The 111996-nt window shown below is 70.1% G+C and carries 105 protein-coding genes and 2 pseudogenes (1 of these 107 only partly in view); 54 read left to right on the top strand and 53 right to left on the bottom strand.

The genetic code is table 11. The features are described 5' to 3' along the window. Window positions 1-836: the 5' portion of a phosphatase PAP2 family protein gene (locus ACFVXC_RS34135; protein WP_389913493.1), read on the bottom strand. It extends 178 nt beyond the left edge of the window; the window shows 836 of its 1014 coding nt (coding positions 1-836); it begins with the start codon at window positions 834-836; the stop codon falls past the left edge of the window. 236 nt (window positions 837-1072) lie between these two features. Next, window positions 1073-2212 (bottom strand): hypothetical protein, encoded by a 1140-nt coding sequence (locus tag ACFVXC_RS34130; protein WP_389913645.1) that lies wholly within the window; start codon window positions 2210-2212, stop codon window positions 1073-1075. Window positions 2213-2463: 251 nt separating this feature from the next. Here ACFVXC_RS34130 and ACFVXC_RS34125 point away from each other — a divergent pair, with 251 nt between their 5' ends. Beyond that, complete coding sequence (locus tag ACFVXC_RS34125; protein ID WP_389913490.1) at window positions 2464-4101, top strand: MFS transporter; 1638 nt, start codon at window positions 2464-2466, stop codon at window positions 4099-4101. Window positions 4102-4195: 94 nt separating this feature from the next. Beyond that, window positions 4196-5392 (top strand): acyl-CoA dehydrogenase family protein, encoded by a 1197-nt coding sequence (locus ACFVXC_RS34120; RefSeq protein ID WP_389913487.1) that lies wholly within the window; start codon window positions 4196-4198, stop codon window positions 5390-5392. 13 nt (window positions 5393-5405) lie between these two features. On the opposite strand, the gene ACFVXC_RS34115 is transcribed toward ACFVXC_RS34120, so the two are convergent. After that, window positions 5406-5849 (bottom strand): cell division protein SepF, encoded by a 444-nt coding sequence (locus tag ACFVXC_RS34115; protein WP_389913484.1) that lies wholly within the window; start codon window positions 5847-5849, stop codon window positions 5406-5408. Window positions 5850-6198: 349 nt separating this feature from the next. On the opposite strand from ACFVXC_RS34115, the gene ACFVXC_RS34110 reads away from it, so the two are divergent. Beyond that, window positions 6199-6378 carry a hypothetical protein gene (locus tag ACFVXC_RS34110; protein WP_389913481.1) on the top strand — a complete coding sequence of 60 codons (180 nt, stop codon included), beginning with the start codon at window positions 6199-6201 and terminating at the stop codon, window positions 6376-6378. A 467-nt stretch (window positions 6379-6845) separates the two neighbouring features. On the opposite strand, the gene ACFVXC_RS34105 is transcribed toward ACFVXC_RS34110, so the two are convergent. Continuing rightward, on the bottom strand, window positions 6846-7823 hold the full coding sequence (locus ACFVXC_RS34105) for a transporter substrate-binding domain-containing protein (protein WP_389913478.1): 978 nt from the start codon (window positions 7821-7823) through the stop codon (window positions 6846-6848). Window positions 7824-8346: 523 nt separating this feature from the next. Between ACFVXC_RS34105 and ACFVXC_RS34100 the strand changes: the two genes are divergently transcribed. The 8 genes from ACFVXC_RS34100 to ACFVXC_RS34065 all read left to right on the top strand — a co-directional run bounded on the left by ACFVXC_RS34100 (window position 8347) and on the right by ACFVXC_RS34065 (window position 16436). After that, the gene (locus ACFVXC_RS34100; protein ID WP_389913476.1) at window positions 8347-9204 is read left to right on the top strand and encodes an amino acid ABC transporter permease; all 858 of its coding nucleotides are present in this window, start codon (window positions 8347-8349) and stop codon (window positions 9202-9204) included. Beyond that, a complete protein-coding gene (locus ACFVXC_RS34095; RefSeq protein ID WP_389913473.1) occupies window positions 9201-10076 on the top strand; it encodes an amino acid ABC transporter permease in 876 nt (291 codons plus the stop codon). Before ACFVXC_RS34100 ends, ACFVXC_RS34095 begins: the two co-directional genes overlap by 4 nt. After that, window positions 10073-10834 carry an amino acid ABC transporter ATP-binding protein gene (locus ACFVXC_RS34090; protein WP_389913470.1) on the top strand — a complete coding sequence of 254 codons (762 nt, stop codon included), beginning with the start codon at window positions 10073-10075 and terminating at the stop codon, window positions 10832-10834. The genes ACFVXC_RS34095 and ACFVXC_RS34090 overlap by 4 nt, the downstream gene beginning before the upstream one ends. Before the next feature lie 44 nt (window positions 10835-10878). Then, the gene (locus ACFVXC_RS34085; RefSeq protein WP_389913467.1) at window positions 10879-11853 is read left to right on the top strand and encodes an ABC transporter substrate-binding protein; all 975 of its coding nucleotides are present in this window, start codon (window positions 10879-10881) and stop codon (window positions 11851-11853) included. Window positions 11854-11921: 68 nt separating this feature from the next. Then, window positions 11922-12752, top strand: a complete 831-nt coding sequence (locus ACFVXC_RS34080) for a DUF1684 domain-containing protein (protein WP_389913464.1) — start codon at window positions 11922-11924, stop codon at window positions 12750-12752. A gap of 271 nt (window positions 12753-13023) precedes the next feature. After that, entirely contained in the window at window positions 13024-13923 is a 900-nt protein-coding gene (locus ACFVXC_RS34075; RefSeq protein WP_389913461.1) for a S1 family peptidase, read from the top strand. Window positions 13924-14106: 183 nt separating this feature from the next. Continuing rightward, window positions 14107-15075, top strand: coding sequence for a slipin family protein (locus tag ACFVXC_RS34070; RefSeq protein WP_389913458.1), 969 nt, complete (start codon window positions 14107-14109; stop codon window positions 15073-15075). A gap of 275 nt (window positions 15076-15350) precedes the next feature. Beyond that, a complete protein-coding gene (locus ACFVXC_RS34065; protein WP_389913455.1) occupies window positions 15351-16436 on the top strand; it encodes a S1 family peptidase in 1086 nt (361 codons plus the stop codon). A gap of 241 nt (window positions 16437-16677) precedes the next feature. Here the strand turns inward: ACFVXC_RS34065 and ACFVXC_RS34060 are convergent, their stop codons facing one another. Continuing rightward, the gene (locus ACFVXC_RS34060) at window positions 16678-17724 is read right to left on the bottom strand and encodes a DUF3533 domain-containing protein (protein WP_389913452.1); all 1047 of its coding nucleotides are present in this window, start codon (window positions 17722-17724) and stop codon (window positions 16678-16680) included. A gap of 176 nt (window positions 17725-17900) precedes the next feature. Here ACFVXC_RS34060 and ACFVXC_RS34055 point away from each other — a divergent pair, with 176 nt between their 5' ends. From ACFVXC_RS34055 to ACFVXC_RS34035, 5 genes are all read left to right on the top strand, one after another. Next, on the top strand, window positions 17901-21359 hold the full coding sequence (locus ACFVXC_RS34055; RefSeq protein WP_389913450.1) for a DNA polymerase III subunit alpha: 3459 nt from the start codon (window positions 17901-17903) through the stop codon (window positions 21357-21359). After that, window positions 21356-22330, top strand: coding sequence for a hypothetical protein (locus ACFVXC_RS34050; RefSeq protein ID WP_389913447.1), 975 nt, complete (start codon window positions 21356-21358; stop codon window positions 22328-22330). Before ACFVXC_RS34055 ends, ACFVXC_RS34050 begins: the two co-directional genes overlap by 4 nt. Before the next feature lie 153 nt (window positions 22331-22483). Further along, window positions 22484-23845, top strand: coding sequence for a sensor histidine kinase (locus ACFVXC_RS34045; RefSeq protein ID WP_389913444.1), 1362 nt, complete (start codon window positions 22484-22486; stop codon window positions 23843-23845). After that, complete coding sequence (locus ACFVXC_RS34040) at window positions 23842-24528, top strand: response regulator (protein WP_389913441.1); 687 nt, start codon at window positions 23842-23844, stop codon at window positions 24526-24528. Before ACFVXC_RS34045 ends, ACFVXC_RS34040 begins: the two co-directional genes overlap by 4 nt. Window positions 24529-24723: 195 nt before the next feature. Continuing rightward, window positions 24724-25599 carry an esterase/lipase family protein gene (locus ACFVXC_RS34035; protein WP_389913438.1) on the top strand — a complete coding sequence of 292 codons (876 nt, stop codon included), beginning with the start codon at window positions 24724-24726 and terminating at the stop codon, window positions 25597-25599. A 122-nt stretch (window positions 25600-25721) separates the two neighbouring features. On the opposite strand, the gene ACFVXC_RS34030 is transcribed toward ACFVXC_RS34035, so the two are convergent. Beyond that, complete coding sequence (locus ACFVXC_RS34030) at window positions 25722-26717, bottom strand: lytic polysaccharide monooxygenase (protein WP_389913435.1); 996 nt, start codon at window positions 26715-26717, stop codon at window positions 25722-25724. Between the two features lie 1073 nt (window positions 26718-27790). Between ACFVXC_RS34030 and ACFVXC_RS34025 the strand changes: the two genes are divergently transcribed. Beyond that, a complete protein-coding gene (locus tag ACFVXC_RS34025) occupies window positions 27791-28279 on the top strand; it encodes a hypothetical protein (protein WP_389913432.1) in 489 nt (162 codons plus the stop codon). Between the two features lie 96 nt (window positions 28280-28375). Further along, a complete protein-coding gene (locus ACFVXC_RS34020; protein WP_389913429.1) occupies window positions 28376-28669 on the top strand; it encodes a hypothetical protein in 294 nt (97 codons plus the stop codon). A gap of 139 nt (window positions 28670-28808) precedes the next feature. Here the strand turns inward: ACFVXC_RS34020 and ACFVXC_RS34015 are convergent, their stop codons facing one another. Next, window positions 28809-29495 carry a response regulator gene (locus ACFVXC_RS34015; protein ID WP_389913426.1) on the bottom strand — a complete coding sequence of 229 codons (687 nt, stop codon included), beginning with the start codon at window positions 29493-29495 and terminating at the stop codon, window positions 28809-28811. A gap of 204 nt (window positions 29496-29699) precedes the next feature. Here ACFVXC_RS34015 and ACFVXC_RS34010 point away from each other — a divergent pair, with 204 nt between their 5' ends. Genes ACFVXC_RS34010 through ACFVXC_RS33995 form a run of 4 tightly spaced genes read left to right on the top strand, consistent with a single transcriptional unit; the run spans window position 29700 to window position 33190 of the window. Further along, window positions 29700-30683 (top strand): Bug family tripartite tricarboxylate transporter substrate binding protein, encoded by a 984-nt coding sequence (locus tag ACFVXC_RS34010; protein WP_389913642.1) that lies wholly within the window; start codon window positions 29700-29702, stop codon window positions 30681-30683. Next, window positions 30680-31219: a tripartite tricarboxylate transporter TctB family protein gene (locus tag ACFVXC_RS34005; protein ID WP_389913423.1), complete on the top strand. Its 540-nt coding sequence runs from the start codon at window positions 30680-30682 to the stop codon at window positions 31217-31219. Before ACFVXC_RS34010 ends, ACFVXC_RS34005 begins: the two co-directional genes overlap by 4 nt. Before the next feature lies 1 nt (window position 31220). Continuing rightward, window positions 31221-32729 carry a tripartite tricarboxylate transporter permease gene (locus tag ACFVXC_RS34000; RefSeq protein WP_389913420.1) on the top strand — a complete coding sequence of 503 codons (1509 nt, stop codon included), beginning with the start codon at window positions 31221-31223 and terminating at the stop codon, window positions 32727-32729. Continuing rightward, a complete protein-coding gene (locus tag ACFVXC_RS33995) occupies window positions 32726-33190 on the top strand; it encodes a GNAT family N-acetyltransferase (protein WP_389913417.1) in 465 nt (154 codons plus the stop codon). Before ACFVXC_RS34000 ends, ACFVXC_RS33995 begins: the two co-directional genes overlap by 4 nt. Window positions 33191-33238: 48 nt before the next feature. Here ACFVXC_RS33995 and ACFVXC_RS33990 read toward each other — a convergent pair whose 3' ends face one another. Further along, a complete protein-coding gene (locus ACFVXC_RS33990; protein WP_389913414.1) occupies window positions 33239-33379 on the bottom strand; it encodes a hypothetical protein in 141 nt (46 codons plus the stop codon). Window positions 33380-33487: 108 nt separating this feature from the next. Between ACFVXC_RS33990 and ACFVXC_RS33985 the strand changes: the two genes are divergently transcribed. Further along, window positions 33488-34633, top strand: a complete 1146-nt coding sequence (locus ACFVXC_RS33985; protein WP_389913411.1) for a methyltransferase domain-containing protein — start codon at window positions 33488-33490, stop codon at window positions 34631-34633. Window positions 34634-34637: 4 nt separating this feature from the next. Here ACFVXC_RS33985 and ACFVXC_RS33980 read toward each other — a convergent pair whose 3' ends face one another. Together ACFVXC_RS33980 and ACFVXC_RS33975 are read right to left on the bottom strand one after the other, a co-directional pair. Further along, the gene (locus tag ACFVXC_RS33980; RefSeq protein ID WP_389913408.1) at window positions 34638-35171 is read right to left on the bottom strand and encodes a DUF402 domain-containing protein; all 534 of its coding nucleotides are present in this window, start codon (window positions 35169-35171) and stop codon (window positions 34638-34640) included. Continuing rightward, on the bottom strand, window positions 35152-36081 hold the full coding sequence (locus tag ACFVXC_RS33975) for a GNAT family N-acetyltransferase (RefSeq protein ID WP_389913405.1): 930 nt from the start codon (window positions 36079-36081) through the stop codon (window positions 35152-35154). The genes ACFVXC_RS33980 and ACFVXC_RS33975 overlap by 20 nt, the downstream gene beginning before the upstream one ends. 70 nt (window positions 36082-36151) lie before the next feature. On the opposite strand from ACFVXC_RS33975, the gene ACFVXC_RS33970 reads away from it, so the two are divergent. Beyond that, window positions 36152-36559, top strand: coding sequence for a GntR family transcriptional regulator (locus tag ACFVXC_RS33970; protein WP_389913402.1), 408 nt, complete (start codon window positions 36152-36154; stop codon window positions 36557-36559). Window positions 36560-36578: 19 nt separating this feature from the next. Here the strand turns inward: ACFVXC_RS33970 and ACFVXC_RS33965 are convergent, their stop codons facing one another. After that, a complete protein-coding gene (locus ACFVXC_RS33965) occupies window positions 36579-37673 on the bottom strand; it encodes a DUF5925 domain-containing protein (protein ID WP_389913399.1) in 1095 nt (364 codons plus the stop codon). Window positions 37674-37845: 172 nt separating this feature from the next. Here ACFVXC_RS33965 and ACFVXC_RS33960 point away from each other — a divergent pair, with 172 nt between their 5' ends. Beyond that, entirely contained in the window at window positions 37846-39270 is a 1425-nt protein-coding gene (locus tag ACFVXC_RS33960) for a xylan 1,4-beta-xylosidase (RefSeq protein WP_389913396.1), read from the top strand. 36 nt (window positions 39271-39306) lie between these two features. Here ACFVXC_RS33960 and ACFVXC_RS33955 read toward each other — a convergent pair whose 3' ends face one another. The 6 genes from ACFVXC_RS33955 to ACFVXC_RS33930 form a co-directional block, all read right to left on the bottom strand. Beyond that, the gene (locus ACFVXC_RS33955; protein WP_389913393.1) at window positions 39307-43227 is read right to left on the bottom strand and encodes a lipopolysaccharide biosynthesis protein; all 3921 of its coding nucleotides are present in this window, start codon (window positions 43225-43227) and stop codon (window positions 39307-39309) included. Next, on the bottom strand, window positions 43220-44020 hold the full coding sequence (locus ACFVXC_RS33950) for a polysaccharide deacetylase family protein (RefSeq protein ID WP_389913390.1): 801 nt from the start codon (window positions 44018-44020) through the stop codon (window positions 43220-43222). The genes ACFVXC_RS33955 and ACFVXC_RS33950 overlap by 8 nt, the downstream gene beginning before the upstream one ends. 31 nt (window positions 44021-44051) lie before the next feature. Then, the gene (locus ACFVXC_RS33945) at window positions 44052-45086 is read right to left on the bottom strand and encodes a glycosyltransferase family 2 protein (protein WP_389913388.1); all 1035 of its coding nucleotides are present in this window, start codon (window positions 45084-45086) and stop codon (window positions 44052-44054) included. Next, window positions 45083-45916, bottom strand: a complete 834-nt coding sequence (locus ACFVXC_RS33940; protein WP_389913385.1) for a glycosyltransferase family 2 protein — start codon at window positions 45914-45916, stop codon at window positions 45083-45085. Before ACFVXC_RS33940 ends, ACFVXC_RS33945 begins: the two co-directional genes overlap by 4 nt. A 380-nt stretch (window positions 45917-46296) precedes the next feature. Next, complete coding sequence (locus ACFVXC_RS33935) at window positions 46297-47397, bottom strand: GNAT family N-acetyltransferase (RefSeq protein WP_389913382.1); 1101 nt, start codon at window positions 47395-47397, stop codon at window positions 46297-46299. Between the two features lies 1 nt (window position 47398). Then, window positions 47399-47830 (bottom strand): hypothetical protein, encoded by a 432-nt coding sequence (locus tag ACFVXC_RS33930; protein WP_389913380.1) that lies wholly within the window; start codon window positions 47828-47830, stop codon window positions 47399-47401. 234 nt (window positions 47831-48064) lie between these two features. Between ACFVXC_RS33930 and ACFVXC_RS33925 the strand changes: the two genes are divergently transcribed. Next, window positions 48065-48889, top strand: a complete 825-nt coding sequence (locus tag ACFVXC_RS33925) for an SGNH/GDSL hydrolase family protein (protein ID WP_389913377.1) — start codon at window positions 48065-48067, stop codon at window positions 48887-48889. 20 nt (window positions 48890-48909) lie between these two features. Here ACFVXC_RS33925 and ACFVXC_RS33920 read toward each other — a convergent pair whose 3' ends face one another. Both ACFVXC_RS33920 and ACFVXC_RS33915 read right to left on the bottom strand, forming a co-directional pair. After that, a complete protein-coding gene (locus ACFVXC_RS33920) occupies window positions 48910-50529 on the bottom strand; it encodes a serine/threonine-protein kinase (RefSeq protein ID WP_389913639.1) in 1620 nt (539 codons plus the stop codon). A 110-nt stretch (window positions 50530-50639) separates the two neighbouring features. After that, window positions 50640-51101, bottom strand: a complete 462-nt coding sequence (locus tag ACFVXC_RS33915; RefSeq protein WP_389913375.1) for a hypothetical protein — start codon at window positions 51099-51101, stop codon at window positions 50640-50642. 536 nt (window positions 51102-51637) lie between these two features. Between ACFVXC_RS33915 and ACFVXC_RS33910 the strand changes: the two genes are divergently transcribed. Continuing rightward, complete coding sequence (locus ACFVXC_RS33910; protein WP_160504136.1) at window positions 51638-51904, top strand: hypothetical protein; 267 nt, start codon at window positions 51638-51640, stop codon at window positions 51902-51904. A gap of 301 nt (window positions 51905-52205) precedes the next feature. Here the strand turns inward: ACFVXC_RS33910 and ACFVXC_RS33905 are convergent, their stop codons facing one another. Continuing rightward, a complete protein-coding gene (locus tag ACFVXC_RS33905) occupies window positions 52206-52781 on the bottom strand; it encodes a CGNR zinc finger domain-containing protein (RefSeq protein ID WP_389913372.1) in 576 nt (191 codons plus the stop codon). A 103-nt stretch (window positions 52782-52884) separates the two neighbouring features. Here ACFVXC_RS33905 and ACFVXC_RS33900 point away from each other — a divergent pair, with 103 nt between their 5' ends. Then, window positions 52885-54057, top strand: coding sequence for an epoxide hydrolase (locus tag ACFVXC_RS33900; RefSeq protein WP_389913370.1), 1173 nt, complete (start codon window positions 52885-52887; stop codon window positions 54055-54057). Between the two features lie 168 nt (window positions 54058-54225). Here the strand turns inward: ACFVXC_RS33900 and ACFVXC_RS33895 are convergent, their stop codons facing one another. Continuing rightward, window positions 54226-55020 (bottom strand): ABC transporter permease, encoded by a 795-nt coding sequence (locus ACFVXC_RS33895; RefSeq protein WP_389913368.1) that lies wholly within the window; start codon window positions 55018-55020, stop codon window positions 54226-54228. Window positions 55021-55072: 52 nt separating this feature from the next. Beyond that, the gene (locus ACFVXC_RS33890) at window positions 55073-56014 is read right to left on the bottom strand and encodes an ATP-binding cassette domain-containing protein (protein WP_389913365.1); all 942 of its coding nucleotides are present in this window, start codon (window positions 56012-56014) and stop codon (window positions 55073-55075) included. A gap of 62 nt (window positions 56015-56076) precedes the next feature. Between ACFVXC_RS33890 and ACFVXC_RS33885 the strand changes: the two genes are divergently transcribed. Continuing rightward, entirely contained in the window at window positions 56077-56787 is a 711-nt protein-coding gene (locus tag ACFVXC_RS33885) for a TetR/AcrR family transcriptional regulator C-terminal domain-containing protein (RefSeq protein ID WP_389913362.1), read from the top strand. Window positions 56788-56809: 22 nt separating this feature from the next. Here ACFVXC_RS33885 and ACFVXC_RS33880 read toward each other — a convergent pair whose 3' ends face one another. The 4 genes from ACFVXC_RS33880 to hmgA all read right to left on the bottom strand — a co-directional run bounded on the left by ACFVXC_RS33880 (window position 56810) and on the right by hmgA (window position 60523). Beyond that, entirely contained in the window at window positions 56810-56959 is a 150-nt protein-coding gene (locus ACFVXC_RS33880) for a helix-turn-helix transcriptional regulator (RefSeq protein ID WP_389913359.1), read from the bottom strand. Between the two features lie 177 nt (window positions 56960-57136). Next, a complete protein-coding gene (locus ACFVXC_RS33875) occupies window positions 57137-58336 on the bottom strand; it encodes a type ISP restriction/modification enzyme (protein WP_389913356.1) in 1200 nt (399 codons plus the stop codon). Window positions 58337-58351: 15 nt separating this feature from the next. Next, window positions 58352-59101 (bottom strand): GntR family transcriptional regulator, encoded by a 750-nt coding sequence (locus tag ACFVXC_RS33870; RefSeq protein ID WP_389913353.1) that lies wholly within the window; start codon window positions 59099-59101, stop codon window positions 58352-58354. A 75-nt stretch (window positions 59102-59176) separates the two neighbouring features. Next, the gene (gene hmgA / locus ACFVXC_RS33865) at window positions 59177-60523 is read right to left on the bottom strand and encodes a homogentisate 1,2-dioxygenase (RefSeq protein WP_389913350.1); all 1347 of its coding nucleotides are present in this window, start codon (window positions 60521-60523) and stop codon (window positions 59177-59179) included. 101 nt (window positions 60524-60624) lie between these two features. Here hmgA and ACFVXC_RS33860 point away from each other — a divergent pair, with 101 nt between their 5' ends. From ACFVXC_RS33860 to ACFVXC_RS33845, 4 genes are all read left to right on the top strand, one after another. After that, window positions 60625-61281, top strand: coding sequence for a TetR family transcriptional regulator (locus tag ACFVXC_RS33860; RefSeq protein WP_389913347.1), 657 nt, complete (start codon window positions 60625-60627; stop codon window positions 61279-61281). 129 nt (window positions 61282-61410) lie between these two features. Further along, window positions 61411-63663, top strand: coding sequence for a molybdopterin-dependent oxidoreductase (locus ACFVXC_RS33855; protein WP_389913344.1), 2253 nt, complete (start codon window positions 61411-61413; stop codon window positions 63661-63663). A gap of 121 nt (window positions 63664-63784) precedes the next feature. Next, window positions 63785-65239, top strand: coding sequence for a CitMHS family transporter (locus tag ACFVXC_RS33850; RefSeq protein ID WP_389913341.1), 1455 nt, complete (start codon window positions 63785-63787; stop codon window positions 65237-65239). Continuing rightward, entirely contained in the window at window positions 65239-66480 is a 1242-nt protein-coding gene (locus tag ACFVXC_RS33845; protein WP_389913338.1) for an MFS transporter, read from the top strand. The genes ACFVXC_RS33850 and ACFVXC_RS33845 overlap by 1 nt, the downstream gene beginning before the upstream one ends. Before the next feature lie 62 nt (window positions 66481-66542). Here the strand turns inward: ACFVXC_RS33845 and ACFVXC_RS33840 are convergent. Together ACFVXC_RS33840 and ACFVXC_RS33835 are read right to left on the bottom strand one after the other, a co-directional pair. Further along, a pseudogene (locus ACFVXC_RS33840) lies at window positions 66543-67341 on the bottom strand (glycoside hydrolase family 3 C-terminal domain-containing protein); the annotation flags it as partial. Window positions 67342-67482: 141 nt separating this feature from the next. Continuing rightward, window positions 67483-68697: a S8 family peptidase gene (locus ACFVXC_RS33835; protein ID WP_389913335.1), complete on the bottom strand. Its 1215-nt coding sequence runs from the start codon at window positions 68695-68697 to the stop codon at window positions 67483-67485. 408 nt (window positions 68698-69105) lie between these two features. Here ACFVXC_RS33835 and ACFVXC_RS33830 point away from each other — a divergent pair, with 408 nt between their 5' ends. Both ACFVXC_RS33830 and ACFVXC_RS33825 read left to right on the top strand, forming a co-directional pair. Next, window positions 69106-70494, top strand: coding sequence for an aldehyde dehydrogenase family protein (locus ACFVXC_RS33830; RefSeq protein WP_389913332.1), 1389 nt, complete (start codon window positions 69106-69108; stop codon window positions 70492-70494). Window positions 70495-70570: 76 nt separating this feature from the next. After that, on the top strand, window positions 70571-71653 hold the full coding sequence (locus ACFVXC_RS33825) for a Zn-dependent alcohol dehydrogenase (RefSeq protein WP_389913330.1): 1083 nt from the start codon (window positions 70571-70573) through the stop codon (window positions 71651-71653). Window positions 71654-71787: 134 nt separating this feature from the next. Here ACFVXC_RS33825 and ACFVXC_RS33820 read toward each other — a convergent pair whose 3' ends face one another. Both ACFVXC_RS33820 and ACFVXC_RS33815 read right to left on the bottom strand, forming a co-directional pair. Continuing rightward, window positions 71788-72822 carry an urea transporter gene (locus tag ACFVXC_RS33820; protein WP_389913327.1) on the bottom strand — a complete coding sequence of 345 codons (1035 nt, stop codon included), beginning with the start codon at window positions 72820-72822 and terminating at the stop codon, window positions 71788-71790. 256 nt (window positions 72823-73078) lie between these two features. Continuing rightward, on the bottom strand, window positions 73079-73738 hold the full coding sequence (locus ACFVXC_RS33815) for a TetR/AcrR family transcriptional regulator (RefSeq protein WP_389913324.1): 660 nt from the start codon (window positions 73736-73738) through the stop codon (window positions 73079-73081). A gap of 87 nt (window positions 73739-73825) precedes the next feature. Here ACFVXC_RS33815 and ACFVXC_RS33810 point away from each other — a divergent pair, with 87 nt between their 5' ends. The 3 genes from ACFVXC_RS33810 (at window position 73826) to ACFVXC_RS33800 (ending at window position 76057) form a co-directional block, all read left to right on the top strand. Further along, complete coding sequence (locus tag ACFVXC_RS33810; RefSeq protein WP_389913321.1) at window positions 73826-74977, top strand: acyl-CoA dehydrogenase family protein; 1152 nt, start codon at window positions 73826-73828, stop codon at window positions 74975-74977. An 86-nt stretch (window positions 74978-75063) separates the two neighbouring features. Further along, complete coding sequence (locus tag ACFVXC_RS33805) at window positions 75064-75354, top strand: YiaA/YiaB family inner membrane protein (RefSeq protein ID WP_389913318.1); 291 nt, start codon at window positions 75064-75066, stop codon at window positions 75352-75354. 70 nt (window positions 75355-75424) lie between these two features. Continuing rightward, window positions 75425-76057 carry a TetR/AcrR family transcriptional regulator gene (locus tag ACFVXC_RS33800; RefSeq protein WP_389913315.1) on the top strand — a complete coding sequence of 211 codons (633 nt, stop codon included), beginning with the start codon at window positions 75425-75427 and terminating at the stop codon, window positions 76055-76057. A 21-nt stretch (window positions 76058-76078) separates the two neighbouring features. Here ACFVXC_RS33800 and ACFVXC_RS33795 read toward each other — a convergent pair whose 3' ends face one another. After that, on the bottom strand, window positions 76079-76543 hold the full coding sequence (locus tag ACFVXC_RS33795; protein ID WP_389913312.1) for a MaoC family dehydratase: 465 nt from the start codon (window positions 76541-76543) through the stop codon (window positions 76079-76081). A gap of 116 nt (window positions 76544-76659) precedes the next feature. Between ACFVXC_RS33795 and soxR the strand changes: the two genes are divergently transcribed. Beyond that, window positions 76660-77127, top strand: a complete 468-nt coding sequence (gene soxR, locus ACFVXC_RS33790; RefSeq protein ID WP_389913309.1) for a redox-sensitive transcriptional activator SoxR — start codon at window positions 76660-76662, stop codon at window positions 77125-77127. On the opposite strand, the gene ACFVXC_RS33785 is transcribed toward soxR, so the two are convergent. Together ACFVXC_RS33785 and ACFVXC_RS33780 are read right to left on the bottom strand one after the other, a co-directional pair. Then, window positions 77084-78430, bottom strand: a complete 1347-nt coding sequence (locus tag ACFVXC_RS33785; protein WP_389913306.1) for a uracil-xanthine permease family protein — start codon at window positions 78428-78430, stop codon at window positions 77084-77086. The two genes, soxR and ACFVXC_RS33785, sit on opposite strands and share 44 nt — an antisense overlap. Window positions 78431-78434: 4 nt before the next feature. Further along, window positions 78435-79598: an aryl-sulfate sulfotransferase gene (locus ACFVXC_RS33780; protein WP_389913303.1), complete on the bottom strand. Its 1164-nt coding sequence runs from the start codon at window positions 79596-79598 to the stop codon at window positions 78435-78437. 92 nt (window positions 79599-79690) lie between these two features. On the opposite strand from ACFVXC_RS33780, the gene ACFVXC_RS33775 reads away from it, so the two are divergent. Beyond that, the gene (locus ACFVXC_RS33775; RefSeq protein WP_389913300.1) at window positions 79691-80272 is read left to right on the top strand and encodes a helix-turn-helix domain-containing protein; all 582 of its coding nucleotides are present in this window, start codon (window positions 79691-79693) and stop codon (window positions 80270-80272) included. A gap of 245 nt (window positions 80273-80517) precedes the next feature. Here ACFVXC_RS33775 and ACFVXC_RS33770 read toward each other — a convergent pair whose 3' ends face one another. After that, the gene (locus ACFVXC_RS33770; RefSeq protein WP_389913297.1) at window positions 80518-81240 is read right to left on the bottom strand and encodes a 3-keto-5-aminohexanoate cleavage protein; all 723 of its coding nucleotides are present in this window, start codon (window positions 81238-81240) and stop codon (window positions 80518-80520) included. Window positions 81241-81280: 40 nt separating this feature from the next. Here ACFVXC_RS33770 and ACFVXC_RS33765 point away from each other — a divergent pair, with 40 nt between their 5' ends. Continuing rightward, window positions 81281-81805: a hypothetical protein gene (locus ACFVXC_RS33765; RefSeq protein WP_389913295.1), complete on the top strand. Its 525-nt coding sequence runs from the start codon at window positions 81281-81283 to the stop codon at window positions 81803-81805. A 12-nt stretch (window positions 81806-81817) separates the two neighbouring features. Here the strand turns inward: ACFVXC_RS33765 and ACFVXC_RS33760 are convergent, their stop codons facing one another. Beyond that, entirely contained in the window at window positions 81818-82426 is a 609-nt protein-coding gene (locus ACFVXC_RS33760; RefSeq protein ID WP_389913292.1) for a hypothetical protein, read from the bottom strand. A gap of 238 nt (window positions 82427-82664) precedes the next feature. On the opposite strand from ACFVXC_RS33760, the gene ACFVXC_RS33755 reads away from it, so the two are divergent. Next, entirely contained in the window at window positions 82665-85478 is a 2814-nt protein-coding gene (locus tag ACFVXC_RS33755) for a penicillin acylase family protein (protein ID WP_389913289.1), read from the top strand. Window positions 85479-85488: 10 nt separating this feature from the next. Here ACFVXC_RS33755 and ACFVXC_RS33750 read toward each other — a convergent pair whose 3' ends face one another. The 4 genes from ACFVXC_RS33750 to ACFVXC_RS33735 all read right to left on the bottom strand — a co-directional run bounded on the left by ACFVXC_RS33750 (window position 85489) and on the right by ACFVXC_RS33735 (window position 90974). Beyond that, entirely contained in the window at window positions 85489-86760 is a 1272-nt protein-coding gene (locus tag ACFVXC_RS33750; protein WP_389913286.1) for a serine-threonine protein kinase, read from the bottom strand. Window positions 86761-86814: 54 nt separating this feature from the next. Beyond that, window positions 86815-88068 carry an MFS transporter gene (locus ACFVXC_RS33745; protein WP_389913637.1) on the bottom strand — a complete coding sequence of 418 codons (1254 nt, stop codon included), beginning with the start codon at window positions 88066-88068 and terminating at the stop codon, window positions 86815-86817. Window positions 88069-88256: 188 nt separating this feature from the next. Continuing rightward, a complete protein-coding gene (locus tag ACFVXC_RS33740; RefSeq protein ID WP_389913283.1) occupies window positions 88257-89588 on the bottom strand; it encodes an erythromycin esterase family protein in 1332 nt (443 codons plus the stop codon). A gap of 120 nt (window positions 89589-89708) precedes the next feature. Continuing rightward, on the bottom strand, window positions 89709-90974 hold the full coding sequence (locus ACFVXC_RS33735) for an exo-beta-N-acetylmuramidase NamZ domain-containing protein (RefSeq protein WP_389913280.1): 1266 nt from the start codon (window positions 90972-90974) through the stop codon (window positions 89709-89711). A 155-nt stretch (window positions 90975-91129) separates the two neighbouring features. On the opposite strand from ACFVXC_RS33735, the gene ACFVXC_RS33730 reads away from it, so the two are divergent. From ACFVXC_RS33730 to ACFVXC_RS33720, 3 genes are read left to right on the top strand one after another with little or no spacing between them, the layout of a single operon-like run. Further along, a complete protein-coding gene (locus tag ACFVXC_RS33730; protein WP_389913635.1) occupies window positions 91130-91897 on the top strand; it encodes an SDR family oxidoreductase in 768 nt (255 codons plus the stop codon). Beyond that, window positions 91894-93591 carry a class I adenylate-forming enzyme family protein gene (locus ACFVXC_RS33725; RefSeq protein ID WP_389913277.1) on the top strand — a complete coding sequence of 566 codons (1698 nt, stop codon included), beginning with the start codon at window positions 91894-91896 and terminating at the stop codon, window positions 93589-93591. Before ACFVXC_RS33730 ends, ACFVXC_RS33725 begins: the two co-directional genes overlap by 4 nt. 26 nt (window positions 93592-93617) lie before the next feature. Continuing rightward, complete coding sequence (locus tag ACFVXC_RS33720; RefSeq protein ID WP_389913274.1) at window positions 93618-94211, top strand: TetR/AcrR family transcriptional regulator; 594 nt, start codon at window positions 93618-93620, stop codon at window positions 94209-94211. Between the two features lie 118 nt (window positions 94212-94329). Here ACFVXC_RS33720 and ACFVXC_RS33715 read toward each other — a convergent pair whose 3' ends face one another. From ACFVXC_RS33715 to ACFVXC_RS33705, 3 genes are all read right to left on the bottom strand, one after another. After that, entirely contained in the window at window positions 94330-95544 is a 1215-nt protein-coding gene (locus tag ACFVXC_RS33715; RefSeq protein ID WP_389913271.1) for an acyl-CoA dehydrogenase family protein, read from the bottom strand. Window positions 95545-95551: 7 nt separating this feature from the next. Further along, on the bottom strand, window positions 95552-96583 hold the full coding sequence (locus ACFVXC_RS33710) for a phosphotransferase family protein (protein ID WP_389913268.1): 1032 nt from the start codon (window positions 96581-96583) through the stop codon (window positions 95552-95554). A gap of 198 nt (window positions 96584-96781) precedes the next feature. Then, a complete protein-coding gene (locus tag ACFVXC_RS33705) occupies window positions 96782-97078 on the bottom strand; it encodes a hypothetical protein (protein WP_389913265.1) in 297 nt (98 codons plus the stop codon). A 138-nt stretch (window positions 97079-97216) separates the two neighbouring features. Between ACFVXC_RS33705 and ACFVXC_RS33700 the strand changes: the two genes are divergently transcribed. Further along, a complete protein-coding gene (locus ACFVXC_RS33700) occupies window positions 97217-98173 on the top strand; it encodes an NADP-dependent oxidoreductase (protein WP_389913262.1) in 957 nt (318 codons plus the stop codon). Window positions 98174-98225: 52 nt separating this feature from the next. Here ACFVXC_RS33700 and ACFVXC_RS33695 read toward each other — a convergent pair whose 3' ends face one another. Genes ACFVXC_RS33695 through ACFVXC_RS33675 form a run of 5 tightly spaced genes read right to left on the bottom strand, consistent with a single transcriptional unit; the run spans window position 98226 to window position 100965 of the window. Continuing rightward, window positions 98226-98567, bottom strand: a complete 342-nt coding sequence (locus ACFVXC_RS33695; RefSeq protein WP_389913259.1) for a DUF202 domain-containing protein — start codon at window positions 98565-98567, stop codon at window positions 98226-98228. Next, window positions 98564-98956 (bottom strand): YidH family protein, encoded by a 393-nt coding sequence (locus ACFVXC_RS33690; RefSeq protein ID WP_389913256.1) that lies wholly within the window; start codon window positions 98954-98956, stop codon window positions 98564-98566. Before ACFVXC_RS33690 ends, ACFVXC_RS33695 begins: the two co-directional genes overlap by 4 nt. A gap of 23 nt (window positions 98957-98979) precedes the next feature. Beyond that, entirely contained in the window at window positions 98980-99516 is a 537-nt protein-coding gene (locus tag ACFVXC_RS33685; protein WP_389913253.1) for an NUDIX hydrolase, read from the bottom strand. A 40-nt stretch (window positions 99517-99556) separates the two neighbouring features. Next, window positions 99557-100336: a glucose 1-dehydrogenase gene (locus ACFVXC_RS33680; protein ID WP_389913250.1), complete on the bottom strand. Its 780-nt coding sequence runs from the start codon at window positions 100334-100336 to the stop codon at window positions 99557-99559. Continuing rightward, the gene (locus ACFVXC_RS33675) at window positions 100333-100965 is read right to left on the bottom strand and encodes a TetR/AcrR family transcriptional regulator (protein WP_389913247.1); all 633 of its coding nucleotides are present in this window, start codon (window positions 100963-100965) and stop codon (window positions 100333-100335) included. Before ACFVXC_RS33675 ends, ACFVXC_RS33680 begins: the two co-directional genes overlap by 4 nt. 129 nt (window positions 100966-101094) lie before the next feature. Between ACFVXC_RS33675 and ACFVXC_RS33670 the strand changes: the two genes are divergently transcribed. From ACFVXC_RS33670 to ACFVXC_RS33645, 6 genes are all read left to right on the top strand, one after another. After that, window positions 101095-102750, top strand: coding sequence for an FAD-binding dehydrogenase (locus ACFVXC_RS33670; RefSeq protein ID WP_389913245.1), 1656 nt, complete (start codon window positions 101095-101097; stop codon window positions 102748-102750). 211 nt (window positions 102751-102961) lie between these two features. Next, a complete protein-coding gene (locus ACFVXC_RS33665; protein WP_389913243.1) occupies window positions 102962-103921 on the top strand; it encodes a hypothetical protein in 960 nt (319 codons plus the stop codon). A 40-nt stretch (window positions 103922-103961) separates the two neighbouring features. Further along, a complete protein-coding gene (locus ACFVXC_RS33660; RefSeq protein ID WP_389913240.1) occupies window positions 103962-105527 on the top strand; it encodes an APC family permease in 1566 nt (521 codons plus the stop codon). Window positions 105528-105713: 186 nt separating this feature from the next. Then, window positions 105714-106433 (top strand): molybdopterin-dependent oxidoreductase, encoded by a 720-nt coding sequence (locus ACFVXC_RS33655; RefSeq protein WP_389913633.1) that lies wholly within the window; start codon window positions 105714-105716, stop codon window positions 106431-106433. Continuing rightward, window positions 106405-107016, top strand: coding sequence for a cytochrome b/b6 domain-containing protein (locus ACFVXC_RS33650; protein ID WP_389913237.1), 612 nt, complete (start codon window positions 106405-106407; stop codon window positions 107014-107016). Before ACFVXC_RS33655 ends, ACFVXC_RS33650 begins: the two co-directional genes overlap by 29 nt. Before the next feature lie 51 nt (window positions 107017-107067). Next, on the top strand, window positions 107068-107337 hold the full coding sequence (locus tag ACFVXC_RS33645; RefSeq protein ID WP_389913234.1) for a GntR family transcriptional regulator: 270 nt from the start codon (window positions 107068-107070) through the stop codon (window positions 107335-107337). A gap of 630 nt (window positions 107338-107967) precedes the next feature. Here ACFVXC_RS33645 and ACFVXC_RS33640 read toward each other — a convergent pair. The 4 genes from ACFVXC_RS33640 to ACFVXC_RS33625 all read right to left on the bottom strand — a co-directional run bounded on the left by ACFVXC_RS33640 (window position 107968) and on the right by ACFVXC_RS33625 (window position 110082). After that, the gene (locus ACFVXC_RS33640; protein WP_389913231.1) at window positions 107968-108801 is read right to left on the bottom strand and encodes a helix-turn-helix domain-containing protein; all 834 of its coding nucleotides are present in this window, start codon (window positions 108799-108801) and stop codon (window positions 107968-107970) included. Continuing rightward, window positions 108798-109325, bottom strand: coding sequence for a DUF6879 family protein (locus ACFVXC_RS33635; protein WP_389913228.1), 528 nt, complete (start codon window positions 109323-109325; stop codon window positions 108798-108800). The genes ACFVXC_RS33640 and ACFVXC_RS33635 overlap by 4 nt, the downstream gene beginning before the upstream one ends. Next, complete coding sequence (locus ACFVXC_RS33630) at window positions 109309-109500, bottom strand: hypothetical protein (RefSeq protein ID WP_389913226.1); 192 nt, start codon at window positions 109498-109500, stop codon at window positions 109309-109311. Before ACFVXC_RS33630 ends, ACFVXC_RS33635 begins: the two co-directional genes overlap by 17 nt. 171 nt (window positions 109501-109671) lie before the next feature. After that, a complete protein-coding gene (locus tag ACFVXC_RS33625; protein WP_389913222.1) occupies window positions 109672-110082 on the bottom strand; it encodes a P27 family phage terminase small subunit in 411 nt (136 codons plus the stop codon). Window positions 110083-110166: 84 nt separating this feature from the next. Here ACFVXC_RS33625 and ACFVXC_RS33620 point away from each other — a divergent pair. Together ACFVXC_RS33620 and ACFVXC_RS33615 are read left to right on the top strand one after the other, a co-directional pair. Then, window positions 110167-110386: pseudogene (locus tag ACFVXC_RS33620) on the top strand (hypothetical protein); the annotation flags it as partial. Between the two features lie 505 nt (window positions 110387-110891). Beyond that, on the top strand, window positions 110892-111089 hold the full coding sequence (locus tag ACFVXC_RS33615; protein WP_389913219.1) for a hypothetical protein: 198 nt from the start codon (window positions 110892-110894) through the stop codon (window positions 111087-111089). Here ACFVXC_RS33615 and ACFVXC_RS33610 read toward each other — a convergent pair. Beyond that, window positions 111076-111231 (bottom strand): HNH endonuclease, encoded by a 156-nt coding sequence (locus tag ACFVXC_RS33610; RefSeq protein ID WP_389913216.1) that lies wholly within the window; start codon window positions 111229-111231, stop codon window positions 111076-111078. The genes ACFVXC_RS33615 and ACFVXC_RS33610 overlap by 14 nt on opposite strands. A gap of 15 nt (window positions 111232-111246) precedes the next feature. Next, window positions 111247-111822: a recombinase family protein gene (locus ACFVXC_RS33605; RefSeq protein WP_389913213.1), complete on the bottom strand. Its 576-nt coding sequence runs from the start codon at window positions 111820-111822 to the stop codon at window positions 111247-111249. Between the last annotated feature and the right edge of the window lie 174 nt (window positions 111823-111996).

The following is a 111996-nucleotide window of genomic DNA, read 5'->3' as shown; positions in this document are numbered from 1 at the left end:
CCGTCGGCCGGTACGGAGGCGGCCTGCGGCGACATCGCGGGCACCGGGGTGGCCGGGGCCGGGACACCCGCCCCCGCACGGCGGTCGCGCCAGAGGTCCCGCACGCTGAAGATCCAGCCCTCGACCCGGGTGAGCAGCGGCTCCACCCAGGGCAGCGCGAGCAGGACGAGCAGACCGGCGGCCCAGCCGAGGAAGACGTCGCTCAGCCAGTGGGTGCCGAGGTACACGGTGGTCAGGCCGACGCTCAGGGAGACCACGGCCGAGAGCGCCGAGAGGTAGCGGCGGGTGCGTGGGGTGGAGGCCATGTAGGCCAGGATTCCCCAGGTCACCACGGCATTGGCGGTGTGACCCGAGGGGAATATATCGCCGCCAAGACCCATCTCGCTGGCGCCGATCGTGGTGGCGTAGTGGGGGCCGAGGCGGCCCATGCCGATCTTGGCGGCGCCGACCGTGACGTTCAGGAGCAGCAGCGCCGCACCGAACGTCAGGAGCGGGCGGATGGTGTGCTGACGCCAGGAGCGCCAGCCGAGCCAGGCCGCGACCATCACGGCCGTCGGGCCGCGCTGGCCGAGGACCACCCAGTAGTCGAGGAAGGCGTGGATCTCGGGCCACTGCTGGTAGGGCCGGAAGAACATGACCTGCCAGTCGAACCGCACGAGCCACGTCGTGGCGAGCACGGCGACCACGATGGCGAGGTAGAAGGCCAGGGTCGCGCTGAAGAGCACGATCCGGTGCCTGCTCATCCTCGGTACATCGAGGCCGGCCGGTCGTTCCGGTTCACGGTCGAGACGGGCGAAGACCCGGTCCAGACGGGTGAGGTTTCGTTCGGTACGCACCCAATCGACGTTACAGCGAGTGAGTGCGCGACTAGGCCGAATCAGTGGCTTTGTGATGACGATGTGATGTGGCATTCCTCTCAGGCGGAGGTTTATTCCTGTCGATTACTTATTCGGCCACGAGTCCCTTACTTAATTTGTTGATCATTAGTGGGGCGGTTTTATGACGCTTATGAATTCGTTCACCGTGGCCTGGTGTGGAATTTCCCCCGCGCTCACCGGGGCCGCAGAAATGATCATGGCGGACCCGAGCCGTTCAGCCAGAACGCCCCGTACACCGCGCTCGCCGCGGCCACACCCCCGAGCACAAGGGCCGACCTGGACGTACGCAGCCGGGCGAGCGCTACCGCCAGGGGCAGGAGCAGGGGGAAGGCGGGCAGCAGGAGGCGCGGCTTCGAGCCGAAATAGCCTGCCGCGCACAGGGCGAGCGCCACGACGATCCCGGTGTAGACGAGCAGGGGCAGCGGCTGCCTCCGTCGTACGCCGATGACGTACAGCCAGATCACCAGGGCGACCCCGACGATCAGGCCGACCCCCGCCAGGGCCGCGGGGAAGGCGGTGAACTTGTCGCCGACGAAGCGGGCGAAGGCGTAGCCGAAGTCGAAGCCGTTGCCCCAGCCGGCCTGTACGTCGAGATAGCCGAGGAGGCCGTCGCCGGTGCGGTGGCCGACCCACAGGACGTAGCCCGCGGCGCCGAGCGGCGCCAGGACCACCCCCAGGATCATGCGCCAGGAGGCGCCGCGCTCCCGGTGGACGCGGACGGCCGCGGTCACCCAGAGCGCCGCGACGACCGCGGCGCCCACGGGCCGGGTCAGGCCCGCGCAGGAGGCGAGCACACCCGCCCACACCCAGCGCCCGGTGAGCACCGCGTACAGCGACCAGGCCGCGAGCGCCGTGAAGAGGGACTCGCTGTACGCCATCGACTGCACGATCCCCACGGGCAGGACCGCCCACAGCGCGACCGCGCAGACCCCCGCGCGGCGCCCGTGGAGGTGATCGGCGATCGCGAAGATCCCCGCGGCGGCGCAGAGCGAGGCGAGCCAGCTCACCACCAGGCCCGCGTCGGCGTACGAAAGGGGGCTGATCGCCGAGACGAGCCGCTCCAGCCAGGGCAGCAGCGGGAAGAACGCCAGATTCGAGTGCACGCTGCCGTCCGGCAGCTTCACCTCCCAGCCGTAGCCGAACTCGGCGACACGGGTGTACCAGAGCGAGTCCCAGCGTGCCGTGAGGAGCGTGTGCGGGCTCTTGTCCGCCGCCGCGCTCCACGCCGCGAGCACGGCGACCCCCAGGGCCCGCACGCCCGCGTAGGCGAGCAGGGCGGGCGCCGCACGGCGCAGCGCGGCGCTCGCACGGGCGCCGTACGAGGGCGGCGGCATGCACTGATCAAGGTCGTTCACGGGCACGATTATCGGCGTAGGCGGGAACCGGCCGCCCGGCCGGGTGCGTGGTCCAGGCGTGTGCGGCGTGGCGTACGCCACACTCTCTCCGATCAACCATGAGAGGTCCACCACGCGCCACAGCCGTGAACTCGCGTACTCTGACGGCTCACTCGCCTATCGCCGCCGCCAGCTGGGAGATCACGTCCCGCGGGGCCGCCGATGCGAGGGATCACTGGGAGGTATCGCACATGTCGGGTTCAACCACGGCCACCGCTCCTTCCGGCCGTCGGGTACCCGGGTCGCAGGGCGGCGCCAACCGCTGGCTGGTGCTCGTCGTCCTCTGCGTGAGCCTGCTGCTCGTCGCCGTCGACGCCACCGTTCTGCATGTGGCGGTGCCCGCCGTCACGGAGGACCTGAGGCCCGGCGGCATCGAGCTGCTGTGGATCGTGGACGTCTATCCCCTGGTCTGCGCCTCGCTGCTCATCCTGTTCGGCACCCTCGGTGACCGGGTGGGCCGCAGGCGTGTGCTGCTGCTCGGCTACGCCCTCTTCGGCGTGGCGTCGGCCGTGGCCGCCATGGCGGACAACGCCCAGATCCTGATCGCGGCCCGCGCCCTGCTCGGCGTCGGCGGCGCGATGATCATGCCCGCGACCCTCTCGATCCTGCGCCAGGTCTTCCCCGACCGGCGTGAGCGCGCGGTCGCCATCGGTGTGTGGAGCGCGGTGGCCGGAATCGGCGCCGCGGGCGGGCCGCTGCTCGGTGGTTTCCTCCTTGAGCACTTCTGGTGGGGCTCGGTCTTCCTGATAAACATCCCGCTGATGCTGGTCAGCCTGCCCATCGGGCGACTGCTCCTGCCCGAGTCGACGGGGGATCGCGACGGGCCGTGGGACGTGGTCGGCGCGCTGATGGCCGCGGGCGGACTCTTCGGTCTCGTGTTCGCGGTGAAGCGGGCCGGTGGCGGAGAGTCGCCGTTCGGCATGACGACGCTCCTCTCGTTCTTCCTGGGCGGGGCCCTCCTGATCGGCTTCGTGCGCAGGCAGCGGCGGCGCAAGTTTCCGCTCATCGATCTGTCGATGTTCGCGCGGCCCGCGTTCAGCACCTCGCTCGGCTGCATCGTCCTGGCGATGCTCGCCCTGGTGGGCCTCGAACTGGTCGCCGCGCAGTATCTACAGCTGGTGCTCGGGCTCTCCCCGCTCCAGACCGGCCTGCGGCTCGTGCCGCTCACCGTCGCCGCGATGGTCGCGGGTCTCGCCGGATCGAAGTTCCTGCACCGCTTCGGCCCGCGCGTGATGGTCGCCTCGGGCTTCACCCTGACCGCGGTGGCCGTCGTGGTGCTCACCGGGATGGGCGAGCGGATCAACGACCCGCTGATGATCACCAGCTTCGTGCTGCTCGGCCTCGGCCTGCAGACCACGCTCTTCGGCAGTTACGAGTCGATGCTCAGCGAGGCGCCCCAGGCGCAGGCGGGCGGCGCCGCGGCGATCGGCGAGACCTCGTACCAGCTGGGCGCCGGCATCGGCATCGCGCTGCTCGGCAGCGTCATGAACGCGGCGTACGCGCCGGGCCTCTCGTCCGTGCACGGCGTGCCGGCCAAGGAGAGCGCCGCCGCGAGTCACTCGCTCGGCGAGGCGTACGAAGTGGCTTCGGGGCTCGGCAGCGGGGCGGGCGAGGCGTTGCGCGACGCCGCGCGCGAGTCCTTTGTGCACGGGCTGCATGTGACCCTGCTGGTCAGCGCGGGGCTGCTGCTGCTCGGCGCGCTGATGGCGCTGAAGCTGCCGCGGACCATGGAGTGCGGGACGCCGGGGGAGCGGCCCGAGCAGGGGATTCCGGCGCCCCGGGGCGCGGCAGAGGCTCCCGCGGAGCCCGCGGAGGCCGTCCGCGGCTGAGGCGGGCGGCTCTGGACGTGCGGGATGCTGCGTCGTAACGTCAGCCGAGCCTGGATAACTACCACTGCTAGTTTTCGTGTCGCCGGAGGCCCGCATGTCCGCAAGCGCCCGTACGCCCCTGCCGCCCTTCGACCCAGCCGACCCCCTCGGCATCGACGACCTCCTGGAGCCGGAGGACCTCGCGATCAGGGAGACCGTCCGCACCTGGGCGGCCGACCGCGTCCTGCCGCACATCGCCGACTGGTACGAGAAGGGCGAGCTGCCCGGCATCCGCGATCTCGCCCGAGAGCTCGGTTCGATCGGCGCGCTCGGCATGTCCCTGGAGGGCTACGGCTGCGCCGGGGCGAGCTCGGTCCAGTACGGTCTCGCCTGTCTGGAGCTGGAGGCCGCCGACTCCGGCATCCGCTCGCTCGTCTCCGTGCAGGGCTCCCTCGCCATGTACGCCATTCACCGCTTCGGCTCCGAGGAGCAGAAGCAGCGCTGGCTGCCGGGGATGGCCGCCGGGGAGATCATCGGCTGCTTCGGCCTGACCGAGCCCGACCACGGCTCCGACCCGGCGGCCATGCGCACGCACGCGAAGAGGGACGGCACCGACTGGGTGCTCACCGGACGCAAGATGTGGATCACCAACGGGTCGGTGGCCGGTGTCGCCGTCGTCTGGGCGCAGACGGACGAGGGGATCCGCGGCTTCGTCGTCCCCACGGACACCCCCGGCTTCTCGGCGCCGGAGATCAAGCACAAGTGGTCGCTGCGCGCGAGTGTCACCAGTGAGCTGGTGATGGACGAGGTACGGCTGCCCGCCGACGCCGTGCTTCCCGAGGTCACCGGGCTCAAGGGCCCCCTGAGCTGTCTCTCCCACGCGCGCTACGGCATCGTCTGGGGAGCCATGGGCGCCGCCCGCTCCTCCTTCGAGACGGCCGTCGAGTACTCCAGGACTCGCGAGCAGTTCGGCAGGCCCATCGGCGGCTTCCAGCTCACCCAGGCCAAGCTCGCCGACATGGCGGTCGAGCTGCACAAGGGCATCCTGCTCGCGCACCACCTCGGCCGGCGTCTGGACGCGGGCAGGCTCCGTCCCGAACAGGTCAGCTTCGGCAAACTCAACAACGTACGAGAAGCGATCGAGATCTGCCGCACGTCCCGGACGATCCTGGGCGCGAACGGGATCTCGCTCGAGTACCCCGTCATGCGGCATGCGACGAACCTCGAATCGGTGCTCACCTATGAGGGCACCGTCGAGATGCATCAGCTCGTGTTGGGCAAGGCGCTCACCGGCCTTGACGCTTTCCGGTGAGCGGCCTCGCCCGCTAGCTCTGGTTGAAGAAGCCGTCCGTCGGACGGCTCGCGGCCTCCCCGTTGACGATATGGGTGTCGGCGGGGGTCAGCAGGAAGACCCGCGTCGCCACGCGCTCGATGGAACCACGCAGGCCGAAGGTCAGTCCGGCCGCGAAGTCCACGACGCGCTTGGCGTCGCCGGGCTCCATCGACGTGAGGTTGATGATGACCGGGACGCCGTCCCGGAAGAGCTCGCCGATGCCGCGCGCGTCCCGGAAACTGTCCGGGGTCACGGTCCCGATCCGGCGCCCTTCTTCCTCGGCGGCCTCGGCCACCACCCGCACCCGCGGGTCGGTCACCCAGGCATCGCCGGGTCCCTCGGCCGCGTCGTCGTCATATCCCTCGTAGTAACGCTCGTCGTTGTTGTTGTCGTCGACGAGGCCAAGCCAGGCACTCGCCTTGCGCACCGATCCCATGGACGCCTCCTCTCACAGCGGGCTTTCTGCGTTCCGCATCCCCATGTTCGTCCATGATGCTGATAGTGCGCCAAGTGGATAGTCGCCGCGCGGGGTTTTCGTGACGGTACTGGTGCAGAGTCAACACGCTGAGACACGTGGCTCCCCAAGGGGTCAGCTGTTTACGGCTGCTGACAGTGAGTGAAATATGATTCTTCACGGCGTATGGGTGACGACCGGTGCGTCCGGGTGAACGGACCCCTCGATACGATGCCCGAGTTGATCGACGGCAGGCTCACGGGGGAGTCGTATATTCGGAATTGTCAGGCCCCGCAGCCATCGCCTGGGCGAGGGACTCAAGGCTCAGTGGATGGCGCATCTGTGCGGACTCCGCCTCGCGCTTCGCGGTGATCACGGACAGTTCGCCCGTGTCGTGACGAACTATGACGGCCTGATCATCTCGGTTCTGACGGAGGCTCAGGCCCAGAAGTCCACCGGATGGCGCCGTACCGCGGGCCCCTGCCCGCTGCGCGGCATGCGCACCGCGTGACGGCCCATCAGGGCGGTGCCTTCGGGCCGCCGTAGGGTGGTCCGCCGCACCAGGGCGGGCCGTACGGACCTCCCTCCAGCGGTCCGTACGGCCCGCAGTCCCCGTACGGAGGTGGCAATCCGTACGGAGGCGGGGTACCCGGTGGGCCAGGAGGTCCTGGCGGTCCGGGCGGGCCCGGCGGCTCCGGTGGCGGGCCCGGGTTCGGGCCGCAACCGGAGCCGCCGGGCAAGCGGGGGTTCTGGGCGGGGTGCGCGGTCGCCGTCGGGCTCTGCTGCACCTGCAAGCTGTGCTGCGCCGATTCCTACGTGGGCCCCTGGTCCCGCAAGAAGCGCGAGGGCTGCTGCAACAACTGCGACGACTGTGGCTGCTGCGGCATCTGCGAGTGCTGCCAGTGCTGTGACTGCGGGTGTTGGAAACCCCGCGCGGGGAACGGCGCGACCAGCCACGAGGGACCCGCGGATGACAGATCAGTCCTTGATCTCCGGCGGGGAGATCCGGGACTCCTCGATCGCCGAGTCCTTCGTGCCCCATTTCTTCAGGATGCGGTCGTACGTTCCGTCCTTGATCAACTGGTTCACCGCCGCCTGGAAGGCGGGCGCCAGCTTCGTGCCCTTCTTGAAGGCGAAGCCGACGTCGAGACGGTGGTACTCGCCGAGGAACTTCAGCCCCTCCTGCTGGTCGACCGCGTAGCGCAGGCCGTTGATCGTGGACATCACCACGTCGGTGCGGCCCTGCTGGAGCGAGCCCCAGATCGCGCCCTGCTCGGCATACGTCTTCACGCTGTACGGCTTCTTGCCCGCGTCCTCGCACACGTGCTTGTTGTCCTCCAGGGTGACCTCGAAGGTGGTGCCGGCGCCGGTCGCCACGTTCAGACCGCACAGTTGCTTGAAGTCGGTGACCTTCTTCAGCTTGCTGTCGTCGCGGACGGCGAAGCCCTGGCCGTCGTTGATGTACGTGACGAAGTCGATGGTCTTGCGCCGCTCCTCGGTCACGCCGAAGTTTCCGGTGCCCAGGTCGTACTTCCCGCTGTCGAGGGCGGGCAGGATCGCCTCGAAGCTCGCGGCCTCGCGCTTCAGCTTCAGGCCGAGCACCTTGGCGACGGCCGCCGCGAAGTCGGCGTCCTGGCCGACGATCGTCCTGCCGTCCTCCAGGTAGGTGTTGCCGGGCGGGCTGCCGCCGACGGCGGTCGCGAGATTGAGGGTGCCCCGCTCGCGTACGTCCGTCGGCAGGAGCTTCGCGGCCGCCGCGTTCTTCCCGACCGAGGAGACCACGTCCTGCGTGGGGATCTCGTCGCTCTTGCCCGCGGGCGCCGCGCCACCCGTGGTGTCGGCGGAGTCGCCCGAGCCGCAGGCGGTGAGCGTGAGTGCGGTGGCGGTGATCAGGGCGAAGGCCACCGGGATACGACGGGAATGCGCGTAACGACGGGAATGCGGGGACTTGCTCATGGCGTGACGCTCTCCATCAGGCAGCAGGGCAGGGCGAGGCGGACGTACGACGAGGGAGGGGTGCCGTCGCTCAGAGCAGCGGTGCGGCGGCGGTGTACGCGTGTGAAGGCGAGGTCAAGGGCGCGCGGACGCACAGAAGATGCGGCACACGGGAGATGCGAGGCGCAGGAGACCCGGCAAGGCAAGGGGGCTCAGCGCGCAGGGGGTCGGCTCAGAGAGTCGTCGAACACGACGCCGACCACACTCGACCGAAGTCGATGTGGGAGCGCGTGACCAGCCACTGCTGCGAATGCATGGGGCAAGTGGAACAGGCATCCGTTTCCGCGTCAACTGCCGTGAGACCAACCGCCCATATCCTGGACACTCTTGACAGCGGGCCGAAAGCGCCCCGTACTCTCAAGGCGGATCGTGCTGAGGGGCTCGGTCCGTGTGAAGGCATCACCCGTGTGTGATCTCCCCGCCGGACGTTCCGTAGAGCGTTCGTCGTGCGCCGGAGATCTCCGATGACCACGGAGCCTTCGCCATGTCTTCCGACACGCTCGCCAAAGCCGCACCGGCCCCTCCTCAAGACCCACCACCCGATGTCCCGCGCATCGTGCCGCAGCGCCGCGCCGGGCAGTGGGTGGCCGCCGCGGCTGTCCTCGTGCTCCTCGCGCTCGCCGTCAATTCCGTCGTCCGCAACGACGCGTTCCAGTGGGACGTGGTGGGCGACTACTTCACCTCCGCGTCCGTGCTGCGCGGCCTGTGGCTCACGCTCTGGCTGACCGCCGTCGTCATGGTGCTCGGCTTCGCGCTCGGATCGATCCTCGCCATGGGACGACTCTCGTCCAACCCCGTTCTGCGCGGGGTCAGTTGGGGCTACGTGTGGCTCTTCAGGTCGATGCCGATCCTGGTGCAGCTGCTGTTCTGGTTCAACATCGGGGCGCTGTACCCGTACCTCTTCGGCGTGAAGACGGTGAACCTCCTCGGGCCGATCGCCATCGCCGTCATCGGACTCACCCTGCACGAGGCCGCGTACGCCGCCGAGGTGGTGCGCGGCGGCATCCTCTCCGTCGACCGCGGACAGATCGAGGCCGCGCAGGCGCTCGGGCTCAGCCGGTGGCGCAGATGGCGGCGGATCGTCCTCCCGCAGGCCATGCGCTCCATCGTGCCGCCCGCGGGGAACATGCTGATCGGCACGCTCAAGGGCACATCGATCGTCAGCGTGATCGCGGTGCAGGACCTCCTTTACTCCGTGCAGCTCGTCTACCACCGCACCTACCAGGTGATCCCGCTGCTCCTGGTCGCCACCATCTGGTACGTCGTGATCACCTCGCTGCTCAGCGTCGGCCAGTACTACGTGGAGCGCCACTACGCGCGCGGTTCGGGGCGCACCCGATGAGCGTGACGCAGAGCAAGCCGGCCAGTGACGTCGGGAAGGACGACCACGACGCGCTGAAGGTCGTCCCCGTGCGCCACCCCTGGCGCTGGGCCGCCGTCGTCGCGACGGCCGTCCTGCTGGCCCAGTTCGTGCACGGCCTCGCCACCAACTCCGGCTGGGAGTGGGAGGTGTTCGCCGAGTTCTTCACCGCCGACGTGATCCTCAAAGCGGTCTGGGTCACCCTCCAGCTCACCTTCTACGGCACGGCCCTCGGCTTCGCGCTCGGCATCGTGATCGCCTTCATGCGGCTCTCGGTGAGCCCCTTCCTGCGGGCGGTGGCCGTCGCCTACATCTGGGCGTTCCGGTCGATCCCGCTCATCGTGCAACTGCTGTTCTGGTTCAACCTGGCCTATCTCTACAAGGAGTTGCAGTTCGGGATCCCGTTCGGGCCCGGCTTCTACTCCTTCGACACGATGGGCCTGGTCGGGGCGATGAGCGCGGCGGTGCTCGGGCTCGCCCTGCACCAGGCCGCGTACGCCGCCGAGATCGTGCGCGCGGGCGTACTGTCCGTCGACAGCGGCCAGTTGGAGGCCGCGGCGGCGCTCGGCATCCCGCGACTTCGGCAGATCCGCCGCATCATCCTGCCGCAGGCGATGCGCTCGATCCTGCCCAACGCGGCCAACGAGATCATCTCCCTCTTCAAGGGCACCTCGATCGTCTCCGTGATGGCGATCGGCGAGCTCTTCTACCAGGTGCAGGTCATCTACGGCCGCAACGGCCGTGTCGTGCCGCTCCTGATGGTCGCCACCGCCTGGTACGTCCTGCTCACCAGCGGCCTCTCCGTCCTCCAGCACTACGTCGAACGTCACTTCTCCAAGGGGGTATCGCGATGAGCGCGATGGTCGAACTCCGTGCCGTACACAAGTCCTTCGGGTCTCTGGAGGTCCTCCGGGGCCTGGACCTGGAGGTGCGCAAGGGCGAGGTCACCGTCATCCTCGGGCCCTCCGGGTCCGGCAAGTCCACCCTCCTGCGCGCCATCAACCACCTGGAGAAGGTGGACAAGGGCTGGATCAGCGTCGACGGCGCGCTCGTCGGCTACCGGCGCTCCGGCGACAAGCTGTACGAGCTGCGCGAACGCGAGGTGCTCAAGCAGCGCACCCAGATCGGCTTCGTCTTCCAGAACTTCAATCTCTTCCCGCATCTGACCGTCCTGGAGAACATCGTCGAGGCGCCCGTATCGGCGCTGAAGCGGCCGCGCAAGGAAGCCGCCCTGGACGCCGGTGTTCTTCTCGACCGGGTCGGGCTCGCCGACAAGGCGGACGCCTACCCCAAGCAGCTCTCCGGCGGGCAGCAGCAGCGTGTCGCCATCGCCCGCGCGCTCGCCCTCGAACCGAAGCTGCTGCTCTTCGACGAGCCGACGTCGGCGCTCGACCCCGAACTGGTCGGTGAAGTCCTCGACGTCATCAAGGACCTGGCGAGCCAGGGCACCACGATGATCGTCGTCACCCATGAGATCGGCTTCGCGCGTGAGGTCGCCGACACGGTCGTCTTCATGGACGAGGGGCTCATCGTCGAGCAGGGCGCCCCCGGCGACGTACTGGACCGTCCGCGGCACGACCGCACCCGCGCGTTTCTTTCCAAGGTTCTCTAGCCCGCTCAGGGTTCTTCAGCCCGAGATTCTCCAGGAGCTCCCGCATGCTTTCCCGACGCACCACCCTCGCCGCCTCCGTCGCCGCCCTGGCCCTCGCGCCCCTGCTCAGCGCCTGCGGCGGGGACAGCGACGCCGCGACCGGCGGCGGCGAGCCCGGCACCAAGAAGGTCGGCGACATCAACATCGGGCCCGACCAGAACCGCGTACGCGGCAAGAAGGTGGACGCGATCGCGAAGCTCCTGCCCGAGAAGGTGCGCGAGCGCGGCACGCTGCGGCTCGGCGGCAGCGCCGACTCGGTCGCGCCGCTCGGCTTCTTCGCCACCGACGACAAGACGCGGATCGGCTCCGAGGTCGACATCGCGAGCCTGGTCGCCGACACGCTCGGCCTGAAGCCGAAGTTCGAGCAGGTCTCCTGGGAGAACCTCTTCGTCGGCCTGGACAGCGGGAAGTTCGACGGGGTCTTCTCGAACGTCACGGTGACCGAGGAGCGCAAGGAGAAGTACGACTTCGCGACCTACCGCCACGACAACATCGCCTTCGAGGCGCGCAAGGACGCGAAGTGGACGGCGAAGAAGCCGGCGGACGTGGCGGGCAGGACCATCGCGGTCTCCTCCGGCACCAACCAGGAGAAGATCCTCGTCGACTGGAGCGAGGAGAACGAGAAGGCCGGGCGCGAGCCGGTGAACATCAAGTACTTCCAGAAGGACTCCGACTACTACCTGGCCCTCCAGTCGGGGCGCATCGACGCGTATCTCGGTCCCAATCCCTCGGCCGCCTACCACGTCGCGTCGTCGGGACAGACGAAGATCATCGGAACCCTTTCGGGCGGCGGCCCCAGCATTCAGGGCGAGATCGCCGCCACCACGAAGAAGGACAGCGGACTCGTCGACGCGTACGCCGCCGCGCTCAACCACGTGATCAAGGACGGAAGCTACGCCAAGGTCCTGGGGCGCTGGGGTCTGAAGAACGAGGCCGTCAAGGAGTCGGAGGTCAACCCCAAGGGCCTGCCCAAGGAGTAGTGGGCCATGGGCGGGCGACGGAGAGCCGTCAGGGGACGGCCGTATGCGCATATGGAAGGGTTGATCACATGACGACGGACGCAACGACGGACGCAACGACGGACGCGGTACGCGACTGGAAGCACTGGCACCAGCAGCGGACGGAGACGGTGTCGGCGCCCTACGGCCCGCTCTCCCTCACCGGCACGCACTGGCTCGCGGACTACCCGGACGGATCGCTTCCGGGCATCCCGGGGCGCTGGACCGAGGCGGGCGACGAGATCGTCCTGACCGCCCAAGTGGACGACGGGCTCACTCTCGACGGGCAGCTCTTCAACGGCGAGGCCCGCCTCGGCGCCGACCCCGGCCCGGTCGCGGCGGCCCGCGTCGGGCACGGCGACCGCCGCTTGATCGTGCTGCGGCGCGAGGGGCTCTGGGCGGTACGCGACTTCGACCCGGAGTCCGCCACGCGCCGCGCCTTCCAGGGCATCGAGGCCACCGAGTACGACGCGCGCTGGGCGGTGCGGGGGCACTTCACGCCGTACGCCGCCGACAGCACTGTCGATGGGGTACGCACCGTCAAGGTCGGCAACGCGGACGGGGTGGAGCGGGGGCTCGGCCTCGGCGGAGAGCTGGCTTTCAGCCTGGCCGGAAAGGAGCACACGCTCCAGGTGTCGGTGGAGGGCGACGGGTCGCTCTGGGCGGTGTTCGGCGACGCGACAGCAGGGGTGTCCAGCTACCGGTTCAGGTTCCTGCGGCCCGCCGCGCCCGACGCCGAGGGGCGCACGACGGTCGACTTCAACCGCGCACTGCTTCCGCCGTGCGCCTTCGCCGACCACTTCATCTGCCCCTTCCCGCCGCCGGGCAACACTCTTGACGCCGAAATCGCCGCGGGAGAGCGGAACCGTATCGACAGCTGACTCGTCTGACACAGGCTCATCAGAAACAGAGCCGATGACCCTGGCCCCGGCGGCGTACGACAGGTACGACAGCCGCCGGGGCCGGTCGGCATGTATATGGCTTACGGCCGAAAGCCGCTCTTGTGCGCGTTGTCCGTGGCCCGAATACTCCCGAGCAGCGCTTGTCAGGAGCACGGCGTAACCGGAATCCGGCTTGCCTTTTGCTCATTGGCTGCGCCTCACGGGCCTCAACCCACGCGGCCCACTGACTTCCCCCTGGGAGGAACAACAAGTGAGGAACAAGCGCACCACCCCCCGCAGCGGCATAGCGAGACGCACCCGTCTGCTCGCCGTGGCCACCGGACTTGTGGCCGCCGGCGCGCTCGCCGTACCCGCTGCGAACGCCAATGACGTCACCACCTTCAGCTCGGCGCAACTCACCAACGCGAGTGACGCGGTACTCGACGCGGATGTCGCAGGCACCGCATGGCGCGTCGACAAGGCGACGAACCGCCTGGTCGTCACGGCCGACAGCACCGTCTCCAAGGCCGAGATCGCCAAGCTCAAGGAGGCGGCGGGAAGCAACGCGGACGCCCTCAAGGTCGAGCGCACTCCCGGCAAGTTCAGCAAGCTGGTCTCCGGCGGCGACGCGATCTACGCCTCCAGCTGGCGCTGCTCGCTCGGCTTCAACGTCCGCAGCGGCAGTACCTACTACTTCGTCACCGCCGGTCACTGCACCGACGGCGCGGGCACCTGGTGGTCCAACTCCGGACACACCACGACGATCGGGTCCACGACGGGTTCCAGCTTCCCGACCAACGACTACGGCATCGTCAAGTACGCCGCCGGTTCGGCCACCCCTCCCGGCACGGTCGGCAGCCAGGACATCACCAGCGCGGGCAACCCCACCGTGAACCAGACGGTCACCCGGCGCGGCTCGACCACCGGCATCCACAGCGGCAAGGTCACCGGCCTGAACGCGACCGTCAACTACGGCAACGGTGACATCGTCTACGGCATGATCCAGACCACGGTCTGCGCCGAACCCGGCGACAGCGGTGGCCCGCTCTACGCGGGGACCAAGGCGCTGGGCCTCACGTCGGGCGGCAGCGGCAACTGCTCCTCGGGCGGGACGACCTTCTTCCAGCCGGTCACCGAGGCGCTGAGCGCGTACGGCGTGAGCGTGTACTGATCGCTGATCCACTGATCCACTGATCCACGTACGGCAGCAAGTCTGCAGCCAGCAGCGGGAGAGCCCCCGTCCGGAAGTCCGGGCGGGGGCTCTCTCCTGTCTCCCGTCTCCCTTTGTGCGCCGTACGGCGCTACCTTCGAAGTGCACGCCCAACACGCCCAATTCGGACCCTGGGGGGCCGGCATGGTCGAGGAGCTGGTGGCGGCGGGAGTAGCCGTCGGATGTGCAGGAGTGGTCTATGTGATGGCCGCGGCGCGGGTCGTCAAACAGTACGAACGAGGTGTGGTGCTCCGGCTCGGACGGCTGCAGAGCGGGGTGCGGGGGCCCGGGTTCACGATGATCATGCCGTTCGTCGACCGGCTCCGCAAGGTGAACATGCAGATCGTGACGATGCCGGTCCCCGCGCAGGACGGCATCACCCGGGACAACGTCACGGTGCGCGTCGACGCGGTCATCTACTTCAAGGTGGTCGACGCCTCCGATGCCGTCGTCAAGGTGGAGGACTACCGCTTCGCGGTCTCGCAGATGGCGCAGACGTCATTGCGCTCGATCATCGGCAAGAGCGAACTCGACGAGCTGCTCTCCAACCGCGAGAAGCTCAACCAGGGCCTGGAGTTGATGATCGACTCTCCTGCCGTCGGATGGGGCGTGCAGATCGACCGGGTCGAGATCAAGGACGTATCGCTCCCGGAGACGATGAAACGGTCCATGGCCCGGCAGGCCGAGGCCGACCGTGAGCGGCGGGCGCGCGTGATCAACGCGGACGCGGAACTGCAGGCATCCAAGAAGCTGGCCCAGGCCGCGCACGAGATGGCGGACGAGCCGGCCGCCCTCCAACTGCGGCTCCTGCAGACCGTGGTGGCGGTCGCCGCCGAGAAGAACTCGACCCTGGTGCTGCCCTTCCCCGTCGAACTGTTGCGCTTCCTGGAGCGGGCTCAGCCGGCTCCGCCGGCGCAGCAGCCCCCCGCGGCCGCGCCTGCCGAGCCCGCCCTCGCGCCCGCCCTCGCGTCCGCCGAGTCCGTCCCCGCCGCGCCTGTCGGGTCCGTCCCCGCGCCTGTCGAGCCCGTTCCCGCGCTGCCGGATTTCGGTGCGGCGGATTCGGAAGCCGGGGCTCCGGGCGCGCAGGGAGCGTCGAGAATCGGACAGGACTAGACCTTACCCACTGCCGATCACCCGCTCGCGCGCGGTGTTTGCAACGGGAACCGACGTGGCGAGACCGGCGCCGGTGAAGACACAGGGGGCGCACAGTGTTGGTCACGTGCGCGTCCTGAAGTAGACCTTGTGTGCTACCAGGCGGTATCGGGATAGTGGGCCGCACCATTTGGCATGGACGCGGCTTTCCCAGCGTGAGCGACTCCGTGCCGGTACGCCTTCCGGTCCCCAGGTCTCCACACCGAACGGGCCGACCCCCCACAGGAGGACGTGAATTGAAGCACCGACGCATATCCAAGCGACGTGCCACCGTGGCAGGTGCGGGCATCACCGCACTGATCGCCGCCGGAATCACCTTCCAGACTGCGAACGCCAGTGAGAGTGCCCCGACCCCCACGCCGGACACCCTCTCGGTAGCGAAGGCCGGAAAGCTCGCCTCGACCCTCGGCAAGGACCTCGGTTCGGACGCCGCGGGTACCTACTACGACGCCAAGGCCAAGAACCTCGTCGTGAACGTCCTCGACAAGAGCGCGGCGGACGCCGTCGAGTCGGCGGGCGCCAAGGCGAGAATCGTCGAGAACTCCCTCGCCCAGCTGAAGAGCGCCCGTTCGACGCTCAGCGACAAGGCGTCCATCCCCGGCACCTCGTGGGCGGTCGACCCGGCCACCAACAAGGTCGTCGTCACGGCGGACCGCACGGTCAAGGGCGCCTCGTTGGACAAGCTCGGCTCGGTCGTGAAGGGGCTCGGTTCCAAGGCCGAACTCAAGCACAGCAAGGGGGAGTTCAAGCCCCTGATCGCGGGCGGCGACGCCATCTGGGGCGACGGCAGCCGCTGCTCGCTCGGCTTCAACGTGGTCAAGGACGGCGCTCCGTACTTCATCACGGCCGGGCACTGCACCGAGGCCGTCAAGAGCTGGTCCGAGAAGCAGGGCGGTCCTGTGATCGGTGAGAACGCCGACTCCAGCTTCCCCGACAACGACTACGGCCTGGTCAAGTACACCGGTGACACCGCGCACCCCAGCGAGGTGGACCTCTACGACGGTTCGACCCAGGCCATCGCCAAGGCGGGCGACGCGACCGTCGGCCAGAAGGTGCAGCGCAGTGGCTCGACCACGCAGGTGCACGACGGCACGGTCAAGGGTCTCGACGCCACCGTGAACTACGGCAACGGCGACGTCGTCAACGGACTCATCCAGACCGACGTCTGCGCCGAGCCCGGCGACAGCGGGGGCGCGCTCTTCGCGGGTGACACCGCGCTCGGCCTGACCTCGGGCGGCAGCGGTGACTGCAGCGCCGGCGGGGAGACGTTCTTCCAGCCGGTACCCGAGGTGCTGAGCGCCGTCGGTGCGGAGATCGGCTGAGGTAGGAGTGCCCCCGGACGGGGGCAGCAGGATGGGGCCGGTCCGCTCGTGGCGGACCGGCCCTTCCGCGTCCACCCGGCCCTTCCGCGTCCACCCGGCCCTGCCTGCCTGCCTGCCTGCCGGTGAAGCTCCCCGCGGCGGTCAGCGCCGCCTTCGGTCCGTTCAGCCGGTCCAGGGGGACGATCAGTTTGCGCAGGGAGCGGTAGCGGGCGGGCCGGGCAGGGTGCCCGGCTCGCCCGGCTCAGCGGCGGTGGGCGCCCGTGTCCTCCTCCATCGCGGGCCGCCGGCCCGGCTGGCGGTCTCCGCGCAGTGCGGACATGACCAGGGTGACGGCGGTGCCCACGACCGCCCAGGCGGTGAGCACCAGCATCGGTCCGGTGATCGCGTTGCCCTTGAAGTACGCGATCGAGCGCGCCACCCAGGTGCCCGCGCCCGGCGGCAGCCAGGGGCCGATCTCCTTCCAGAACGGCGGCAGCATCGGCAGCGGGAAGGCGCCGCCCGCGCTCGGGTTGCCCGCGATCACGACGAGCAGGACGGCGAGGCCGATGCCCACGATGCCGGTGAGCGACTGGAGGGCGAGCGTGATCATGCCGACCCCGAAGACGACGAGGGAGCCCAGGCCCCACAGCCCCATGATGCTGCCGGGCAGGGCGCCGAGGATCGGCCCGATGATGATCGCGCCGCCGAGGCCGCCCGCGATCGAGTAGAGCGCCATGACGCCGGTCCTGATCAGCGCGCGCCCGCCGTTGGAGGCCCGGGATCCCGCGCTGATCGCCAGGATCGAGGCGCACAGATAGCCGCCTACGCACCAGCCGACGACCAGGTAGAAGGACGAGAGCCCGTCGAAGTCCTTGGCGGACGCCGGGGCCACATCCACGCTCTTGACCGTGCGCTTCTCGGCGCCGTCGACCTGGGTGGCGATCTTCTCCAGCGCGGTGGCGAGGACGGTGCCGCCGCCCGAGCCGACCAGGAGGGTGTCGTCGGTGCCCCGGGGGTCGAGGAGCAGGGCGCCGTCGATGTCGCGGTTCATGATCTGGTGCCGGGCCGCGGCCTCGTCCTTGACCACACGCGGGTCGAGTGGGCCGCCGGGAAGTTTTCCGAGCTTGTCCGAGGTCTCCTTCGCCGCGGGGCCCGGAGCGACGACTCCGAAGGGCACGTCTTTCGGCTTCGGGTCGTGCAGGGCCCCTACGTAGGAGGCGATGAACAGCAGTTGCAGGGCCAGTACGCCGATGACCAGCAGGGCTGCTCGCGGGGTGACGGCGCTCTTCACATCATCGGTGAAACTCATGCCCCCCACGCTCCGTGGCCCCTGCCGTTCCCGCAGGTGGGCGGGGCCGAATGGGCGAAGCAGGCGCGGGGCGGGACGGGTGCCGTACGCCGGTGTCGTACGTACGTTCGAAACTTGGTCTATGGTGGAGGCGGGGGATGTGAGAACGGATCGATTCAGGGTTTCAGGAGGTGCGTGTGCTCGGGTTCACGCATCTGCACACCGTCTCCGGGTTCTCCCCGCGGTACGGGGCCTCGCATCCGGAGCTTCTCGCCGAGCGCGCCGCCGAGCGGGGCATGGACGCCCTCGCGCTCACCGACCGGGACACCCTCGCGGGAACCGTCCGGTTCGCCAAGGCCTGCGCGAAGGCGGGGGTCCGGCCGCTGTTCGGGGCCGAGCTCGCGGTGGGGGAGCCGGCCTCGGCGCCCGGTGCGCGGCGGCGGACCCCGGTGCGTGGAGGTGCCTTCATCGACGAGTCGACCCCGCGCGTGACCTTCCTCGCCCGCGACGGCGCCACGGGCTGGGCCGCGCTGTGCGGCCTGATCACCGCCGCGCACCGGAGCGGCGAAGGGCAGCCCGTGCTTCCGTGGGAGGAGAACCACGGCGACGGCATGACCGTGCTGCTCGGCCCCGCCTCCGACGTGGGCCGCGCTCTGGCCGCCGGGCGCCCCGACCGGGCCGCCCGCCTCCTGGCCCCCTGGCGCGAGCGCTACGGAGACGCGCTGCGCCTTGAGTCCGTGTGGCACGGCCGCGAAGGCACCGGACCCGGTTCGCTCCGCCTCGCCGCCCGCACCGTCGGCTTCGCCGCCGAGCAGGGCGTCCGCCCCGTCCTGAGCAACGCCGTCCGCTACGCCGACGCGGGGCTCGGCCCGGTCGCCGACGTACTCGACGCCGCGCGCCGCCTCGTCCCCGTCGACCCGACCAAGGAACTCGACAGCGGAGAGCGGTGGTTGAAGGGCGCCGACGCCATGCTGGGCAACGCCGAGCGGATCGTGGAGGCGGCCGGTTTCCGCCGCGACACCGCCCACCGCCTCGTCGAGCAGACCCGGTCGGTCGCCGCTGAGTGCCTCGTCGACCCCGAGGACGACATCGGCATCGGCTCCGTGCGCTTCCCCGAACCGCACCTCGTCGGTGCGGGGCACCGCACCGCGCAGCGCGTGCTGGCCTCACGGGCGGCGGCGGGGATGGTCCTTCGGGGATACGACAGGCGCCGCACGCATCGCGCGTACTGGGAGCGGATGCACCACGAGCTGGACATCATCGCGTACCACGGCTTCGCCTCCTACTTCCTCACCGTGGCCCAAGTGGTCGACGACGTACGCGACCTGGGCATCCGTGTCGCGGCGCGCGGCTCCGGCGCCGGGTCCCTGGTCAACCACCTCATCGGCATCGCGCACGCCGACCCCGTCGAGCACGGCCTGCTCATGGAGCGGTTCCTGTCCACACGGCGGGCCGTTCTGCCGGACATCGACATCGACGTGGAGTCGGCCCGCCGTCTTGAGGTCTACCGCGCGATCATCGGCCGCTTCGGCACCGAGCGGGTCGCCACCGTCGCCATGCCCGAGACCTACCGGGTCCGCCACGCCATCCGCGATGTGGGCGCCGCCCTCTCCATGGACCCGGCCGAGATCGACAAGATCGCCAAGTCCTTCCCGCACATTCGCGCGCGAGACGCCCGCTCGGCGATGGAGGAGCTGCCCGAACTGCGGGCGGTGGCAGGAGAAACGGAGAGACACGGACGGCTGTGGGACCTGGTCGAGGCCCTGGACGCGCTGCCGCGCGGGGTCGCCATGCACCCGTGCGGAGTGCTCCTCTCCGACGCCTCGCTGCTCGCGCGTACGCCCGTCGTGCCCACCAGCGGCGAGGGCCTGCCCATGTCCCAGTTCGACAAGGAGGACGTGGAGGACCTCGGGCTGCTCAAGCTCGACGTGCTCGGCGTGCGGATGCAGTCGGCGATGGCGCACGCGGTGGGGGAGGTCGAGCGGGCCACGGGGGAGCGGGTCGACGTGGACGCGGTGCCGCCGGGCGACCCGGCGACGTATCAGCTCATCAAGTCCGCCGAGACGCTCGGCTGCTTCCAGATCGAGTCGCCGGGCCAGCGTGATCTGGTCGGACGGCTGCAGCCCGCGACCTTCCACGACCTGGTCGTCGACATCTCGCTCTTCCGGCCGGGACCGGTCGCCGCCGACATGGTGCGGCCCTTCATCGAGGCCCGGCACGGCCGCGCGCCCATCCGCTACCCGCACCCGGACCTCGCGGGGCCGCTCAAGGAGACGTACGGCGTCGTCGTCTTCCACGAGCAGATCATCGACATCGTGAACATCATGACCGGCTGCGGGCGCGACGAGGCGGACCGGGTACGCCGCGGGCTCTCCGACCCCGAGTCGCAGGGGCGGATCCGGTTCTGGTTCGCGCAGCAGGCGGCGGCGAAGGGGTACGACGCCGAGACGATCGGCCGGACCTGGGAAATCATCGAGGCCTTCGGTTCGTACGGCTTCTGCAAGGCGCACGCGGTGGCCTTCGCCGTGCCCACCTACCAGTCGGCGTGGCTGAAGGCCCATCACCCGGCCGCCTTCTACGCGGGGTTGCTCACGCACGACCCCGGCATGTACCCGAAGCGGCTGCTGCTCGCGGACGCGCGGCGGCGGGGGGTGCCGATTCTTCCGCTGGACGTGAACCGGTCCGCGGTCGCTCACCGTATCGAACTGGTGTCTGATAACTCCGGATCCCGGGAGGTGTGGGGCCTGCGCCTCGCGCTCTGCGACGTCCACGGCATCAGCGAGGCCGAGGCCGCGCGGATCGCGGACGGGCAGCCCTACGCCTCGCTCCTCGACTTCTGGGAGCGGGCCAGACCCGGAAAGCCGGTCGCGCAGCGGCTCGCGCAGGTCGGCGCGCTCGACGCGTTCGGCGCCAACCGCCGCGATCTGCAGCTGCACCTGACGGAGCTCCGGCGGGGCTCGCGGGGCCCGGGTGGCTCGTCCGGGGCTCAACTCCCCTTGTCCGGCGGGCGGAAGACGGCATCCGCGGGGCTGCCCGACCTGGACGACGCGGAACGGCTCAGCGCCGAACTCGGCGTCCTGGGCATGGACTCGTCGCGCCATCTCATGGGCGACCACGCGGAGTTCCTCCGGGAGCTCGGCGTGCTGACGGCCCGCCGTCTGCGGGAGGCCGAACACGGGGCGACCGTCCTTGTCGCGGGCGCCAAGGCGGCCACCCAGACCCCGCCGATCCGCTCCGGGAAACGGGTCATCTTCACCACCCTGGACGACGGTACGGGCCTGGTCGACCTGGCCTTCTTCGACGACGCCCACGAACGGTGCGCGCACACCGTCTTCCACTCCTGGCTGCTCCTGGTCCGCGGAGTGGTGCAGCGGCGCGGGCCGCGCAGCCTCAGTGTGGTCGGCGCGGCGGCATGGAATCTGGCGGAACTGGTGGAGCTGCGGCAGGAGGGCGGGCTGGAGGCGGTGGGGGCGCGCCTCGCCGAGCCAGGTCCAGAAGGGGCGCCCGGGTCCGATGAGGCACCGGCGGACGACGGCCGACGTATCCGGATGCCCACGGGGTACGAGATGCACCCCTGGGCCGACCTCCAGCCACCCGGCGAACGGGCGGCGACAGGGCGGAAGTTGTGGCACCAGAGTCCAGGGAGCGCGGGATGAGTACCCTTTGCGTGCGATTTCTCCTGCCGCCCATGTACGAGGCCGCCGTACCCCGGCTGCTCCTGCTGCTCGGCGAGTTCAGCCCCGTCGTCGAGGCCCTGCCGCCCGACGCCGCGCTCGTCGACGTGCGGGGAGCGATGCGCTACTTCGGGCGCGACGCCGTCGAGCTCGCCTCGGTGATCCGGGTGCGGGCGCTCGCCCTCCACGGGGTGGACTGCGTGATCGGTGCCGGGCCCGGGCCGATGCTGGCGCGGATGGCCGTGCGGGGAGCCGCGCCGGGGGTGACCCGGGCCGTGGGGCCGGAGCCCGGCGCCATCGCGGATTTCCTCGGGCCGAAGCCGGTCGCCGAACTGCCCGGGGTCGGCCGCGCCACCGCCCGCACCCTCTGCGGGTACGGGCTCGACTCCGTCGGCAAGGTGGCCGCCGCGCCGCTGTCCACGCTGCAGCGCCTCGTGGGGGCCCGCGCGGGGCGCGAGCTGTACGAGAAGGCGCACGGCGTCGACCGCGCGCACGTCGTGCCGAACGCCGCCGCCCGCTCCCTGGCCTCCGAACGGCCCTTCCCCCGAGACGAGTTGGACGCCGCGCGACACCGCAGGGCACTGCTCTCACTCACCGATGAACTCGGTGCGCGGATGCGCGACGAGGGTCAGGTGTGCCGCTCCCTGACCCTGACCGTGCGGTACGCGGACCGCTCCACGACGACCCGCACCCGTACGCTGCCCGAACCGACCGCACACTCCGGCGCGCTGACCACGACCGCGTACGGGATGTACGAGGCGCTCGGCCTCCAGCGGGCCCGAGTGCGCGGCATCTCGCTGCGCGCCGAAGGGCTCGGGCCCGCCGAACAGGCCGCCCACCAGCTGATGTTCGACCCGGTGGACGACCGGGCGCGGCGGATCGAGGCGGTGGCCGACCGGGCGCGGGCGAAGTTCGGCCCTGGCGCGATCGTGCCGGGAACGCTGGCGGCGTAACCGGGTCTCCGTGGCTACGGACGCGGCTACCGGTATGGCCGCACGTGCGGCCACAGGTCGCGGGGCGGCCACACCCGGGGCGGCTCCGGTAGCCCGTGGGAGTACGACCGCGGGCCAATACCCCCACGGGGGAAGGGCACATACGATCGGCGCATGGACATCGACCCAGGTCAGCGCGCGCCCGAAGAGGCCGAAAAGGTCGAGGGGGCCGAGCGGGCCAAGGGCGCCAAGGGTGCCAAGGGGGCCGAGCGGGCCAAGGAGGGGCGGAGCCGAAGCGTGCCCGGGCGCCTGTGGCCGTCGGCGCGCACGGGCCTGGCCTGGAGCGGGGCCGTCATCTACCCGTTCGTCACGTACGTGACCTTCGACTACGGGCAGCACGGCTTCGACATCCTGATGGTCCTCGCGTCGATCGCGCTGACGGCCGTGGTCGCGTCCCTCCTCAGGCGCAGGCCGCTGCCGGCCCTCGCCTTCCTGCTCCTGGGCGCGGTGGCGGCCACGATGGAGATGCGCAAGATCGAGGTCAGCTATCTCCAGACGCTTGCCGGGGTCTGCGCCGTCGGCTACCTCGCCGCCACCCGCCCGCGCCGCACCTCGATCGCCGCCGCCCTCATGGCGTTCACCACCCAGGCCGTCACCCTCTTCGCCTTCCCGCCCGACGGCGGCTGCCAACCCGCCACCTACCGGGCGAACCGCTGCGAGACCTCGGGCTGGGCCGGCAACAACGGCGAGACCGTGGCGCTCATCGCCGTCGCCCTCATCGCCGCCTGGATGGCGGGCAGTTCGGTCCTGGAGCGCCGCACGCACGCGGACGCGCTGCGCGCCCAGGCCACAGACCGCGCCGTCACCGCCGAACGGCTGCGCATCGCACGGGAGTTGCACGACATGATCGCCCACAGCATCGGCGTCATCGCCATCCAGGCGGGCGTGGGCAGCCGGGTCATCGACACCCAGCCCGCGGAGGCCCGCAACGCGCTCACCACCATCGAGGCCACCAGCAGGGAGACCCTCGCGGGGCTGCGCCGCACGCTGGTCGCGCTGCGCAGGCCGGAGTCGGAGCCGGGGGCCGCCGATGGCGCGCCGGGCTCCGGCAGCCGCGACGCGTCCGGGCCGCCCCGCGAACCCGCCCCGGGGCTCGCCGACATCGACCGTCTCGCCGCGTCGGCGCGGGACGCCGGGGTCCGCGCGGAGGTCCGTCGGCTGGGGGAGCGCGAACCCCTGCCTCCCGACATCGACCTGGCCGCGTTCCGCATCCTCCAGGAGGCCCTCACCAATGTCGTACGGCACGCAGGAACGGACACCTGCCGGGTGACCGTCGAGCAGCGGGACGGCAAGCTGTCCCTCCGGATAGAGGACGACGGTCGCGGCGGACGCCTGCCCGCGGGCACCGGGTTCGGCCTGGTCGGCATGCGCGAGCGAGTCGCCCTGCTGCACGGCAGGTTCACCGCGGGACCGCGTCCTGAGGGCGGCTTCCGGGTGACGGCCCTGCTTCCCCTGCCGCCGGTGGAGGTCCGATGACCGGCCCCGCCGTTCGCGTCGGCCCCACCGTCAGCGTCGTACTCGCCGACGACCAGCCCCTCGTCCGCGCGGGCCTGCGCGTCCTGATGGCCGACACCCCTGACATCGAGGTCGTGGGGGAGGCCGGGACGGGCGCGGAGGCGGTCCGGCTGGCCCGTGACGTACGCCCCGACGTCGTGGTGATGGACATCCGCATGCCCGGCATGGACGGCATCGAGGCGACCCGGCTGATCACGGCGGAGGCCGGGACGACGCGCGTCCTGGTCCTCACCACCTTCGACGACGACGATTACGTCTACGGCGCGCTGCGCGCGGGCGCGAGCGGATTCCTCGTCAAGGACATGGCACTCGAGGACATCCTCGCGGCGATCCACGTGGTGGCCGCGGGGGACGGCCTGATCGCGCCGAGCGTCACCCGGCGCCTGATAGAGGAGTTCGCCGCGCGGCCCGATCCGGCGCCGCGGGCCCGGCGGACGGTCGAGGGCATCACCGACCGGGAGTGCGAGGTGCTCACGCTGGTGGGTCGCGGCCTGTCCAACGCGGAGATCGCGGCCGAACTCTTCATCACCGTGGCCACGGTGAAGGCGCATGTGGCGCGGCTCTTCACCAAGCTCGACTCCCGGGACCGGGTCCAACTGGTCATCATCGCGTACGAGGTGGGGCTCGTGACGCCCCCGCGCTAGGCGCCCCCGCGCTAGGCGCCTTCGCGACAGGCGCTGCGGGGTGACGACCGTGCCAGTATCTGCTGGAAGTTTTACCGACGCGTAACTTCACACTTTTGCTACTCGCCCGTAATTTGTCGTGTGCACGGCATCCTCGTGATCCGGATCACAGGGCTCACCCATCACAACTCCCTTGAGCCGCAAGGAGATCACCCGATGCTGCCCTGGAGACGAGCGCTCAGAGCGTTCACCGCAGCCCTTCTCATGACGGGCGCGCTCACCCTCACCGCCCCCACCGCCACCGCCACCGCGTCAGCCGCCCCCGCCGCCCCCGCTGCCTCGTCGAGCGGCTGGAACGACTACGGCTGCAAGCCGTCCGCCGCCCACCCGCGCCCCGTGGTCCTCGTCCACGGCACCTTCGGCAACTCCGTCGACAACTGGCTCGTCCTCGCGCCCTACTTGGTGAGGCGCGGCTACTGCGTCTTCTCCCTCGACTACGGCCAGCTGCCCGGCGTGCCGCTCTTCAACGGGCTCGGCCCGATCGACAAGTCGGCCGAGCAGCTCGACGGCTTCGTCGACAAGGTACTGGCCTCTACGGGCGCGGCGAAGACGGACCTCGTGGGCCACTCGCAGGGCGGCATGATGCCCCGCTACTACCTGAAGTTCCTCGGCGGAGCGAAGAAGGTGAACGCCCTGGTCGGCCTCGCGCCCGACAACCACGGCACCACCCTGCTCGGCTTCACCAAGCTGCTGCCCTACTTCCCTGGCATCGAGGACCTGCTCACCACCAAGACCCCGGGCCTCGCCGACCAGGTGGCGGGATCACCGTTCCTGACCAAGCTCAACGAAGGCGGCGACACCGTCCCGGGCGTGCGCTACACCGTCATCGCCACCAAGTACGACGAGGTGGTCACCCCGTACCGCACGCAATTCCTGAACGGCCCCGGCGTACGCAACGTCACCGTCCAGGATCTGTGCGCCGCGGACCTCTCCGAGCACGTGGCGATAGGGATCCTCGACCGCGTCGCGCACCACGAGGTCGCCAACGCGCTCGACCCGGCGCACGCGACGCCGAGTACGTGCTTCTCCTGAACGGCTCCGCACGGACAGAGGGCCGCCGCCTCCCCGTGACGTGACGTGACGTGACGTACGAGGAGAGGGCGGCCCTCACGCCGCAGAATCCGGCCGACCGGGTTCTGCGGCGGCTCAGCGGCTCAGCGGCCGTGGCGCGCCGTGCGGCGGCGGGCCGTGCCGAACATGGCCGCGGCACCGATGGCGAGCGCGGCGGCGCCGCCGATCGCGATGTACGGCGTGGTGCTGTCCCCGCCGGTCTCGGCGAGGTTCTCGTTGGCCGCCGCGACGGGCTCCTGGTCGCCGCTGTTCACCTCGGGCTGGTTGGCGGCGGTGTCGTCACCCGCGGCCGGGGCCGCCTCGGAGGCCTCGGCGCCCGTCTTGGCGTCGCTGTCGCCGTGGCCGTGGTGCTCGACGGTGGACTTGTCCGCGCCCGCGGCGATGTCCTTCTCGGAGGGCGCGGAGGCGGCCGGGGCCGGTGCTGTCGCCGTGCCGCCGCCGCTGTCCTTGCCGAAGACGACGTCGGAGCAGGTGTAGAAGGCCTCGGGGGAGTCCGAGCGCTGCCAGACCGAGTAGATCAGGTGGCGGCCCGACTTGGCGGGGACCTTGCCGTCGAAGACGTAGTCGCCGTTCTCCATCTTCGGGTCGGCGACGTCCACGAAGGGCTTCTCCTCCAGGTCCGACCACTTCAGGGGCTTGGCCGGGTCGTACGAGTCCTTCGTGATGTACAGCTCGAAGGAGCCCTTGTGCGGGGCGGTGCCCTTGTAGTGGAAGGTGTGGTTGCCGCCGGACATCTTGCTGGACGGCCAGTCGGCGCGCGGCAGGTCGAGCCCCTTGTACTTGTCGTTGCCCGCGCTGCACAGCTTCCCGTCGGGGATGATCTCCTTCGACTTGCCCGCGGCGTTGGCGATGTTCACGCCGTTCCAGTCGTAGAAGGCCTGCGCGCCACTGGCCGCGACAGCCGCCTTGCAGGCAGCCGACGTCGGGGACTCCGGGCCCTCCTGGAAGCACGCGGAGACACGGCTGACCGGGTCCGTCATCGAACCGTGCGCGGCGGCGGGGGCGGCCGAAAGGGCGGTCAGGGCGAGCGGGGCGATGCCGGCGGCGGCGATCGCGGCGACCTTGCGACGTGCGGTCATGAGTGGTTCTCCTCAGCGGCGGTTCTGGGGGGCGGGGGACCCGAGACGGTTGCGAACGGCCGGTGCCGCCCCCCCGATTACGTGCGGCGCCGACGGTTCGTAACCGGCCCGGCGACGAGAAAACTAGCCGCTGAAATCGCCGAAATCGCCTGCTGGGAGGGGTGATGGCGATCTTTATGGTGCGGTTAAGGGAGGGCTAACCGGGGGCTCAGGCTGGGCGCTTGTGAGCCCCGGTTTGACCTGTACGTGAGCTACGGGACAGCCCGTGGGGGTACGGGGCGGGTCGTTTCCCTGATCGCTCGCTAGGCAAGATATTCGGGATGAAGTACTGAGGTGCAACCGATGAGCGGCGACGGTGACCTATGGGTGCCCAGCTTCGCAACGAAGAGCTGCGGTGACCTCGAGTTGGAGCAGGTAGCGGCACGCATAGGGGTGTCACCCAACGTGATCGCTACGCTGGTACGCGCCGTCGTGGTCAGACGGGCAAGTTCCAGCCCGGCCCATCGGGAGTCCCGAGCCACACGCGTTGCGTGTGTGCGGTGATCGTGAGGCCTTGGCGCCAAGCCCGAGACGCTCGGCAGATGAGCTGCCCGAGGGTGAGCCGGTCGAGGATGTGCCGTGGCAGTGCGAGGCTACGGTGAGCATGGCAGCACGCCTGACCAGGAGTGGCCTTGTGATGGACCGTCGTGCGGCGTCGAAAGCGATCGCCGCGGCTGCTGTGGGCGGCGCTGCGCTGCTCGAACCCCTCGAAGGATGGCTACTGCCCCCGGACGGCCATCCCGCGGTAGTGCCTGTAGCACTGCCCGGCGGGCGGCTCGGAGCACGGGAGTGCAATGAACTGGAGTCGACTCAACTCGCGGGGATGGCCGCGACGATGCCGGTGACGTCACGGGCGGAGTCGAGCAAGCACACCACGCAGTCGATGCCGCGGAGCGTACGCAGTCGGGTCGAGTCCGGACGCAGCTTGGTGTGCTGTACCCGTACACGGTGGGGCGCGACGTGAGCCGCGGTCTGCGAGAGGCGCGGGATAGGATTCGCGCCCTGTTGGCGAGCTGACGAATTGGGGAGCGGGCGTGGCCACGTACGCCGTAACCGGGCACATGGACTTGACCGACGAGAGCGTCGAGCTTGTACGGACGGCGCTGCGCGAGGTGTTCGTGCGGCACGCGGAGGGTGAGCTCGTCGGAGTGTCGTGCATCGCGGCCGGCTCCGATTCGATCTTCGCCGAGGAACTGCTTGCGGCCGGCGGGCGTCTCGTGGTCGTGCTGCCTTCGCACGACTACCGGCAGGCGAAGGTGAAGCCCGAGCACGCCGAGACCTTCGACCGACTCGTCGCGGCGTCCGCCGAGGTCGTCGTGATGCCGCACGAGACTGCGAACCGCTCGGCGTACGAGGCAGCGAACTCGGAACTGCTGAGGCGCGGCGATCGGCTCGTCGCGGTGTGGGACGGTGCTCCGCCGTCGGGCAAGGGCGGGGGTACGGCCGACACCGTCCTTGAAGCACGCGAGGCGGGTCTCGCGGTTGATGTCGTATGGCCTGAGGGCGCCGCGCGACGCGGCTGACACCCGGAGCCACCCCCGGACGCACGAGGGCATCAGACGGCGCGAAAGGCGTGATCCACTCTTGTGGCGTGAGGTGCCCGACGGCAGCATGAGCGCATGGCGGACAAGAGAGCGGACAAGAGATGCGTTCACGAAATGCTGGTGGAGCAGTGCACGGAATGCGCTCCGGTCCCCGAGGGGTTGCCGTCCCACGTCTTGGTCACCGCAGGTGGACAGGTCTTCCATCGCACGACGCGCTGTGCGGGGCTGCTCGACGGGCAGCGGCAGGCCGGTCGTCAGGGCAAGGAGATCCACACTCCCCGAAGGAAGCCGCTCGCCGAGGCGAGGGCCAAGCTGGGCGCCTGTCTGATCTGCTTCCCCGGCTACCGGCCCGGCGCGACCCGCCCCTGACTGACCTTGCACGCCGGGGCGGTTCACGCCCGACTGCGCCCACCGGAACGGCTCACGCCCGACTGCGCCCACCGGAGCGGTTCACGCCTGACTCCGCCCACCAAAACGGCTTACGCCTGACTCAGCCCCCCAAAACGGCTCACCGCACCCACCGATACCGCCGCTCCGGCCGCCCCGTCCCCCCGTACCGAAGCGTCACCTCCACCCGCCGGGTGTCCGCGAAGAACTCCAGATAGCGGCGGGCGCTGACCCGGGAGAGTGCCCCCTCCTGCGCGCACTCCGAGGCGGAGAGGCCGCCCGGGTGCCCCCGCAGCGTCTGCTCGACCAGGTCCGCGGTGTGGGCCGCCAGGCCCTTCGGGAGTTCGCGGGAGCCGGGTGGGCGGGGGCCGAAGAGCTGGTCGATGTCCTCCTGGCGCGCTTCGTCGAGGCCGTCAAGGCGGGCCCGCAGCGCGGCCACGTGCAGCAACTGCTCCCGCAGCGCCGCCTGGTTGAACGGCTTGATCAGATAGTGCAGCGCGCCGGCCCGCAGCGCCGCCCGCACGATCTCCGCGTCCCGCGCCGCCGTGATGAACAGCGCGTCCAGCGGCTGGCGGTCCCGGTCGCGCTCCTCAACGGCCCGCACCTCCCGTAGCACCGCGATGCCGTCCATATCGGGCAGATAGATGTCAAGGAGTACGAGATCGGGGCGCAGCCGCTCCACCGCCGCCAGCGCCTCCGTACCGCTGTGCGCCACTCCCACCACCGAGAACCCGTCCACCGCGGACACATAACGGCTGTGCAGTTTGGCGACCATGAAGTCGTCGTCCACGACCAGCACCCTTGTCATCGCCGCAGGCTATGGGCGATACCACAACGACCACAACGTCCGTTGATTCCGGAAGAGAGACAGCTTCTTAACGCGCAGGCAACATGTGGGCCACCTCACAAGTATCCCCGTCCCCGCGGACAGTGGCCGGGTTCCCGCCCCCACGGGGAACCCGGCCGCATCAATTCCCCAGCAACGACTACGTACCGACAGGTGGTGGCACCCGTGCGTCTGCGCACACCCCTTGCCCTGCTCGGGGCCGCGCTGCTCGTGCTCGCAGGGCCGCCGCTGCTCTCCACGGGCAGCGGCTCCGAGACCGGCACACAGATCCCCGGCCTGCGCCTCATGGTCCCCAACACGCCGGGCGGCGGCTACGACATCACCGCCCGCACCGCGGCTAAGAACGCCGAGGACGCCGGACTCACCCACAACATCGAGGTGTTCAACCTCCCCGGTGCCGGCGGCACCGTAGGGCTGAGCCGCCTCGTCGGCGAGCACGGCAACGGCAAGCTCGCGATGTCCATGGGGCTTGGCGTCGTGGGCGCCGCACGCTCCAACGACTCGCCCAAGACCCTCGCCGACACCACCCCGATCGCCCGCCTCACCGAGGAGCCGGACGTCGTCGTGGTCTCCAAGGACTCGCCGTACAAGAACATCGATCAGCTGGTCACCGCCTGGAAGAAGAACCCGGGCAAGCTCCCGGTCGGCGGCGGCTCTTCCCCCGGCGGACCCGACCACCTCGCCCCCATGCTGATGGCGCGCGCCGCGGGCATCGACCCGAAGAAGGTCAATTACGTTCCCTTCGACGGCGGCGGTGAACTCCTCGCCTCGATCCTCGGCAAGAAGGTCGCCTTCGGCGTCTCGGGCGTCGGCGAGTACCTGGACCAGATCAAGTCGGGCGAGCTGCGCCTCCTCGCGACCACCGGACCCAAGCGGGCCAAGGGCCTGGACGGGCCGACCCTCAAGGAGTCCGGCTACGACGTGGACTTCACCAACTGGCGCGGCATCGTCGCCCCGCCCGGCCTCTCCGACGCCGAACGCAAGAAGCTCACCGGCCTGGTCAAGAAGCTCCACGACTCTCCACAGTGGCGCGAGTCCCTCAAGACCAACGGCTGGGACGACGCCTTCCTCACCGGCGACAAGTTCGGTGACTTCCTGGCCGAACAGGACAAGAGCGTGGTGTCCGTGCTGAAGGAGCTGGGACTGTGACGACGACCACCGAAACCCCGCCCGACGAGCGCGGCGGCGACCGCCGTACCTGGCTGCGCGAGCACTCCGAACTCGGCGTCTGCGTCATGCTGTTGGCCCTCGGCGCGCTCGTCCTCACCGACGCGCTCACCATGGACGTCGAGATCGCCCAGCGCGGCCCTATAGGCCCCAGGACGGTACCGATCGTCGTGGGCGTCGGGCTCCTGGTCGTCGCCGTGATCCTCGCGATCGACGTCCTGCGCGGCGGCCGCGGCGAGGCCGAGGGCGGCGAGGACATCGACCTGTCCGAACCCGCCGACTGGCGCACCGTGCTGCTCCTCGCCGGCGTCTTCCTCGGCGCCGCCGTCCTCATCGAACCGCTCGGCTTCCCCGTCGCGGGGGCCCTGCTCTTCTGGGGCGCCGCGTACGCGCTCGGCAGCCGTCACCTGGACCGCGATCCGCTCATCGCGGCAGGGCTCTCCCTCCTCACGTACGTCGTCTTCAACAACCTGCTCGGGGTGCCGCTGCCCGGCGGACCACTGATGGGAGTGCTGTGACATGAACGCCTTCAACTCCCTGATGGACGGCTTCGGTACGGCCCTCACCCCCATGAACCTGCTCTGGGCCGCCGTCGGCGTGCTCCTGGGCACCGCGATCGGCGTCCTGCCCGGCATCGGTCCCGCGATGGCGGTGGCGCTGCTCCTGCCCGTGACGTACGGCCTGGAGCCGACCGGCGCGTTCATCATGTTCGCGGGCATCTACTACGGGGCGATGTTCGGCGGCTCGACGACCTCGATCCTCCTGAACACCCCGGGTGAGAGCGCCGCGGTGGTGGCGGCGATGGAAGGCAACCCGATGGCCAAGGCGGGGCGCGGCGCACAGGCGCTCGCCGCCGCGGCCATCGGCCACTTCGCGGGCGGCATCATCGGCACGACCCTCCTGGTGGCGCTCGCGCCGACGGTCGCGAAGCTCGCGGTCGACATCGGGGCGCCCGACTACTTCGCCATCATGGTGCTCGCGTTCATCGCCGTGACGTCCGTCCTCGGCTCCTCGCGCGTACGAGGAATCGCCTCGCTCCTCATCGGTCTCACCATCGGCCTGGTCGGCCTCGACCAGATGACCGGACAGCAGCGCCTGACCTTCGGCTCGCTCCAACTCGCCGACGGCGTCGACGTGGTGATCGTCGCGGTGGGCCTCTTCGCCATCGGCGAGGCCTTGTGGGTCGCGGCCCACCTGCGGCGCACGAGCGGCGAGGCGATCCCGGTCGGCCGCCCCTGGCTGGGCAGGGCAGACCTCAAGCGCACCTGGAAGTCCTGGCTGCGCGGCCCGCTCATCGGCTTCCCGTTCGGCGCGATCCCGGCCGGGGGCGCGGAGATCCCCACCTTCCTCTCGTACGTCACCGAGAAGCGCCTGTCCAAGCACAAGGACGAGTGGGGCAAGGGCGCGATCGAGGGAGTGGCGGGCCCCGAGTCGGCGTCGTCGGCGTCGGCGGCCGGAACGCTCGTCTCCATGCTGACCCTGGGCCTGCCCACGACGGCGGTGGCGGCGGTGATGCTCGCCGCCTTCCAGCAGTACGGGATCCAGCCCGGACCGCTCCTCTTCGAGCGCGAACCGGACCTGGTGTGGGGCCTGATCGCGTCCCTCTTCGTGGGCATGATCCTGCTCCTGGCCCTGAACCTGCCCCTCGCCCCGGTCTGGGCGAAGCTCCTTCGCATCCCGAGGCCCTACCTCTACGCGGGGATTCTCTTCTTCGCGGCGGTGGGCGCGTACGCGGTGGGCGGCGAGGCCCTCGACCTGGTGATCCTGCTGATCATCGGCCTGATCGGCTTCGGGATGCGCCGCTACGGACTGCCCGTCCTACCGGCCGTCATCGGCGTCATCCTCGGCCCGAACGCCGAGCAACAGCTGCGCCGCGCCCTGCAGATCAGTGACGGCAGCGTCAGCGGTCTGTTCGACACGCCCTTCTCGATCACCGTGTACGTGATCATCGCGTTGATCGTGCTCTGGCCGCTCGCGAAGAAACTGCTGGTGCGGGGCAGGAGCAGTGACGTAGACGTAGAGGCATGACCGACGACATCCGCCACACCGGCGCAGCCATCCGGCGCGCCACCGCCGCCGACGTCCCCGCCGTGAAGGCGGTGACGGACGCGGCCTACCACCCCTACATCGAGCGCATCGGTGTCGTGCCCGTCCCCATGGAGGCGGACCACGCGGCGGACGTGGCGGCGGGGCGGGTGTATGTCACCGGCGACCCGGTGGTGGGCGTCCTGGTCCTCGTCCCGCACGAGGACCACCTGTTCCTGGACAGCGTCGCGGTCCACCCCGAGGCGGCGGGCCACGGTGTGGGCCGCCGCCTGCTCGCCTTCGTCGACGACCGGGCGCGTGAGCTCGGACTGTCGGAGGTCCGGCTCTACACGAACGCGATGATGTGGGAGAACCGAAGGCTCTACCCGCGGTACGGCTACGAGATGGTGGAGCGCAGGGTGGACGGGCCCTACGACCGCTACCACTACAAGAAGAGCCTCTAACGCTTCGGGCCCTGTCGGGGGCGGCTCATGCCCTGCGGGCGCCGGCTCTCACCCGTCGGGCCACCAGGTCCGCTGGATGTCCTTGCGGACCTCGGGGCGTTCACGGGTCCGGTCCTCGGCTTCGTGCTTCTCCCGGACTTGTCGATTGGTGGGCTTACCGACGGTCTTGTGCACGGTCACACGGCGCATGGCTGCCTCCCTGTACTACCGATGTCCAAGGTGGGACGTCTGTAGACCTCTGCGGGGAGGGTTTCTCATCCGAGTCGGATTGTCAGTGGCGGGTGTCACCCTCGGGACATGACGATCGACTGGGACATCGAGGCGGCCACGTTCGACGACGAGCCGGACCACGGGCTGCGGGACACGGTGGTGCGGGACGCGTGGGCGCGGCGGCTGCGGGACTGGTTGCCGGATACCACGGGCGACGTCCTTGACCTGGGCTGCGGCACCGGAAGCCTGTCCTTGCTGGCGGCCGAGCGTGGGCACCGCGTCACGGCGGTGGACCGGTCCCCGAACATGGTGGAACGGGCCCGCGAGAAGCTGTCGGGGCACGAGGCGGAGGTGCTGGTCGCAGACGCCTGGGAGCCTCCGGTGCGGGGACGCCGTTTCGACGTGATCCTGGCCCGGCACGTGCTGTGGATGGTGCCGGATCCGGCAGCGGTGCTGCGGCACTGGTGCGGGCTGCTGCGGCCGGAAGGACGCCTGATCCTCATCGAGGGCGTATGGGGCACGACGAACCCCACCGGCATCCCCATGGACCGCTTGATCAGCGCGCTGACGCCCCTGGCCGCCCGTCTCCACTCCGAGCGCCTCTCGGGCGACGAGCGGCTGTGGGGGAGGAGGGTGGAGGACGAGCGTTACGCGGTGGTGGCGACTCTCCCCGCACTCCGCCGCCACGAGGAGGTCAGCCGCCACGAGGAGGTCAGCCGCCACAAGGAGGTGGTGGACGTCCACCTCATCCTCCGCCGCGGCGACGAGGTGCTTCTCGCCCGCCGCGCCAACACCGGCTACGGCGACGGCTTGTTCAACGTCCCCTCCGGCCACGTCGAACCCGGCGAGGACGTCCGCACGGCCGTGCTCCGCGAGGCCCACGAGGAGATCGGCCTCACTCTCACCCCCGAGGACGTGAGCGCCGAGCTGGTCCTCCAGCACCGGGGCCCGGGCGGAGAACCCCGCATCGGCTGGTTCTTCGAAGCGACGTACGGCACGGGCGGCGAGCCCTTCAACGCGGAGCCCCACAAGTGCGACGAACTGAGCTGGCACCGTGCGGCCACGCTGCCGGACGACATGGTGGCGTACTGCAGGGCGGCACTCGAGGCGTGGCGCGCGGGGGAGAGATTCGCCCTGCACTGGCAGGAGGAGGGCGATGCGGTGAGATATGAGGAGGGTGGGGATGGGCGGACGGTTGTCCTTGCCCGCCCGAGGTCGGGGGCCGGGGGCTGAGTTCTCAGTCCGAGGCCGCTCCAGGAAGCGGCGGGGAGAGCGGGCCTCCGCCGCGCGCCAGACGTTCCAGATCGTCAAGGGCGGACTCAGCCGCCGCCGCGGCGGCGGGGTCGCGCTCCTTGATGCCGCTCTCGGCGAACTCGTCCTCGTCGAGGCGGATGACCGTGTCGCCGTCCGCCGAGCACCACAGGTCGAGGTCCAGGTCTTCCACTGTGAGCGTGGCGCCCTCCCTTACCGCCGGGCGCGTCACGTCGCAGTACCAGCCCTTCAGGATGCCCGTTGACGTGCGGACCTCCTTCACGGCGTACCAGCGGTCCCGCCAGTAGTGCTCCGTGAAGACGTCGCCCGGTTCGAAGCGTACGAAGCCGAAGTCCCGCACTCCGTCGGCCGCCCACGGCGCGCGGACCGTCACCACTGTGCCGTCGTCCGCGACCACCTCCGCCGGGTAGCGGATCTTCGTGCGGCCCCTCTTCATCAAGATGACGTCCACCTTGTCGGCCGGCGTTCCGGACGATGTATCAGCCGAGGCTTCGGACATGGCGTACCTCCGTGGCGCAGATCTCGTAACCGAACCACTTGTTGATCGCCAGCATCGGCTCGTTGCCCGCGTCGTTGCCGGTGAACGCCTCGGTGCAGCCGGCCGCCCGTGCCCGGTGCAGGGAGTCGTTCTTGGCCAGCTTGGCAAGACCGCGCCCGCGGAACGCGCGTGCGGTGCCGGTCATGCCGCTCGAGTAGCGTGACGCGTCGTCCGTGCGGGCCAGGGTGAAGGCGGCAGGGCGGCCGTCCACCATTGCCACCGAGGTCAGTTCACGGTTCACCAAGGGGTGGTTCCACGTCTCGGCGAGCCAGTGCTCGTAGTCCGTGAACTCCGCCGCCACGTCGCTCGGTTCGTCCGCGACGGCCTCCGCGTCCAGGTCGAAGAGGGCGCGCGGGTCGTCCCCGAACGCCTCCCCTGTGCGCAACTCGACGTCCTGCGGCGGCTCTTGGCGGGGCGGTAGCGTGCCGGACGCCAGGTCGAGGCGGAGGAAGTGGGCCGAGCGGCTCGCGCGGTAGCCCCGGTCGGCGGCGAAGGCGCGGTTCGCGGGCTCGTCGAGGACCCAGGAGAAGACCGTGGTGGCGCCGTTGTCCGTCAGGTGATCCTGCGCCGTCCGCAGGATCAGCGAACCCGCGCCGAGCCCGCGCCGCTGAGGGAGTACGTAGACGTTGGCGAAGCCCTGGCCCGGGTGGGGGCTGTCGTGGGCGATGCCCACCTGAGCCGTGCCGATGATCTTCCCGTCGGTCTCGGCAGCCAACTGGAGGTAGCGGGAGTCGGGATGGGCGTGCGCCAGGTCGAACAGGACCGAATCGGCTGTGGCGAGCATGGCGGGTACGCAGGCGCGGCGGACCGCGGCGAAGGCTTCGGCATCGGCTCTGTCACCGGAGCGCAGGGCGCGGACTAGGACGGTCATGGAGCCGCACGCTACGCGCGTGGCGCGTCGGGATGCCTCTTATTTTCCGGGGGTGCGGGACAATCGCCGGGTGACTTTGAAGATCGAGATCGAGATCGACGGTGGTGCCGGGGGCGGCGCCGGTGCGAGTGGCGTGCCGCCCTACGAGCAGGTGCGGGCCCAGATCGCCGAGCAGGCGCGGGGCGGGGCGCTGCCGGTGGGGTACAAGTTGCCGACCGTGCGGGGGCTCGCCCAGGACCTTGGGCTTGCCGCGAACACGGTGGCCAAGGCGTATCGGGCCCTTGAGGCGGACGGGGTGATTGAGACGCGGGGGCGTCACGGGACGTTCGTGGCCGCGGCCGGTGACGCGGCGGCGCGGGAGGCGTCGGCCGCGGCCCAGGCTTTCGCCGAGCGGGCTCAGCGGCTCGGCCTCTCCGAGGCGGCGGCTCTTTCCGCCGCGCGGGACGCGGTGCGCGCGGCTTACGGGGAGTCGGGGTGACTCCTGCCCCGCCGCCGGGCTACAGATAGAGCCCGGCGTCCGCACCCTCGCGGGGGTCCGGGACCGACGTGGGGGACGTGCCGCGCCGCAACGCGTACAGCTCCGCCAATGTCGCGCCCTCGCGCGAGACTCCCTCGTCCGTGCCGAGCCAGTCGGTCGACTCGGCGCGGGTCAGGTTCCCGACCTCGATCCGGGCGAGGCACCGCCCCGGCCGGACCACCGCGGGGTGCAGCCGCTCCAGGTCCTCGTTGGTCGTCACGCCGACCAGGACATTGCGGCCCTGCCCCAGCAGCCCGTCCGTCAGGTTCAGCAACCGCGACAACGCCTGCCCGGCGGTGTGCTTCGCCTCCCCGCGGATCAGCTCGTCGCAGTCCTCCAGAAGCAGCAGCCGCCAGCGTCCCTTCGCCGTGCCGTCGTCCTCGCCGATCGCGATGTCCATCAGGTAGCCGACGTCGCTGAACAGGCGCTCCGGGTCCAGGACACAGTCCACCTGGCACCAGTCGCGCCAGGACCGCGCGAGCGTCCGCAGCGCCGACGTCTTGCCCGTGCCCGGCGGGCCGTGCAGGAGCAGGAGGCGGCCCGAGATGTCCTCGGGGCCCGTCTTCATCAGGGAGTCCATGGCCTCGGCCACCGGCGCGGTGTAGTTCTGCCGCACCTCCTCCCACGTACCGGCGGCGATCTGCCGTGTGGTGCGGTGCGGGCCGCGCCTGGGAGACACGTACCAGAACCCCATGGTCACGTTGTCCGGCTGAGGCTCGGGCTCGTCCTGCGCGCCGTCCGTCGCCTGCTTCAGGACCTTCTCCGCGAGGTCGGCGCTCGTCGCCGTCACCGTGATGTCCGCGCCGCGGTTCCAGCGGGAGATCAGGAGCGTCCAGCCGTCGCCCTCGGCGAGCGTCGCGCTGCGGTCGTCGTCGCGGGCCGCGCGCAGCACCGTCGCACCCGGTGGGAGCAGCGTGGATCCTGACTTGACACGGTCGATGTTGGAGCTGTGCGAGAAGGGCTGCTCGCCGGTGGCGAAGCGGCCCAGGAAGAGGGCGTCCACGACGTCCGACGGAGAGTCGCTGTCGTCGACGTTGAGCCGGATCGGCAGGGTGTCCTGAGGGTTCGCAGACATGCCGCCATGATCCGGCACGCAAGTGCCCTTGTGCATCCCGGTTTACGTACTTCGCCGTACTCCGTTCAGGTGCGGACCGGCGCGAACGGCGCGGAACGGACCACGGGGCCGTGGCAAACCTGTGGTGCGGAACCTGTGCCACCGCCAACCGGCCCCGTTACGATTGCCCCTGATGGGACGTCATGAGTGGAAATCGGGGGCACAGCGGTGGCGACTCACCGCGCTGCTCGGCGTTGCTGTGGCCGCACTGGCCCTGATCCTGACCGTCATCACCACGCTCCCCGGCGGCGGCACGGGCACCGAGGGCACCACGCGCGACGGTGACAAGGTGCACGGCACCCCCGCCGTCCCGCCCGACGAGGCGAAACCAGCCGTCGGCTGGGGCTTCACCCACACCCAGTACAGCGCGGACGAGGGCGAGGACGCCGCCACGCGGCGTGCCGGGACGATGCTCGCCGGCCTGCCGAGCCCGCTGCCGCAGAACCAGCACATCATGGGCTGGGGCGCGAGCAATCCCGAGCCGGTCAAGGGGCGTTACGACTTCGAGGCGATGGACAAGCGGATGGACTTCATCCGCGCCACCGACGGCACGCCGGTCGTCACCCTGTGCTGCTCCCCGGACTGGATGAAGGGCGGCAAGCCCGGTTCGGGCAACACCGACTGGAGCCAGCAGTCCCTGGAGACCGCCCCGGAGCGCGAGCACTACAAGGACTTCGCCAAGCTCGCGGCGACCGTCGCCAAGCGCTATCCGGACGTACGGCACTTCATCGTCTGGAACGAGTTCAAGGGCTTCTGGAACAGCGAGAAGTCCCGCTGGGACTACGAGGGCTACACCGAGCTGTACAACCTGGTCTACAAGGCGCTCAAGAAGGTCAACAAGGACATCATGGTCGGCGGCCCCTACCTCGTCATGGACAGTGTCGACCCGCGTCAGACCGAGGAGGCGTCGCATGAGGTCAAGGGCGCCTGGGGCCGCATGGACCAGCGGGTTCTCGACGCCTTCGACTACTGGAACAAGAACAAGGCGGGCGCGGACTTCGTGGTCGTGGACGGATCCAGCTACACCGTCGACGACGACATGCTCCCCGACGAGTTCAAGGCCACCGACAAGCTCACGGCGGTCGGCAAGTGGGTGCGCGCGCGTACCGGCGACCTGCCGCTGTGGTGGGCCGAGTACTACGTGGAACCGGGCGACAGTGACGACGCCCGCGACGGCTGGTCCGAGCCGCACCGCGTCGCCGTCCAGGCATCCGGTCTGATGGCGATGGCGCGCGGCGGCGCGAGCAGCGGCTTCTACTGGAACCCGCAGAACAAGGGCGAGGACTGTGCGGGCTGCCTGTGGCGCTCCACGCAACTCTCCGACGGTGGAACGGAGTTGCCGATGCTGGAGATGCTCTCCCGGTTCAGCGACGCGTTCCCGCCCGGCACGGAGTACGAGAAGGTCTCCGTCGCCCCCGACGACGTACCGAACGTACGTGTGCTCGCCGACAAGAAGACGGTGCTCGTCGTGAACACCCTCGACCGTGAGATCGACGCGAAGGTCGACGGGCAGCGGTTCACGATGAAGGGGTACGGGGTGAAGTGGCTGCAGCGGTGATCCGCCGCGGCCACCCGCCCCCACCGGCCCCCACCGTCACGCCATCGTCAGGAACCGCTGGATCAGCGAGGCGAACAGCACCGCGAGCAGCGGCAGCGAGAACCAGAAGCTGCTCTGCAGCCAGCGCAGCTGCCGCACGCTCGGCTCCAACGCCACCCGCGCGACCTCACGGGTGACGAGCAGCAGGATCACGGCGATCGCCGCGAGCGCGCCGATCACCGACCAGGGAGTCCAGGTGATCTGTGGGCCGATCGGGCCCGGATCGGCCTTCTCGACCTTGCCGTTCGGCTGCTCGCGCAGCGTGTAGAGGGTCGCGTCGTCGTTCGTGAGGACCTTCTTCAGTTCCTGGCGGTTGTCGAGGTTCGTGATCAGCCGGGAATCCCAGGTCATGGGGTAGCCCACGTCCATCTGGAGATACACCGTCTGGCTCTTGTTGATCATCAGATACGAGTTGGGGCCCGCGTCCTTGAGCGCCTTCACCAGGCTGGAGACCAGGACGGGGTCGGCCGGTGCGAGGGTCGGGACGTACTGGACCTTCTCCATGTCGCGTGTGCCCCACGGCATCGCGGGCGTCACGTTGTTGACCGTGTCGTCGCTCATCCACAGCAGCCGCACCGTCGGATCGTCGTGCTCGTACACGTAGTCCATCGCGGCGACCTCGCCGACCCGGGTCCGCTCGAAGGGTTCGTTGCCCCAGCGCGCGACCAGGAAGCCGCCCATCAGGATGAGCCCCGCCATCAGAGCGGCGACGGGCGCGAGGCTCACCCGGTCGCGGTCGCGCTCCTTCGCGGTGATCCCCGCGCGCGGGAACAGCGCGAGTCCGGCCAGGAGCGCGGCGCCCGGCAGTGCGAACATGAAGACGCGGAGTGCCATCTCGCCGCCGTACGACTGCATGCCGAAGCCCAGGAACGGCACGAAGGTCAGGACGAGCAGCGAGCGCTCCGTGTACTTGTGGTCGCGCCGTCGCCACCAGCCCCAGCAGGCGAGGGCCATGACGCCGCCGGCCAGGGCCACGCGTGCGTAGAGGACGAGCTGGTGGGTCGAGCTGCCGCCCTCGATCCGCCCGGACACCGACGACGACACATTGCCGCCGACGCCGCCGATCCCACCGAACAGCTCGTTGAAGTGTCCCGACCAGTAGGGCTCCGCGAGGAAGCCCAGCCAGACGGCGACGAAGACGGCGAAGAGGATCGGCAGGCCGCGCAGCTCCGAGCGGCCCACCAGGACGAGCGCGGCAAGGACGCCGAGCATCACGAACGGCGTGAGCTGGTGTGCCGGGACCGTCGCCGCGAACAGGGCGATCAGGACCACGAGCAGCACCGCGCGCTGGCGCCGGTCGGCGGGTTCGACGTCGAGCTCGCCGGGGCGGCGCTTGGCCCACAGGACGTGCGGCGCGCGGAACCACACGAGGAGCACCGCGACGAACACCAGATAGAGCAGATACGTGAAGCCCTGCGGCGAGAAGTAGTCCTGGCCGACCCAGCCGCTCAGGGCGAAGATCCACAGGCCGGTCCACTTGGCGCGCCAGCCCGCCCGCATGGAGCGCGTGAGCAGCAGCATCGGTGCCAGGTAGAGCAGTTGCATGGCCAGCGGCCACCAGCGGATGACCTCGGTCATGTCCGAGACGCCGCACGCCTTCGCCACGAACGTGGCCGCCGCGAAGAACCCGGGCCAGCTCCAGCGCGCGTCCAGGTCGGGCACCGCGGAGCCGGTCCTGTCGATGTACTCCATGAAGCCGAGGTGCTGCCAGGCCGTCGCGAACCGCGGCTCGTCCTCCAGGACGGCGGGCAGCGCGTGCAGGCACACCACCGTGGCGATCAGCGTCGCGAGGAGCAGGGCCTGATGCGGCCGTTCCATCCAGAGCAGCGAGGCGAAGACGACGACGAGCAGCGCGGCCCCGAGCAGGGTCGGCGTGGGCAGGACGGAGATGAGCCCGAGCCCGCCCATCTTGTCCAGGTCCGCCTCCGTGATGCCGAGGGCGGGCAGCCAGTAGAGGGCGAGCGCGAAGGCGAGGAACAGCGCCATGAAGAGGGCGCGTCGGCGGGGGAGCGGTTCGGGGACGACGGGTTCGGGCGGGGACTGGGGCACGCGTGAGACAGTGCCCGGTTCCTCGGCGGGCGCCGTGACGGCTGAGGACACCGAGGCGGGAACCGCCGAGGGCGGCACCGGCTCGCGGGGCTTGAGCGGCGTTCTCAGCGCCCAGGTCGGCCGGTGCTCCATGTCGTCCCCCTCGTCCCGCTCGGCCCGCTCGTCCCGCTCCGCCCCCGTGCCCGCTGGCTTCTCGGGAGCGGGCTTCTGGGACACGGGCTTCGCGGAGAACGTGGCCCTCCCGAAAGCCGGTGTCCGCGTCCCGTACGCGGGCGTCCCCGGCCCGGGGCGCATGTCGGGCCTGCGCTCCGGATGCTCGAAGTCCATCTGCACGGCCAGTTGCAGGGTGTTCGAGTCCAGTGTCTCGCGCAGCGCCCAGGCGGGCCCGCGCCGCTCCTTCTCATGGCCCGGCACCTTGTCGGCGGGCGGGGGCGGCGCCTCAGGTGTCCCCAGGTCGGCGAGATCGCCGTCCGGTGCCGCGTCGGCCGGCGCGGAGGAGGGAGCCCCCCGCGCCACCCGGTACAGCTTCGGCGCCGCGATCGCCACGATCACGGCGAGGCTGGAGATCTCCGCGACGCCCGCCCCCGTCAGACCCATGCGCGGCAGCAGCAGGAGGGTCAGGCCGAGCACCAGGAAGCACAGCAGACCCTGCATCCAGGCGATCCCGGACGTGCGGCTCTGCGCGCGCTGCACCGCGAAGTACGTCTCCATGACGACCCGCAGCGCCGCGCCCACCGCGAACCAGCGCAGCAGCGGCGTCGCCGCGTCCGCGTACGCCTGGCCGAAGACCCGCAGGATGAAGGGCGCGCAGACGAAGAGCAGACCGCACACCGGCAGCATGATGCGTGCCATGCGGCGCAGCGCGGCCCGGGTGTTCGCCGCGAGCCGCGCCGGGTCGTGCGCGCCCTCGACGGTCAGCGACGCGCCCATGTTGATGGCGAGCAGGTTGACCGTGCCGCCGATCGTGGTGGTGATGTAGAAGTACGCGTTGTCGACCGAGCTGACCTGCGAGGCGACGATCACCGGTACGAGATAGACCACGGCGAGCGAGAAGAGCGAGCCGGTGTAGTCGCCGGCCAGGAAGCGGCCCATCTCGCGCAGCGTCGGAGGCTGCGTCTTGTCGTGGGTCGCCTCGATGTGCCGTGGCACGAGCCGCCGGAACACCAGCCAGCCGAGCGGCAGGACCGACACGGCGATCGCGGCGACCCACGACACGAACACGCCCGCCGTCGGGATCGCCGCGGCCACCGCGATGAGCAGCCCCAGCTTGACGACCGAGAAGATGGTGTTGCCGACCGGCACCCACAGCGCGTTGCGCAGCCCCGTGAGCACCCCGTCCTGGAGGGTGAGCAGCGACCAGGCGACGACCGCGGCGATGAAGCCGAGGCCGTTCAGCGGGCCGTGCAGGAATCTGTACGAGGGACCCCACAGGTCGAGCGTGAGCAGGAAGATCAGCGCGGCGAACGACACGACCAGCGAACTGGTCGCGTAGGTACGGAAGATGAGCTTGCCCGTGGCGCGTCCCGCGACGGGGATGAAGCGGGCGAGGGCCCCCATCAGGGTGAGGGCGGTGAGGCCCGCCAGGAACTTCATGGCGGCGATCGCCGCCGAGCCCTGGCCGACCGCCGACTCGGAGTAGTACCGAGCGGCGGCGAGCCAGAAGCCGAGGCCGAGCACCCCGGAGATGCCGGTGTTCAGCATCAGCGCGTAGGCGTTGCGGAACAGGGGACTACTGCTGTTGCCGCCGCCGGAGCCGCCCCTGCCGGGCAGGCGCATTCTGCGCGGCCTGCCCGACTTGCCGGACGGCGGCTGCTGTTCGGTGGCGGGAGTCCCAGAGACGTCCGCCTGGGCGGTCGACGTGTCAGACACGGGTACGAGTTGCCTTCCGGCGGGCCTGTCGGGCTCTGCGGACCACGGCGTACCCCTTGGTGTGGGCACGGTCCCTGGCGAAATTGCGGGCGATCGAGCGGCCCTCGACGAGCCGCTCGAACTCCTCGATGCCGGTGGAGCGGCGCACGGTCACCCGCTGCAGGGCGAACGGACCCTGGGCGCGCCGCGCGAGGCCGTTGCCGACCGCGAGCGACTGGGCGAATCCGGCGCCGCGCACCGTACGGCGCACCCGGCGGCTCGAATAGCCGTACGGGTAGGCGAAAGAGGCAGGGCGGATGCCCAGTTCGTCGGTGAGGATCTCCCTGCAGCGCAGCAGCTCGAACCAGAGATCCTCGTCGTCCAACTGGTCGAGCTGCGGGTGCGTATGACTGTGCCCGCCGATCTCCGTCCCCACCGAAGCCAGTTGGCGCACCTGGTCCCAGTCGAGCATCAGGTCGAGACCGCCCCCGGTGTCGTGCGCTCCGCGCAGCCAGCCCGTGGAGACGAACAGCGTCGACGCGAAGCCGTGCTCGGCGAGCGCGGGCAGCGCGTGCCGGTGCACGCCTTCGTAGCCGTCGTCGAAGGTGATCAGGACGGGCTTTCTCGGCAGTGACCGGCCGGGAGCGCGCCAGACCGCGGCGAGATCGGCCGTGGTGATCGGTGTGAAACCCCGCTCGCCGAGCAGTTCGAGCTGCTCGGCGAACGCCCCTGGACGCACGGACAACTGCCGTGTGTCCAGAGTGGGTTCATGGGCGATCGAGTGATACATGAGGATCGGCACGGGAGCGGTCATGGCGGTCCCCCTCGGCCGATCGGTGCCGTGATCATGCGGCAGCCCCCTCCCCGCCTTCCGCGTCCTTCGCGATCTCCACGACCGAGAAAGTGGCGCCCGCCCTGCGCGCGCGGACACTGCCGAGGACGTACCCCCCGGCCGCCGTGACCACGCCCGCCACAATGGCTCCCGCGCGGCCCGCGCCGCCGGGACGGGCGAGCAGCGCGTCACGCAGCCCCCGCCCGACACCCGCGGGCAGGACACGCGTGGCATAGCGCCGCTCGGACTCAAGCCCCTTGTCCGTGCCGACACTTCGGGCGACGAGCGCCTTGGACAGGCCTTCCGCGTACGTCCGCGTACGGAAGTAGTGGAAGCGCTCGCGGGCCGCGGGGACGCGGTGGTGGATCACCGCGCGATCGTCGATGAGCAGGATCGCGTCCGGCCTCGCCCGGGTGAGACGGATGCACAGCTCCGTCTCCTCGCAGCCCAGCGGACGCTTGTCGCCGTCGCGCCCGATGCCGGTCGCGAAGCCGCCCGCCACCTCGAAGGCGCTGCGGCGGAAGGACGCGTTGCCGCCCAGGACGTTGCGCACCCGCACACGGCCCTCGGGCAGCCCCTTGTACGTACAGCCGACGACCCAGTCGAATTCCTCGGGGAACCAGGCGGGCCTGCGCCGGGACTCCCAGATCGGCATGGTGCGCCCGCCCACGGCGAAGACCCGCGGGTCGGCGTATCCCTCGGCGAAGTGGCGCAGCCAGTCCCGCTCTGCGACGGCGTCGTCGTCGAGGAACGCGATGATCTCGCCGCCGGACGCGGCGATGCCGGTGTTGCGGCCCGCGGAGAGACCGCGGGGGCCCGCGTTGGCGAGCACCCGCACCCCTTCGGTCTCCTTGTACTCCTTGGCGAGCCGGTCCAGGAGCGAGGCGTTGTGGTCCACCACGAGAAGCGTCTCGAGCGCCGCGAGGGACTGCGCCCGCACCGAGGCGACCGCCGCGAGGATGTCCTCCCAGCGGTCCTCGGTGTAGACGCAGATGACGACGGAGATGCCCGTGACCGTGCGTCCCCCGTGGCGTCCGGAAACGCTCAAGACACCTCTCCCTGACGCGTGCGGAAGGGGACACCACGCGTGCGGCGCCGCTGCCCGCGGCGGTTGGAGCGCTCCGTGAGGATCACCTTCAGGACCCGCAGACCGTCGCGCACGGCCCTGAGATTGCTGACGCCGTGGATGCGCAGATACTCGTGGCTGGGGATCTCCTGCACCTTGAGCCCGGCCTTGACGACCCTGATGTTCATCAGGGTCTCGACCTCGAAGCCCGTGCAGTCGAGGTCGATCTTGTCCAGGCAGTGCTTCCAGAAGGCGTTGTAGCCGTAGCAGAGGTCGGTGTAGCGGGCGCCGAACTTGGCGTTCACCACGGAGCACAGGACGTGGTTGCCGAGCTTGCGGATCGGCGTCATGTCGTCCGTGGCGCCGCCGTTGGCGAACCGCGAGCCCTTGGCGAAGTCCGCGCCGGAGACCAGCGCTGAGACGTAGCTGACGATCTCGTGACCGTCGGCCGAGCCGTCCGCGTCGACCATGACGATGATGTCGCCGGTGCACGCCTCGAATCCGGTGATCAGGGCGTCGCCCTTGCCCTTGCCGAGCTGTCGGACGACCTTCACGTCCGGCCACAGTTCCCGCGCGACCGCCACCGTGTCATCGGTGGAATTGCCGTCCACGAGGACGACCTCGTGGATCCAGTCGGGCAGCGACTTGAAGACATAGGGAAGATTCTCCGCTTCGTTCATCGCGGGAATCACGACGCTCACCGGCGGTGTGATCGCCAAGTGCGTCGATATCGGTCGGTAGTTGCCGGACAGTGTCGGCTTGTTTAATGGACCTTGGTCCGGCTCGGCGGCCGGGCGCACAAAAGAACTCACGAGTCTGATCCCTCTCGTCCGGTGGACCGCCCACCCCCGGGCAGTCCGGCTATGTATCCGGTTCGAAAGGGGGGTTCTCACTTACACATGCCGAAATGGATCTCCGTGCACGCCAAAGTGAGCTGGCATTGCGCGGGACGTAACTCGGCACGAATTCAACAGCCGAGCACGGCACCCCCCTACCGCGCCCCGCACCGGAACCACCGCGATCTTGAGCCCTCCCCTAGATCGCATTGCGTGATGGGTCGATGCGGGTGGATGTACGACGGTATTGATGATTGAGACCTTATGGCAAGGCCTGGAACGAGGCCTCACGTTTTTGATGATTTGGCCGGTCTTGGTGGGCACATATGGAGCGCCCCGTTCCTGCCTTCTCTCCTCTATTCCTGCTTTCTTGATCGAATTTGACCCATGCGTTTCAGCAGCTTGTCGGCCGGTTCGAAGAGCTCCGGCCGTGACAAGACGGTGTTGCGCAGGGCCCTTACCGGAGCGCGCCGCGCCCGGTGACCGATCGCCGCAGGATGGCGCAGAGCCACCCACCCCTCGGACACGGTGAGTTCACGTGTCTTCAGGGAGTCCTTGTACTGCTTCTGGCCCCGTCCGAGATCGAGATACGCGATGCCGTCGGCGGCGGCCGCCTCGGCCATGCGCAGATGCAGGATCAGGCCGGGCGAGTATTTGGCGAAGGCCGGGTCGTAGGCCGGGAACCACTGGGCGAAGATCCGCTCGGAGCAGAGCCCGAAGTGCGCTGCCACCGGCGCCTCGTCGACGTAGAGGACGGAGAGCAGGCCGGTGAACTCATCGGACCTGGTGTGGAAGAGCTGGCGCACGAGCTGCTTGATCCAGGCGGACGCGAAGCGGTCGCTGCGGCCGGTCCTGCGGTACTGGGCCGACTTCCACTCCATCAGGGTGTGCAGGACCTTGGGGTCGCGCTCGTCGTGCACATAGCGAACGACGCCGTGGTGGCGCCCGAGCCTGCGCTCCTTGGCAAGGGTCGTGCGGGTGAACTTCGGCGACTTCGCCTTGAGCTGGCCGAGATATGCCTCGTACCCCTGGTCGATGTCCATGACGGGGGAGGCGAAGGAGCCGGAGACGCCTGCCTCGAACGGCTGCTGGCCGGCGGCCAGATGGTCGAACTCGTACATCGCGAGCCCGCAGGCCCGTAACAGTTCCCGCGCGTCCCAGGTGAAGCCGGGCCGATGCACCAGGCCCTGGCAGTCGGAGACGCCCAGGCCGATGGCCCGGCCGACGCCGGTGATGGATCTCTGGAACGGGAAGAACGCCGCGGGCTCACCGTCCTCGTGTACGACCGCGATGCGCACGCCGCGTCTCCAGTGGCCCACCGCGAGGGTGAACTCCGGGGAGAGGAAGGGATTGCCCATCTCCGGGGAGCCGTTGAGGTGCGCCTTGGACTGCATCGCTGTCCAGGCCACCCGGTCCGCAGCGGTGAGTTCTCCAGGGCGGTGCACGGTGATGTCCACGTCAGGAGGTCCGCCTCGTCGGGGTACGACGTCGCAGTCGCCGTACCAGTACCAGCAGATAGATGAGTGAGCCGATCACGGTGATGGCGACGACTCCGCCGCGCACCGACCACATGTGCAGGGCGAGCATTCCCTGGGCCACCAACAGGTTGACCGCGACGGCGCCGGAAACGGAAGCCACGATCCGGCCCCATGGCTCAAGTCCGCCGAGCGCGGCACCGATCGCACAGCCCGGGGCGGCAAGCAGGAAGAACAGTGTGAAGGGTGCACGCAGGGGCGATTCGATGTCCGTGAGCGCGAGAACCGCGCCGACCGCGCCGACAGCCACAGCCATGCCCGCGAGCAACGGCAGCGCCTCTTCGTGGCGGCTCGGCGGATCCCCGGGGCCGCGCCCGGTGTCTGATGACGGTGCCTTGATCCTGATGGTCTGCATTGGCGACTTTGCCCCCCGAAGCGCCGGATGCCGGGCTTCAATGTCGCGCAGTCGACGGCGGCGCGTCAAGATGCGGAGGCTGTGTGGAGATGTTCGCCCTGAGGTCCTTGAACCGGAGGAGAACTCGCCGCGAGTGCGGGGGAATTGGCGGCGAACTTGTTGACATGGGCACTACCGGTGGCGGGAGGGGGGTGGTACCACAGTCGTGGCAGACATCCTGCTAAGGGAGGTTCCATGAGATTGTCCCGAATCACGGCATACGTATCCTCACTCCTCCTCGCCACCGCCTTCGCCCTCACCGGGGCAACCGCGGCGCAAGCAGACCAACAGAGCGACCAACAGGCCGCGGCCACCGGCTATGTGGCGCTCGGCGACTCCTACTCTTCCGGCGTCGGATCCGGCGCCTACGACAGCGGAAGCGGCGACTGCAAGCGCACGCCGCGCGCGTACCCCGCGCTCTGGGCAGCCGCGCACTCACCCTCCAGCTTCAATTTCACGGCTTGCTCGGGTGCTCGTACGGGTGATGTTGTGGCGGGCCAACTCGGCCCGCTCGGCTCCGGAACGGGTCTGGTCAGTCTCTCCATCGGCGGCAACGACGCCGGCTTCTCCGACGTCATGACGACCTGCGTCCTGCAGTCAGAGAGCAACTGTCTCGCGCGGATCGCGACGGCACGCAGCTACGTCGAGTCGACGCTGCCCGGCAACCTCGACAAGGTCTACTCGGCGATCAGCGCCAAGGCACCGGCCGCCAAGGTCGTCGTGCTCGGATACCCCCGCTTCTACAAGCTCGGCGGCGGCTGCGTCGCCGGTCTCTCCGAGAAGGAACGCAGCGCCATCAACAGCGCGTCCGACTTCCTCAACTCCACCACGGCCAAGCGCGCCGCCGACCACGGCTTCGCCTTCGGCGATGTGGCCTCCAAGTTCAGCGGGCACGAGATCTGCTCGGGCGACGCCTGGCTGCACAGCGTGAACTGGACCAACATCGGCGAGTCCTACCACCCCAAGGCCGCGGGCCAGTCCGGCGGCTACCTCCCCGTGTTCAGCGCCGCGGCGTCCTGACCCACTCGGTCCGGCGCGACTCAGTTCGGCGCATAGGAGGAGGCCCCGTCCGTCGGGGTCTCCTTCTCGCATGTCACCGAGTACGCGACAGTGTTGGAGGTGGTCCTCACCGGGCTGCGCACCTCCACGCTGATCGCGTTCGCATACGTCGACCCCGGCTCCCCGGCGACCGTCTCCGTGTGCTGCACCTGCTTGGTCTTCCCGCCTCCGGAGGCGAAGCTGAGGGTCTTCCAGCCGGGGTCGCTCGGCGTCCCGGACTTGGTCACCCAGCGGTAGTCGACGGTGACCGGAACTCGTCCCACGGTGAACGTCGCGGTGAACGAAGGCACCTGCCCCGCGGCCGGCGGGCAGGCACCGCTGTACTGGGTGTACGCGCCGACGACCGAGACCTTGACGCTCTGCGCCGGGGGAGTGGTCGTCCCGCCGCCGTTGCCGCCGCCTCCGCCGGTCGTGGAGCCGCCGCCTTTGGAACCGCCGTCGCTGCCGTCGCCGGTGCTCGACCCGCTGCCGTCGCCTCCGCCCGACGTGCTGTTGCCGCCGCTCTTGCCCCCGTCGGAGCCGCTGCCACTCCCGCCGCTGCCGTTCCCGCCTCCGCTCTCGGAGGAGCCGCTGCTGCTTCCGTTCCCGCCACCGCCACCGCTGTCGCGATTGAGCAGGGAGTAGGCGAGCCCGCCCAGAGCGAGCGCGAGGGCGACCAGGCCCGCGGTGAGGACGAGGACCGTGCGGCGCGAACGGGTCGCAGCGGTGGTGGTGGTCGTGGCGACGACGGGTTCTCGCTGCTGATTCGGTGGTGGCGGAAGCGGCGGGGGCGACTGGTGTTGCTGTTGCTGTTGCTGTTGTGACGTGATGGTCGGGGTGTACGGGAGGGGCGCCTGGACACTGGGAGTGCCGCCCGCGGCGATGAGCCGCAGCTGGTTCTCGGCCTCCGCGGCGGAGATCCGGGCGGCGGGGTCCTTCCGCAGCAGCCCCTCGATGACCGGGGCCAGCGGCCCCGCGTTCCGGGGCGGCGGCAACTCCTCGTCGACGACCGCACGCAACGTACTGAGCGGGGTGTCCTGCCGGAACGGCGAGCTGCCCTCGACGGCCGCGTAGAGCAGCACGCCGAGCGACCACAGATCGGACTCCGGCCCTGGATGCCGCCCCAACGCCCGCTCCGGGGCGAGGAATTCGGGCGACCCCACCACTTCGCCCGTCATGGTGAGCGCCGAACTGCCCTCCACCATGGCGATCCCGAAGTCGGTGAGGACCACCCGCCCGTCGTTCGCGATGAGTACGTTGCCGGGCTTGACGTCGCGATGCAGGACCCCGGCCTCGTGGGCGGCGCGCAGGGCTGCGAGCACCTCGGCGCCGATGCGGGCGGCGTGCCGAGGCCCCATCGGCCCCTCGGAGTCGAGGACGTCGGACAGCGAGAGCCCGCGCACGATCTCCATGACGATCCACGGGCGGCCGTCCTCGCTCGCCACGTCATAGACCGTCACCACATTGCGGTGCGGGATACGGGCGGCGGCCCAGGCCTCGCGCTCCAGGCGGGCGTACAGCCGGTCGACCTCACTGGCCGGGATCCCCACGGGGGCGCGCACTTCTTTGACCGCGACCTCGCGGCCGAGGACTTCGTCGCGGGCCCGCCAGACCGTGCCCATACCGCCTTCGCCCAAGGGGGCGAGGAGGCGGTAGCGCCCCGCGATCACACGCTCGTTCCCGCTCACGGGCGTCCCCCATCGGCAGCCGTGCGATTCTCCACAAAATTACCTCAACCGAGTGCTGTTGCCGCCCCTTTGAACACCAATCCACACCCAAGGGCGAATACGACACAGGCGGAACCGAGCGGCAGGAACCGGTGCGTGACCCGGTGCGGCCACCGGGGCCCGCGGACCCGCCGTACGGCGAGGGAGCCGACCCGCACCACGAGGAACCCGGCGGCCGTCAGTGTGACGGCGCGCCCCGCGCCGTACGCGAGGACGAGCAGCAATCCGAACGAGGCCCCGCCCAGGGCGGCGGCGCCGACGAGCACGACGACGGCGCAGGGGTGGGTACCAGGCCGCCCGCGAAGCCGAGGAAGAGGTACGCCCGGCGGGGGCGGCGGTGACCACTCCGCCGCCCGCCCCGCGAGAGCGGGAGCTGACCGCCGTACGTACGCGGGTGCTGACCGCCGTACGTACGACGGAGCAGGAGCCGCCCCGGCGGGCGCCCGATGCTCCGAACGCGCCCCCACGCTCCCGCGTGCTTCTTCCTGCCGCGGCCCTCACCGGCTTCGACCTGGCCGCGAGCGTGCCGAGGTACGTGAGATGGCCCACGTCCTGGCGGCTCCTGACGCCCGGTCGGCCGGGGAGAGGGACGCGTGGGGGCGTGGCAGCTACGTCGTCGCGTCGGAGTCCAGGCGGCGCGCCGTGGTGAGCGTCACGGGGCTCGGGGCGCCGCCTCGGGGGGCGCGCACCAACTGTGGCTGGGGCGGCCCGCCTCGGCGCCCCGTCCTCCGAGTCTGCTCGACGGCGAAACGCCGTTGATCGCGACAGGTCTGAGTGCGCTCGACAAGTCACTGGCAGTGACGACCGGGTCCGATAGGGGCTCGAAGAGGCCCGCTTCTGCCCTTCTTGTCCAACTCGCCCTGGAATCAGTTGGATTCGGAGAGTAATCGTCAACCTCCTTACGCAGAAGGTGAATCATGCGACCGGGATACGCGAGTGTGGTGAGGGAGCGATAGAGTTAACCTGCCCTGGGCCGGGTGCCCTCGTACGGGTGGGGAGTGACATGGAACAGATAACGGTGCGCAGCAGGGCGCGTGTCCCTGCGATCACCTGCGGGAGCAGCGCGACCAGCTCGCGTCTCGACCGCCATCTCGCAGTGCTGGGCGGCCCCGCCGTTCCGCAGCGTGAGACGGCGGAGGCGACGTTGCTGATGCGTGAGCTGACCTCACGGGGTGCGCATGACCACAGTGGCCGAGGTGCACGTGTGCGAAGGGTCTCCCTCTTCGCTCCCTTGCGCAGGCTGCGGCGGTCGCTCTTTGGGGGTCGCTGACCACGGGTGGTCGGGGGTTCGGCCGTCGCCAGCGGCGGATTGCTCCCATCCACCCGCCCCTTCCCCACCGCACATCACTCACCACACCCCTGCCTTAACACCCGTGTCATGCGCACCTGTTGACGCCGCAACTTTCCAGCCCCGATGTGGCTGATGTGCGGGCCGACGCACCCCTGCGCGATCAGCGTGAGCATGCAGCACTCCCCGCGAGCGGCCCGGCCCTGAGCCGCCGCCACACCACACCACGCGGCTCCTCGGCGCGGCCGATGTCACCGTCGGCGTGGATGCGCCGAGCTGACGGTCACTTGGCCGATCTGGGGTTTTTCCGCTGATTGGCAATGAAGCGCGCCTTCTTCTGACGATTCCCGCACGTGTTCATGTCGCACCATTTGCGAGTGCGGCTCTGGCTGGTGTCGAAGAAGGCGGCTTGGCAGGTCGGTGACGCGCACAGGGCCAATTTTCCGTCTCGTTCGCCCGCGATGACGCTGATCGCGTCGGCGGCGATCACGCCGAGGGCATCCTCCACGCGGGAAGCCGAGCTGAGCCGCCATTGCCGCTCGCCCTCGGGCGTCAGGAACGCCGCGGCCCGACCCTGGACGCTGCGGTCATTGATGACGTGGACGGCGGTTGCGGGCAGAGCGTCCTGGAGTGCGGCCGCTGTCGCGGCGGCGTGAATCGACTCCCTCAGTTCCCGGGCGAGGTCGAGCTGGGCTGTGCTGCAGGAGTCCACGGCGAGGCCGTTCACTGTCAGCCAGTCGATGAGCCGGTGCGGCGCGGGAATGCGCTCCACGGGGTTGCCGTGACGCTCCGACAGGGTCCCCGTGAAGCTGGTCGCCAGCACGCTGCCGAGGCGGAATTCAGGGAACTCAACACGCATGGAACCACCTTAGCAGGTTGCGCACCGGCAGGAAGGCATAGTAGAACCGGCTTAGACGGTTCTCGATAGTTCGTAGCCGGTTCCACGATGGCCAGGAGGTCTCATGCCCCGTCCCACCAGCGACGTGCAAGCATTTGAAGCCCACGCGACCGACGCCGACCTCGACGATCTGCGCGCGCGACTGGCCGCGGCGCGGCTACCGGAAGCTGAGACGGTCCATCGCGCCGTGCCCGGCCCTCGCCGATGGGAACAGGGCGTTCCGCTCGCCGACCTCGTCGATGTCGTGAACTACTGGCGCACCGGGTACGACTGGCGGTCGTTCGAAGAGCGCCTCAACCGGATCGGCCAGTTCCGCACGACCATTGATGGTCTGGGAATCCACTTCCTGCACCGCCGGTCCGCGCGCGCGGATGCCACTCCTCTGCTCTTGACGCACGGCTGGCCGGACAGCATCGCCCGGTTCACCGATGCAGTGGACGAGCTGGCAGATCCGAAAGACGCGGACGCGCCCGCGTTCCACGTCGTGGTCCCGTCGCTTCCAGGCTTCGGCTACAGCGACAAGCCGACCACCACGGGGTGGGGAACCGAGAAGATCGCCGCCGCGTGGGTGGAACTGATGGGAAGGCTCGGCTACGGCAAGTTCGCAGCCCACGGCGGCGACTGGGGAGGCAATATCACCACGGTCCTCGGCGGCAGGTTCCCGGCGCACGTTCTCGGCATCCACACCACGTTCGCGGAGGGGCCGCCCGGGTTGACCACGGACGGACTGACGGCGGTAGAGCGCGAGTGGACCGAGGAAACCAGCGACTTCTGGCGCCACCGCGCGGCGTACGCGAAGCAGCAGGCGACCCGCCCGCAGACCATCGGCTACTCGCTCGTCGACTCACCGGTCGGGCTTCTCGCCTGGATCCTCGACAAGTTCGCCGAGTGGTCGGACACCGAGGACAGCCCGTTCGAGACGATTTCCAGAGACCGCGTTCTCGACGACGTCACCCTGTACTGGCTGACGCGGACCGGCGCGTCGGCGGCCCGCATCTACTACGAGAGCCACAACTCGCTCGATCCCGAACTCCGGGTCGACGTCCCCTCAGCACTCACCATGTATCCCCGCGACGTCGAGAAGTGTCCGCGCCCCTGGGCGCGGGAGCGGTACCGACAGATCGTCCGATGGAGCACGCCCGAAGCCGGGGGACATTTCCCGTCGCTGGAGGTTCCCGAGTATTTCGTCAAGGATCTACAAGAGGGCCTCGCGGCAGTCCTTGCGGCTACCAGGTAATGAGTGCCGGTCGGCTCCACATGCGATCACGCAAGAACTCCCCGTAAGGACGTCTCACCGGCCGAATCGGCGCGCGGAGGGCCGTCCCGCCGACCTCCAGGCGTAGGCGTGCGGGCATGCAGGCGTGCGGGCGTGCGGGCGTGCGGGGAGCGCCGCAAGGACGCCCGCTCACCGTCCCCCGTGCGTGTACCGGCGGACGGCGAGCGGTACGCACACGCCGAGCAGTACGAGGGACCAGACGATGGCCCCGGCCACGGGATGCGCCACCGGCCAGGCGGCGTCCGCGGGGACGGGCGCGTTGCCGAACAGATCACGCACCGCCGTCGCCACCGCGCTGATCGGATTCCACTCGGCGACGGTGCGCAGCCACCCGGGGAGCCCGTCGGTGGGGATGTACGCGTTCGAGAGCAGCGGCAGCATGAAGGTCGCGCCGCCCAGCTGCCCCGCGGCCTCCTCGCTCCGCGAGGCGAGCCCGAGCAGGATGCCGATCCAGGTCATGGCGAACCGGAAGAGGAGCAACAGCGCGAAGGCGCCCAGGGCTTGGAGCGGCCCGCCCTCGATCCGCCAGCCCATGGCGAACCCGACGAGCATCAGCGGCACAAGGCCCACGGCGGTGGTCAGCAGATCGGCGGCCGCCTGCCCGAGCGGGACCGCCGAGCGACTCATCGGCATCGTGCGGAAGCGGTCCATGACGCCCCGGTGGGAGTCCTGGGCGGCGGTGAACATGCCGGTCATGATGCCGTTCGCGGCGGTCGCGACGAGCATGCCCGGGACGAGGTAGGCGCGGTAGTCGCCGCCGGACATGGCGAGGGCGCTGCCGAAGACGTAGCCGAAGAAGAGCAGGAAGACGATGGGCATCGTCTGCGTCATGACGAGGATGGCGGGCGCGTGCTTGATGCGCCGCAGATGCCGGCCGAGGACGGCGGTGTCGTCGTAGAGGATGGCGTTCAAAGGGACCTCCATGTGGGGTGATCGGTTGGGTGGGGGCGGGAAACTCCCGCCGTGAGGCGGCGGTTCAGGAGGAGACGCGAGAGACGAGCCGCAGAAAGACCTCGTCGAGAGTCGGCGCCCGAAGAGTGGCGTCGACGACGGGAACCCCGGCGGCGTCCAGCTCACGGACGACCCGCGGCAGCGTGAGATCCACGTCGAGAGAGACGACCCCGGCGGTGCGCCGCTCGGTGTCGAGGACCGGCTCAGCCCCGGTGAGCTGGTCGAGGACGGCCGCGGCGGCGTGCAGCGCCCGCGTCGCGGTGTCCCGCGGCAGGACGACCTCGACGTAGGTCCCGATCTGCGCCTTCAGCGCGGCCGGCGTCCCCCGGTGCGCGGCAAGCCCCCCGTCGATCAGAACGACCTCGTCGGCAAGCTGATCCGCCTCCTCCAGATACTGCGTGGTCAGCAGTACGGTCGTCCCTTCTGTGGCCAACTCCCGTACGGCGTCCCAGATGCCGTTCCTGCTGTGCGGGTCGAGCCCGGTGGTCGGCTCGTCGAGGAAGAGGACGCGTGGCCGCACGAGCAGGCTGGCCGCGAGGTCGAGCCGCCGCCGCATGCCCCCGGAGTAGGTGCGGGCGGGCCGGTCGGCGGCGTCCGCGAGGCCGAACCGCTCCAGCAACTCGTCGCCCCGCCCCCGTGGGGCCCGCAGCAGCCGCGCGAAGAGCCGCAGGTTCTCCCGCCCGGTCAGATCTCCGTCGACGGATGCGTACTGTCCGGTCACGCCGATGAGCCGACGCACCGCGGCGGCCTCGCGCACCACGTCGTGGCCCGCGACGAGCGCTGTCCCGGCGTCCGGTGTCTGGAGCGTGGTGAGCAGCCGCACCGCCGTCGTCTTGCCCGCGCCGTTGGGGCCGAGCAGCCCGCAGACGGTGCCTTCGGGGACGGCGAGATCGAGTCCTCGCAGGGCGTGGACAGAGCCGTAGCGCTTTTCCAGACCCTCACTAAGTACAGCGTACGTAGAAGTCATGTCCGCACGGTATCTCACTACGTACGCTGTACGTAACTAAGATGGGGGCGAGGTGATGATCAATGGCGGGCCGAGCGGCCGAACCGGAAGTGATCTGGGCGCGTCCCGAGCGTGCGGGCCGTGGCCCGAAGCCCGCGTACAGCAGGGCGGACATCGCGGCGGCGGCCGTCCGCATCGCTGACGCGGACGGCATCGACGCGCTCTCCATGCGGAGGGTCGCGGGCGAGCTCGGCTGCGGCACCATGTCGCTCTACAACTACGTACCGCGCAAAGAAGACCTGCACGAACTGATGGTCGACGCGGTGAGCGGCGAGTACGTGCTGTCGGCGGGGCCGCCGGACGGCGACTGGCGCGCGGAGACGCTGGCGCTCGCCCGCCAGACGCGCGAGATCATGCGGCGCCACCCGTGGCTGCCGCGAATCATGTCGGCGCTCTACGGCTTCAGCCCGAACGCCCTGCGCTACCTGGAGCACTGCCTCGGCGCTCTGGAAGGGCTCGACGCGTCCTACGGCACCAAGATGGAACTCATCGGGATGGTCAACGGCTCGGTCATGACGTACGTCGCCAACGAGCTCGGCATGGCCGAGCGCGCGCGCTCACTGCCGTGGTCAAAGGAGCAGGAACAGCAGGTGCGGTTCGCCTACCTCGCCGGTCAGGTGGGCACCGGGGCCTACCCGAGGCTCGCGCAGGCGCTCGCGGAGGCGCCCGCGCCGGACGACGGGGACGAGCTCTTCGACCGCATGCTGAACCGGCTTCTGGATTCGTTCGCCTGAGCGGTACCCGGCGCGCTCTCTCTCAGGCCGGGGTCTCCTCCTCGTCGCGGGGCTCAAGGCGGGCCAGTTCGCCGCGTGATGCCACGCCGAGCTTCGGACAGGCGTTGTAGAGGTGGTAGCCCACCGTGCGCGGCGACAGGAAGAGCTGGGCGCCGATGTCCCGGTGGGGCATCCCGGTCGCCGCGAGCCGTACGACCTGCCGCTCCTGCGGGGTGAGCCGCTCGATCGGCGCCGTGTCGCCGGCGCGCCGCGCCCGGCTCTCGCCGGTGGCCCGCAGCCCGGCGCGGGCCCGCTCGGCCCACGGCGGCGACGCGAGCGGTTCGAAGGGTGTCAGCCGGTGTCACGCGGCTCAGAGAAGGGCGAACTGGCCGCCGGGCCCCTCCTCGGGGTGGTCGAGCACCGACGCGGGGCGCCGCGCGGCATCGGGCGCGGGGAGCACGCCCGCACGACGCAGCGCTTCCGCCGTGACGCGCAGGCCGAGATCCGCGGTCAGCTCGGCTCGCTCGGGCCGGAGTTCCGCGAGCAGCGCAAGGACCGTGATCAGCTCAAGGAGTTCGGACGTCCACGTCTGCGGCCACTCCACGGGCCGGATCGCCTCCAGGGAACCCGCCTCGCCGGCCGCCATGCGCCGCTCGAACCACAGCTCGAGCACCCGTACCCCGCTCACCTCGAATTCCCACGCCGCTCGCGGCACCGGCGAGATGCGGCCCGCGTCCACGCACAGCGCCTCCTCGTCGGCGTCGTACGAGAGCTCCGCGGGGCGGGCGGGCAGCGGCGCCCGTACGTAGGGGCGCCGTCCGCCGGGCAGCTTGGGCCGCGTTCCGTCGCCGCGCGCCTGGAGCGCGAGCATGCGGCGCCCCAGTTCCGTACCCCGTTCCCAGACTCCGGCGTCGGACGTCAGCGGCACCCGGCACCCGGTCACGGAAGCGCTCGCCACGGCCAGCGTCCAGGCGAGCAGATCCCCGGCGCCGACATCTTGGCCGAGCTCCGCGGAGAGGTGGGCGAGCAGCCCCGGCGCCACATTGGGTTCGAGCCCGCCGGGGCGGCGGAACAGCGGGCGGATCCGCCCCGGCCGCCCGGCGGGGGAGCGGCCGTCCGGCAGTACGGCGGAGGCGAGCACCGCAGGGCCCGTGGAGCCGGTGACGTAACCCTGTTCGACGAGGAACAGCTGTCCCTCGCCCGCGACTCGCCACAGTTCGGGGCGTGCGGTGTCGATGAGCCGGTGGTCGGGGATCAGCCACTGCTCGTCGAAGGGGCCGTGCAGGACGCGCACCGGATCGGGGCAGGGGCCCGACTCGGCGGCCAGTGGGACCGTCGCACCCCGGTGGCCGGGGAGTTGGGCGACCGCGGTGTGCAGGGTGCGTGAGCGCGAGGGGCCGAAGAGCCGTTCGCGCTCGGCCGCCTGCGCCCGCACGAACGTGGCCCAGCGGGATCTGAGGGATGCGGCGTCCGGTCCCATCGGCCACCCGCGGCCCGGCCGGAGCGGTGCGACGGACCACGGCATCAGGTCGGCGAGCAGCGCCGCTTCGTCGTGCGTCACGCCCGGCATCGTACGTCGAGACCCTTACGTCGCGTCGAGGGTGACCGTGAAGGAGAAGCGGTCCCCGCGGTAGTGGATGCGTGCCACGTCCAGGGCGCGGCCGTCGGTGTCGTACGTGATGCCCGTGTAGTGCAGGATCGGGCTGAGCAGCGGCACTTCGAGGAGGCGGGCCGTCTCCGGGTCGGCGAGCGTGGCCTCGACGGTGTCGGTGATGCGGCTGATGCGGACGCCCACGACGTCGCGCAGGACCTTCGTCATGGGCCAGCGCGCCAGATCGTCGAGGTCGACGCGCTCCGCGAGTTCGGGGCGGACGAAGTTATGGGCGTGATTGGTCGGTTCGCCCGTCTTGTCGTCACTGCGCAGCCGGTGGTACGTCGCCACCTCGGCCAGATCCGGGAAGTGCTCGGCGAGTTCGCCGGAGACCGGAGCCGTGCCGTGCGCGAGCAGCTCGGTGCTCATGCCCGACTGCTGGGCCACGATCGCGTCGACCGATCCGAGCAGCCGGACCGGGGAGCCGCGCCGGGCGCTGGGCTCGATGAACGTGCCGCGCCGCCGGTGCCGGGTGATCAGGCCCTCGTCCTCCAGCTCCTTGAGTGCCTGGCGCATGGTCAGGACACTCACGCCGTAGTGCCCCGCGAGCTGCTCCTCGGTGGGCAGCCGGAGCGGGGCCTCGGGCGTGCGGCCGAGTATCGAGGCGCGCAGGGACTGCGACACCTGATACCAGAGCGGCAGTTTGCGATTCAGGACGATCGAGTCCGGGGCGAAAGCGGTCACGGTCTCTCCGAATCAGTCCGCAGCGGCTTCGAAACGGGATCAGTTGCCTGATCGGTTACCGGGTCGGTTGCCGGATCAGTTTCGAAAATGGCGCTCCAGACCCTCCCACACATCGTCGTATCCGCGCTGCAGATGGGAGGCCTGAGCTGCCTGTTCGGTCGCCGTCACCGGCCAGCGTGTCTCGAACATGAAGGCAAGCCCGTCGTCGATCTTCTGCGGCTTCAGCTCGGCGGCCGATGCCTTCTCGAAGGTGTCGTGGTCGGGGCCGTGCGCCGACATCATGTTGTGCAGCGAGCCGCCGCCGGGCACGAATCCCTCCGCTTTCGCGTCGTACGCGCCCTCGATCAGGCCCATGTACTCGCTCATCACGTTCCGGTGGAAGTACGGCGGCCGGAAGGTGTCCTCGCCGACCAGCCAGCGCGGCGCGAACACCACGAAGTCGACGCCCGCAAGGCCCGGGGTGTCGGACGGCGAGGTGAGCACCGTGAAGATCGACGGGTCCGGGTGGTCGTAGCTGATGGTGCCGAGGACGTTGAAGCGGCGCAGGTCGTACACGTACGGGACGTGGTTGCCGTGCCAGGCGACGACGTCGAGCGGAGAGTGGCCGTAGGTCGCCTTCCACAGATTTCCGCAGAATTTGTTCACCACCTCCACCGGCCGCTCGTCCGCCTCGTACGAGGCGACCGGAGCCCTGAAGTCCCGTGCGTTGGCGAGGCCGTTCGCGCCGATCGGGCCCAGGTCGGGGAGCTGGAAGGCCGCTCCGTAGTTCTCGCACACGTACCCGCGAGCGGTGTCGTCGAGCAGCTCCACACGGAAGCGCACCCCGCGCGGGATCAGCGCCACCTCGCCCGGCTCCGCGCGCAGCAGCCCGAACTCGGTACGAAGGAGCAGGCCGCCCTGCTCGGGGACGACGAGGAGTTCGCCGTCCGCGTCGCTGAACACGCGGTCCGTCATGGAGGAGTTGGCGTGGTAGAGGTGCACGGCCATGCCGGTGCGCTGGGTGGCGTCTCCGTTGCCGCCCAGGGTCCACAGGCCCGCGAGGAAGTCCGTGCCGGGGGCGGGCTCGGGGAGGGGATTCCAGCGCAGGCGGTTGGGGTCGGGCGTCTCGGTGAAGGGCGCTGTGCGCAGAGCGCCGTTGTCGACGCGGGTGAACGCCGGGTGCGCGGCCGACGGGCGGATGCGGTAGAGCCACGAGCGGCGGTTGTGCGCGCGGGGCTCGGTGAAGGCGGTGCCGCTCAGCTGCTCCGCGTAGAGCCCCAAGGGTGCGCGCTGGGGCGAATTGCGGCCGTGCGGCAGGGCGCCGGGCACTGCTTCGGAGCTGTGTTCGTTACCGAAGCCGGAGAGGTACGTCAGTGCCTCCGCCGTCTTGCGCGCGCCGTCCGCGTCCGCACGGCGCGCGTCGGTGGTGTGTTCCCGGCTCATCATCGCTCCCTCGTCAACGATTCCTATAGGACACCGTAGGATTCACGTTTTCCTTCCGCAAGGGGGATCCATGGATGTGAACAATGCTCTACTCTCCCGGGATGCCCCACCGTGACCCCCGCCGTGCTGCCCGTAGTGATCAGCAGAAGCCCCCGCCGCCCCCGAAGACCCTGCGCCGCGTGCCCGTGCAGGAGCGCAGCGCCGAGCGTCTGACCCGCATCCTCGACGCCTGCGCCGACGTCCTTGACGAGGTCGGCTACGAGGAACTGAGCACCCGTGCCGTCGCCCTGCGCGCGGGTGTGCCGATCGGCTCGGTCTACCGCTTCTTCGGCAACAAGAGGGCCATGGCGGACGCCCTGGCCCACCGCAACCTCGACGCCTACGGCGAACGCGTGGCGGCGCGCATGGCCGGGGTGCAGCGCGGCGACTGGCGCGGCGCCGTCGACGCGGCCTTCGACGAGTACCTCGCCATGAAGCGCACCGTCCCCGGCTTCGGCCTGGTCGACTTCGGCATCCCCTCGGCGCCCGGCGCGATGCCCGACGCCAACTCGGACGTCGCCGAGCGGGTGGCGGGACTGCTCGCGGCGCACCTGGACCGGCCGCTGGACAAGAGGCTGAGCCGCACCGTGCTCGTCGGCGTCGAAGCGGTGGACGCGGTCCTCCAACTCGCCTTCTGCGTGCGCCCGTCGGGCGATCCCGACCTGATCGACGAGACGCGGACCCTGTTGCACTCCTACTTCGCGGGTTCGCTGGACTGAATCAGGGGGGGGCGGGGCTCGCGGATTCACGACGTGACCCCCGCAGGGTCCTGACGCCATGCATACCGGTCGGTATGGTGAGTGGGCACGTGCGTCGTAGCCGCCGCCCTGGACCCTGGAGGGTTCTCCATGCCCAGCACCGCCCTGCGTATCTGCCCCCTCTGCGAAGCCACCTGCGGGCTCACGCTCACCGTCGAAGGCAGCCGGGTCACCGGTGCGCGCGGCGACCGGGACGACGTGTTCAGTCACGGCTTCATCTGCCCCAAAGGCGCCTCCTTCGGAGAGGCCGACTCCGACCCCGACCGCCTGAAGGGGCCGCTCGTACGCAAGGACGGCGTACTTCGGGAGGCGAGCTGGGACGAGGCCTTCGACGCCGTCGCCGCTGGTCTGCGCCCCTTGATCGAGCGGTACGGGCCGCAAGCGGTCGGCGTGGTGCTCGGCAACCCGAACGTGCACACCATGGCGGGCGGCCTCTACCCGCCCGTGCTCCTCAACTCCCTCGGCACCCGCAACGTCTTCACCGCGAGCACCGTCGACCAGATGCCCAAGCACGTCTCCAGCGGGCTCCTCTTCGGCGACGCGTTCGCCATCCCCGTGCCCGACCTCGACCGCACCGACCATCTGCTCCTGCTCGGCGCCAACCCCCTGGACTCCAACGGGAGCCTGTGCACCGCCCCCGACTTCCCGGGCAAGCTGAAGGCGCTGCGTGCGCGGGGCGGCACGCTCACCGTCGTCGACCCGCGCCGCACCCGTACCGCGAAGCTCGCCGACCGCCACCTCGCGATCCGGCCCGGCGCGGACGCCCTGCTGCTCGCGGCCATGGTGCAGGTCCTCTTCGAGGAGAAGCTGACCGACCTCGGCGCGCTCGACGAGCAGGTGGAGGGGGTCGATGACGTGCGGGAGGCCGTACGTCACCTCACCCCCGACGCCGTGACGGCGGCCTGCGACGTGCCCGCCGACACCATCCGCGCCCTCGCCCGCGAACTGGCGGCCGCGCCCACCGCCGCCGTCTACGCCCGTGTGGGCGCGAGCACCGTCGCCTACGGCACGCTCACCAACTGGCTGGTCGACGTACTGAACGTGCTCACCGGCAACCTCGACCGGCCGGGCGGCGCCCTCTTCCCGCTCTCGGCGACCGACCGCGAGCCCCGCCCGGCAGGACCCGGCAAGGGCTTCGCGCTCGGCCGCTGGCACAGCCGCGTGAGCGGACACCCGGAGGCCAAGGGAGAACTGCCGATCGCCGCGCTCGCCGAGGAGATCGACACCCCCGGCGACGAAGCGATCCGCGCCGTGGTGGCCGTCGCGGCCAACCCGGTCCTCTCGGCGCCGGACGGCGACCGCCTCGACAAGGCCCTGGCCTCACTCGACTTCATGGTGAGCGTCGACCCCTATCTGAACGAGACCTCCCGCCACGCCCACGTGGTCCTGCCGCCGCCCCCGCCGTCCCAGAGCGCCCACTTCGACTTCGTCTTCAACGCGCTCGCCGTACGCAACCAGGTCCGCCACACCCCCGCCGCACTGCCCCTTCTCGACGGCATGATGGCCGAGACGGAGATCCTCGCCCGGCTCGTCCTCGCCGCGAGCGGGATGCACGGCGCCGACCCGGCGGCCGTCGACACGACGGTCGTCGAGCGGACCCTCGGCAAGGCCGTCACCGAGCCGCACTCGGCCGTGTACGGCCGTGACCCCAAGGAACTCGCCGCTCAGCTCACCGGCGAGAGCGGCCCCGAGCGCCGGCTCGACCTGATGCTGCGCCTTGGCCCCTACGGCGACGGATTCGGCGCGCGCGAGGACGGCCTCACCCTCGACCGGCTCCTGGCCCACCCGCACGGCATCGACCTCGGGCCGCTGGAACCCCGCCTCCCGCAGGTCCTCAGAACCCGCAGCGGACGCGTGGAACTCCTCCCGGGGCCGATCGCCGACGACCTTCCGCGCCTCACGAGCGCGCTGCGTGCCACCCCGGACGAGCTCGTCCTCGTAGGACGCCGCCATCTGCGCTCCAACAACAGCTGGATGCACAACGTCCGCACCCTCACCGGCGGTTCCAACCGCTGCACCCTGCACGTCCACCCCGAGGACGCGGCCCGCGTCGGCCTGGAGAACGGCGGCCACGCGCGCGTGGCCGCCGCCGGCGGCTCGCTCACCGTCCCCGTGGAGGTGACCGACACCGTGCGCCCCGGAGTGGTCAGCCTGCCGCACGGCTGGGGCCACGACCGCCCCGGCACACGCCTCGCCGTCGCGGCGGAGAACCCCGGGGCCAATGTGAACCAGCTCCTGGACGGCACGCTCCTCGACCCGCTCTCCGGGACGTCCGTGCTCAACGGCTTCCCGGTGACCCTTACGGCCCTCGCTCCGGCAGCGGCTGCGACAGCAAGTCGTTGACCTGGAGTTTTGCGCTTATTGCTCGCACGTCAACATCTTGTTAACGCTGGAGAGCGGGTCCTAACGTCAACCGGACCGCCAGACCTGGCGGGAGTTCGATGGTGAACGTTAGGTAGCCCCCATGCTGACAATCCTCGGATTCGTCATGATCGCCACCTTCCTGGTGCTGATCATGATGAAGAAGATGTCGCCGATCGCGGCACTGGTCCTGATCCCCGCACTCTTCTGTGTATTCGTAGGAAAGGGAGCTCATCTCGGGGACTACGTCCTCGAAGGCGTCGGCAATCTGGCGCCCACGGCGGCCATGCTCATGTTCGCCATCGTGTACTTCGGCGTCATGATCGACGTCGGCCTCTTCGACCCGATCGTCCGGGGCATCCTGCGCTTCTGCAAGGCGGACCCGGTGCGCATCGTGGTCGGCACCGCGCTGCTCGCCGCGATCGTCTCGCTCGACGGCGACGGGTCGACGACCTTCATGATCACGGTCTCGGCGATGTATCCGCTCTACAAACGCCTCAAGATGAGCCTCGTCGTCATGACGGGTGTCGCGGCCACCGCCAACGGCGTCATGAACACCCTGCCCTGGGGCGGCCCGACGGCCCGCGCCGCGACCGCGCTCAAGGTCGACGCGGCCGATATCTTCGTCCCCATGATCCCGGCGCTCGCCATGGGCCTCGTGGCGGTCTTCCTGCTCTCCTACGTACTCGGACTGCGGGAGCGCAAGCGGCTCGGAACGCTCTCCCTGGACGAGGTCCTGGAGAAGGAGACGGCAAGCGAGACGGTTCTGGTGGGCGCGGGTGGCTCCGCCGGCACCGGCGGTCGTACGTCGCTCATCAAGAAGGCCACCGGGGGAGCGGGAGCGGGTTCCGGCACGGGCGCTTTTGACGCCTCCGGCGACGCCGGTGCCTCGGGCGACGCCGATGACGACGACGGCTTCCAGGGGCTCGACCCCAACCGTTCCACGCTGCGCCCCAAGCTCTACTGGTTCAACGCCGGTCTCACCGTGGTCCTGCTCACCGCCATGATCATGGAGTGGCTGCCGATCCCGGTCCTCTTCCTGCTCGGCGCCGCGCTCGCCCTGACGGTCAACTTCCCGCACATGCCCGACCAGAAGGCCCGCATCGGCGCCCACGCGGAGAACGTCCTCAACGTCACCGGCATGGTCTTCGCGGCCGCCGTCTTCACCGGCGTCCTCCAGGGCACCGGCATGGTCGACAGCATGGCCAAGTGGCTCGTCGACGCGATCCCGGAGGGCATGGGCCCGCAGATGGGCCTGGTGACCGGCCTCCTGTCGCTTCCGCTCACCTACTTCATGTCGAACGACGGCTTCTACTTCGGCGTCCTGCCGGTCCTCGCCGAGGCGGGCCAGGCGCACGGCGTCGGCACCCTGGAGATCGCCCGCGCCTCGATCGCCGGTCAGGCCCTGCACATGTCGAGCCCGCTGGTGCCCGCCGTGTACGTCCTCGTCGGCATGGCCAAGGTCGAGTTCGGCGACCACACCAAGTTCACCGTGAAATGGGCCGTGCTCACCTCGCTCGTGGTGCTCGGCTCCGGAATCCTCTTCGGCATCATCTGATGCCATCGACACCGGGCCGCGCCTGGTTGCTGCGCCTCGTCATCGCCTTCAGCTTCGCGCAGGGGGCGGTGTCGATGGCGCGTCCGGCCGTCTCCTACCGGGCCCTCTCGCTGGGCGCCGACGAGCGGGCGATCGGCGTCATCGCGGGCGTGTACGCCCTGCTTCCGCTCTTCGCCGCCGTACCCCTCGGGCGCAGGACGGACCACGGGCGGTGCGCGCCGCTCCTCCCGCTCGGTGTCGTCCTGATCTTCGGCGGGTGCGCCCTCAGCGGTACGGCGGGGTCGCTCGGGTCGCTCGCCGCCTGGAGCGGAGTGATGGGCCTCGGCCACCTCTGCTTCGTGATCGGCGCACAGTCGATCGTCGCGCGGCAGTCCGCCCCCGACGAACAGGACCGCAACTTCGGGCACTTCACGATCGGCGCCTCGCTCGGGCAACTGGTCGGGCCGATCGCCGCGGGGTCTCTCATCGGCGGTGACATGGGGCGTACGAGTGCCTTCGCCCTGCTCGTCTCGGCGGGGGTCGCCGCTGTCTCCTTCACCTCGCTGTGGCGTATCGAGCACGTCCGTCCTGCCCGTGCCTCGCCGAAGCGGGGGGACAAGGTCCCGGTGCTCGGCATCCTGCGTACCCGGGGTGTCCCCGCGGGGATCTTCATCAGCCTCGCGGTGCTCTCCGCGACGGACATCCTCACGGCCTATCTGCCGGTGGTCGGTGAGCACCGGGGCATCGCGCCCGCGACGGTCGGGGTGCTCCTCTCGCTCCGGGCCGCCGCGACGATCGCCTGCCGGCTCGTGATGACGCCGTTGATCAATCTGCTCGGTCGTACGGTGCTGATCGTCGTCACGTGTCTGCTGGCCGCGGTGTTGTGCGCGGGCGTCGCGTTGCCGGTTCCCGTCTGGGGGCTGGGGGTGATGCTTGTTCTGCTGGGGTTCTGTCTTGGGGTCGGGCAGCCGTTGTCGATGACGACGGTCGTGCAGGCCGCGCCGGACGGGGCGCGGTCCACGGCTCTCGCGTTGCGGTTGACCGGGAATCGCCTTGGGCAGGTTGCCGCGCCTGCGGGGGCGGGGTTGATCGCCGGGGTGGCGGGGGTTGCCGCTCCCTTCGTGATGCTCGGGGGACTGTTGCTGGTGGCGGCGGGGCTGGGGCTGAGGCGCAGCCCCGCGGGGCCTTCCCCGATCCCGCCCCTTCCCGAAACTGAGGGCTCTGCCCCCAGACCCCCGCTCCTCAAACGCCGGAGGGGCTAAAAGATCACCCCGCCACTCACTTGGGACGTGTCCCCTGTTCCTGGGGGAACCCCCGTCGAACTGCCCACGGACGGCGAGACGACCCTGCGCGTCACGGGCTGGCCCGACGGCTCGCGGGGCACGCCGACCGGGAGCCGCCCCGACGGATTGACCCGACCCGAAAGCACACCCGCGACCGCGCCCCCGCCCTCCTCGCCGGGGAAGAACGCCTGCGCCACCCCGGCGAGACGGTCCGCCCAGCGCCCGAGCGCGTAAGGGCGGCCGGACAGGAGGACCAGCATCGTGGGCGTGCCCGAGGCGAGAACCGCGTCCATGAAGTCGCCCTGGCCGTCCGGGAGTTCCAGGTCGGACGCATCGCACCCCTCGCCCGACGTGCCTCGCCCGAAGAGCCCCGGGCGGTCCCCGACCATGGCCACGCACACCTCCGCGTCCGACGGATCCTCGACGAACGTGGCCCCCGGGAACTCCGCTCGCAGCGCCTGGAGCAGCGCCTGGAGCAGCGCCTGGAGCAGCGTCGGCACGGCGGCGCCCATCGGCAACCGCGGGTGTTCCACGCCCACATGGCGCGCAAAGGTGTAGCAGCCGAGCATCGCCGCCGGGTCGTCGGCGAGCGCACCCACCACGGCTATCCGTGCGTCGTGCGAAGCACCGCACCGCCGGAGGTTCGATGTCCGCGCCCGCCGACAGGGCGAGCGCCGCCGCGACCGCCCTGGAGTCCGTGACCCCGTGTGCCGATTCCAGGAAGGACACCCCGAAGTGGTCGGAGACGACCGTCCCCGTGAACCCCCAGTCCTCGCGCAGGAGGTGGGTGAGCAGCGGCTGGTGGGCGTGGGCCGGGAGGCCGTCCAGGTCGTTGTACGCATCGCCGAGGCGCTGGGCCGGTCAGGCCGCCGCTGAGCGAGCTGACGAGCTGATGTTCCCCGGAGGCGCCGGCTGCCTCCGGGGAACGGGGTGTTGCTCGGGTGTTACCCGGTCACTACTGGTACTCGGTTACTCCTGTTGTCACTGGACGATCTTGAGCAGCTTGTTCGGCGAACCGGAGCCCGGGGTCGTGACCTTGCCCGACGTGGCCCCGTTCACCAGGGCCGTGGAGACCTGCGCCGGCGTGGCCGAGGTGTGGCCCGCCAGGTAGACCGCCGCGGCACCCGCGACATGCGGAGTGGCCATCGACGTGCCGGAGATGGTGTTCGTGGCGGTGTCGCTGGTGTTCCAGCCCGCCGTGATCGAGACGCCCGGCGCGAAGATGTCGAGGATCGAGCCGTAGTTGGACCAGCTGGCCTTGGCGTCCGTGTTGCTGGTGGCGCCGACCGTGATGGCCGCCGGGACCCGCGCCGGGGACGACGATGAGGCGTTGACGCCCTCGTTGCCCGCGGCTACCGCGTAGCTGACGCCGTCGGCGATGGAGTTCTTCACCGCGTTGTCCAGCGTGGTGGAGGCGCCGCCGCCGAGCGACATGTTGGCCACGGCGGGGGCGCCCGCCGCATGGTTGCTCGTCACCCAGTCGATGCCCGCGATGACGCCGGCGGTCGTGCCGGAGCCGTTGTTGTCGAGCACGCGGACGGCCACGATCTTGGCCTTCTTGGCGACGCCGTAGGTCTTGCCCGCGATGGTGGTGGCCACGTGCGTGCCGTGGCCGTTGCCGTCCTGGGCGGTGTTGTCGCCGTCCACGGCGTCGTAGCCGTTCACCGCGTGTCCGCTGATCTCGGAGTGCGTGATGCGCACGCCGGTGTCGATCACGTACGCGGTGACGCCCGAACCCGCGGTGTCCGGGTAGGTGTAGGTGCCGGACAGCGGCAGACTCGTCTGGTCGATGCGGTCCAGACCCCAGGGGGCGTTGCTCTGGGTCGCGTCGGCCTGGACCCGCTGGTTCTGCTCGACCGAGGCGACGGCGGGGTCGGCGGCCAGCTGTCTCGCCTCCGCCGCGCTCAGCTCGACGGTGTAGCCCTTGAGCGCGGACTTGAAGGTCTTCTTCACCGACCCGCCGTACTCGGATATCAGACCCTTGCCCTGGGTCGAGGCGGCGCTGAAGCCCGAGTTCTTCTTCAGGGTGACGATGTAGCTGCCCTTGACGGCGTCGGCCGAACCGGCGCCGATCACGGTGCCCTCGGCGGGGGCGGCCTGGGCCGGAAGGGCGGTGACCGCACCGAACAGAGTGGCGGCGGTCGCGGTCGAGATCGCCGCGGCGATCACAGTCTTCTTGCTGCGCAGCATTGCCATTACGAGGGAGTCCTCCTCATAGGCGGCGTGCGCCCTGGGTCGGGCGCCGCAACTGTGGGGGCGTGTGCGTGATCGCACACACAGCCAGGAGTGGAGTGTTCCGCTCCCGGCGCGAACAGCAGACTGTCGGCTCTACGGGCGTAGATCAAGGGAGTTGGCGTCATGACATGTGTCTGTCACATGCACGAAATCGAACTTCGGGGAAACCCTTGGGGGGTAGGTGCCGGACCGGGGGGAATGTCCCTCGCCCGGACACCCCTGGTGGAGAAAAACTATCAGCGCTAGTTTGGGGTGCGGGCGGGGTGCGGACGACAGGGCGGGACGACCGCCTGCGGCCACCGGAACCTCCTGCGGCCACCGGAACCGCCTGCGGCCCACCTGAGACGAGACGACGACTTGAGGAGTGCGATGAAGGCCCACGACGGCATGTACATCGGCGGCGCCTGGCGGCCCGCCGTCGGCACGGACACGATCACGGTCCTGAACCCGGCCGACGAGCAGCCGATCGGCCAGGTCCCCGCCGGTACGGCGCAGGACATCGACGCGGCGGTCGGGGCCGCCCGCGAGGCCTTCCCGGCCTGGGCCGCGACCCCGCCCGCCGAGCGGGCCGCGCTCATCGGGGCGCTCCGTGACCAGCTGGTCGCCCGTAAGGACGAGATCGCCGAGACGGTGACCGCGGAGCTCGGCTCCCCGCTCCCGTTCTCGCAGATGGTGCACGCGGGCGTGCCGATCCTGGTCTCCGGTTCCTATGCCGAGCTTGCGGCGACGTACGCCTTCGAGGAGAAGATCGGAAACTCCACGGTCTACCTGGAGCCGGTCGGTGTGGTCGGTGCGATCACGCCCTGGAACTACCCCCTCCACCAGATCGTGAACAAGGTGGCCCCCGCGCTCGCCGCGGGCTGCACGGTGGTCCTGAAGCCCGCGGAGGACACCCCGCTCACCGCCCAGCTCTTCGCCGAGGCCGCACACGAGGCGGGCATCCCCGCCGGTGTCTTCAACCTGGTCACCGGGCTCGGTCCGGTCGCGGGGCAGGCGCTCGCCGAGCACGAGGGCGTCGACCTTGTCTCCTTCACCGGCTCGACCGCGGTCGGCAAGCAGATCGGCGCGACCGCGGGCGCGGCCGTCAAGCGCGTCGCCCTGGAGCTCGGCGGCAAGTCCGCCAACGTGATCCTGCCGAGCGCCGACCTGACCAAGGCGGTCAAGGCCGGTGTCGCCAACGTCATGTCCAACTCGGGCCAGACGTGCAGCGCGTGGACCCGCATGCTGGTGGATTCCGCGCGGTACGACGAGGCGGTCTCGCTCGCGGCGGAAGCCGCGGCCAAGTACGGCACCCGCATCGGCCCTGTCGTCAACGCCAAGCAGCACGCACGCGTGCGCGGTTACATCGACAAGGGCGTCGAAGAGGGCGCCCGCGTGGTCGCGGGCGGCTCGGAAGTGCCGCGCGACCAGGGCTACTACGTCCAGCCGACCGTCTTCGCCGACGTCACCCCCGACATGACGATCGCCCAGGAGGAGATCTTCGGCCCGGTCGTCTCGATCATCAGGTACGAGGACGAGGACGAGGCCCTGCGGATCGCGAACGGCACCGTGTACGGGCTCGCGGGAGCGGTCTGGGCGGCCGACGATGCGGAGGCGATCGCGTTCGCCCGCCGCATGGACACGGGACAGGTCGACATCAACGGCGGCAGCTTCAACCCTTCCGCGCCGTTCGGCGGTTACAAGCAGTCGGGCGTCGGCCGGGAACTGGGCCCGCACGGGCTCGCGGAGTACCTCCAGACGAAGTCCCTCCAGTTCTGAACCCTCCTGCCTCCCCCCCTCCTGCCTCCCCCTTCTGACGCCAGCCTGATGCCAGCCCTCTAAGGAGTACGTCACCGTGGTCCGCGCCGCTGTTCTGCCCGCCGTCGGCTCTCCCCTGGAGATCACCGAGATCGACCTGCCCGAGCCGGGCCCGGGCCAGGTGCGGGTGCGCCTCGCCGCCGCCGGGGTCTGCCATTCCGACCTGTCCCTGACCAACGGCACGATGCGGGTGCCCGTGCCCGCCGTGCTCGGGCACGAGGGCGCGGGAACGGTGGTGTCCGTGGGTGAGGGGGTCACGCACGTCGCGCCGGGCGACGAGGTGGTTCTCAACTGGGCTCCGTCCTGCGGAAGCTGTCATGCCTGCTCGCTCGGCGAGGTGTGGCTGTGCGTGAACGCCCTTGCCGGTGCGGCCGATGTGTACGCCCACCGCGCCTCGGACGGCGCCGACCTCCATCCCGGCCTGAACGTCGCCGCGTTCGCGGAGGAGACGGTGGTGGCGGGCAACTGCGTGCTGCCGTCCCCGGCCGGCGTTCCGCTGACGGACGCGGCGCTCCTGGGCTGCGCCGTGCTCACCGGGTACGGCGCCGTGCACCACTCCGCGAAGGTCCGCGAGGGCGAGACGGTTGCCGTCTTCGGCGTCGGGGGAGTGGGCCTCGCGACGCTGCAGGCGGCCCGGATCGCCGGTGCCTCGCAGATCATCGCGGTCGATGTGTCCCCGGAGAAGGAGGAGTTGGCGCGGTCGGCCGGTGCGACGGAGTACGTGGTCGCCTCGGAGAAGACCGCGAAGGACATCCGCAAGCTGACGGGCGGACAGGGCGTGGACGTCGCGGTGGAGTGCGTGGGGCGTGCGGTGACGATCCGCGGGGCCTGGGAGTCCACGCGGCGCGGTGGGCGTACGACGGTGGTCGGCATCGGCGGCAAGGACCAGCAGGTCGCCTTCAACGCCCTGGAGATCTTCCACTGGGGCCGGACGCTCTCGGGGTGCGTGTACGGGAACTCCGACCCTGCGGTGGACCTGCCGGTCCTGGCGGACCACATCCGCGCCGGGCGCTTCGACCTGAGCGGTCTGGTGACCGATCGCATCGCCCTGGACGGCATCCCGGCGGCCTTCGAGAACATGGTCGCGGGTAAGGGAGGCCGGGCGCTGGTGGTGTTCTAGGGGCCACTGCGAGATGCCATCGACGCCGGAGTGGCCGGGTGCTCCAGCCACTCCGGCGTTCGAGGACGGACTCGGCGAAGCCGGTGCCGGCGGCGGTCAGGGCATCGGCTTCGCCGTGATCGCCCCGATCTCCGTCAAGATGCCTGCGGGGCGGGCGAGCTCTCGCTGACCGCGGCCGGGAGGGCAGTGGCAGTGGCAGTGGCCGCAGGCGGTACGTCCGGCTCCGGCGCCGTCACGTCCGACGGCGCCGGAGCCGTCGTACGCAGCCGGGAGAAGGACTTGGCCGCCGCCAGGAACGCGAGCGTCGTCAGGACGAACGGCCAGGTGAAGGTGTGCCCGCCGGACGGAGCCAGGAGCGCCGATATCGCCGAGCTGACGGCGGTCGCCGTGGCGGCGCCCATGATCGCGTACGCGATCGTCGCACCCCGCGCGGGAAGGAAGACGCCGCAGAGCGCGAGCGCGACGAGCACCGAGTTGTATCCCATCGTGCCGTCCGCGATCTGCGCGGCCGGTGCCCCCAGCGCCCATGCCGAACAGATCCCGACCGCACTGCCGAGGCACGCGACGGCCCCCGCGCGGCGGCTCGCGACGAAGAGGCCCACGAGCAGTACCGCACCGACGTACCACTGCGGCATGAAGAAGATCTGGGCGAAGTCGGCGAAGAACGCCTTTGCCAGGTCGGCGGGTTGGAGCGAGGTCGGGCCCGTCGCCGCGCGGGTCAGCGCGGCCAGGGCGTCCCCGTGGTGCCAGACGCGCTCGAAGCCGGGCGCCGCGATGGTCATCGCGCTCGCGAGCAGGCAGTAGGGGAGGGTGAGCGAGGGCAGGTCCCAGGCGGCGAGGACGTTGACCGCCGCCGCCGTCACGACCGTGACCACCACACAGCCCGCGAGGGCGAGTGCGGCCGTGGACAGGTGCCCGGCGCCGAGGAACACGGCGAAACACAGGGCGGTCAGGCAGGCGTTGAAGCCTTCGAGCCCCGTCGAGACGCGGTCGTGCGCCGCCCCGAGCAGCCGCGCGGTGGCCGTACCGACGGCCGTTCCCGCCAGGCCGTAGATGCCGTACTCCCAGCCCGCCGCGAAGAGCGCCACGCAGAAGAGGGCACCCGCCGCCGTGCTCGGCAGGAAGGTGACCTGCGCTTGGCCGCGCAGGACGTGGGTGGCGAAGGACAAGGCCCCAAGTGGCTGGCTCTTGACATCCGTTGAGTGCCGCACGGCTCGCTCCCGTGTTACGTCCATGTTTCGTCCGGCAAGACGAATGCACCCTACATGCATTTATGGGGCGCGGCGATACCGGCGGTGATGTCGAGGTGCGTCTCCAGCGCCCGGGCCCCCTTCGGCGTCACCTTGACCGCCCGCTGCGAACCGATCCGCGGGGCCCGTCATGGCCCAAAGATGCGCCGGGAACCGTTCGGTGCCCGCCGAACGGTCATCCGGCGGGCGCCGCCACCTGCGGGTACTGGAGCGCGAGGCCGTCGAGCAGCGCCCGAAGGCCCGTCTCGAAGGCCCGCTCGTCGATCTCCTGCTGGCGGTCGGCCAGGAGGTGGGCCTGGCCGAGGTGCGGGTAGTCGGCCGGGTCGTACGCGGTCCGGTCGTCCACGAATCCACCGGCGAAGGAGCCGAGCGCCGAGCCCATGATGAAGTACCGCATCAGCGCGCCGATCGAGGTGGCCTGCGCCGCAGGCCAGCCCGCGTCGACCATCGCCCCGAACACCGCGTCCGCGAGCCGCAGCCCTGCCGGGCGGCGGCCGGGCCCCGAGGCGAGCACCGGAACGATGTTGGGGTGCAGGGTGAGCGCCGCGCGGTAGGAGACGGCCCAGTCGTGCAGTGACGTGCGCCAGTCGCGCTCGTCGGCGGCCTCGAACATCGACAGATCGACCTGCGCGCTCACCGAGTCCGCGACCGCCTCCAGGATCTCGTCCTTCGTGCGGAAGTGGTTGTAGAGCGAAGGCCCGCTGACCCCGAGTTCGGCGGCGAGGCGGCGCGTCGAGACGGCGGCGAGGCCCTCGGCGTCCACGAGCGCGCGCGCCGTCTCGACGATGCGATCTCTGCTGAGGAGGGGCTTGCGCGGTCGGGCCATGCGGCACATAGTAGGGCTGCCGCAAGAAACTAGCAGTGCTAATTTAAATCTGACCCGAACGTGGTCCCAAGAGTCGACCCGAAGAGGTGCCCCGCGATGAATCTGGAGCTCAGCGAGGAGCAGTCCGCCGTACGGCAGCTGGCCAAGGACTTCGTGGCCCGCGAGATCGCCCCGCACGTCATCGAGTGGGACCGCGCCGAGAGCGTGGACCGCGAAATCGTGAAGAAGCTCGGCGAGGTCGGCTTTCTCGGGCTCACCGTCGACGAGGAGTACGGCGGCTCGGGCGGCGACCATCTCGCCTACTGCCTGGTGACCGAGGAGCTGGGGCGCGGCGACTCGTCCGTGCGCGGCATCGTGTCGGTCTCGCTCGGGCTCGTGGCCAAGACCATCGCGTACTGGGGGAGCGAGGAGCAGAAGCGGCAGTGGCTGCCGGGGCTCACCTCCGGCGAGTACGTCGGCTGCTTCGGGCTCACCGAGCCGGGCACCGGGTCCGACGCGGGGAACCTCTCGACGAAGGCCGTGCGCGACGGCGACGACTACGTCATCAACGGCTCCAAGATGTTCATCACGAACGGCAGCTGGGCCGATGTCGTGCTGCTCTTCGCGCGGACGAACGACGCCCCCGGGCACAAGGGCGTCTCCGCCTTCCTCGTGCCGACCGACACCCCCGGTCTGAGCCGCCGCACCATCCACGGCAAGCTCGGCCTGCGCGGCCAGGCCACCGCCGAGCTCGTCCTTCAGGACGTCCGCGTCCCGGCGTCGGCCATGATGGCGCCCGAGGGCAAGGGCTTCTCCGTCGCCATGTCGGCGCTCGCCAAGGGGCGGATGTCGGTCGCCGCCGGATGCGTGGGCATCGCCCAGGCCGCCCTCGACGCGGCGGTGACGTACGCGAGTGAGCGCGAGCAGTTCGGCAAGTCCATCGCGGGGCACCAGCTGGTGCAGGAGCTGATCAGCGACATCGCGGTGGACGTGGACGCCGCACGCCTGCTGACCTGGCGGGTCGCCGACCTCATCGACCGCGGGCAGCCCTTCACCACGGAGTCCTCCAAGGCCAAGCTGTTCGCGTCCGAGGCTGCCGTGCGTGCCGCCAACAACGCGCTCCAGGTCTTCGGCGGCTACGGCTACATCGACGAGTACCCGGCGGGCAAGCTGCTGCGCGACGCCCGCGTGATGACGCTCTACGAAGGCACTAGCCAGATCCAGAAGCTGGTCATCGGGCGGGCGCTGACCGGGGTCTCGGCGTTCTGAACGCGCGTTCTGAAGGCGCGTTCTGAGTACGGGAGCTGAGTAGCGGAGCGGATGTGGTGTGGCCGCTGCCGGGCGATGCTCTGATCATGAGTGAGACACCGGTCAAGCAGCAGAGCACCACCGCCTACTTCGGTCAGGCGGTCGCGTCGTTCGCCGTGGCGCTCGGCGCGACGGCGGTCGGCATCTACAGCCTCGACGTCAGCGGCTGGATCCGCGCGTTCCTCGCCGTTTCCGTCCTGTACCTGACGACATCCGCGTTCACTCTCGCCAAGGTGGTCCGGGATCGGCAGGAGGCGGACCAGCTCGTCAGCCGTGTCGACCAGGCGCGTCTGGAGAAGATCCTCGCCGAACACGACCCGTTCAAGCCGGTGGCCTGACCGGCGTCCTAAGCGCTTGCTCACCGTCAGGGGTATGGTGTCCTCCCGACGGGCGGAAGGAGCGTGGACGATGAGCACGGCGGAGCAGACCGAGGGCGAGGACCTGCCATGGGGCGAGGTCACGCCTGATGCGGCACGGCGGCTGCTGATCGCCGCCGTCGAGGCCTTCGCCGAGCGTGGCTACCACGCGACGACGACCCGGGACATCGCCGGCCGCGCCGGCATGAGCCCGGCGGCGCTCTACATCCACTACAAGACCAAGGAAGAGCTGCTCCACCGCATCAGCAGGATCGGCCACGACAAGGCCCTGCGGGTCCTGCGCACCGCGGCCGACGGCCCTGGCAGCGCGGCACAGCGGCTCGCCGACGCCGTACGCTCCTTCGTCCGCTGGCATGCCGACCACCACACCACCGCACGCGTGGTCCAGTACGAGCTGGACGCGCTCGGCGACGAGCACCGCACGGAGATCATCGCGCTGCGCCGCCAGTCGGACGCCGCCGTGCGGGAAATGATCAACGAAGGGGTGCGGGCGGGGGAGTTCGACGTCTCCGACGTGCCCGGCACCACGCTGGCCGTGCTCTCGCTCTGCATCGACGTGGCCCGCTGGTTCAACGTCGCGGGACAGCGGACGCCCGACGAGGTCGGCGCGCTCTACGCCGACCTCGTGCTGCGGATGGTGGGGGCCCGGGAACAGGCCTCCTGAGCTCCTCGGCTGCCGGGTGGCTCAGAAGTAGTAGCGGGAGACCGACTCGGCGACGCAGGCGGGCTTGTCGCCGCCCTCGCGCTCGACGGTGACCTTGGCCGTGATCTGTACGCCGCCGTCCTTGGTCTGCTCGACCTCCGTGAGCACGGCGGTCGCCCGCACCCGGGAGCCCGAGGGCACCGGCGAGGGGAAGCGGACCTTGTTGGTGCCGTAGTTGACACCCATCTTCATGCCCTCGACCCGCATGACCTGCGGCACCAGGCTCGGCAGCAGCGAAAGCGTCAGATAGCCGTGCGCGATGGTCGTCTTGAAGGGCCCCTGCGCCGCCTTCTCCGCGTCCACGTGGATCCACTGGTGGTCGCCCGTGGCGTCGGCGAACAGGTCGATCCGTTTCTGGTCGACCTCGAGCCACTCGCTGTGTCCGAGCTGCTCGCCGATTCCGGCACGCAGGTCGTCGGCCGACGCGAAGATCCTCGGCTCTGCCATGTCCCTGGCCTCCTCAAAGTATCGAACTAAGCGCTTGCTCAGCATGCGGTGTACGCCGACGTGTGTCAACGGACCGGTCGGCGGAGGGTGGCGGACCTGCCATTAGGGTGTGAGGGGTGCCCCAGATCCCAGAGAAGATCCACGAGCTCACGGTCGGCCAGCTCTCGGCCCGCAGCGGCGCGGCCGTGTCCGCCCTGCACTTCTACGAGACCAAGGGCCTGATCTCCAGTCGCCGCACGTCGGGCAACCAGCGCCGCTACCACCGTGACGCGCTGCGCCGCGTCGCCTTCATCCGTGCCGCCCAGCGCGTCGGCATTCCGCTCGCCACGATCCGTCAGGCGCTCGACTCGCTCCCCGAGGAGCGCACTCCCAACCGCGAGGACTGGGCGCGCCTCTCGGAGGCCTGGCGCTCCGAACTGGACAACCGCATCGCGCAGTTGGGCCGTCTGCGCGATCACCTCACGGACTGCATCGGCTGCGGCTGTCTCTCCCTGGAGAACTGCGTGCTCTCCAACCCGGACGACGTCTTCGGTGAACGCCTCACCGGCTCCCGTCTGTTGGCGGACCGCCGGCCCCGGTCGTGACGTCGGTGGTGACCTGGGTCGTGACGTCGGTCGTGACGTCGGCCCGTTCCTTCGGCCCCAGATGGCGGAAGGCCAGGCTCAGGAGCACCGCGGCGAGCGCGCCCGCCGCCACTCCGCTGCCGAGGATCGTGTGCGCCCAGGACGGCAGCGGCGCGTACAGCTCGGGGGTCATCACCGGCAGCAGCCCCACGACCAGGGCCAGGGCGACGACCACGCTGTCGGAGCCGTGCGCGAGGTCGACCCGGGACAGCATGCTGAAGCCGAGTACGGCGATCACCGCGTAGATCACCAGGCCGGCGGCGCCCACCACCGGCTCGGGGATGGCGGCGAGCAGCCGGGTCAGCGGTGTCAGGAGGCCGCAGACGACGAGCAGTACGCCCGCGCCCGCCGTGACGAACCGGCTGCGTACGCGCGTCAGTTGGACGATGCCTATGTTCTCGGCGCTGGTCACCATCAGGGACGTGCCGAAGACGCCCGCGCCCAGGGAGACGAGGGCGTCGGCGCGGGCGATGCGCGGCACGTCCCGGCCCGCGTCCGGGGTGCGGCCGACCGCCTCGCTGTTGAGCACCGTCTGGCCGGTGGCCTCGGCGAGCGAGGCGAGCGAGAAGACGAGCAGCGGGATCGCGGCGAGCAGGTCGAAGTGCGGGGCGCCGTAGGGGAACGGGTCCGGCAGGGCGAACGGGGCGCCGGACGCGAGATGGATGTCCGTGCCGAGCAGGAGCGCGATGAGCGTGCCGCCCGCGAGGCCGAAGAGCACCGCCATCTGCCGCCATACGCCGCGCAGGACGAGGAAGAGGACCGCGATGACGCCGAGCGTCGCGAAGCCGGCGCCGGGGCCCGACGCCACCATCGGCGCGGTCACCTTGATCATGTTGATGCCGATCAGGACGACCGTCGTCCCCATCACGAGCGGCGGGAACAGCCGCACCACCCTTGCGTAGAAGGGCAGTACGCAGATCAGGAAGACGGCGGCGACCAGTACGGAGCCGGACGCCGTGGCGGCCCCGTACTCCTTCCCGATCTGCAGGAAGATCGCCACCGCGGCCCCGCCCGGCAGCATCAGGAACGGCAGTCGGGCGCCGACGCGCAGTGCCCGCACCCCGAGGGACTGGAGCAGTGCCCCGATGCCGCACAGGACCAGGGTGGCACTGAGCAGCGAGGCGGTCTGAGCGGTGGTCAGGCGCAGTGTCGTGCCGATCAGGATCACCGAGGAGACGGGAGCCGCGATCCCGGCGAGCAGGTGCTGGAGGGCGAGCGGTGCGAGGCGCGGCAGCGGAAGGCGTTCGTCGACGGCGGCCACCACGGGCTCAGCCCTTCGCTGGTGCGGGCGCCGGGGTGAGCCAGGGCAGTTCGGACGCGGCGTAGCGGTAGGCGCGGAACACGGCGTTCGGCTCGGACGGGAAGAGCTTGCGGACCTCTTCCTCCTCGTAGCCGCCGAAGAACGGCACGACGTACTCCCAGCACAGATAGCCGTCCGCGGTGACCTCGAAGAGGCGGCCCGCGGGGGAGTCGGTGACCAGGGTGTTGCCGTTCGGTAGGCGCTGGGCGCTGCCCATGAAGGGCGCGAAGAACGACTCGCGGGCCGGGTCGTGGTACTCCCAGACGACCTTGCCGCTCGTCCGCTCGATCTCCACGACGCGGCTGAACGGCACGTCCCAGTGCGGCCGGAACACGCCGTTGTCGAAGACGAGGAAATTGCCGTCGGGCAGTTCGGTGGGGCAGTGCTGCTGGGAGACGACGCCGGGTTCGGAGCGCCAGATGATGTCGCCGGTCTCGCGGGATATGACGACGACGGCGGAGACCGAGCGGAAGCTGGCGAGGATGTTGCCGTCGCTGGTCGGCAGGACGCTGTTGATCAGGGGGTAGTGCTCGCGGGCGTAGTCCGGATGGAGGGGGAAGTCCGCGCGGCCGAGCCGCTCGGAGACCTTCCACTCCCAGGTGGTGTTCCCCTCGGCGTCCACCTCGACGATGGTGTCCGCCCACACGGTGGCGCCATCGGCCCCCTCGGAGGCGGCCTCGGATCCGGGTACGCCGCCGCGTACGGCCGCGGCTTCCGGGCCGGTCAGGGGCTCGATGGCGGTGTAGAGGATCCGCCCGTCGCCGTAGTGGTGGGCGTCGTGGTGCTGGAAGCGGTCGCGGTGCTCGCGCAGGACCGTGCCGTCCGGGGCGATCTCCTGCATGATCCCGCCGCGGTACTTGTGCCACATGGGGAAGAGCGCGGGCTCGTCGGGGAGCACGCCGTTGTAGGCGAGGTTCCCGTTCGGCAGGATCCGGGCGTGGCGGCCCGGGCGGTGCGGGAGGTCCCACCGGTGGGCGATCTCGCCGTGGGCGTCGATCAGGTAGACCTCGCCGCCGCCGGTGAGCGGCGCGAAGAGGGTGTAGCCGCCGTAACTGGCGTCCTCGTCCAGGGCCATCAGGCCGGTGCCGCGACGGCGGCGCTGATTCTGGTCCACGGGGGTTGTGGGCGTCATGGGGGGCATGAGGGCCGTCCTCTCGTAGTCTCCGTTGCTTAACTTTATTAAGCAGTGCGGAAGACGTTAACCCAGGAGATAGGCTTCGCGACATGGGTACGAGTGATGCGGACGCCCCGCAGGTCGGTCCCGGGATCCGCAGGCTCCGCCGCGCCCTGGATCTGACGCTGGCCGATGTGGCGGCGCGGGCGGGGGTGTCGGCGCCCTTCCTCAGTCAGGTGGAGAACGGCCGCTCCCGCCCCAGCATGGGATCCCTCCAGCGCATCGCCGACGCCCTGGACACCACGGCCGTCCAGCTCCTGGCCTCCGCGGATCCGCCGCGCCCGGTGGATGTGGTGCGCGGGGGGTCGGCGTCCGTGAGCGAGGGGGAGGGCGTGCGCGAGGCGCGGATGCGACCGCTGGTCCGGGGTCATCAGCGGCTGCACGCGCTGGAGTTCACCGGGGACCACGACTGGGGCCGCGAGTACCGCCACCGGGGCGACGAGATCCTTTACGTCGCCGACGGCTCGGCCGAGGTGGAGGCGGACGGGTCGGTGTACCGCCTCGACCGGGGCGACACGCTGTACTGCGCGGCCGAACTGCCGCACCGGTGGCGGCCGTTGGAGGCGGGGACGCGAGTGCTGGTGGTGGGGATCGCGGACGGGGTCCGGGTGACGGACGCAGGGGGCGGCTGAGCCGCCGGGTGCGGTGCGGGGCCGTTGCGGTGGCGGGGTCACGCCGGGGCGGTACGCGCCCTTGGCCGCGGCGCGCGGTGCGGGCCCATCTGGGCCGGTTCGAGTGCGTCGGCGCCGGGATGCTCATGGACGGTCGGCATTTCGGCACTTCGGCGGTGACGCGCGGCGTCGACGTGGAACGGGCTCCTGGGCGCTGCGTACCTCGTGGGTACGCGATCACCCGCTCTTTCGTCCCGGCCCAGGCCCTACGGGGACGGCGTGCTCAGCACGGACAGCGCCGCCGCGACCAACTGCGCGTTGGAAGAGGCCCGTTCACCGTCCGGCAGGACCAGCGTGTCCTCCAGGCCGATGCGCGTCGCGAGCCCCAGGCGCCCCGAGAGGCGCAGTACCGGCCATGTGCCGCCCTCCTCCCCGTGCAGGAGCACGGGGCGGCCGTGTGCCTCGCCTATCACGGCGAGGAGGGCCCGGGCCGAGTCGCGGGCCGTGCCGGGGTCCGGGTCCGTCACCTCCGCGAGGACCCGCAGGACGTGGGGGCCGAGCGCGGACGCGGTAAAGCGTTCCCCGCCGTCCGTCCCCGACCAGATGCCCGCCTCGACACCCACGCCCCGTTCGAGCAGCGCCTCGGCCACCGCCTCCGCGCCCGGCTCGTGCCAGTTGACCGACGCGTGGTCGGGAAGGACCGTCCAGGCCCGGATGTCCGCCACCCGCTTGCCCGGGTCCGGTTCGGCCCAGGAACCCGTGGTCACCCCGACGGGTACGGACGTCACCGCGCGGATCGCTTCCAGCGTGGCCGCAACCGCACTTGGCGCCAATGTGTCTTGCCCACAAGGGGACTTGGGGTGTACATGAACATCCCCGGCGCCCGCCGTGACGGCCTGGGTCACGGACTCGGCCATCGCATCGGGCGACATGGGGATCAGCGCGCCATCGCCCGCGCCGCGGGCGCCGTTCACACATACCTGCATCACCACAGGACAGCACAGACGACGACATACAGGGGGAGGGCCGATGGGAATCGCCATCTGTTCGTTGAAGTGGGACGCCGCCCGGACGGGGCCACAGAAGATCACGTACGACAGCGACGGCTACCACCTCGTGCGGTTTCCGTACCAGGACGCCGAGGAGTCGTACGACCCGTGGCGCATGCACGACCCCGGCAAGGGGTCCACGACCCCGTCCCGGTTCCCGGACGCCCGGTCCGGGCTCATCTGGCCGAGCCACGACGGCTGGGGCACCCTGTCGGCGATGATCTTCTGGCAGCCGAACGACCGGTCCACCGAGTACCGCGCACGCTACGTGCGCGATCCGCTCGGCGGCTCCACGGGGTACGACTCGACGGCCACCACCGACTGGGTGCCCACCAGGGGCGGGCAGTACCGGACCCACACCTGGCAGATGTTCGTGCATCCGCAGACACCGGTCGGCCTGAAGATATCGGCACGCGGCGCGGGCGACGTGAAGATCGCCGCGCCGCTCATGCTCGCCGAGTTCAAACTGGCCATCCAGTGGGACGTCTCGACGCCCGCGCCCTGAGGCGGCAGGACGTCACGCCGAGACCAGCGGCCGTTCCCGTCGTGCCCGCGCCCGTGCCATGGCGGCGGGTGTGAGCACCGGGTCGGGCACCACTATTCCGCAGCCCGTGCAGACGGCGCCCGCTGAGGGCTCGTGCGCCAGGCCGTGTGTCCAGACGAGGTCGGAGCGGGCGCACACCGGGCAGCCCGTGCCCGGATCCCGCTCAAGCGCCGCGATCAGCCGGCGCAGTACCTCGGCGAGTGATTCGGAGGGGTGGACGCCGGGGTTGTCGCACCAGGCGACCCCGAATCCTCCCCAGGTGCACCGGTGCCAGTCGTCGACGCTGCCGGGCCGGCGAAGGCCGTCGTGCTTCTCCTTGCGGCGGCGCTCCGCGAAGCCCTCCTCGTAGGCGAGCCAGACCGCCCGCGCCGCTTCCAGTTCATCGAGCGCGGCCACGAGCCGCGCCGGGTCGGGCGACCGGTCCTCGGGCCCGAAGCCCGCTCGGGAGCTCAGATGGTCCCAGGTCGCCCGGTGGCCGTAAGGGGCGAACCTCTCCAGGCACTTGCGCAGCGAGTACCGTCGCAGCGCCATATCGCTCAGCGGATCACGCACCTGTCTCGCGAGACTCCGGAATCCGGCCATCGCCCTGCACCTCCGTCGCACGTTCTCGGACGTTGCCGAGTAGACGTATCGACACGCGATTCGGCTCCCTCGACTTCCATCTGATTTTCGATGGCAGACATAAGACGGCGGTGAACTGGAGCTATGTGCTGTTTCTGAAAAGGCGACGCATGTTCATCTTCCGGGATCGGCAACCCGCCAGTAACCTCCGCCTCACCTTCTCCCCACAGGAGCACAAGCGGAGCCCAGAGGAGCACACATGCGACGACGCATCGTCCGGCTCAGAACCCTCACCGCCAGCGCGGCCCTAGCACTGGCCGCGTCCCTCCTCACGCCGCAGCCGGGCTCGGCCGCCGACGAGCCCCCACCGGCCACCGACTACTGCGAGGGGCAGTGCGCGGACGTCCTTCCGCCCGGCGCGAACGGCAACGCCACACTCGCCGAGATACTCAGTCACCGCGTCTTCGGCACGCAACCCGCACATGCGGAAGACCAGTTGGGGCCGTACGACAAGCTCTCCTCCGGCTATCCGTCGCTCACCGACGACAAGCTGACGGAGTTCTTCAACGACGCCTCCTTCGGTGTCCGCGACGGCCAGGCCGCCTCCGTCACCAAGCCGCGCGACGACGTGACGATCACCCGGGACAAGAAGTACGGCATCCCGCACATCAAGGGCAGCACGCGTTACGGCACCGAGTTCGGCGCGGGCTTCGCGGCCGGGCAGGACCGGCTCTGGCTCATCGACCTCTTCCGGCACATCGGCCGCGGCGAGCTGACCTCGTTCGCGGGCGGCGCGCTCGCGAACCAGGGTCTTGAGCAACAGTTCTGGCCACAGGCCCCGTACGAGGAGAAGGACCTGGAGAAGCAGGTCGAATACATCAGAACGTCCCAGGGCGAGCGCGGCAAACAGGCCATGGAGGACGCCCAGGCCTACATCGACGGGCTCAACTCCTACCGCGTGAAGTCCAAGAACGGCCGCTACTTCCCGGGCGAGTACGTCCTGACCGGCAAGATCGACGCGATCACCAACATCGGCGAGATCGCGCCCTTCAAGATCACCGACATGATCGCGCTCGCGTCCGTCGTCGGCGGGCTCTTCGGCAACGGCGGCGGCGGAGAGGTCGACGCGGCCCTCTCCCTGCTCAAGTCACAGGAGAAGTACGGCGTCGAGAAGGGCACGAAGGTCTGGGAGTCCTTCCGCGCCCGCAACGACCCCGAGGCCGTCCAGACCATCCACGACGGCACGAGCTTCCCGTACGCGGGCAAGCCCGCGAACGCGCGCGGCACCGCCCTTCCCGACCCCGGTTCGGTCGAGCGCGAACAGCTCGTCTTCGACCGTGAGGGCGGCGCCAGGACCGCCGCCAAGGACCCGGTGAAGGCGCCCAGGAAGCTCAAACCGCTCCAGGGGATGTACGACGACGGAGTGCTGCCCGCCGACCTGTTCAAGAAGGACGGCCAGAAGAAGGGCATGTCGAACGCGCTCGTCGTCTCCGCGAAGCACACCGCGAGCGGCAACCCGGTCGCCGTCTTCGGCCCGCAGACCGGCTACTTCGCCCCCCAGCTCCTCATGCAGCAGGAGCTCCAGGGGCCCGGCATCAGCGCACGCGGTGTCTCCTTCGCGGGCGTCGGCATGTACGTCCAGCTGGGCCGCGGCCAGGACTACGCCTGGTCGGCCACGTCCGCCGGGCAGGACATCACGGACACGTACGCCGTCGAGCTGTGCGAACCGGGCGGCGCCGCGCCCACCAAGCAGTCCACCCACTACCTCCACCGCGGCACCTGCACGCCCATGGAGAAGCTGGAGCGCAAGAACGCCTGGAAGCCGACCGTCGCCGACTCCACGGCGGCGGGCTCCTACCGCATGCAGGTGTTCCGCACGAAGTACGGCGTCGTGACGCACCGCGCGAGCGTCGAGGGCAAACCGGTCGCCTACGTCTCGCTGCGCTCCACCTACCGCCACGAGGCCGACTCGATCATCGGCTTCCAGATGCTCAACGATCCGACGTACGTCAAGGACGCGTCGACCTTCAAGAAGGCCGCCCAGAGCATCAGCTACGCCTTCAACTGGTTCTACGCCGACTCGCGCGACACCGCGTACTACAACAGCGGCGCCAACCCGGAGCGCGCCAAGGACATCGACCCCGCCCTGCCCGTCAAGGCCCAACAGGCAAACGAATGGCAGGACTTCGACCCGGAGAACAACACCTCGAAGCAGACCCCGCCCGCTGAGCACCCGCAGTCCGTCAACCAGGACTACTACATCTCCTGGAACAACAAACAGGCCAAGGACTTCAGCACGGCGGGCTTCGGCATCAGCGCCGTGCACCGTGCCGACCTGCTCGACGGGCGGGTGAAGAAGCTCACCGAGAAGGGCGGCGTCACACGGGCATCGCTGACCCAGGCCATGTCTCAGGCCGCGGTCACCGACCTGCGCGGCGAACAGGTGCTTCCCGAGCTGCTCAAGGTGGTGCGGAGCAAGCCCGTCACCGACCCCCAGCAGTCCAAGGCAGTACAGCAGCTGGAGGCGTGGCAGAAGGCCGGGTCGCAGCGCAACCAGACGGCGGCGGGCTCCAAGACGTACGCACACGCCGACGCCGTGCGCGTCATGGACGCCTGGTGGCCCCTGCTCGTCGAGGCCGAGTTCAAGCCGGGCATGGGCAAGGACCTCTACGACGCGCTGACGGCACAGCTCGCTACCGACGAGTCACCCTCCGCCGGGCACGGCCCGACCGGGGCGCACGCCGGATCGGCCTTCCAGTACGGCTGGTGGGGCTTCGCGGACAAGGATCTGCGGGCGGTGCTCGGAGAGCCCGTGAAGGGCGAGCTCGGCGAGAAGTACTGCGGCGAGGGGAAGCTGGACGCCTGCCGTGACGCGCTCCTGACCACCCTCACGCAGGCAGCCGCCAAGCCCGCGACCGAGGTCTACCCCGGCGACGCGAGCTGCTCGGCTGGCGACCAGTGGTGCGCGGACTCGATCATCCACCGGGCGCTGGGCGGCATCACGCACGGGCCGATCCAGTGGCAGAACCGGCCCACGTACCAGCAGGTCGTGGAGTTCCCCAAGCACCGCTGACCAAGGAGAGTCACGTCCTGGGGATCCGCCCTGCGGCGAACACGACACGCGCCAGCTCCTCGTGGCAGATGTCGCTGTGCGCGCCGGAGGGCGGACCGCCCCGCCGCACCACCGCCGACGCGTCCACGCTCACGCACCCCTTGGCGGGGATCGCCCGGCCCAGCTTGACGCGCTTGGCGCCGTCCACCGCCCGGATGCCGTCGTATCCGACGGCGCCCCAGCGCTCCCAGATGCCGAGGAAGGTCGAGGAGTCACCGGCCAGCTTCGACGCCAGGGGATAGATCTTGCCCAGGGCGTCGTCGTGGCGGGAGTAGCAGGCGACCAGGGGGCCGTCGATCCGCCGCTGCATCCCGCCCAGCGCGCCGCCGCGTGAGGGGGCGTGCGGAAGCCGTTTGGAGAACGCGTAGTGCGAGAAGGCCCCTTGGAGCAGCGTGGTGGACTTCACGGTCCGCACCGACGCGGGCATACCGCGCAGCGCGTACGCCACGAGGCGCGCGCCGAAGCTGTGCCCGATGAGATGCACCCGCACGTCCGGCGCCTCACGGGCCAGCAGTCCGATCGCTGGGCCGAGACCCAGCTGGCCGACCGATCCCGCCCGGCGTTTCATGGCGTAGTAGCTGGCCTGGCGCAGGAGTTCGTGCGCCCCGTTCCAGAGCCGTTTGCGCAGGCTGCCGAAGAGTTCCTGCTGCCCTGTGCCCTCCATCGCCGCGGCGAACATCTGGCAGACCTCGACCGCGTCGTCGGTCAGCATGGCGGGCACGCCCGTCCAGGTGTCGTCGGCGAAGCGGTGGGCGGCGCTGTTCTGATGAACGGCCACCAGGTCGCGTACGAGGCGTCCGTACTCGTAGAGGCGCGTCGGCACCTCGGATCGTTCCGCCAACAGCGCCCCGATCCGGTCGAGGTCGGCGTCGTGGTCGGGGAACGTGCCGGACAGGAGGCGCATGGTCGGCTCGTCGAGCAGGGGTCCCGCGCCTGGTGGCGGGCCCGCCCCGGTCGCCTGGACCGAGGGCTCGAAGTTCGGGATCCGCTCGTCGGGGAAGCGGATGGCGGGCCAGAGCACGCCCACGTATCCCAGCCGTACCCGCGGTCCCGCGAGCTCCTGGCACGGCGTGAAGAAACGCCGGTAGAGGTCGGTTGCCATGTCGTGGTCGTTGTTCCAGCCGTGCGCGAGGACGAGGAGATCGGTGACGCGCTCACGGGGCACCTCGGCGAGGAGGCGATCGCGCTGCGTGGTGTCGACGTCCCCGTCGGCGTCGAAGGTCAGTTCCCAGTAGGGCTCCACACGACCATCGTCGCGCGGCCCCGGTGTACTGACCAGATGTCTCGCAGGGGGAAGCTACGCCAGCTCGCGCTCGCGCGTCTCCGGCAGCGCGAGAACACACGCCAGGGAGACGACCGCCATCGCGCTCACGTACCAGCCCACCGACGAGGAGCCGAACGCGGACTGCAGGCGCGTCGCCACCAGCGGGGAGACCGCGCCGCCCAGCACGCCGCCCAGGTTGTAGGCGAGCGAGGCACCCGAGTAGCGCACGTTCGTACCGAAAAGCTCCGGCAGATACGCGCCCATCGGCCCGTACACCACGCCCATGCAGAACAGCGCGCCGCCGATCGCAAGCGCCATGAGCACCGGCTGCTCGGTGTCCAGGAGCGGGAAGAGCACCAGGCCCCACACCACCGCGAGCCCGGCGCCCACGATGATCAGCTTGCGGCGGCCCGCCCCGTCGGAGCGGGTCGCGGCGAGCCACGTACCGGCCGCGAGAAAGAGGCAGGCGACCAGCGAGAGGCCCAGCATGGTGTCGCGGGAGACGCCCAGGGTGCCGGTGGAGTAGGCGAGGCAGTACGTCGTCGCCGTGTAGAAGAGGCCGTACGCGACGATCATCCCGCCCGCGCCGAGCAGCAGTTCGCGCGGATAGCGCCGCAGCACGTCGAGCGTGGGGACCTTGCTCGCCTCCTGCGCGTCCATGACCTTCGCGAAGACCGGCGTCTCACTGATGCGCATGCGGACGAAGAGTCCGACGCCGACAAGGAGGAAGGAGAGCAGGAAGGGCACGCGCCAGCCCCAGGACCGGAACGCGTCGTCGGACAGGACGGCGGAGAGCAGCCAGAAGACACCGGTCGCCGCGAAGAACCCGACGGACGGGCCGAGTTGGGGGAAGGCCGCGTAGAGACCCCGCTTCTTCTTCGGCGCGTGCTCCACCGCGAGCAGCGCGGCCCCGCCCCACTCGCCGCCGAGCCCGATGCCTTGCAGGAAACGCAGCAGGATCAGCAGGACCGGCGCCCAGATCCCCAGCGTGCCGTAGCCGGGCAGAAGGCCGACGAGCGCCGTCGAGAGGCCCATGAGCAGCAGCGAGGCCACGAGCACCGACTTGCGCCCGACCCGGTCGCCGAAGTGCCCGAAGACCACCGAGCCGATGGGCCGGGCCGCGAACGCCACCGCGTAGGTGGAGAACGAGGCGAGGGTGGCGTTGACCGGGTCCAGGGTCGGGAAGAACGCCTCGTTCAGGACGAGGGCGGCCGCCGTGCCGTAGATGTAGAAGTCGTAGAACTCGATGGCCGTCCCGATGAACGACGCGACGGCCACCCGGCGCAGGCTCTCGGAGCTCCCGTCCGGGCGGGGGCCGGCATCCGGCTGAGGGCCGGTGTCCGGCTGAGGGCCGGTGTCCGGCTGAGGCGCGGCGTCCCGCGGGGGCTTGTCTGGTGAGATCGCGTCGCTGTGCACGAGCGGCACTCTCACGGTGGATGTAGGGACCAGTCAATACCTCGAACGGCTCGTCTCGGTCATTGAGACTGGCGGTGAGCTGCGGTGACGCGGTGCAGATGGATGAGGATGTCGTGCGTGGGCGCGAGCCGGATCTTGTGGGGTCCGTCCGGGAACGCCGTCCCGATGCTCTGGGTGAGCCGGCCCTTGCCCAGCCACTTCCTGGCGGCAGCGGGGGCGGTCCGCATGTCGAGGAAATAGTCGTCGTGGCGCACCTTGTCGAGCGTGTACTCGTTCATGCCGCGTGTGGCCGCGCCCACGGAGCGGGGCTTCCACACCTCGGAGTCCTCGCTCTGTGCCATGAGCGACCCCCGGTCGAAGGTGAACCCGATGCTGACGTACCGCTCACCGAGCCTGTCCCGCAGGAAGGCGCCCTGCATCTTCGGGTACCGGGGATCGTAACTCTCGTACCCCACATGGGCGTTGTGGGCCGACAGAAGCACCTTGTCGCCGGTGCGCCGCTGCCACCAGGCGGTGTTCTGTGCCATCAGGCGGTCGCGGTAGAGCATGCCGTCCTTGATCCCCTCGGGAGTGTCGAAGGGGAAGGCGTAGATCGTGGCGGTCTGCGAGATGGACCGGGCGTGTTGGAGCACGAAGGTGAACTCCCGGTCGTTCGCGAGCGGTTGGAGATTCTTCAGGAGCTTCAGCGCCTCCCGCGCGTTGCCCGCCAGCTTCCGTCGCTCCGCCAGAGGTCTGGCCATGTACGCGTCCCCGTCCGCGAGACGGCGGATCGGCGCGTACAGCTCGGTGATCCTCGGCAGCAGATCGGGGTCGTTCGCGCGGACGTAGTCCTCCACCCCGTCGAACAGCTCATGCCCGAGCTCCGGGTAGTTGAGGTCGTCGCCCATGAAGCGCACCTGACGGTCCGGGTGCTTGTCGTTGTACGCGCGCATCCAGGTCAGGAGATCGACGTACTCATCGGTGTCCCAGGGCGTCTTCGCCAGCTCCTTGTGGACGAGCTCGCGCACGTCCGACGCGCCCCCGTGGACGTACGCGTCGAAACGCAGACCCGTCGTCCAGCTGACCTCCTGGGCGAAGGTGGTGAACCCCTTCTCCTCGACGAGATAGCGGAACACGCGGTCCTTCATCGTGAAGAACTCGTGCGAACCATGTGTAGCCTCCCCCAGACCCACCACTTTGGCGTCACCCACCATCCGGCCCATCGCCCGCAGGTCCTTCGTGGAGCCGCCCGGGTCGGTCGAGCGCAGGGGGTGGGCCGCGCGCTCGATCGCCGGGACCGGGTCCACGGGTGCTGCCTGGTCGGCAAGGGCCGCTTGGGGAGCCACCAGCGCCCCAAGGCCGAGCGTGCCGGCCAGTACCAGGGGAACCGTGCGGCGTGCCGTCCGTGTCATGCGGGATCTCCTCAACTCGGGTGTACGGAGCTGAAGATCACGATCCCGGTCCGCCAGGGGTGCCTGCCATCCGGCGGGCACCCCTCTCGCGGGTGGGGCCTTCCCCCCCCCAGGGGGCGCTCACGGATAGCGCAGATACCGCCTGCGCACGGCTCGGAAACGCGCGAGGTCCTCCTGCCAGGCGGCCACCACCTCGTCCGTGCCCGCGCCCGCGTCGATCATGGTGCGCACCCGCGTCGAGCCCGTCAGCTTGTCGATCCAGTTGTCGGAGCGCCAGGCGAAACCGCTCCACACCTTCTTGGCGGTCACCAGGAGCGCGATGCCGGTGCGCACCGGGTCGCAGGCGTCGCGGTCGTGCACGTGGAGCTGGACGCCGCCGATCGTCCTGCCCTGGAACTTGGAGAACGTCGGCGCGAAGTAGGCCTCCCTGAAGTGGACCCCGCGCAGGCCCACGTCATTGGCGGCGGCGGCCCACTTCCGGTCGATGCCCTCCGCGCCGAGCAGTTCGAAGGGGCGGGTGGTGCCGCGTCCCTCGGAGAGGTTCGTGCCCTCGAAGAGGCAGGTGCCGCTGTAGACCAGGGCGGTGTCGGGCGTGGGCATGTTGGGGCTCGGCGGCACCCACGGGAGCTCGGAGGCGTCGTAGAAGTCCGAGCGCTGCCACCCCGTCATCCGTACGGTCTCCAGGTGGACAGGGCGCTCAAGGAACTCGCCGTTGAACAGCAGCGCGAGCTCCGTCACCGTCATCCCGTGCGCCTGCGCTATCGGCTGCCGGCCGACGAACGTCGCGAACTCCTTGTGCAGGACGGGTCCGTAAGCGCCGCGCCCCGTCACCGGATTCGGCCGGTCGAGGACCACGAACCGCTTGCCCGCCAGCTCGGCCGACTCCATGCAGTCGAAGAGCGTCCAGATGTACGTGTAGAAGCGCGCCCCCGCGTCCTGGATGTCGAAGACGATGGTGTCGACGTGGGCGGCCGTGAAGATGTCGGCGAGCGCCTTGCCGCTCTTCTGATACGTGTCGTAGACCGGAAGTCCGGTTGCCGGGTCGTCGTGGCGCCCTTCGGAGCCGCCCGCCTGAGCCGTCCCGCGGAAGCCGTGCTCGGGGCCGAACACCGCGACCAGGTTCACGCGCTCGTCCGCGTGCATGACGTCGACGATGTGGCGTACGTCCCTGGTGACGCCGGTCGGGTTCGTGACGATCCCGACCCGCTCCCCGTCCAGGAGCGCGTACCCGTCGGCGGCGAGCCGCTCGAAGCCGGTGCGCAGCCGTCGCCCCGTGCCCGATCCGCCGCCGCCCTCGGCAGCGGCGGTCGCTGACGTGGTGAGGGCCGAGGCGGTGGTGGCCGCGAGCAGGCCCCGCCTGGACAGGCTGCGTCGGGACAGGTTCATGCAGAGACCTCCGTGAGCGCGGTGGCTGTCATGGCCACGCACGCTAGCGCGCGGACCCCCGCCGGGGAACGAACCTGGCTGCCCGGCCCCCTTCCCTAGCTACATACCGACTGGTTAGTCTGCGATCACAGCGGAGCCGCAGTCGAAGGAGACTGATCGTGGAGACCCTGCAGGACAAGGGAGTTGTCGTCACCGGCGCCGGAGGCGGGATCGGGGCCGCGCTGGCCCGCCGGTTCGCCGCCGCCGGGGCGCGCGTCGTGGTCAACGACCTGGACGCCGCCAAGGCCAGGGCGGTGGCCGACGAGATCGGCGCCGTCGCCGTGCCGGGCGACGCGTCCACGATCGTGCCGGAGGCGAGAGAGGCCCTCAGCGGCACCGTCGACGTGTACTGCGCCAACGCGGGCCTCGGCTCGGGCGGCTCCGAGGCCGCCCCCGAGGAGGTCTGGGCCGCGGCCTGGGACGTCAACGTCATGGCCCACGTCCGCGCGGCCCACGCGCTGCTGCCCGAGTGGCTGGAGCGCGGCAGCGGCCGCTTCGTCTCCACGGTCTCGGCGGCCGGCCTGCTCACCATGATCGGCGCGGCGCCCTACAGCGTCACCAAGCACGGCGCGTACGCCTTCGCCGAGTGGCTCTCGCTCACCTACCGGCACCGCGGGATCGACGTCCACGCGATCTGTCCCCAGGGCGTGCGCACCGACATGCTCGCCGCCACCGGCAGCGCGGGCGACCTCGTGCTCACTCCGACCGCGATCGAGCCCGACGACGTCGCCGACGCGCTCTTCGCCGGGATCGAGGAGAACCGCTTCCTGATCCTGCCGCACCCCGAGGTCGCCGAGTACTACCGGATCCGCTCCGCCGAACCGGACAAATGGCTCACCGGGATGAACCACATCCAGCAGAAGTGGGAGGCGACGGAGCGGTGAGCGACGCGACCCCGACCGCGTCCATATACGCCGCCAAGCCCTGGCTCGCCCGCCTCAACGAGGCCCAGCGCGCCCCCGTCGAACCGGCCGAGTCCGTGGTGCATGCCTTCCGCGCCTCGGTGCTCAGAGCCCCCGAGCACACCGCCCTCGCCTACTTCGACGGCCGCCTGAGCTACCGCGAGGTGGACGCCCTCACCGACTCCGTCGCCGGGCACCTGGCCGCCCGCGGGCTCGCGCGGGGCGAGCGGGTCGCGATCCTCCTGCAGAACACCCCGCACTTCGTGATCGCGCTGCTCGGCGCGTGGAAGGCGGGCGCCACGGTCGTGCCGGTGAACCCGATGTACAAGTCGGCGGAGGTCGGTCACGTCCTCGCGGACGCCGACGTGACCGCGCTGATCTGCTCGGACCGCGCATGGGAGACGTATCTGCGCGAGAGCGCCGCGCCCTCGCCCGTACGCATCGTGCTCACCGCGTGCCAGCTCGACCTCCAGACCCGCGGCGACACACGCGTCCTCGACTTCGAACGCCTCCCGCAGGCCGCCGACGCCGATGACCTGGTGACGGTCGCACAGCAGGGACTGCCCGCACCGGGAGACCGCAGGCTCGGCCCTAGTGACATCGCCCTGATCAGCTATACGTCGGGTACGAGCGGCACCCCCAAGGGCGCCATGAACACCCACGGCAACATCACCTACAACGCCGAGCGGCAGCGCACGGGCTCCGGCATCCCGGAAGGCGCCTGCTACTTCGCGATGGCGCCGCTCTTCCACATCACGGGCATGGTCGCGCAGGTCGCGGGCGCCCTGACCAACGCGGGCACCCTCGCGCTCGCCTACCGCTTCGAGGCCGGGGTGGTGCTCGACGCCTTCGCCGAGCACCGGCCCGCGTACACCGTGGGCCCGTCCACGGCCTTCATGGCGCTCGCCGCCCACCCTGACGTGACGCGGGAGCACTTCGACTCCTTCGAGATGATCTCCTCGGGCGGCGCGCCGCTGCCGCCCGCCCTGGTGGAGAAGTTCCGCGCGAGTCTTGGCCCCTACCTCCACAACGGCTACGGCCTCACCGAGTGCACCGCGCCCTGCGCCTCCGTGCCGCCGGGCCAGGAGGCGCCCGTCGACCCGGTGTCCGGCACGCTGGCCGTGGGCGTCCCAGGACCGGAGACGGTCGTCAGGATCGTCGACGACCACGGCGCGGACGTGCCCTTCGGGGAGCAGGGCGAGATCACCGTGCGCGGCCCGCAGGTCGTGCCCGGGTACTGGAAGCGCCCCGACGCCACCGATGAGGCGTTCCCCGGCGGCGAGCTGCGCACCGGCGACATCGGCTTCATGGACGCCGACGGCTGGCTCTACGTGGTCGACCGCAAGAAGGACATGATCAACGCGTCCGGTTTCAAGGTCTGGCCGCGCGAGGTGGAGGACGTCCTCTACGGTCACGCGGCGGTCCGTGAGGCGGCGGTCATCGGTGTCCCCGACAGCTACCGCGGCGAGACGGTCAAGGCCTACGTCAGTCTCCGTCCGGGTGCTCGGGCGGCACCGGACGAGCTGGCCGCGTACTGCAAGGAGCGGCTGGCCGCCTACAAATACCCGCGTGCGGTCGAGATCCTGCCGGAGCTCCCGAAGACCACAAGTGGGAAGATCCTCCGGCGGGAACTGCGTTCCCACACCAACACGGGTTCTCGGCAAGACGAGAGCTAGCCAAACTCGAAAGGCAGGTGGCGGCAGTGGCCAGGACGACGGACGGTGACGGCACGCCCGTCCCTCAGCGGCTGCTCGCCGCCGCCACGCGGCTCTTCGCCGACCGCGGCTACGACCGCACATCGGTGCAGGAGATCGTGGAGTCGGCAGGTGTCACCAAGGGCGCGCTCTACCACTACTTCGGCTCCAAGGACGATCTCCTGCACGAGGTGTACGCCCGCGTCCTGCGCGTGCAGCAGGAGCGTCTTGACGCCTTCGCGGACGCCGACGCGCCCATCGAGCAGCGGGTGCGGGACGCGGCGGCGGACGTGGTCGTCACGACGATCGACAACCTCGACGACGCCTCGATCTTCTTCCGCTCCATGCACCACCTGAGCCCGGAGAAGAACAAGCAGGTGCGTGCGGAGCGCCGCCGCTACCACGAGCGGTTCCGCGCGCTGATCGAGGAGGGCCAGAAGGCCGGCGTCTTCTCCGAGGCGACCCCGGCGGACCTGGTGGTGGACTACCACTTCGGCTCGGTCCACCACCTGTCCACGTGGTACCGCCCGGGCGGCCCGCTCACCCCGCAGCAGGTGGCGGACCACTTGGCGGACCTGCTGCTGAGAGCGCTGCGGCCGTAAGTCCGAGCGCCCCGAAGGGGCGCGGGGAACCGCGCGACCAGCCGCTAAGTAGGCGCGGGGAAGCGCGCGACCAGCCGCTAAGTACCCGCAGCGACGCACAGCCCCCGGAGGGCCGCCCCTACAGGTACTTCTTCAGCTCCCGCCGAGCCAGCGAGCGCTGATGCACCTCATCAGGCCCGTCGGCCAGCCGCAGCGTACGCGCCGCGGCCCACAGCTCGGCGAGCGGGAAGTCCTGACTCACGCCACCCGCCCCGTGCAGCTGGACCGCCTGGTCGAGGATGCCGACGACCGTACGCGGGGTCGCGATCTTGATGGACTGGATCTCCGTGTGCGCGCCCTTGTTGCCGACGGTGTCCATCAGCCAGGCGGTCTTCAGGACGAGCAGCCGCAGCTGCTCCACCGCGACGCGGGCGTCCGCGATCCACTCCTGGACGACGCCCTGCTGCGCGAGGGGCTTACCGAAGGCGGTACGCGCCACCGCACGCTGACACATCAGCTCGATGGCCCGCTCGGCCATGCCGATCAGGCGCATGCAGTGGTGGATGCGGCCCGGACCCAGGCGCGCCTGGGCGATGGCGAAACCGCCGCCCTCCTCGCCGATCAGGTTGCTCACGGGGACCCGGGCCCGGTCGAAGACCACCTCGGCGTGGCCTCCGTGGGAGTGGTCCTCGTAGCCGTACACCTGCATGGCGCGCCGTACTTCGACACCCGGGGTGTCGCGCGGCACGAGCACCATGGACTGCTGGCGGCGCGGGTCGGCGCCCTCGGGGTCCGTCTTGCCCATCAGGATGAAGATCTGGCAGTGCGGGTTCATCGCCCCGGAGATGTACCACTTGCGCCCGGTGATGACGTACTCGTCGCCCTCGCGCTCGATGAGCGTCGTGATGTTCGTGGCGTCGGACGAGGCCACCTCGGGCTCGGTCATCGCGAACGCCGAGCGGATCTCACCGGCGAGCAGGGGCTCCAGCCACCGCTTCTTCTGCTCGTCGTTCCCGAACTGGGCGAGCACCTCCATGTTGCCGGTGTCCGGGGCCGCGCAGTTCAGCGCGGTGGGCGCCAGGTGCGGGGAGCGCCCTGTGATCTCGGCGAGCGGGGCGTACTGGAGGTTGGTGAGCCCGGCGCCGTGCTCGGCGTCCGGCAGGAAGAGGTTCCAGAGGCCCTGCTTGCGGGCCTCGGTCTTGAGCTCGCCGACGATCGCCGGGGTGTCCCAGGGCGACGCGAGGAGGGCGCGCTGCTCGTCGGCGGTCTTCTCCGCCGGGTAGACGTGCTCGTCCATGAAGGCGAGGAGCCTGTCGCGCAGCTCTTCGGTGCGGGCGTCGAATGCGAAGTCCATGGCTGTCTCAGCCTTCCTGTCGTCCCTGGAGGGTGGTGAGGCCGTGCTCGATGAAGACGGGGACCAGCTCCCCGATGCGGTCGAAGCCCGCTCCGACCGTCTGGCCGAGCGTGTACCGGTAGTGGATGCCCTCCAGGATCACGGCGAGCTTGAACCACGCGAACGCCGTGTACCAGGCGACCGCGGAGACGTCGCGCCCCGAGCGCGCGGCGTACCGCTCGACAAGCTCGGCGGCCCGCGGATGTCCGGCCGCGCCCGCCGTGGTGCTGATGGGGGAGCCGGGCAGCTCAAGCTTGGTGCTGTACATGACGAGCAGGCCCAGGTCGGTGAGCGGATCACCGAGGGTGGACATCTCCCAGTCGAGGATCGCCTTGATCTGGTCGTCCTCGCCGATCAGGACGTTGTCGAGACGGTAGTCGCCGTGCACGACGGTGGCCGCGGGGGAGTCGGGCAGCTGCCGTCCCAGGGCGGCGTGCAGCTCGTCGATCCCCGCCAGGTCGCGGCCCCGCGAGGCGTCCAGTTGCTTGCCCCAGCGGCGCAGCTGCCGGTCGAGGAAGCCGTCGGGCCGCCCGAAGTCACCGAGGCCGACCGCTTGTGGGTCCACGGAATGCAGGTCGACGAGGGTGTCGACGAGCCCGAGGACCGCGGCCCGGGTGCGCTCGGCGCCCAGCGGTGCCAGCTCCTCGGCGGTGCGGAACGGGGTGCCGTCCACGAATTCCATGACGTAGAACGGCGTACCGATCACGGCGTCGTCCTCGCAGAGCAGCAGCGGCGTCGGCACCGGCACGGCGGTCCCGTGCAGCGCGCTGATCACCCGGTGCTCGCGCTTCATGTCGTGCGCGGTCGCGAGCACGTGCCCGAGCGGTGGCCGCCGTACGACCCAGCGCGAGGCGCCGTCCGTCACCGCGTACGTGAGGTTCGACCGGCCGCCCTCGATCAGGCGGGCGGAGAGCGGCCCGACCACGAGGCCAGGCCGCACGCTGTCCAGATGGCCGCGCAACTGGTCGAGATCGAGGCCTGGTGGATGGTCTGAGCTCATCTTCGCTCCTGGTCGGACGGTCGTCGTCGAATGCCGCGCTGCGTTGCGCTGACGTTCATGATGCCGACCAGTCGGTATGTAGTCCAGAGCGCGGTGGGAACGTGATCGGGATCGCGGCGCCCCCGGAGCCCCGGACATGGCGATCCCCCGCCACAGACTGCCACTCGGCGTCCGCGCGGGGGAAGGCGGCGGTGAATCTCAGTGATCGTCCCAGTGGCCGTCGTGCGCCGCGTGCCGGTGCCCGTCGTGGACGTAGTCGACGTGGTCGCCGTGCAGCACCGAGCTGTGCCCGCAGCCCTCGCCGTGCTTGTGCTCGTGCGCCTCGTGGACGGCGTGCTCGGCGGGCTCGCACTCGTCCCAGTGGCCGGAGTGCAGGCGGTGCATGTGTCCGTCGTGCGCGTAGTCGACGTGGTCGCCGTGCGGCACCTCCGGGTGCCCGCAGGCCGGGCCGTGGACGTGCTCGTGTACGGGATGTTCGTGGTGGAGCGTGGTCATGGCGCGTGCACCTTCTGTGGGAGCCGAGGGAGGGGAGTGACCCTCTCAGGCTAGTACTCGATGCCCGTTTGGTGGGGATATGGAAGCCTTGTTGATGTTTCAGCTTTCCCCACTGCGTACTCCCAGGAAGCCGACCCCATGAAGGCGATCAGCTACCGCCGGTACGGCGGACCCGAAGTCCTTGAGTACGGCGATGTGCGCGACCCCAAGGTCGGTCCCGACTCCGTCCTGGTGAAAGTCCGCGCCGCGTCGGTCAACCCCGTCGACTGGAAGTGCATGGGCGGCCACCTCGACGGCATCCTCGACCCCGTCTACCCGGTGATTCCCGGCTGGGACGTCGCGGGCGTCGTGGTGCAGCCGGGCGCCTCCGTGCCGGAGTTCGCGGTGGGGGACGAGGTCATCGGCTACGTGCGCGAGGACTTCCTCTCGCGCGGCACCTTCGCCGAGTACGTCGCCGCCCCCGTGCGCACCCTCGCCCGTAAGCCGCGCAACCTCGGCTTCGCCGAGGCGTCGGGCCTGCCGCTCGCCGGACTCACCGCCTACCAGGTGATCACCAAGGCGCTCGCGGTGAAGGCGGGCGACGTCGTCCTCGTGCACGCGGCGGCCGGCGGCGTCGGCTCGATCGCCGTCCAGCTGGCCCGGCACGCGGGCGCCCGCGTCATCGGCACCGCGAGCGAGCGCAACCACGACTACCTGCGCGGACTCGGCGCGGAACCGGTCACCTACGGCGACGGTCTGGCCGGACGCGTTCGTGCCCTCGCGCCCGAGGGCGTGGACGCCGCCTTCGACACGGTCGGCGGCGACACCCTCAAGGTGTCCGCCGAACTCCTCGCGCCCGACGGCCGTCTCGCGTCGATCGCGGACGGCGCGGTGATCGGCCTCGGCGGCCACTACTGCTTCGTACGTCCCGACGCCGACGACCTCGAGCACCTGACGCGGCTCGCGGAGCAGGACGTCGTCACGGTGCACGTCTCCGACACGTTCCCGCTGGAGCGGGCGGCGGACGCGTACCGCCTGAACGCGGAGGGCCGCACGCGGGGCAAGATCGTCGTCACGGTGGAGTGGACGACGGAGGACGGGCCCGCGACGGACTGAGGGCCCGGCACGCTCAAGCCTTTCAGGACGCTCAGAGCACCTTTCAGGACGCTCAGAACACCATGACCGTCGCGCACGCGGCGAGCGCCATCGTGCACAGCGCCGCCGTCGCCGCGGCCCGCGCCGGAAGCCGCAGCGGCCTGTTGCTGGCGGCGAGCTCGGTCATCCTGCGGTGCGCCACGCCCAGGAAGCCGAGCCACAGGAGCAGGCAGAAGGCGCAGGCGACGACGCCCACCGCGGTCGTACCCTCCTGCAGGGCGGCCCGCGCCGCCAGGACCGCGGCGACGGTGCAGGACAGGGTCGTACGCCGCCACGCGAGCCTCGTACGCTCCGGCTGCAGCCCCGGATCGCGGTCCGGCGCCCGTCCCTCGGCCCCCTGCGCCTGGTCCGTCACCCTTCCCACCCGAAGAGCACGACGACGACCATGGCGAGCGCCACGACCGCGACGGCCAGGCTCAGGACGGTCGGGAAGCGTGAGACGGGCAGATCGGCGCCGCGCCGCATGGCCCGCTCGCAGCGCACCCAGTGGTTGACCGCGCGCAGCGAACTGAGCACACCCGCGGCCAGCAGAGCGAGGGCCAGCCCGATACGCCACCCCCAGCGCAGGTCCGGCAGGAACTGGTCCACCGCGAAACCGCCGCCGATGAGGGCGAGCGCGGTGCGCAGCCAGGCGAGGAAGGTGCGTTCGTTGGCCAGGGAGAAGCGGTAGTCGGGGGTGTCGCCCTCGTCGCGGATCCGCTCGGGCGCGAACCACAGGCGCAGGCTCTGTACGAAGTTGCTCACTCGTCGCACCCTAACCGGCGGCCCTAACCCGCACGGAACTCCCGCAGCCGCTCGTACGCGGCGAGCCCGTCCGGCACCCACGCCCACGCGCCGAGCCGTTGCGCCAGCTCCGCGTCGGTGAGGAAGGTGTGCCAGGCGACCTCCTCGACCTGTGGGTTCACCGGCAGGTCGCAGCGCACTTCGTAGAGGTGCGACCACCAGGTGTGCCCCGAGCCGTCGTCGTACAGGAACTTGAACAGCGGTGTGGGCTGCGGGAGCCGCTGGACCCCGAGTTCCTCCTGGGCCTCGCGCAGTGCGGCGTCGTCGTACGACTCGCCCGCCCCGACCACACCGCCGACGAACATGTCGTACATCGAGGGGTAGACCAGCTTGATCGGCGTACGCCGGTGCACGAAGACGCGGCCTTCGGCGTCCCGCGCCTGGATGAACACGCAACGGTGGCGCAGGCCGCGCGCGTACGCCTCACCGCGCGGGGCCTCGCCGACCACCTCGTCGTTCTCGTCGACGATGTCCAGGATCTCTTCACTGGGGTCGGGCGCGGGCTGGTCGTTCGTCGTCATGCCGACCATCCAACCTCACCGTCGTACCGCCCCTTCGGCCTCACTGGCCCATGACGTACTTCACGGTGGGTCCCGCGGTCCAGCCGCCGTCGACGGCGAGTTCCGCGCCGGTCACGTACGAGGCGGCGTCCGAGAGCAGGAAGATCATGGCGCCCGCGATCTCGTGCGGCTCGCCCACCCGGCCCATCGGGGTGTTGGGGTACTTGCCCTCGCCCTTCTCGATGCCGACCTGAGCGGTCATCGGGGTGTACGTCATGCCCGGGTGGACGGAGTTGACGCGGATGCGGGCGGTGCCGAGCTCCACGGCGCCGGTCTTGGTGAGACCGCGCACGCCCCACTTGGACGCGCCGTAACCGGCGGTGAGCGCGAGGCCCATGAGTCCGGCCGCGGAGGAGATGTTGACGATGGAGCCGCCACCCGCCTCCTTCATGGCCGGAATGACGCTCTTCATGCCGATGAAGACACCCGTGAGGTTGATGTCGAGCACCTTGCGGAAGTGCTCGACCGACTCCGACTCCAGGAACTGGCCGGTGGATATACCGGCGTTGTTGACCAGCCCGTGGATCCCACCGAACTCGGTGATCGCGAACTCCACGACACGCTGCCAGTCCTCCTCCGACGTCACGTCGTGGTGCGCGAAGCGTGCGTGCTCGCCGAGCTCGGCGGCGGTGGCCTCGCCCTCCTTGTCGAGGACGTCGGTGAGGACGACGTTCGCGCCGGCGGCGACGGCCTGGCGCGCGGCCTCGGCGCCGAGGCCGCGCGCGGCGCCGGTGATGACGACGGTCCTGCCGGTGAGGTCGTGCGGGTTCGAGTCGGTCATGAGGTTTCTCCAAGTGCGTGGTGAGGGGCGTGCAGAAGGGCCGCGGTGGTCTCCACCAGGTCCGCGAGGAAGAGGTCCTCGCCGGTCAGAGGGGTGGCCTTGGCCAGGTACTGACCCGCGCGGTCGGCCATGGCGGCGCCGACGAGGGTGAGGGCCAGGTCGAGGCGCTCGAGGCGCAGTGGCTCAGGCAGCGCGGTGAGGCACTCCTCGACGCGGCCGATCAGGTCCCAGTAGACGGTGCCGTCGATCGTGGGGTGCGGGGTGCGGGTGCGCACGCCGCTCTCGTGGCTGAGCTGGGTCGAGATGCGCAGACAGCGGCGGCCCCGCTCGGTACGCAGCTCGGTGGCCTCCGCGGCGACAAGGGCGCGCAGGAGTCCGCGGAGTCCGTCAGGGGCCTGCTCCAGCTCCGCCGTGAGCACCTTCTCCGTGCGGGTCTGGCGCTCGGCCATGACGGCGTCGAGCAGTCCGGCCCGGCTCCCGAAGTGGTATTGCACGGCTGAGGGATTGCTCTGCCCCGCGAGCCGGACTATGTCCCGCAGCTGCGCGCCGTGCACACCCTGCGCGGCGAAGACTTCCTCGCCCGCGCGAAGCAGTTTCTCCCGGGTCCCGGGTCCTGAGGTCCTGGCCATGGCGTCATTGTAATGCTGGCCATTATTAAAAGCGAGGCGCTGTTCAGCGAGCCAGACGGTTGACGCCGACCCCGTGGTTACTCAGGATCTGAACTCACCAGTAAGTCCCTGCTGAGGAGGAACCCCCGGATGGCCCACGACGCAGACGTCATCGTGATCGGCGCCGGTCTCGCCGGTCTCGCGGCCACCGCGGAACTCGTCGACGCGGGCCGCCGGGTCATCCTCGTCGACCAGGAGCCCGAGCAGTCGCTCGGCGGCCAGGCGCACTGGTCCTTCGGCGGTCTCTTCTTCGTCGACTCCCCGGAGCAGCGCAGGCTGCGCATCAAGGACTCGCACGCTCTGGCCATGCAGGACTGGATGGGCACGGCCGCCTTCGACCGCCCCGAGGACCACTGGCCCCGCAAATGGGCCGAGGCGTACGTCGACTTCGCCGCGGGCGAGAAGCGGTCCTGGCTGCACGGGCAGGGCGTGCGGTTCTTCCCGGTGGTGGGATGGGCCGAGCGCGGTGGCTACGACGCGCAGGGGCACGGCAACTCCGTGCCGCGCTTCCACATCACCTGGGGCACGGGCCCGGGCCTCGTCGCCCCCTTCGAGCGCCGCGTCCGTGAAGGCGTCGCCCGCGGTCTCGTCCAGCTCAAGTTCCGCCACCGGGTCTCGGGGCTCTCCCGCAGCGCGGGCAGTGTCGACACGGTCACCGGCGAGATCCTCGAACCCTCCGACGCCGTGCGCGGCACGGCGAGCAGCCGCGAGGTCGCCGGGTCCTTCGAGTTCAGGGCCCAGGCGGTGATCGTCACCTCCGGCGGCATCGGCGGCAACCACGATCTCGTACGCGCCAACTGGCCCGAGCGGCTCGGCACTCCACCGGAGCGGATGGTCGCCGGCGTGCCCGCGCACGTCGACGGACGGATGCTCGGCATCACCGAGGACGCCGGAGCGCGCCTGATCAACCGCGACCGCATGTGGCACTACACCGAGGGCATCCAGAACTGGAACCCCATCTGGGACAACCACGGCATCCGCATCCTGCCGGGCCCCTCGTCGCTCTGGCTCGACGCGCGCGGCGACCGTCTTCCCGTGCCGCTCTTCCCCGGCTTCGACACCCTCGGCACGCTCGAACACATCATGAAGTCCGGGTACGAGTACACGTGGTTCGTGCTCAACCAGCGCATCATCGGCAAGGAGTTCACGCTCAGCGGCTCGGAGCAGAACCCCGATCTCACCGGCAAGTCCGTGCGCGGCGTCCTGGACCGGGCGCGCGCCGACGTGCCCGCCCCGGTGAAGGCGTTCATGGACAACGGCGCCGACTTCGTCGTGGAGAAGGACCTCTCCTCCCTCGTGCGCGGTATGAACGCGCTCACCAAGGAGCCCCTCATCGACGAGGCGGCGCTGCGCCGCACGATCACCGCGCGCGACCGGGAAGTCAGCAACCCCTTCACCAAGGACCTCCAGGTCACCGCCATCAACGGCGCCCGCAAGTTCCTCGGCGACCGGCTCATCCGGGCCGCCGCCCCGCACCGGATCCTCGACCCCAAGGCGGGCCCGCTCGTCGCGGTGCGGCTCAACATCCTCACCCGCAAGACCCTCGGCGGCCTGGAGACCGACCTGTCCTCGCGCGTCCTGACCGAGGGCGGTCAGCCGCTTCCCGGCGTGTTCGCGGCGGGCGAAGCCGCCGGATTCGGCGGCGGGGGAGTGCACGGCTACCGCTCGCTCGAAGGCACGTTCCTCGGCGGCTGCCTCTTCTCGGGACGTGCGGCGGGCCGTGCCGCCGCCAAGTCGGTGAGCTGACAGGCGTGTTCGTCGTATCGCGGCATGATCGTCGCCGCTTGTCCGATTCGTGTCCCGTCCTGCGACTGCGCAGGTCGGGGGCGAATTCCGCAGATTCTGAAACGAGTTGGTGAAGGCCCCGGACGCGGGTGCGCCTTGACTGGACGGCTACGTACCGGTTTGCTGTGTGTGATCATCCGTAAGCGAACCGCGCCGGGGAGGAAGTCCCGCGGTGTCACCACCTCCACCCCCCTTGGGCCGTTCCCGCAAGCGGGCGGCCCACGCCTTCGACCCCGCGCTCGACGACGCCGAACTCGCCGCCGCCAGGACCGCACTGGCCCAGGGCCGCTGGACCGAGGTCCGCGCGCTGCTCGCCGGCACCGGCGACGACTGGGACCGCAGGGGCCACCGGTTCGACGTACTCGCGCAGGAGCACACCACCACCGCCTGGGCCCGTGACTGGCGCCTCGCCGAGCCCGAGAGCGCCGACGCCGTCCTGCTGCTCGCCCACGCCTCCGTGTACCTCGCGCTGCGCGGCAAGGGGCGCTCGGAGAAGGCGCGGGACGCCTGCCGCGAAGCCGCCGCGCTGCTTCCCGCCGACCCCACGCCGTGGCTCGCGCTGCTGACCCTTGAGCGTTCCCTCGGCCTGGAGGAGGACGTGGTCCGGCTCTTCGACGAGGTCCGTCACCGGCACCCCGAGCACCACCACGCCCACCACCTGATGGTGGCGAGGCTCGCCGAGCGGCGCCCCGGCGCGGGCCAGGATCCGCTGCACGAGGTGTACGACTTCGCCGCCTGGTCGGCCGAACAGGCGCCCGCGGATTCGCCGTTGGCGGTCCTGCCCGTCGTCGCGCACGCCGAGCGCTACCGCGTCCTGGCCACCGCGGGCAGCGAGCCCGCCGACCCGGTGGCCTCCGGGCACTGGACGGGACGCCGGGCCCGCCAGGTCATGAAGGCCGCCTTCGACTGGTGGCTGGAGTGGGAGATGCCTCAGAGCAGGGGCCACCCGCGCTGTCGCGTCGACCTCAACTTCCTCGCCCACGCCAAATTCTGCGAGGGCAGAGCGGCCGAGTCGGCCGCCCTCTTCCACCGCATCGGGCGGCACGCTACCCCGGCCCCCTGGTCGTACCCGGACCGGGACCCGTACAAGGCGTTCACCGCCGCGCGCGGCGCCGCGCTCGGCTCCGCCTGACCCACCGCACCAACCCCCCACCCGAAAGGACAACCGCGCCATGGCGACGGGCAGTTCGAGCAGCACGAGATCCGCGAGCGAAGCCGCCGACGGCAGCGGGATCAGTACCTACAAGGGCCAGGAGACGGCACTGCGCGCCGGCCGTCTCGGCACGGCGGGCCTCCTCCTGTCCGTGCTCGCGGCGACCGGCCCGCTCATGGTGGTCGCGGGTGTCATGCCCACCACATACGGCGTGATGGGCGTCGTCGGACAGCCGCTGCTCTTCCTCATCCTCGGCGTGGTCCTCGGCCTGTTCAGCTTCGGCTACGCCGAGATGAGCCGTCACGTCCACAACGCGGGCGCCTTCTACGCGTACATATCGAGGGGCCTTGGCGGTACTGCGGGCGCGGGTGCCTCGCTGGTCGCGCTCGTCGCCTACAGCGTGCTGCAGGCCGGCCTCTACGGGCTCCTCGGATTCGAGGTCTCCGGGCTGCTCAACACGTACTTCGACGTCGAAGTCGCCTGGTGGATACCGGCACTTGTCACGGTCGCCGTCGTCGCCGTACTCGCCTGGCTGAAGATCGACCTGAACGCGCGCGTGCTCGGCGTGCTGCTGCTCATCGAGGTGGCGCTCGTCGTCATCTTCGACATCGCGGCCATCGCGGACCCGGCCAAGGAGGGCCTGTCCCTGCACGCGTTCAACCCGGACACCCTCACGGGTGCGGGCGTCGCCACCTCGCTCTGTTTCTGCATCGCCGCCTTCACCGGCTTCGAGCAGGCTCCCGTGTACGCGGAGGAGACCAGCCGCCCGCAGGTCGTCGTCGCCCGCGTGATGTTCTTCGCTGTGGGCTTCGTCGCCCTCTTCTTCGCGATCAGCTCGTGGGCGCTCACGGTCGCGGCGGGCCCCTCCGGAATCGTCCCGGCGGCAAAGGAACAGAGCGCCGGGCTGCTCTTCGGGCTCACCGAGTCCCGGCTCGGCGGAACCTTCACCGACGTACTCCACGTCCTGTTCGTGACCGGCATGTTCGCGGCGATCCTCTCCTTCCACAACGTGGTCGCGCGCTACGCCTTCGCCATGGGCCGAGAGAATCTGCTGCCCGCCACGTTCGGCAGGACCAACACCTCGACCGGCGCACCCGGCACCGGCTCCCTGCTCCAGACGGTCGTCTCCGTCGTCATCGTGGTGGCCTTCGCGGTGACCGACGACGGCGAGTTCGGCGACCCGACCGCGCCGGTCCTGCACCTGTTCACCTGGGGCGGCAACATCGGCGCGCTCGGCGTCATCCTCCTGATGGCCACGGCTTCCGTCGCGGTCATCGTGTTCTTCGTGCGCCGCGGGGCCGCGCGTACGCAGGCCTGGCGCATCGCCGCGTCGGCGCTCGCCGCGGTCGGCCTGCTCGTCATCGCGGGCTTCACCGTCAAGGACTTCGACGTCCTGGTCGGCGCGGGACCCGGCTCGGCGCTCAGCTGGGTCCTTCCCGGCATCATCCTGCTCGCCGCGGTGATCGGCGTGGTCTACGGCGCGATCCTGCGCTCGACCAAGCCTCAGGCGCACGCGCGGATCGGCCTTGGCAACGAGGCGTTCCAACTGGAGAAGGCGTCCGAGGAACCGTCCGGCAAGGTATGACGGAACAAGGTGTGACGGAACAAGGTATGGCAGAACAAGGTATGGCAGAACAAGGTATGGCAGAACAAGGTATGACGGAACGCTGACGGATTGCCGCGGCCCCTGTACCCCGGGGGCCGCGGGTGCTCGAATCGGGGGGTGACAACTCCCTCTTCCCGCAGGGCCGCGCAGGACAGCGCGGACGGCATGGACGGCACGGACGGTGGCGGCAGGCCGGTCGGCCGCCGTCTGGTCCTCGGCATGATCGGTCTCGGCGCTGTGGGCGTGGCCGCCGCGCAGCCGCTCCAGCGGGGCCTGGAATCCTTCCTGGGCGCCGCGTCCGACAAGGACCCCACGGGCCTGACGGACCTGCTCCCGAACGGCGGCGGCTTCCGCTACTACTCGGTGGCCGCGTCCGTCCCGCGCAAGAGCGCGTCGACGTACCGCCTGAAGATCGACGGACTGGTCGACCGCCCCGCTACGTACTCCCTCACCGAACTGCGCGCCCTGCCGCAGACCCGTCTGGTGCGTGACGTCCAGTGCGTGACGGGCTGGCGCGTGCCGGGCACACCCTTCGAAGGCGTACGCCTCTCCCGCCTCCTGGACGCGGCGGGGGTACGTCCGACCGCCCGCGCCATCCGCTTCACGTGCTTCGACGGCACGTACAGCGAGAGCCTGACGCTGCGGCAGGCGCGGCGGAAGGACGTCCTGGTGGCCCTGCGCATGCAGGACAAGGACCTGGGCCACAGCCACGGCGGCCCGGCCCGCCTTTACGCCGCCCCCATGTACTTCTACAAGTCGGCGAAGTGGCTCTCCGGGATCACGCTCACCGACGAGGTGGAGCCGGGGTACTGGGAGAAGCGGGGCTACGACGTCGACGCGTGGGTGGGTGATTCGAATGGCAGGGACGACGAGCCCACGGCTTGAGGCGGCTGCGGCGCGGGTGCGCAGGTTCAGCCCGGCGGAGCGGTGGGTGCACCGGATGACGGCGCTGCTGATGGGCGTGTGCGTCGGCACCGCCGCGTGTCTGTACGTTCCTCAGCTGGCCGAGCTCGTGGGGCGCCGCGCGCTGGTGGTGACCGTCCACGAATGGTCGGGCCTGCTGCTCCCGGCTCCGTTCCTAGCGGGCCTCGCGTCCCGCGCGTTCCGCGGCGACCTGCGCCTCCTGAACCGCTTCGGCCCGCACGACAGGGCCTGGCTGCGACGCGGCGCCCGGCGCCGACAGGCGGGAAAGTTCAACGCGGGCCAGAAGCTGTACGCGGGCTGGCTCGCGGGAGCGGTCCTGGTGATGCTGGGCACGGGCCTGCTGATGTGGTTCACGCACCTCGCCCCCCTGGCCTGGCGCACGGGAAGCACGTTCGTCCACGACTGGCTCGCGCTGGCGTTGGGTGTGGTGATCGCGGGCCACGTGGGGATGGCGTGGGCGGACCCGGAGGCGAGGCGGGGGATGCGGACCGGGTCCGTGGACCCGGAGTGGGCGGAGCGGGAGCATTCGCTGTGGCGCAGGTAGGGCCTGGGGCGGCTTACCCCCACCCCGCCCCTTCCCGATGTTCGTAAGCAGGTGTTCTGGGGCCCGAGCATTGACTACGAAGCACCGACACCGCCGTATCAGCGGATCGCAGCGGAGATCATTCGGGATATCGAGTCCGGAACTCTTGCCGTGGATCGTCCGGTCCCGTCCGAGTCCGCGATCACTCAGCGGTGGGGCGTTGCTCGGGACACCGCCCGCCGAGCGGTGCGGCACCTGCGGGAACTCGGGTACGTCTACACCGTGCCGCAGCGCGGTACGTACGTCCGGGATCGCAGCGGCGAGGGTCAGAACGCAAAGTAGCCCCGCCCAAGCGCCACGGGGGGCAGCGTATGGGCGGGGCTGGCACCGGCACGCCGAGCGGTCTCGCTGGCCGTCGTTCAGCCTGCCGGGGTTCTAGTGGGCGCGGCTCATGCGTGACTGGCCGCTGTAGATGCGTCGGGTGGCGGCTGGCTCAGCGGAAGTGCCTCCAGCAACATGACCGCATCGCGAATCCGCAGGGCTCCCAACTGCACGTAGGCGCCCCCGCTAGGAGTCACGAGGGGCCGAACCTGCATCACTTCCCGTTCTGATACTCCGGTCCGCGTCAGCGCGGCGCGAAGAAGCGCAGCCACGTGCTCGGCTTCTCTGCGAGCGCTCTTGTACTCGTTCATCGGAATCATGGGTTGTCCTCACCGTTCCGCTTTTTGTACACATGCGGTGTGCCGGTAGACGACTACCGGCGCCCCCGACTGACGTTCCCGCACTCCGCGGCGCACGGAATCGAGTGACTTGATCGGCTTCATGCACGCGGGGCATGTCTCGCCCGCCGGGGCAAAAGTTTCGTACTCGTTCTTGGTCGCGTCCGTATCGGTCGTCGTCGCCATACGCGCCATCGTCCCTCCGTGGGGAATGCTGTATGACGCGATACTCGTCCGCTTGGTGCAACTCCCGCTACGGCATTTCCCGTTGCTGCAACATGTCGTCCCGGATGCTCTCAAGCTGAGATCGCATAGGGTCGCCGTGCAGAGCGGTAGCGGCGAATCCATCGAATTTGGCTACGTACAGGGCTACGTCGCGGGGGTCCGTCACGATTACTTCAGCATGCACGGTTTCCACCGTCACTGCCCGGTCGTCACGGATGACGAATGCGTGATTGGGTATGTCGTGCTGCCTTCTGTTCAGCGGCACAACACGCATGTCCAGATGCGGGAGCCGAGACAGGCTGATGAGTCGGTCCAACTGCCCCGCCATGACCAGCGGCGGAACGATGAGCCACCGCAATACCGGCTCTGTGATGACGAACCGGAGTCGCTTGCTCTCGTCGTAGAGCACGGACTGGCGTTCGAGACGTGCGCTGACAGTTTCTCGTACGGTCTCCGCGCTCAGATCCTCGTGCCGAGAGAGGATGGTGCGCATGTACTCGGGCGTCTGGAGCAATCCCGGAACCAGCGCGGGCTGGAAGAGGCGCAGGAGCTTCATGTTGGCGTCTACGGCCTTCAGTTGCCGTTGTGCTTTATGGAGGCCTGCGCGTTGAATCAGTCGCCATGCGGTCGCCTCCGTCGCGGCAGCTCGCGCGGCGTCCATGTATTCGGACTTCACGTCGTCCGAGACGCCTATAGCCGTCAGAATTCGCTCTACATCGTCGGCATGGGGGCTGAGCTTCCCTGTCTCGATCTTGCTGAGCTTGCTTGCTGACATGACAGCGCCACGGGCCACTGCCTTGGCTTCCTTCCCGGAAGCGTCCCGCAGTGCCCGCAGCGCGGCACCCAACTCCGAGCGGTTCACTCTCCGTACTTTGCCCACCAGTCGGCGAATGGCACAGCGTGAGCAAGGGCGGTGTCTCTGCAGGAGACGAACTCGGCGGATTGATCGTCCGGCAGCACGTCGGCCCCGAGGAACCTTCCATCCGGGTCGTAGCGCATGGTTGCTGGTGTGGTCGAGTCGAACAGCCAGAAGTCACCGATGTCGCCCGGCAGGGGATTTGCACGCCCGGTCACGTCCAGAATGAAGAACTCTTCACCGGCCGTGGCGTTCGTCGCGTATCCCCACCCCAGCTCGAATCGGAGATACGAAGTCAGGGGCCTGGTCAGTACATGCACCCGGTACAAGCGCCGGCCCGAGTCAACATAGTCCCGGACTTCTGTCAGCCAATCGGCGTTGTAGTCAGCGGGCTTGTCTCGACCCTCGGCAAATTCCTGATACGCGTCCGTGTTGCCCGAACGGCTGTAGTCAGCCAGAGTTTCCAGTCGAAAGGCTTCGTGCTCGAAGGTGTCGAACAGCTCTCCGAGGGACCTAGCCAAGCTGATCACCGAATGCCTTCACGATGAGGTCCATGGGGATCTCGACCAGGTTTTCGTGAGCGGGAATGTCAAGGCCATGATGGGTGGGCGTCTCGCCCTGTACCAGGATCGTGCCCCGATCGGTCTTGTAGATGGTGGGGCAGTCCTTCTTGTCGCACGTTGTTGCCAGCATGGTCACCTTCACGAGCGTTCCCCTTCCCGTGGTCCCTGGTCTGCCACGCGATCCTTCCGGTCCGGACGCACTCAGGGCAAGAGACATAACTTTCCGAAACGGGAAACTGGCCTCACACAACAGCAAGCCCACGTGCCGCCAACTTGGGAAGTGGCGACCGCGAGGGCTCTGCGGTGCTGTGGGTCAGTCCCACACGTCCGAGTCGTCATCGTCCGACTCCGGCAACGTGATCGCGGTTCTGGCACTCGGAGGCAGTCCCAACTCCCATATATATCGGGACAGTTGGGTTCGGTACTGCCCGGCTAAGGTGGCTGCGCCATTCCTCGCCGTGCCTCGCTCGGCGGTCACCATGAGTCCGCGCTCCGAAAGGGCCCACTCTGCCTGATCGATCCGGGCCACGCAGACGCACAGATCCTCGACGGTGGCGTGGTCTGCTTCGCCGATACCGGCGGATACTTCGAGTACCGGCACCACGCGCCGCCACTCCGCGGATGCGACTTTCCGGCAACGCGCGTTCGCGGCTTCCACTTCGGCGAGCGGCGACACTGTGAAGACCTCACTCCAATCGGGCTCGGCGAGGATCGCGCGAGGCACGACCACTCCCTCCCTGGTCGGGGTCTTGGATGGGTCGTGACGTCGGCGCGTCGCCTGTGACGATCAGAGTCTTGGCGCGGACCGTGCAGTCACTCCGTCGTGGAGGTCGTCACCGATCACATGCCAGGCAGGGCAGGGCTCACGCGACATGAAAGTTGTGAGGCATGGCCGTGTACGTTCCCCTGACCCTTGGCGCAACGAGCAACACCGGCAGGGCCACGGCATCCGTGTAGTCATCCATCCGCAGGTCACCGTCCGCCATGACGTCATCAGCGCGGTACTCCGCGGGGGCAGCCAGGCCCCTGCTTGGCGAACACATCCGCTCAGTCGCCGCCTTCGACCATCCGTTGAGCGCACGCCGATACCGGTCCATAGGGTTCGGATGCCTCCAGCGCTACTACCTGCACAGCGCCCCGTCCTCCGGCCGCCTTCCGCCAGCTCAGCAAGTGAGTGGGTCTCGAATCTGCGCTCGGGAATGCCGCGGCGGCCAGAGTGTCAAAGTCCCACCCCCGGTTTTGTACACATACCGCTCATGACGTCCTGGGGGGGCGGGCAGATAGCCTGAACCCGCGATCAGCGCGATACGACGCGGGGCACCAAGCCCCCTGGTCTGCAACCGGATCAGCTTCGCGTGCGTGTCGTGACTGGCCCCGCGTATTCCGAACTTGCTGCCTGAGAAGCGGCCGCTAACGACCCGGGCATCTCTCCGCACGGCATAGTGCCGACCCCGACCGGAGAACCCGAGTCGCGGCGTTACGTCACCTTCCCCACTTACGTCACGCAACGGCGCGCGACAGGAGCCAGAGGTCATGAAGGCCAAGCACAACACCCAGCAGATAGAGGGCACCCACATGAGCTACAGAACGGACAGCCACACCGCACCCCCCGCCTTCGAACTTCGCTGCGGGGGACTGCGGGTAACCGTCCAGCGCGTCCCCGGCTGGCTGGTGGCAGCCCTCGCCACGGCAACCGGAAGCGGGCTCGCAGCGTGGTTCACATCGCGGTGAAGTCCTCGGCGGTCTTGGCCAAGTGGCAGTTATGGCAGAGGGGTTGAACGTTGGTGTCCGTGTCCTCACCCTCGAGCGCGAGCGGCTGTCTGTGCCCCGGTGACTTGGTCGCTGGTGCTCTGTGACTCCACCTGTGCGGCAAAGGCGAGCATCATCATCATGAGCTCGGACATCCGGTCCATGGGGTTGCGGGTCGAACACCAGCCGACCCCCCGCCCATGCCCTCGGCAAAGACGAGCATCTTGCGGTGCTGCTTCGCCCACTTGGCGAGTTCGTGCATGTCGCTCATGGACCGGATAGCACGGTCAAAGCGCCACCACACCAGGGCATCGAACTCGTTGGGCCGGGCGAGCCATCCGCCGAGCTGCGGACGGTCGAACGGGCCGATCTTCGACGCGCTAACGTCAAGGTCCACCGCTTCGCGGAGTTGGTTGCCCTCGCCGAACTCGATACCGAGGGATGCCGCTGCTATGTCGTCGGCCTCGCGTTGCCGCTCGGGGCTGGTCGTCTCGTCCGCACGGACGGACAGGCGGATGCACCGCACGCCCCGCAGGATCTCCCGCCCCGCGACCGCCGCTGTTTCGTTTGCCCTCATGCCGTCGGTGGGGGCCAGGAAAATCGCGTCGTCCCCGCCCGTGACCGCTACCGCCCGCTTCGTCTCCACACTGCCTGTAGAGACCGACGCATTCCCACGTACCGATCCGGCGCCCTTGACCTGCGACGACGCCGCCATGACCCGACCACTCCAGACCTATCAGTCTGGAACATCGGGGCTTCCCGAAACCATGGGGCTCCGCCTCCTGGCCCCCGTACAAGATGCCCTCGGACGCCGGGCCGGCGGGGGGGGGGGCCCGCGCGCGGGGGCGGGGGGGGGCACGGCGCAAGCGCCCCCGTACCCCGCCGCGCC

This window comes from Streptomyces sp. NPDC058257, assembly GCF_042881845.1.
In the GTDB taxonomy this organism is placed as follows: domain Bacteria; phylum Actinomycetota; class Actinomycetes; order Streptomycetales; family Streptomycetaceae; genus Streptomyces.
This window is presented reverse-complemented; position numbering and strand designations above follow the sequence as displayed.

What these genes read in the sequence shown, in the direction of transcription:
- ACFVXC_RS33980 (WP_389913408.1), bottom strand. Translation starts at nt 35,171, where the DNA reads ATGTCCGAAGCCTCGGCTGATACATCGTCCGGAACGCCGGCCGACAAG.
- ACFVXC_RS33760 (WP_389913292.1), bottom strand. Translation starts at nt 82,426, where the DNA reads ATGGCCGGATTCCGGAGTCTCGCGAGACAGGTGCGTGATCCGCTGAGC.
- ACFVXC_RS34070 (WP_389913458.1), top strand. Translation starts at nt 14,107, where the DNA reads ATGGTCGAGGAGCTGGTGGCGGCGGGAGTAGCCGTCGGATGTGCAGGA.
- ACFVXC_RS33845 (WP_389913338.1), top strand. Translation starts at nt 65,239, where the DNA reads ATGCCATCGACACCGGGCCGCGCCTGGTTGCTGCGCCTCGTCATCGCC.
- ACFVXC_RS33705 (WP_389913265.1), bottom strand. Translation starts at nt 97,078, where the DNA reads ATGACCACGCTCCACCACGAACATCCCGTACACGAGCACGTCCACGGC.
- ACFVXC_RS33895 (WP_389913368.1), bottom strand. Translation starts at nt 55,020, where the DNA reads ATGGAGGTCCCTTTGAACGCCATCCTCTACGACGACACCGCCGTCCTC.
- ACFVXC_RS34130 (WP_389913645.1), bottom strand. Translation starts at nt 2,212, where the DNA reads ATGCCGCCGCCCTCGTACGGCGCCCGTGCGAGCGCCGCGCTGCGCCGT.
- ACFVXC_RS33835 (WP_389913335.1), bottom strand. Translation starts at nt 68,697, where the DNA reads ATGGCAATGCTGCGCAGCAAGAAGACTGTGATCGCCGCGGCGATCTCG.
- ACFVXC_RS33985 (WP_389913411.1), top strand. Translation starts at nt 33,488, where the DNA reads ATGACGATCGACTGGGACATCGAGGCGGCCACGTTCGACGACGAGCCG.
- ACFVXC_RS34000 (WP_389913420.1), top strand. Translation starts at nt 31,221, where the DNA reads ATGAACGCCTTCAACTCCCTGATGGACGGCTTCGGTACGGCCCTCACC.
- ACFVXC_RS34085 (WP_389913467.1), top strand. Translation starts at nt 10,879, where the DNA reads ATGCTTTCCCGACGCACCACCCTCGCCGCCTCCGTCGCCGCCCTGGCC.
- ACFVXC_RS33910 (WP_160504136.1), top strand. Translation starts at nt 51,638, where the DNA reads ATGGAACAGATAACGGTGCGCAGCAGGGCGCGTGTCCCTGCGATCACC.
- ACFVXC_RS33650 (WP_389913237.1), top strand. Translation starts at nt 106,405, where the DNA reads ATGGCAGGGACGACGAGCCCACGGCTTGAGGCGGCTGCGGCGCGGGTG.
- ACFVXC_RS34095 (WP_389913473.1), top strand. Translation starts at nt 9,201, where the DNA reads ATGAGCGTGACGCAGAGCAAGCCGGCCAGTGACGTCGGGAAGGACGAC.
- ACFVXC_RS34115 (WP_389913484.1), bottom strand. Translation starts at nt 5,849, where the DNA reads ATGGGATCGGTGCGCAAGGCGAGTGCCTGGCTTGGCCTCGTCGACGAC.
- ACFVXC_RS33920 (WP_389913639.1), bottom strand. Translation starts at nt 50,529, where the DNA reads ATGGGCACGGTCTGGCGGGCCCGCGACGAAGTCCTCGGCCGCGAGGTC.
- ACFVXC_RS33975 (WP_389913405.1), bottom strand. Translation starts at nt 36,081, where the DNA reads ATGACCGTCCTAGTCCGCGCCCTGCGCTCCGGTGACAGAGCCGATGCC.
- ACFVXC_RS34045 (WP_389913444.1), top strand. Translation starts at nt 22,484, where the DNA reads ATGGACATCGACCCAGGTCAGCGCGCGCCCGAAGAGGCCGAAAAGGTC.
- ACFVXC_RS33660 (WP_389913240.1), top strand. Translation starts at nt 103,962, where the DNA reads ATGGCGACGGGCAGTTCGAGCAGCACGAGATCCGCGAGCGAAGCCGCC.
- ACFVXC_RS33880 (WP_389913359.1), bottom strand. Translation starts at nt 56,959, where the DNA reads ATGCCCCACCGGGACATCGGCGCCCAGCTCTTCCTGTCGCCGCGCACG.
- ACFVXC_RS34035 (WP_389913438.1), top strand. Translation starts at nt 24,724, where the DNA reads ATGCTGCCCTGGAGACGAGCGCTCAGAGCGTTCACCGCAGCCCTTCTC.
- ACFVXC_RS33735 (WP_389913280.1), bottom strand. Translation starts at nt 90,974, where the DNA reads ATGAACCTGTCCCGACGCAGCCTGTCCAGGCGGGGCCTGCTCGCGGCC.
- ACFVXC_RS34105 (WP_389913478.1), bottom strand. Translation starts at nt 7,823, where the DNA reads ATGAGCAAGTCCCCGCATTCCCGTCGTTACGCGCATTCCCGTCGTATC.
- ACFVXC_RS33805 (WP_389913318.1), top strand. Translation starts at nt 75,064, where the DNA reads ATGAGTGAGACACCGGTCAAGCAGCAGAGCACCACCGCCTACTTCGGT.
- ACFVXC_RS33685 (WP_389913253.1), bottom strand. Translation starts at nt 99,516, where the DNA reads ATGACGACGAACGACCAGCCCGCGCCCGACCCCAGTGAAGAGATCCTG.
- ACFVXC_RS33855 (WP_389913344.1), top strand. Translation starts at nt 61,411, where the DNA reads ATGCCCAGCACCGCCCTGCGTATCTGCCCCCTCTGCGAAGCCACCTGC.
- ACFVXC_RS34100 (WP_389913476.1), top strand. Translation starts at nt 8,347, where the DNA reads ATGTCTTCCGACACGCTCGCCAAAGCCGCACCGGCCCCTCCTCAAGAC.
- ACFVXC_RS33950 (WP_389913390.1), bottom strand. Translation starts at nt 44,020, where the DNA reads ATGACCGCTCCCGTGCCGATCCTCATGTATCACTCGATCGCCCATGAA.
- ACFVXC_RS33655 (WP_389913633.1), top strand. Translation starts at nt 105,714, where the DNA reads ATGGACGGCACGGACGGTGGCGGCAGGCCGGTCGGCCGCCGTCTGGTC.
- hmgA (WP_389913350.1), bottom strand. Translation starts at nt 60,523, where the DNA reads ATGAGCCGGGAACACACCACCGACGCGCGCCGTGCGGACGCGGACGGC.
- ACFVXC_RS33710 (WP_389913268.1), bottom strand. Translation starts at nt 96,583, where the DNA reads ATGAGCTCAGACCATCCACCAGGCCTCGATCTCGACCAGTTGCGCGGC.
- ACFVXC_RS33995 (WP_389913417.1), top strand. Translation starts at nt 32,726, where the DNA reads ATGACCGACGACATCCGCCACACCGGCGCAGCCATCCGGCGCGCCACC.
- ACFVXC_RS33765 (WP_389913295.1), top strand. Translation starts at nt 81,281, where the DNA reads ATGGGAATCGCCATCTGTTCGTTGAAGTGGGACGCCGCCCGGACGGGG.
- ACFVXC_RS33890 (WP_389913365.1), bottom strand. Translation starts at nt 56,014, where the DNA reads ATGACTTCTACGTACGCTGTACTTAGTGAGGGTCTGGAAAAGCGCTAC.
- ACFVXC_RS33715 (WP_389913271.1), bottom strand. Translation starts at nt 95,544, where the DNA reads ATGGACTTCGCATTCGACGCCCGCACCGAAGAGCTGCGCGACAGGCTC.
- ACFVXC_RS33800 (WP_389913315.1), top strand. Translation starts at nt 75,425, where the DNA reads ATGAGCACGGCGGAGCAGACCGAGGGCGAGGACCTGCCATGGGGCGAG.
- ACFVXC_RS33930 (WP_389913380.1), bottom strand. Translation starts at nt 47,830, where the DNA reads ATGCAGACCATCAGGATCAAGGCACCGTCATCAGACACCGGGCGCGGC.
- ACFVXC_RS33615 (WP_389913219.1), top strand. Translation starts at nt 110,892, where the DNA reads ATGAAGGCCAAGCACAACACCCAGCAGATAGAGGGCACCCACATGAGC.
- ACFVXC_RS33780 (WP_389913303.1), bottom strand. Translation starts at nt 79,598, where the DNA reads ATGACGCCCACAACCCCCGTGGACCAGAATCAGCGCCGCCGTCGCGGC.
- ACFVXC_RS33875 (WP_389913356.1), bottom strand. Translation starts at nt 58,336, where the DNA reads ATGCCGGGCGTGACGCACGACGAAGCGGCGCTGCTCGCCGACCTGATG.
- ACFVXC_RS34120 (WP_389913487.1), top strand. Translation starts at nt 4,196, where the DNA reads ATGTCCGCAAGCGCCCGTACGCCCCTGCCGCCCTTCGACCCAGCCGAC.
- ACFVXC_RS33925 (WP_389913377.1), top strand. Translation starts at nt 48,065, where the DNA reads ATGAGATTGTCCCGAATCACGGCATACGTATCCTCACTCCTCCTCGCC.
- ACFVXC_RS34015 (WP_389913426.1), bottom strand. Translation starts at nt 29,495, where the DNA reads ATGACAAGGGTGCTGGTCGTGGACGACGACTTCATGGTCGCCAAACTG.
- ACFVXC_RS34050 (WP_389913447.1), top strand. Translation starts at nt 21,356, where the DNA reads ATGAGTACCCTTTGCGTGCGATTTCTCCTGCCGCCCATGTACGAGGCC.
- ACFVXC_RS33960 (WP_389913396.1), top strand. Translation starts at nt 37,846, where the DNA reads ATGGGACGTCATGAGTGGAAATCGGGGGCACAGCGGTGGCGACTCACC.
- ACFVXC_RS33830 (WP_389913332.1), top strand. Translation starts at nt 69,106, where the DNA reads ATGAAGGCCCACGACGGCATGTACATCGGCGGCGCCTGGCGGCCCGCC.
- ACFVXC_RS33965 (WP_389913399.1), bottom strand. Translation starts at nt 37,673, where the DNA reads ATGTCTGCGAACCCTCAGGACACCCTGCCGATCCGGCTCAACGTCGAC.
- ACFVXC_RS34040 (WP_389913441.1), top strand. Translation starts at nt 23,842, where the DNA reads ATGACCGGCCCCGCCGTTCGCGTCGGCCCCACCGTCAGCGTCGTACTC.
- ACFVXC_RS33680 (WP_389913250.1), bottom strand. Translation starts at nt 100,336, where the DNA reads ATGACCGACTCGAACCCGCACGACCTCACCGGCAGGACCGTCGTCATC.
- ACFVXC_RS33990 (WP_389913414.1), bottom strand. Translation starts at nt 33,379, where the DNA reads ATGCGCCGTGTGACCGTGCACAAGACCGTCGGTAAGCCCACCAATCGA.
- ACFVXC_RS34020 (WP_389913429.1), top strand. Translation starts at nt 28,376, where the DNA reads ATGGCGGACAAGAGAGCGGACAAGAGATGCGTTCACGAAATGCTGGTG.
- ACFVXC_RS33900 (WP_389913370.1), top strand. Translation starts at nt 52,885, where the DNA reads ATGCCCCGTCCCACCAGCGACGTGCAAGCATTTGAAGCCCACGCGACC.
- ACFVXC_RS33605 (WP_389913213.1), bottom strand. Translation starts at nt 111,822, where the DNA reads ATGGCGGCGTCGTCGCAGGTCAAGGGCGCCGGATCGGTACGTGGGAAT.
- ACFVXC_RS33700 (WP_389913262.1), top strand. Translation starts at nt 97,217, where the DNA reads ATGAAGGCGATCAGCTACCGCCGGTACGGCGGACCCGAAGTCCTTGAG.
- ACFVXC_RS33670 (WP_389913245.1), top strand. Translation starts at nt 101,095, where the DNA reads ATGGCCCACGACGCAGACGTCATCGTGATCGGCGCCGGTCTCGCCGGT.
- ACFVXC_RS33810 (WP_389913321.1), top strand. Translation starts at nt 73,826, where the DNA reads ATGAATCTGGAGCTCAGCGAGGAGCAGTCCGCCGTACGGCAGCTGGCC.
- ACFVXC_RS33905 (WP_389913372.1), bottom strand. Translation starts at nt 52,781, where the DNA reads ATGCGTGTTGAGTTCCCTGAATTCCGCCTCGGCAGCGTGCTGGCGACC.
- ACFVXC_RS33885 (WP_389913362.1), top strand. Translation starts at nt 56,077, where the DNA reads ATGGCGGGCCGAGCGGCCGAACCGGAAGTGATCTGGGCGCGTCCCGAG.
- ACFVXC_RS33775 (WP_389913300.1), top strand. Translation starts at nt 79,691, where the DNA reads ATGGGTACGAGTGATGCGGACGCCCCGCAGGTCGGTCCCGGGATCCGC.
- ACFVXC_RS34030 (WP_389913435.1), bottom strand. Translation starts at nt 26,717, where the DNA reads ATGACCGCACGTCGCAAGGTCGCCGCGATCGCCGCCGCCGGCATCGCC.
- ACFVXC_RS33755 (WP_389913289.1), top strand. Translation starts at nt 82,665, where the DNA reads ATGCGACGACGCATCGTCCGGCTCAGAACCCTCACCGCCAGCGCGGCC.
- ACFVXC_RS33795 (WP_389913312.1), bottom strand. Translation starts at nt 76,543, where the DNA reads ATGGCAGAGCCGAGGATCTTCGCGTCGGCCGACGACCTGCGTGCCGGA.
- ACFVXC_RS33815 (WP_389913324.1), bottom strand. Translation starts at nt 73,738, where the DNA reads ATGTGCCGCATGGCCCGACCGCGCAAGCCCCTCCTCAGCAGAGATCGC.
- ACFVXC_RS33740 (WP_389913283.1), bottom strand. Translation starts at nt 89,588, where the DNA reads ATGACACGGACGGCACGCCGCACGGTTCCCCTGGTACTGGCCGGCACG.
- ACFVXC_RS33675 (WP_389913247.1), bottom strand. Translation starts at nt 100,965, where the DNA reads ATGGCCAGGACCTCAGGACCCGGGACCCGGGAGAAACTGCTTCGCGCG.
- ACFVXC_RS33850 (WP_389913341.1), top strand. Translation starts at nt 63,785, where the DNA reads ATGCTGACAATCCTCGGATTCGTCATGATCGCCACCTTCCTGGTGCTG.
- ACFVXC_RS34080 (WP_389913464.1), top strand. Translation starts at nt 11,922, where the DNA reads ATGACGACGGACGCAACGACGGACGCAACGACGGACGCGGTACGCGAC.
- ACFVXC_RS34060 (WP_389913452.1), bottom strand. Translation starts at nt 17,724, where the DNA reads ATGAGTTTCACCGATGATGTGAAGAGCGCCGTCACCCCGCGAGCAGCC.
- ACFVXC_RS33860 (WP_389913347.1), top strand. Translation starts at nt 60,625, where the DNA reads ATGCCCCACCGTGACCCCCGCCGTGCTGCCCGTAGTGATCAGCAGAAG.
- ACFVXC_RS34125 (WP_389913490.1), top strand. Translation starts at nt 2,464, where the DNA reads ATGTCGGGTTCAACCACGGCCACCGCTCCTTCCGGCCGTCGGGTACCC.
- ACFVXC_RS34110 (WP_389913481.1), top strand. Translation starts at nt 6,199, where the DNA reads ATGGCGCATCTGTGCGGACTCCGCCTCGCGCTTCGCGGTGATCACGGA.
- ACFVXC_RS34090 (WP_389913470.1), top strand. Translation starts at nt 10,073, where the DNA reads ATGAGCGCGATGGTCGAACTCCGTGCCGTACACAAGTCCTTCGGGTCT.